General features: G+C 62.8%; 72 protein-coding genes, 5 tRNA genes and 1 pseudogene (1 of these 78 running past the window's edge). 31 read left to right on the top strand and 47 right to left on the bottom strand.

Annotated features, from left to right (window positions below; genetic code table 11):
• From LCU97_RS23115 to leuC, 6 genes are all read right to left on the bottom strand, one after another.
• Window positions 1-31: the start of an aspartate-semialdehyde dehydrogenase gene (locus tag LCU97_RS23115; protein WP_232777875.1), read on the bottom strand. The gene continues 980 nt to the left of window position 1, outside the view; the window shows 31 of its 1,011 coding nt (coding positions 1-31); it begins with the start codon at window positions 29-31; the stop codon falls past the left edge of the window.
• Window positions 32-284: 253 nt separating this feature from the next.
• Window positions 285-1,397, bottom strand: a complete 1,113-nt coding sequence (gene asd, locus LCU97_RS23110; protein WP_053154747.1) for an aspartate-semialdehyde dehydrogenase — start codon at window positions 1,395-1,397, stop codon at window positions 285-287.
• A gap of 54 nt (window positions 1,398-1,451) precedes the next feature.
• Entirely contained in the window at window positions 1,452-2,534 is a 1,083-nt protein-coding gene (gene leuB, locus LCU97_RS23105) for a 3-isopropylmalate dehydrogenase (RefSeq protein ID WP_053154750.1), read from the bottom strand.
• Window positions 2,535-2,598: 64 nt separating this feature from the next.
• Window positions 2,599-3,363, bottom strand: a complete 765-nt coding sequence (locus LCU97_RS23100; protein ID WP_232777874.1) for a class I SAM-dependent methyltransferase — start codon at window positions 3,361-3,363, stop codon at window positions 2,599-2,601.
• A 137-nt stretch (window positions 3,364-3,500) separates the two neighbouring features.
• Window positions 3,501-4,145 (bottom strand): 3-isopropylmalate dehydratase small subunit, encoded by a 645-nt coding sequence (gene leuD / locus LCU97_RS23095; protein ID WP_053154756.1) that lies wholly within the window; start codon window positions 4,143-4,145, stop codon window positions 3,501-3,503.
• 11 nt (window positions 4,146-4,156) lie between these two features.
• Complete coding sequence (gene leuC / locus LCU97_RS23090) at window positions 4,157-5,575, bottom strand: 3-isopropylmalate dehydratase large subunit (RefSeq protein WP_053154758.1); 1,419 nt, start codon at window positions 5,573-5,575, stop codon at window positions 4,157-4,159.
• Window positions 5,576-5,741: 166 nt separating this feature from the next.
• On the opposite strand from leuC, the gene LCU97_RS23085 reads away from it, so the two are divergent.
• Entirely contained in the window at window positions 5,742-6,632 is an 891-nt protein-coding gene (locus tag LCU97_RS23085) for a LysR family transcriptional regulator (protein ID WP_053154761.1), read from the top strand.
• Between the two features lie 66 nt (window positions 6,633-6,698).
• Window positions 6,699-9,977 carry an EAL domain-containing protein gene (locus tag LCU97_RS23080; RefSeq protein WP_053154764.1) on the top strand — a complete coding sequence of 1,093 codons (3,279 nt, stop codon included), beginning with the start codon at window positions 6,699-6,701 and terminating at the stop codon, window positions 9,975-9,977.
• Window positions 9,978-10,030: 53 nt separating this feature from the next.
• On the opposite strand, the gene LCU97_RS23075 is transcribed toward LCU97_RS23080, so the two are convergent.
• The 11 genes from LCU97_RS23075 to uvrB all read right to left on the bottom strand — a co-directional run bounded on the left by LCU97_RS23075 (window position 10,031) and on the right by uvrB (window position 18,199).
• A complete protein-coding gene (locus tag LCU97_RS23075; protein ID WP_232777873.1) occupies window positions 10,031-10,483 on the bottom strand; it encodes an Hsp20 family protein in 453 nt (150 codons plus the stop codon).
• Window positions 10,484-10,603: 120 nt separating this feature from the next.
• Window positions 10,604-11,563 (bottom strand): tRNA dihydrouridine synthase, encoded by a 960-nt coding sequence (locus tag LCU97_RS23070; protein WP_053154770.1) that lies wholly within the window; start codon window positions 11,561-11,563, stop codon window positions 10,604-10,606.
• A gap of 155 nt (window positions 11,564-11,718) precedes the next feature.
• Window positions 11,719-12,162, bottom strand: a complete 444-nt coding sequence (locus LCU97_RS23065; protein ID WP_053154778.1) for an acyl-CoA thioesterase — start codon at window positions 12,160-12,162, stop codon at window positions 11,719-11,721.
• 76 nt (window positions 12,163-12,238) lie between these two features.
• A complete protein-coding gene (locus LCU97_RS23060) occupies window positions 12,239-13,072 on the bottom strand; it encodes an alpha/beta fold hydrolase (protein ID WP_232777872.1) in 834 nt (277 codons plus the stop codon).
• A 27-nt stretch (window positions 13,073-13,099) separates the two neighbouring features.
• Window positions 13,100-13,639, bottom strand: a complete 540-nt coding sequence (locus LCU97_RS23055) for a TetR/AcrR family transcriptional regulator (RefSeq protein ID WP_232777871.1) — start codon at window positions 13,637-13,639, stop codon at window positions 13,100-13,102.
• A 181-nt stretch (window positions 13,640-13,820) separates the two neighbouring features.
• Window positions 13,821-13,896: transfer RNA gene (locus LCU97_RS23050), tRNA-Glu, on the bottom strand.
• Window positions 13,897-13,972: 76 nt separating this feature from the next.
• Window positions 13,973-14,048: transfer RNA gene (locus LCU97_RS23045), tRNA-Ala, on the bottom strand.
• Between the two features lie 53 nt (window positions 14,049-14,101).
• Window positions 14,102-14,177 (bottom strand) — tRNA-Glu (locus LCU97_RS23040).
• A 78-nt stretch (window positions 14,178-14,255) separates the two neighbouring features.
• Window positions 14,256-14,331: transfer RNA gene (locus tag LCU97_RS23035), tRNA-Ala, on the bottom strand.
• A 146-nt stretch (window positions 14,332-14,477) separates the two neighbouring features.
• A complete protein-coding gene (gene gltX, locus LCU97_RS23030; RefSeq protein ID WP_053154787.1) occupies window positions 14,478-15,959 on the bottom strand; it encodes a glutamate--tRNA ligase in 1,482 nt (493 codons plus the stop codon).
• 224 nt (window positions 15,960-16,183) lie between these two features.
• Window positions 16,184-18,199 carry an excinuclease ABC subunit UvrB gene (gene uvrB, locus LCU97_RS23025; RefSeq protein WP_053154790.1) on the bottom strand — a complete coding sequence of 672 codons (2,016 nt, stop codon included), beginning with the start codon at window positions 18,197-18,199 and terminating at the stop codon, window positions 16,184-16,186.
• 332 nt (window positions 18,200-18,531) lie between these two features.
• On the opposite strand from uvrB, the gene LCU97_RS23020 reads away from it, so the two are divergent.
• The 4 genes from LCU97_RS23020 to LCU97_RS23005 all read left to right on the top strand — a co-directional run bounded on the left by LCU97_RS23020 (window position 18,532) and on the right by LCU97_RS23005 (window position 20,713).
• Entirely contained in the window at window positions 18,532-19,728 is a 1,197-nt protein-coding gene (locus LCU97_RS23020; protein WP_053154793.1) for an amino acid aminotransferase, read from the top strand.
• Window positions 19,729-19,927: 199 nt separating this feature from the next.
• A tRNA-Asn gene (locus LCU97_RS23015) sits at window positions 19,928-20,003 on the top strand.
• Between the two features lie 244 nt (window positions 20,004-20,247).
• On the top strand, window positions 20,248-20,442 hold the full coding sequence (locus LCU97_RS23010; RefSeq protein ID WP_053154796.1) for a hypothetical protein: 195 nt from the start codon (window positions 20,248-20,250) through the stop codon (window positions 20,440-20,442).
• 88 nt (window positions 20,443-20,530) lie between these two features.
• Window positions 20,531-20,713, top strand: coding sequence for a hypothetical protein (locus tag LCU97_RS23005; RefSeq protein ID WP_053154799.1), 183 nt, complete (start codon window positions 20,531-20,533; stop codon window positions 20,711-20,713).
• Here LCU97_RS23005 and LCU97_RS23000 read toward each other — a convergent pair.
• Entirely contained in the window at window positions 20,710-21,771 is a 1,062-nt protein-coding gene (locus tag LCU97_RS23000) for an AI-2E family transporter (RefSeq protein WP_053154802.1), read from the bottom strand. The two genes, LCU97_RS23005 and LCU97_RS23000, sit on opposite strands and share 4 nt — an antisense overlap.
• 151 nt (window positions 21,772-21,922) lie before the next feature.
• On the opposite strand from LCU97_RS23000, the gene trhP reads away from it, so the two are divergent.
• Window positions 21,923-23,248 (top strand): prephenate-dependent tRNA uridine(34) hydroxylase TrhP, encoded by a 1,326-nt coding sequence (gene trhP, locus LCU97_RS22995; protein WP_053155387.1) that lies wholly within the window; start codon window positions 21,923-21,925, stop codon window positions 23,246-23,248.
• A 236-nt stretch (window positions 23,249-23,484) separates the two neighbouring features.
• Here trhP and LCU97_RS22990 read toward each other — a convergent pair whose 3' ends face one another.
• The 6 genes from LCU97_RS22990 to LCU97_RS22965 all read right to left on the bottom strand — a co-directional run bounded on the left by LCU97_RS22990 (window position 23,485) and on the right by LCU97_RS22965 (window position 29,531).
• Window positions 23,485-25,164 carry a methyl-accepting chemotaxis protein gene (locus LCU97_RS22990; protein WP_053154805.1) on the bottom strand — a complete coding sequence of 560 codons (1,680 nt, stop codon included), beginning with the start codon at window positions 25,162-25,164 and terminating at the stop codon, window positions 23,485-23,487.
• A gap of 200 nt (window positions 25,165-25,364) precedes the next feature.
• Window positions 25,365-26,681: a Na+/H+ antiporter family protein gene (locus LCU97_RS22985; protein WP_232777898.1), complete on the bottom strand. Its 1,317-nt coding sequence runs from the start codon at window positions 26,679-26,681 to the stop codon at window positions 25,365-25,367.
• Between the two features lie 238 nt (window positions 26,682-26,919).
• Window positions 26,920-28,233, bottom strand: a complete 1,314-nt coding sequence (locus LCU97_RS22980; protein WP_232777870.1) for a sensor histidine kinase — start codon at window positions 28,231-28,233, stop codon at window positions 26,920-26,922.
• Between the two features lie 10 nt (window positions 28,234-28,243).
• Window positions 28,244-28,912, bottom strand: a complete 669-nt coding sequence (locus tag LCU97_RS22975) for a response regulator transcription factor (RefSeq protein ID WP_053147555.1) — start codon at window positions 28,910-28,912, stop codon at window positions 28,244-28,246.
• Window positions 28,912-29,223, bottom strand: a complete 312-nt coding sequence (locus tag LCU97_RS22970; protein ID WP_053147550.1) for a PepSY domain-containing protein — start codon at window positions 29,221-29,223, stop codon at window positions 28,912-28,914. The genes LCU97_RS22975 and LCU97_RS22970 overlap by 1 nt, the downstream gene beginning before the upstream one ends.
• A complete protein-coding gene (locus tag LCU97_RS22965; RefSeq protein WP_172679588.1) occupies window positions 29,223-29,531 on the bottom strand; it encodes a PepSY domain-containing protein in 309 nt (102 codons plus the stop codon). Before LCU97_RS22965 ends, LCU97_RS22970 begins: the two co-directional genes overlap by 1 nt.
• 247 nt (window positions 29,532-29,778) lie before the next feature.
• Here LCU97_RS22965 and LCU97_RS22960 point away from each other — a divergent pair, with 247 nt between their 5' ends.
• From LCU97_RS22960 to codA, 5 genes are all read left to right on the top strand, one after another.
• Entirely contained in the window at window positions 29,779-30,858 is a 1,080-nt protein-coding gene (locus tag LCU97_RS22960; RefSeq protein WP_053147548.1) for a patatin-like phospholipase domain-containing protein, read from the top strand.
• An 84-nt stretch (window positions 30,859-30,942) separates the two neighbouring features.
• Window positions 30,943-31,299 carry a 6-carboxytetrahydropterin synthase QueD gene (gene queD, locus LCU97_RS22955; RefSeq protein ID WP_047700553.1) on the top strand — a complete coding sequence of 119 codons (357 nt, stop codon included), beginning with the start codon at window positions 30,943-30,945 and terminating at the stop codon, window positions 31,297-31,299.
• Window positions 31,300-31,364: 65 nt separating this feature from the next.
• The gene (locus LCU97_RS22950; protein ID WP_232777869.1) at window positions 31,365-32,195 is read left to right on the top strand and encodes an alpha/beta fold hydrolase; all 831 of its coding nucleotides are present in this window, start codon (window positions 31,365-31,367) and stop codon (window positions 32,193-32,195) included.
• Between the two features lie 254 nt (window positions 32,196-32,449).
• Window positions 32,450-33,721 carry a cytosine permease gene (codB, locus tag LCU97_RS22945; RefSeq protein WP_232777868.1) on the top strand — a complete coding sequence of 424 codons (1,272 nt, stop codon included), beginning with the start codon at window positions 32,450-32,452 and terminating at the stop codon, window positions 33,719-33,721.
• A 14-nt stretch (window positions 33,722-33,735) separates the two neighbouring features.
• Window positions 33,736-34,983, top strand: coding sequence for a cytosine deaminase (codA, locus tag LCU97_RS22940; RefSeq protein ID WP_232777867.1), 1,248 nt, complete (start codon window positions 33,736-33,738; stop codon window positions 34,981-34,983).
• A 180-nt stretch (window positions 34,984-35,163) separates the two neighbouring features.
• On the opposite strand, the gene LCU97_RS22935 is transcribed toward codA, so the two are convergent.
• On the bottom strand, window positions 35,164-36,156 hold the full coding sequence (locus LCU97_RS22935) for a diaminopimelate epimerase (protein ID WP_232777866.1): 993 nt from the start codon (window positions 36,154-36,156) through the stop codon (window positions 35,164-35,166).
• A gap of 171 nt (window positions 36,157-36,327) precedes the next feature.
• Here LCU97_RS22935 and LCU97_RS22930 point away from each other — a divergent pair, with 171 nt between their 5' ends.
• The gene (locus LCU97_RS22930) at window positions 36,328-36,984 is read left to right on the top strand and encodes a carboxymuconolactone decarboxylase family protein (protein ID WP_053147538.1); all 657 of its coding nucleotides are present in this window, start codon (window positions 36,328-36,330) and stop codon (window positions 36,982-36,984) included.
• 115 nt (window positions 36,985-37,099) lie between these two features.
• Window positions 37,100-38,251 (top strand): MFS transporter, encoded by a 1,152-nt coding sequence (locus LCU97_RS22925; protein WP_232777865.1) that lies wholly within the window; start codon window positions 37,100-37,102, stop codon window positions 38,249-38,251.
• 67 nt (window positions 38,252-38,318) lie between these two features.
• Here the strand turns inward: LCU97_RS22925 and LCU97_RS22920 are convergent, their stop codons facing one another.
• From LCU97_RS22920 to LCU97_RS22870, 11 genes and pseudogenes are all read right to left on the bottom strand, one after another.
• Complete coding sequence (locus LCU97_RS22920) at window positions 38,319-40,757, bottom strand: TonB-dependent siderophore receptor (RefSeq protein ID WP_232777864.1); 2,439 nt, start codon at window positions 40,755-40,757, stop codon at window positions 38,319-38,321.
• Window positions 40,758-40,855: 98 nt separating this feature from the next.
• Window positions 40,856-41,839, bottom strand: a complete 984-nt coding sequence (locus LCU97_RS22915; protein WP_053147530.1) for a FecR family protein — start codon at window positions 41,837-41,839, stop codon at window positions 40,856-40,858.
• Between the two features lie 51 nt (window positions 41,840-41,890).
• Entirely contained in the window at window positions 41,891-42,391 is a 501-nt protein-coding gene (locus tag LCU97_RS22910) for a sigma-70 family RNA polymerase sigma factor (RefSeq protein WP_232777863.1), read from the bottom strand.
• Window positions 42,392-42,603: 212 nt separating this feature from the next.
• On the bottom strand, window positions 42,604-43,044 hold the full coding sequence (locus tag LCU97_RS22905) for a carboxymuconolactone decarboxylase family protein (protein ID WP_053147527.1): 441 nt from the start codon (window positions 43,042-43,044) through the stop codon (window positions 42,604-42,606).
• Window positions 43,045-43,164: 120 nt separating this feature from the next.
• Window positions 43,165-44,607, bottom strand: coding sequence for a mechanosensitive ion channel family protein (locus LCU97_RS22900; RefSeq protein WP_053147525.1), 1,443 nt, complete (start codon window positions 44,605-44,607; stop codon window positions 43,165-43,167).
• A gap of 204 nt (window positions 44,608-44,811) precedes the next feature.
• Window positions 44,812-45,678, bottom strand: a pseudogene (locus LCU97_RS22895) (pirin family protein).
• 118 nt (window positions 45,679-45,796) lie between these two features.
• Window positions 45,797-46,411, bottom strand: coding sequence for a response regulator transcription factor (locus LCU97_RS22890; RefSeq protein WP_053148163.1), 615 nt, complete (start codon window positions 46,409-46,411; stop codon window positions 45,797-45,799).
• Between the two features lie 113 nt (window positions 46,412-46,524).
• A complete protein-coding gene (locus LCU97_RS22885; RefSeq protein ID WP_232777862.1) occupies window positions 46,525-46,956 on the bottom strand; it encodes an ANTAR domain-containing protein in 432 nt (143 codons plus the stop codon).
• Between the two features lie 154 nt (window positions 46,957-47,110).
• Window positions 47,111-50,335 carry a transporter substrate-binding domain-containing protein gene (locus tag LCU97_RS22880; protein ID WP_232777861.1) on the bottom strand — a complete coding sequence of 1,075 codons (3,225 nt, stop codon included), beginning with the start codon at window positions 50,333-50,335 and terminating at the stop codon, window positions 47,111-47,113.
• 331 nt (window positions 50,336-50,666) lie between these two features.
• A complete protein-coding gene (locus tag LCU97_RS22875; protein ID WP_232777860.1) occupies window positions 50,667-52,001 on the bottom strand; it encodes a lysine N(6)-hydroxylase/L-ornithine N(5)-oxygenase family protein in 1,335 nt (444 codons plus the stop codon).
• A gap of 154 nt (window positions 52,002-52,155) precedes the next feature.
• Window positions 52,156-52,638: a sigma-70 family RNA polymerase sigma factor gene (locus LCU97_RS22870; RefSeq protein ID WP_053147516.1), complete on the bottom strand. Its 483-nt coding sequence runs from the start codon at window positions 52,636-52,638 to the stop codon at window positions 52,156-52,158.
• A 302-nt stretch (window positions 52,639-52,940) separates the two neighbouring features.
• Here LCU97_RS22870 and LCU97_RS22865 point away from each other — a divergent pair, with 302 nt between their 5' ends.
• Genes LCU97_RS22865 through LCU97_RS22855 form a run of 3 tightly spaced genes read left to right on the top strand, consistent with a single transcriptional unit; the run spans window position 52,941 to window position 57,468 of the window.
• Window positions 52,941-54,092, top strand: a complete 1,152-nt coding sequence (locus tag LCU97_RS22865; protein WP_053147514.1) for an efflux RND transporter periplasmic adaptor subunit — start codon at window positions 52,941-52,943, stop codon at window positions 54,090-54,092.
• Entirely contained in the window at window positions 54,093-56,063 is a 1,971-nt protein-coding gene (locus LCU97_RS22860) for a MacB family efflux pump subunit (protein ID WP_232777859.1), read from the top strand. It begins immediately after the preceding gene.
• 10 nt (window positions 56,064-56,073) lie between these two features.
• Window positions 56,074-57,468, top strand: a complete 1,395-nt coding sequence (locus LCU97_RS22855; protein ID WP_232777858.1) for an efflux transporter outer membrane subunit — start codon at window positions 56,074-56,076, stop codon at window positions 57,466-57,468.
• A gap of 660 nt (window positions 57,469-58,128) precedes the next feature.
• Here LCU97_RS22855 and LCU97_RS22850 read toward each other — a convergent pair.
• Both LCU97_RS22850 and pvdP read right to left on the bottom strand, forming a co-directional pair.
• Window positions 58,129-58,434: a hypothetical protein gene (locus LCU97_RS22850; protein ID WP_053147507.1), complete on the bottom strand. Its 306-nt coding sequence runs from the start codon at window positions 58,432-58,434 to the stop codon at window positions 58,129-58,131.
• Window positions 58,435-58,537: 103 nt separating this feature from the next.
• The gene (pvdP, locus tag LCU97_RS22845) at window positions 58,538-60,154 is read right to left on the bottom strand and encodes a pyoverdine maturation tyrosinase PvdP (RefSeq protein WP_053147505.1); all 1,617 of its coding nucleotides are present in this window, start codon (window positions 60,152-60,154) and stop codon (window positions 58,538-58,540) included.
• Window positions 60,155-60,341: 187 nt separating this feature from the next.
• On the opposite strand from pvdP, the gene pvdM reads away from it, so the two are divergent.
• From pvdM to LCU97_RS22820, 5 genes are all read left to right on the top strand, one after another.
• Window positions 60,342-61,712 (top strand): pyoverdine-tailoring dipeptidase-like protein PvdM, encoded by a 1,371-nt coding sequence (gene pvdM, locus LCU97_RS22840; RefSeq protein WP_053147503.1) that lies wholly within the window; start codon window positions 60,342-60,344, stop codon window positions 61,710-61,712.
• On the top strand, window positions 61,709-62,989 hold the full coding sequence (pvdN, locus tag LCU97_RS22835; protein ID WP_232777857.1) for a pyoverdine-tailoring periplasmic protein PvdN: 1,281 nt from the start codon (window positions 61,709-61,711) through the stop codon (window positions 62,987-62,989). Before pvdM ends, pvdN begins: the two co-directional genes overlap by 4 nt.
• Window positions 62,990-63,022: 33 nt before the next feature.
• Window positions 63,023-63,898 carry a dihydropyoverdine dehydrogenase gene (gene pvdO / locus LCU97_RS22830; protein WP_232777856.1) on the top strand — a complete coding sequence of 292 codons (876 nt, stop codon included), beginning with the start codon at window positions 63,023-63,025 and terminating at the stop codon, window positions 63,896-63,898.
• 88 nt (window positions 63,899-63,986) lie between these two features.
• Entirely contained in the window at window positions 63,987-65,645 is a 1,659-nt protein-coding gene (locus tag LCU97_RS22825; protein WP_232777855.1) for a cyclic peptide export ABC transporter, read from the top strand.
• Window positions 65,646-65,682: 37 nt separating this feature from the next.
• Window positions 65,683-69,825 (top strand): non-ribosomal peptide synthetase, encoded by a 4,143-nt coding sequence (locus tag LCU97_RS22820; protein ID WP_232777854.1) that lies wholly within the window; start codon window positions 65,683-65,685, stop codon window positions 69,823-69,825.
• A gap of 90 nt (window positions 69,826-69,915) precedes the next feature.
• Here LCU97_RS22820 and LCU97_RS22815 read toward each other — a convergent pair whose 3' ends face one another.
• From LCU97_RS22815 to LCU97_RS22795, 5 genes are all read right to left on the bottom strand, one after another.
• Window positions 69,916-72,384 (bottom strand): TonB-dependent siderophore receptor, encoded by a 2,469-nt coding sequence (locus LCU97_RS22815; protein WP_232777853.1) that lies wholly within the window; start codon window positions 72,382-72,384, stop codon window positions 69,916-69,918.
• A gap of 345 nt (window positions 72,385-72,729) precedes the next feature.
• Window positions 72,730-75,960 carry a non-ribosomal peptide synthetase gene (locus LCU97_RS22810; protein ID WP_232777852.1) on the bottom strand — a complete coding sequence of 1,077 codons (3,231 nt, stop codon included), beginning with the start codon at window positions 75,958-75,960 and terminating at the stop codon, window positions 72,730-72,732.
• Window positions 75,957-89,495 carry a non-ribosomal peptide synthase/polyketide synthase gene (locus LCU97_RS22805; protein WP_232777851.1) on the bottom strand — a complete coding sequence of 4,513 codons (13,539 nt, stop codon included), beginning with the start codon at window positions 89,493-89,495 and terminating at the stop codon, window positions 75,957-75,959. Before LCU97_RS22805 ends, LCU97_RS22810 begins: the two co-directional genes overlap by 4 nt.
• The gene (locus LCU97_RS22800; RefSeq protein ID WP_232777850.1) at window positions 89,495-101,869 is read right to left on the bottom strand and encodes a non-ribosomal peptide synthetase; all 12,375 of its coding nucleotides are present in this window, start codon (window positions 101,867-101,869) and stop codon (window positions 89,495-89,497) included. The genes LCU97_RS22805 and LCU97_RS22800 overlap by 1 nt, the downstream gene beginning before the upstream one ends.
• 194 nt (window positions 101,870-102,063) lie before the next feature.
• Complete coding sequence (locus LCU97_RS22795; RefSeq protein ID WP_053147484.1) at window positions 102,064-102,798, bottom strand: thioesterase II family protein; 735 nt, start codon at window positions 102,796-102,798, stop codon at window positions 102,064-102,066.
• 145 nt (window positions 102,799-102,943) lie between these two features.
• On the opposite strand from LCU97_RS22795, the gene tam reads away from it, so the two are divergent.
• From tam to LCU97_RS22775, 4 genes are all read left to right on the top strand, one after another.
• Complete coding sequence (tam, locus tag LCU97_RS22790; RefSeq protein WP_232777849.1) at window positions 102,944-103,717, top strand: trans-aconitate 2-methyltransferase; 774 nt, start codon at window positions 102,944-102,946, stop codon at window positions 103,715-103,717.
• A 57-nt stretch (window positions 103,718-103,774) separates the two neighbouring features.
• Window positions 103,775-104,908: a cupin-like domain-containing protein gene (locus tag LCU97_RS22785; protein ID WP_053147480.1), complete on the top strand. Its 1,134-nt coding sequence runs from the start codon at window positions 103,775-103,777 to the stop codon at window positions 104,906-104,908.
• Between the two features lie 96 nt (window positions 104,909-105,004).
• Window positions 105,005-105,805 (top strand): SDR family oxidoreductase, encoded by an 801-nt coding sequence (locus LCU97_RS22780; protein WP_053147477.1) that lies wholly within the window; start codon window positions 105,005-105,007, stop codon window positions 105,803-105,805.
• Window positions 105,798-107,621, top strand: coding sequence for a glycoside hydrolase family 15 protein (locus LCU97_RS22775; RefSeq protein ID WP_053147474.1), 1,824 nt, complete (start codon window positions 105,798-105,800; stop codon window positions 107,619-107,621). Before LCU97_RS22780 ends, LCU97_RS22775 begins: the two co-directional genes overlap by 8 nt.
• Window positions 107,622-107,808: 187 nt before the next feature.
• Here LCU97_RS22775 and LCU97_RS22770 read toward each other — a convergent pair whose 3' ends face one another.
• Window positions 107,809-108,171: a DUF6124 family protein gene (locus tag LCU97_RS22770; RefSeq protein ID WP_053147472.1), complete on the bottom strand. Its 363-nt coding sequence runs from the start codon at window positions 108,169-108,171 to the stop codon at window positions 107,809-107,811.
• A 579-nt stretch (window positions 108,172-108,750) separates the two neighbouring features.
• Between LCU97_RS22770 and LCU97_RS22765 the strand changes: the two genes are divergently transcribed.
• Together LCU97_RS22765 and LCU97_RS22760 are read left to right on the top strand one after the other, a co-directional pair.
• A complete protein-coding gene (locus LCU97_RS22765; protein ID WP_232777848.1) occupies window positions 108,751-109,128 on the top strand; it encodes a hypothetical protein in 378 nt (125 codons plus the stop codon).
• 28 nt (window positions 109,129-109,156) lie between these two features.
• Window positions 109,157-110,059 (top strand): alpha/beta fold hydrolase, encoded by a 903-nt coding sequence (locus LCU97_RS22760; RefSeq protein WP_232777847.1) that lies wholly within the window; start codon window positions 109,157-109,159, stop codon window positions 110,057-110,059.
• Here the strand turns inward: LCU97_RS22760 and LCU97_RS22755 are convergent.
• A complete protein-coding gene (locus tag LCU97_RS22755) occupies window positions 110,028-111,020 on the bottom strand; it encodes a GlxA family transcriptional regulator (RefSeq protein WP_232777846.1) in 993 nt (330 codons plus the stop codon). The two genes, LCU97_RS22760 and LCU97_RS22755, sit on opposite strands and share 32 nt — an antisense overlap.
• A 99-nt stretch (window positions 111,021-111,119) precedes the next feature.
• On the opposite strand from LCU97_RS22755, the gene inhA reads away from it, so the two are divergent.
• A complete protein-coding gene (gene inhA / locus LCU97_RS22750) occupies window positions 111,120-111,806 on the top strand; it encodes an isonitrile hydratase (RefSeq protein WP_232777845.1) in 687 nt (228 codons plus the stop codon).
• Window positions 111,807-111,894: 88 nt separating this feature from the next.
• Here inhA and LCU97_RS22745 read toward each other — a convergent pair whose 3' ends face one another.
• A complete protein-coding gene (locus LCU97_RS22745; protein WP_232777844.1) occupies window positions 111,895-112,632 on the bottom strand; it encodes an SDR family oxidoreductase in 738 nt (245 codons plus the stop codon).
• Window positions 112,633-112,835: 203 nt separating this feature from the next.
• On the opposite strand from LCU97_RS22745, the gene LCU97_RS22740 reads away from it, so the two are divergent.
• Window positions 112,836-113,783 (top strand): AraC family transcriptional regulator, encoded by a 948-nt coding sequence (locus LCU97_RS22740; RefSeq protein ID WP_232777843.1) that lies wholly within the window; start codon window positions 112,836-112,838, stop codon window positions 113,781-113,783.
• A gap of 480 nt (window positions 113,784-114,263) precedes the next feature.
• On the opposite strand, the gene LCU97_RS22735 is transcribed toward LCU97_RS22740, so the two are convergent.
• Window positions 114,264-114,722, bottom strand: coding sequence for an SRPBCC family protein (locus LCU97_RS22735; RefSeq protein ID WP_053147458.1), 459 nt, complete (start codon window positions 114,720-114,722; stop codon window positions 114,264-114,266).
• 154 nt (window positions 114,723-114,876) lie between these two features.
• On the opposite strand from LCU97_RS22735, the gene LCU97_RS22730 reads away from it, so the two are divergent.
• A complete protein-coding gene (locus tag LCU97_RS22730) occupies window positions 114,877-115,278 on the top strand; it encodes a lysozyme inhibitor LprI family protein (protein ID WP_232777842.1) in 402 nt (133 codons plus the stop codon).
• The last annotated feature ends 65 nt before the right edge of the window (window positions 115,279-115,343 follow it).

Here is a 115,343-nt window from a genome sequence, read left to right as displayed (position 1 = left end):
CGATCACGGCAATATCGAAGGACTGGCTCATGGGACTACCTCAGGCAAAACGGGGGGAGCGGCACTTTACCGGGTGGCAGGTATGCAGGCAAATGGGGCTGGGATTTCCGGTGACTGTGGCGACCTCATCGCGGGCAAGCCTTGCTCCCACAGGGGATATCCAATGGCCCCAAGACCTGTGGGAGCAAGGCTTGCCCGCGATGAGGCCATTAGAGCCAACACAATATCCATAAAAAAACCCGCACCTCTCGCAAGGCACGGGCTCTTTCACTGCAGCAAACCGATCAACGCTCGAGCAGGATCCGCAGCATGCGGCGTAGCGGTTCGGCCGCGCCCCACAGCAGTTGGTCGCCGACGGTGAAAGCACCGACGAATTGCGAACCCATGTTCAGTTTGCGCAAACGGCCCACCGGCACGTTCAGGGTGCCGGTGACCTTGGTCGGGCTCAGCTCCTGCATACTGGTTTCACGGTTGTTCGGCACCAGTTTCACCCATGGGTTGTGCTGGCTGATCAGCCCTTCGATGTCGGCGATCGGCACGTCCTTGTTCAACTTGATGGTCAGCGCCTGACTGTGGCAGCGCATGGCGCCAATGCGCACGCAGATGCCATCCACCGGGATCGGGCTCTTGAAGCGTCCCAGGATCTTGTTGGTTTCAGCCTGAGCCTTCCACTCTTCACGGCTCTGGCCGTTTGGCAGTTCCTTGTCGATCCACGGAATCAGGCTGCCGGCCAGCGGCACGCCGAAGTTTTCGGTCGGGTACGCATCGCTGCGCATTGCCTCGGCCACCTTGCGGTCGATGTCCAGGATGGCGCTGGCCGGGTTGGCCAGGTCATCGGCGACGGCTGCGTGGGTCGCGCCCATTTGCTTGATCAGTTCACGCATGTTCTGCGCGCCGGCACCGGAGGCCGCCTGGTAGGTCATGGCGCTCATCCATTCCACCAGGCCGGCTTCGAACAGGCCGCCCAGGCCCATCAGCATCAGGCTGACGGTGCAGTTGCCGCCGATGTAGTTCTTCGTGCCCGCGTCCAGCTGCTGGTCGATGACCTTGCGGTTCACCGGGTCGAGGATGATCACCGCGTCGTCCTTCATGCGCAGGCTCGAAGCAGCGTCGATCCAGTAACCCTGCCAGCCGGCTTCGCGCAGCTTGGGGAAGACTTCGCTGGTGTAGTCGCCACCCTGGCACGTCAGGATCACGTCAAGGGTCTTGAGCTCTTCAATGCTGTAGGCATCCTTGAGCGCACCGGTGTCCTTGCCCACGGAAGGGCCCTGGCCACCAACATTGGAAGTGGTGAAAAACACCGGCTCGATGAGATCGAAATCCTGCTCTTCCAGCATTCGCTGCATGAGCACGGAACCGACCATGCCGCGCCAACCGATCAGACCTACACGTTTCATCGCAACTACACCTTTACAAAAGTGGGCCACCGTCCAGGCAGTGGGCCCGAGAGATTACAGATTCCGCAGCGCGGCGACTACTGCGTCGCCCATTTGCTGGGTACCGACTTTGGTACAACCGGCCGACCAGATGTCACCGGTGCGCAACCCTTGGTCCAACACCACGCTGACAGCCTTCTCGATGGCATCGGCGGCGGCGTTGAGATTGAAGCTGTAGCGCAACATCATCGACACCGACAGAATGGTCGCCAGCGGGTTGGCAATGCCCTGCCCCGCGATGTCCGGCGCCGAACCGTGGCACGGCTCGTACATGCCTTTATTGTTGGCGTCCAGGGAGGCCGACGGCAGCATGCCGATGGAACCCGTGAGCATCGACGCTTCGTCGGACAGAATGTCGCCGAACATGTTGTCGGTGACTATCACATCGAACTGCTTCGGCGCACGCACCAGTTGCATGGCCGCGTTGTCGACGTACATGTGGCTCAGTTCGATGTCCGGGTAATCCTTGGCCACCTGCTCGACCACTTCGCGCCACAATTGGCTGGACGCCAGCACGTTGGCCTTGTCCACCGAGCACAGTTTCTTGCCTCGCACGCGGGCCATGTCGAAACCGACCCGGGCGATACGGCGGATTTCACTCTCGCTGTACGGCAGGGTGTCGTAGGCCTGACGCTCACCATTATCCAGCTCACGGGTGCCACGCGGGGCGCCGAAGTAGATACCGCCGGTCAGTTCACGGACGATGAGGATGTCCAGGCCCGAGACGATTTCCGGCTTCAGGCTCGACGCATCAGCCAGTTGCGGATAAAGGATCGCCGGACGTAGATTGCCGAACAGGCCCAGTTGCGCACGGATTTTCAGCAGGCCGCGCTCGGGGCGAATGTCGCGCTCGATCTTGTCCCATTTCGGACCGCCCACGGCGCCCAGCAGCACGGCGTCGGCGGCACGGGCGCGATCCAGGGTCTCATCGGCCAGGGGCACGCCGTGCTTGTCGATGGCCGCGCCACCGATCACGTCGTGGCTGAGCTCGAAGCCCAGGCCGTACTTGTCGTTCGCCAGCTCCAGGACCTTGACCGCTTCGGCCATGATTTCCGGACCAATGCCGTCGCCTGGGAGAATCAGAATCTGCTTGCTCATGTATTCCTCATTTGCTCTGTCGACGCGCCCCAGGCTTTGCAACCTGGGACTGGCCGGGAAAAGTCTATCGCTCGGCCCACAGCACCAGTACATCTGTACTGAACGAACCATCGGCCTCAATCTCAAAATATTCACGCACTTCATCGCCCATCGAGCGTTGCAGCTCGAGGATCGCGGCGCGCATCACTTCGGGCGTGCGCATGCGCTCGACCCAGGAGCGGTACTCCAGACGCAGGCGCTGGCGCGATGTGCTACGGGTATGCAACCCCGCCTCGCTGACCTGGCGCAGCCATTCGCCAGCCGAATAGTCGCGCACATGACTGGTGTCGCGCAGCACTTCGACACTTTGCAGGTAGGTGTCCAGCAATGGCGCACCCGGCGAAAGGATATCGATGAATGCCGCCACCCCACCCGGCTTGAGCACCCGACGCACTTCCCGCAGGGCCAGGCCCAGATCGCTCCAATGATGCGCCGAATAACGGCTGAACACGAAATCGAACTCGCCCTCGGCGAACGGCAGGTGTTCGGCGGCGCCGCGCACCGTGCCGATATTGCCCAGGCCCCGATCCGCTGCCGCCGCGGCCACAACGTCCAGCATTTGCTGGGACAGGTCGTAGGCCACCACTTCAGCGGCCAATGGCGCCACATGGAAACTCACATGACCGGCGCCGCAACCCAGGTCCAGCACACGGGCGCCGGCATGACCGGCAAGCTCCGCCTGTAGCAACGCGAACTCGGCGCCCTGAGCGTGCACGGCGCTGCTCAGGTAGGCCGAGGCCTGCTCACCGAATTGCTTTTGTACAACCTGACTGTGGGCGGTGGTGGTCATGGGATGTCCTTAAGGGTTGTGTTGTCTGGGCTGGCCTCATCGCGAGCAGGCTCGCTCCCACAGGGTTCTTGTGAACGCCGCAAACCCAATGTGGGAGCGAGCCTGCTCGCGATGGCATCATTACGCCTTACGCAAAATCAAGCATCACGAAACAACCAAGGCTGGCTCGCCCGATGCTTGGCCTCAAACGCCGCAATCGCGTCGCTGTCCTGCAGGGTCAGGCCGATATCGTCCAACCCATTGAGCAGGCAGTGCTTGCGGAACGCATCGATCTCGAAACTCAACACCTTGCCGTCGGGGCGGGTCACGGTCTGGGCCTGAAGATCGATCTGCAGTTGATAGCCCGGATTGGCCTCGACCTGCTGGAACAACTCGTCCACTTGCGCATCGCTCAGAATGATCGGCAGCAAGCCGTTCTTGAAGCTGTTGTTGAAGAAGATATCGGCATAGCTCGGCGCGATGATGCTGCGGAAACCGTACTCTTCCAGCGCCCACGGCGCGTGTTCGCGGCTCGAGCCGCAACCGAAGTTCTCGCGGGCGAGCAACACGCTGGCGCCCTGGTAGCGCTCGGCGTTGAGAACGAAGTCCTTGTTCAGCGGGCGCTTGGAGTTGTCCTGGTACGGCTGGCCCACGTCCAGGTAGCGCCACTCGTCGAACAGGTTCGGACCGAAACCGGTGCGCTTGATGGATTTCAAGAATTGCTTGGGAATGATCTGGTCGGTGTCGACGTTGGCACGATCCAGAGGCGCGACAAGACCAGTGTGCTGGGTAAAAGCTTTCATGCTGCGCTCCTTCAGATCAATTCACGAACGTCGACGAAACGGCCGTTGACAGCGGCAGCCGCGGCCATGGCCGGGCTGACCAGGTGCGTACGGCCACCGGCGCCTTGACGCCCCTCGAAGTTACGGTTGGAGGTGGACGCACAATGCTCGCCCGACTCCAGGCGATCCGGGTTCATCGCCAGGCACATCGAGCAGCCTGGCTCGCGCCATTCGAAACCGGCTTCGAGGAAGATCTTGTCCAGCCCTTCCGCTTCCGCCTGGGCTTTCACCAGCCCTGAGCCCGGCACCACGATGGCCTGCTTGATGGTCGAGGCCACCTTGCGCCCCTTGGCAATCACCGCCGCAGCGCGCAGGTCTTCGATCCGCGAGTTGGTGCAGGAGCCGATGAATACGCGGTCCAGTTGAATGTCGGTGATCGCCTGGTTGGCGCTCAAGCCCATGTATTTCAGGGCGCGGACAATAGAGTCGCGCTTGACCAGGTCCATTTCCTTGGCCGGATCCGGGACGTTCTGATCCACCGCCAACACCATCTCCGGAGACGTGCCCCAGCTGACTTGCGGTTTGATCTGCGCGGCGTCGAGCTCGACCACGGTATCGAAGGTTGCGTCGGGATCGGACACCAGGTCTTTCCAGGCTTCGACCGCCTTGTCCCATTCGGCGCCTTTCGGGGCGAACGGGCGACCTTTGACGTATTCGATGGTCTTTTCATCGGCCGCCACCAGCCCGACGCGGGCGCCGGCCTCGATGGACATGTTGCAGATGGTCATGCGGCCTTCGACGGACAGGTCACGAATCGCGCTGCCGGCGAACTCGATGGCATGGCCGTTACCGCCGGCGGTACCGATTTTGCCGATCACGGCCAGGACGATGTCCTTGGCAGTCACGCCGAATGGCAGCTTGCCCTCGACGCGCACCAGCATGTTCTTCATTTTCTTGGCCACCAGGCACTGGGTGGCGAGCACGTGCTCGACTTCGGAAGTGCCGATGCCATGGGCCAGCGCACCGAATGCGCCGTGGGTGGAGGTGTGGGAGTCGCCACACACCACGGTCATGCCGGGCAAGGTCGCGCCCTGCTCCGGGCCGATAACGTGGACGATGCCCTGGCGCACGTCGTTCATCTTGAATTCGACAATGCCGTATTCGTCACAGTTGTCATCGAGGGTCTGAACCTGGAGACGCGAGACCTGATCGACGATGGCTTCGATGCCGCCCTTGCGCTCCGGCGTGGTCGGGACGTTGTGGTCCGGGGTCGCGATGTTGGCGTCGATGCGCCATGGCTTGCGCCCGGCCAGGCGCAGGCCTTCAAAGGCCTGCGGCGAGGTCACTTCGTGGATGATGTGACGATCGATATAGATCAGCGCCGAGCCATCGTCGCGCTGTTTGACCAAATGCGAGTCCCAGAGCTTGTCGTAGAGCGTTTTGCCGGCCATTGGACGGTTTCCTCATCAGCTTGTTTCTATTTGGTTCTATGCCTGGGCTTTTATTGAATCAATAACCCTTTGGCTTGTGAGGCTGATGGTAAGAGGCTACATTAAATAACTCAAATTCATATTTTTCATGCTTTGCATAACTCACAGGAATCCCATCGAGACGGCCATGGACCTTGCGAACCTCAACGCCTTCATCGCCATTGCCGAGACGGGCAGTTTCTCGGGTGCCGGTGAACGCCTGCACCTGACCCAACCGGCGGTCAGCAAGCGGATCGCCGGCCTGGAACAGCAGCTCAACGTACGTCTGTTCGACCGGCTGGGCCGCGAGATAGGCCTGACCGAGGCTGGCCGGGCGCTGCTGCCACGGGCCTATCAGATCCTCAACGTGTTGGACGACACCCGTCGTGCCCTGACCAACCTGACCGGCGAAGTCACCGGACGGCTGACGCTCGCCACCAGCCACCACATCGGCCTGCATCGCCTGCCGCCTCTGCTGCGCGAATTCACCCGTCGTTACCCGCAGGTGGCGCTGGATATCCAGTTTCTGGATTCGGAAGTCGCCTACGAAGAAATCCTTCATGGCCGGGCGGAACTGGCGATCATCACCCTCGCCCCGGAGCCGCATGCCCTGATGCGCGCCATGCCGGTGTGGGACGACCCTCTGGACTTCGTGGTGGCGCCAGAGCATGCGTTACTGGAGAACCCCACCGTGAGCCTGGCGGACATTGCGCTGCACCCGGCGGTATTTCCAGGTGGCAATACCTTTACCCATCACATCGTCCAGCGCCTGTTCGAGGCCCAGGGCCTGACGCCAAACATCGCCATGAGCACGAATTATCTGGAAACCATAAAAATGATGGTTTCCATCGGCCTCGCGTGGAGCGTCCTGCCACGCACTATGCTTGACGATCAGGTAGCGCGCATTCCTTTACCGGGCATACAGCTCAGTCGCCAGCTAGGCTATATCCTGCACACCGAACGGACGCTGTCGAACGCTGCTCGGGCTTTCATGGCCCTACTGGACGCACAAATCGATCTGCCAGGGACCCAGGCATAGGTTGTGCTACTCCTCTGGTGCCGAATGCCTGTGCTTAACGCCCAACTGCCCAAGGCTCGCTAGATAATGCCCAACCCTGCCGACCATACCCCGCCCTTGCCACGCATCCAGGCGCTTGACCCCAAGCGGTCCGAGCAAAGCTGGGACAGCGCACCGCAGCTGCTGGCCGCCCTGAACGGCGCGCACCTGGGGGCGTGGTCGTGGGATATCGAGACCGGGAAGATCAGTTGGTCCCGGGGTACCCAGGCGCTGTTCGGCTTCGATCCGCGCCAGCCGCTGCCAACGGACGTTGAGTACCTCGACCTATTGCTGCCCGAAGACCGGGCCAAGGCGATCCGGGCGTTCCACGCGGCCGTGGCTGGCGCGCCATTGGAACAGGCCATGCACCACCGCATCGTCTGGCCCGATGGCAGCCTGCATTGGCTGGAGATCAATGGCAGCGTATTGCCCGACAAGCACGGTCGTCCGCGCATGATCGGCGTGATCCGCGAAATCACCCACCAGCGCGAGCGCGAACAGGCCCTGCGCAGCTCCGAAAAACGTTTCGCCACGCTCTTCCATCTCTGCCCGAACATGGTCTTGCTGACCCGCCAGGAAGATGGACTGATCAGCGAAGCCAACCAGTATTTCGAAAGCCTGTTCGGCTGGCCGGTGCATGACGTGATCGGACGGACCACTCTGGAACTGGGTTTGTGGGTCGACCCCAGCCAACGAGCCAGGCTGGTGGAAGCGACCAAGGCCAAGGGCGAGCTGGTCAGCATGGAAGTGGAGTTCCGGGCCAGCAACGGCCAGATTCACAACGGCATACTCAGCGCGCAGAAAGTCGAGCTCGAAGGCCAGCCCTACCTGTTGAGCACCTTCCTCGACACCACCGAACGCAAACTGGCCGAACAGGCGCTCAAGGACAGCCAGGAACGCCTGGACCTGGCGCTCGACTCGGCACAGCTGGGTACCTGGGACTGGCACATCCCCAGCGGCATGCTCTACGGCTCGGCCCGGGCCGCCCAGCTGCACGGCCTGGAGCCCAAGCCCTTCCATGAATCCTTCGATGCGTTTTTCGAGGGCGTGCCGGACAATGAACGCAACAACATGCGCAACGCCTACCGCAGCCTGCGCGAGGGCCCGGCCGGCAACTACCAGCTGACCTACCGCGTACAGCTACCGGATGGCAGCTCCCGCTACCTGGAAAGCCGCGCCCGCCTCTATCGCAACGAAGACGGCAGCCCCCTGCGCATGGCCGGAACCCTGCTGGACATTACCGACCAGGTGGAGCGTGAACAGAGCCTGGCGGCGTCGGAAGAGAAATTCGCCACACTGTTCCAAGTGAGCCCCGACCCGATCTGTGTCACCCACCATGACAGCGGTCGGTTCCTGGAGATCAACTCCAGCTTCACCCAGACCTTCGGCTGGGTCGCCAGCGAAGTCATTGGCCGAACCGCCGACGAAATCGGTCTATGGGACGCCTCGGGCAGCAGCCTGCAACGCATCGAACGAGTGATCCGCGAGCAGTCGCTGAGCAACGTCGCCATTGTCGTGCACCATAAATCCGGCTATCCGTTGACCTGCGTGATCTCCAGCCGACAGATCAATGTCGGCAACCAGCCCTGCATCGTCACCACCCTGCGGGACATCACCCAGCAGCAACGCTCCGAAGCAGCCCTGAAGGCCAGTGAAGAGAAATTCGCCAAGGCGTTCCACTCCAGCCCCGACGCCATCACCATCACCGAACGCGACAGCGGCCGCTACCTTGAGGTCAACGATGGTTTCTGTCGCCTGACCGGCTACCGTGCCGACGAAGTGATCGGCCATACGGTGTATGAGGTGGGTATCTGGGCGGAAACCAAGCAACGCACGGCGTTGTTGGCCGAACTGCAACTCAAGGGTCGCGTCCATCATCTGGAAATGCTCGGGCGCAACAAGCGCGGCGAGATGCTCACCGTGGAAGTCTCGGTGGAGCCCATCACGCTCAATGAAACGGCCTGCCTGTTGCTGACGGCCCGGGACGTGAGCCTGTTGCGCAACGCCGAAGCACAGATCCGCCACCTGGCCTATCACGACCCGCTGACCAACCTGCCCAACCGCGCCCTGTTGATGGACCGGCTGAGCCAGCAGATCGCCCTGCTCAAACGCCATGACCTGCGGGGCGCGCTGCTGTTCCTGGACCTGGATCATTTCAAGCACATCAACGACTCCCTTGGCCACCCGGTGGGCGACACGGTATTGAAGATCATCACTGCCCGCCTTGAAGCCAGCGTGCGCCAGGAAGACACCGTCGCGCGACTGGGTGGCGACGAATTCGTGGTGCTGCTCAGCGGCCTGGAAGGCACTCGCGCTGAAGTCAGCGAACAGGTACAGAAGCTGGCCGACACCTTGCGCGAGTTGCTCTCCGAACCGATGTCCCTTGATGGCCAGCGGCTACAAGTCACACCGAGCATCGGCATGGCGTTGATCCCCGACCATGGCACCACGCCCGCCGACCTGCTCAAGCGCGCCGACATCGCGCTCTACCGCGCCAAGGATTCGGGACGCAACACTTCGCAGATGTTCCAGGCCACGATGCAAAAAGCCGCCAGCGAACGGCTGCGCATGGAGACAGACCTGCGCCAGGCCCTGGCCCGTGGCGAGTTCAGCGTACATTTCCAGCCTCAGGTCGATGCCCGGGACAACCGCATCATCGGGGCCGAAACCCTGGTGCGCTGGCATCACCCGGAACTGGGCGCCCAGTCGCCCAACGAGTTCATCAAGGTCCTGGAAGACAGCGGACTGATCCTGGAAGTCGGCACCTGGATCCTCGACGAGGCCTGCGACGGCTTCAGGCAACTGATCGCCAAGGGCAAGGTCGATCCCCGGCGCTTCAGCCTGTGCGTGAATATCAGCCCGCGACAATTCCGCCAGAGCGATTTTGTCGAACGTATTGAAACCAGTCTTGCCATCCACGGCCTGCCCTGCTCCATGCTCAAGCTTGAAATCACCGAAGGCATCGTGATCCAGAACCTGGACGACACCATCGGCAAGATGCGCCGCCTCAAGAAACTGGGAGTGAGCTTTGCCATGGATGACTTTGGCACCGGCTATTCATCACTGACCTACCTCAAGCGCCTGCCGGTGGACACGCTGAAAATCGACCAGTCATTCGTGCGCGATGCCACCAGCGACCCCAACGACGCCGAAATCATCCGCGCCATCGTCGCCATGGCCCGCAGCCTGAATCTAGAGATGATTGCCGAAGGTGTGGAAACCCTGGAACAGTTACAGTTCCTGCAGGGGCTCGATTGCCATTTGTACCAAGGCTACCTGCACAGCCGGCCGTTGCCGTTGGAAGCGTTCGAGCGGTTGTTGCCGTAAGCGATGAGCATGAAAAAGGGCGCCTTCCGGCGCCCTTTTTCAGTGGCGATGCATCAGTTCTGCAGCGCGGGTTGTTGCTGCGCACCGTTGATCGGGATGCGCTTGGCTTTCGCCTCTTCCGGAATCACCCGCAACAGGTCGATGCTCAACAGACCGTTGCTCAGGCCGGCGGACTTGATTTCGATATGATCGGCCAACCGGAAGGACAGTTTGAACGCACGCTGGGCGATGCCCTGGTGCAGGAAAGTCACGCTGTCGTTGCTGGCCTCGCGCTTGCCGCCGCTGATGGTCAGCACACCTTTTTCCACCTGCAGGTCCAGGTCTTCTTCCCGGAACCCGGCGGCGGCGACCACGATGCGGTATTCGTCATCGCCATGTTTTTCCACGTTGTAAGGTGGATAGCTGCTGCCCGGTTCGTTACGCAAGGCGGTTTCGAACAGGTCGTTGAAACGGTCGAAGCCCACCGAGGAACGGAACAGAGGGGCCAGCGAGAATGCAGTACTCATGATTCAAATCTCCTGAAAAGTTCAGCAAGGTTTTTTGTCTCCGCGACCCGAATTCGGCATCGCGTACCCCCTATCTAGGGTCCGCCAAATACTTTTCAAGAGCTTTTTTCGAATTTTTTTTCAGGCCGCTTCGGTGCGCTGCACTCCCAACAAATGGCCCACCGCATCCAGGTCGGTTTCCCGTCGTAACGCGCTGAACAGCACAACCGCTTCGGGATAATTGCGCGTCAGCATCGCCAGCCACTGCTTCAGCCGACCGGGGGCCTGGCGCGGAGTCAATTGCTCGACCACTTGCATCCAGAAGTCCTGGAGCATCGGTTGCAGCTCGGCCCAGGACATCTCGATCACTTCCTCGCCAGCCCGGGCCGCGGCGATCTGCCGGGCCAGATCGGGACGGGAAACAAGACCGCGACCGAGCATGATGTCCTCGACGCCACTGATTTCACGGCAACGGCGCCAATCCTCCACGCTCCAGATGTCGCCATTGGCGAACACCGGCACCTTGACCACTTCCTGGACCCGCGGGATCCATTCCCAGTGCGCCGGCGGCTTGTAACCGTCGGTCTTGGTCCGCGCATGCACCACGATGTGCGCGGCGCCACCTTCGGCCAGGGCCGTGGCGCAGACCAGCGCGCCGTCCGGGCTATCGAACCCCAGGCGCATCTTGGCGGTGACCGGAATATGGCCGGGCACCGCGCGACGCACATGCTCGACGATCTCGTTCAACAACTCCGGCTCCTTGAGCAGCACCGCCCCGCCTCTGGACTTGTTCACGGTCTTGGCCGGACAGCCGAAGTTCAGGTCGATCACTTCCGCGCCCAGCTCACAAGCCAGCACGGCGTTCTCCGCCAGGCACACCGGGTCCGAACCCAGCAGTTGCACCCGCAACGGCACGCCGGCAGCGGTCCGCGCATGGGTCAGCAGCTCCGGGGCAAGCTTATGGAAGTAGGCCGGCGTGAGCAGGCGGTCATTGACGCGGATAAACTCGGTCACGCACCAGTCGATACCGCCAACGCGAGTCAGGACGTCCCGCAGGATGTTGTCGACCAACCCCTCCATGGGCGCCAGGGCAATTTGCATGGGAAAACGCACTCAACGAAAAAACGTGCGGCAGTTTACCGGATTTTCCCCCAATCCTGTGGGAGCGAGGCTTGCCCGCGATGCAGACACCTCGGTTTATTCTGATACCGAGGCGATGCTATCGCGGGCAAGCCTCGCTCCCACAGGGGTTCGACTCATGACAACGCTGCCGTGGGTATGGCCGCACCATAACCCTCAACGAATTCCGGCGGCATGCGCTTGGGCCTGCCGGTGGAAAGTTCGATGCAGACGAAGGTGGTCTGGGCACGCAGCAAGGTGGTGTTGTCGCTGGGACGAATCAGTTGGAAATGCCGGGTCATCTTCAATCGCTGGTCCCAATCGACGATCCAGGTTGCCAGTTGCAACTCGTCCCCTTCGTAGGCAGCAGCCAGATAGTCGACTTCATGACGCACTACCGCCATGGCCCGGTCCAGTCGCCGGTATTCCGCCAGATCCAGTCCCAGCCGCTGGGAATGACGCCAGGCACAGCGCTCAAGCCAAGTGACATAGACCGCGTTGTTGGCGTGGCCCAGCCCGTCGATATCTTCGGGGTTTACCTGAAGATCAATGATGAACGGTGTTGCCCGATCCCAGCCCATGCCCCTCTCCCGGTCGAATATGATCGAGGCAGTGTATCCGATCCCTGCGGGACCCGGGCCAGCCTTGCTCGCACACTCAGGCCGATTGCCGCGCTTGCAGGTTACGCCCGGCCAGCAGTGATAACACGCCTTCGATGACGCGAGGATCGGCCAGCACCCGCTGGTGCCCACCCGCTGGCAGCCGCAGCAGGCGACTGTCGAACCAGGCTTCGTGGATCAGTTGCGACTCCGTGACCGAAACCGATGTGTCATCCTCGGCATGGACGATCAGCCCTGGCACGTCCAATTGATAGTGCGCGACATCCATCTTCGAAGCCGGCATGCCCACATCATTTTCTACCTGACGAATGAACGCCGAGCGCGCCTTGGGCGGCAACCCCATCATCCGGGCGAAACCACGCAACACCCCAAGGATGCGCGCCGGCGCCGCAATGCTGACCAGCGTCTCGGTGCGCAAGCCCAACTGGACCGCGAGCATGGCGCTGGCGCCGCCCATGGAATGCCCGATCACTGCCTGCAATGGCGGCAGCTCAGCCGCGGCTTCCAGCATGGCCCGGGCGAACAGCAGAACATTCGCCTCGCGACCGGGAGAGCGGCCATGGGCCGGCCCGTCCAGGGCCACCACCGTATATCCGGCGTCCACCAGCGCGGTGATCAGCGCAGCGAATTGCGTGGGCCGCCCTTCCCAACCGTGCATCAGCAAAACGGTCGGCCCCTTGCCCCAGCACAAAGCAGAAAGACCGAAGCGCAAGGTGACGCGCTCGGAACTCGCCAGCAAGGGCAGTTCCCAGTCCCGTGGCGGCAGATTTCGTGGTCGCATGAACAGCGTCCGCATTTTCTTCGCCACCAGGCGCGGGGCTACCCGGCCAAGCGTGCCATTGACGCCGCGAATCCAGCTCAACCTGTCCATCGCTCATCTCCAGAACTGCGTCTGTGCTCAGCGCACCGCCGATTTGGCCGCACGCAATAAACGATCCGATAAATCTCCCGGCCCCAACGCCCGCGCCAGGGCCAGGCCGCCGACCATCAAGGCGATATCGGCCAGGGCTTTGTCGGCGTCCTCCGGGCTGGCCGCCAACTGTGCGGTCATCAGCTCGATGTGCTCATTGAGCACTTCACGGAAAGGGTCCGGCAGCCGCCCGAGCTCTCCGATCGATGCGGGGATCGGGCAGGCATTCTCAGTGGAGTCCCGGTGCTTTCGCGACAGATAGAACGCGGCCACCAGAGCACGCCGCTCTTCACCGGTCAGTTCGGCATCCATGTCGGCGATCAAACCGCGACGCCGACTGAGCAATTGCTTGAACGCCTCCAGCATCAAGGCGTCCTTGCTTTCAAAATGGGCATAAAAGCCGCCGACCGTCAGCCCGGCCGCGCCCATCACCTCGCCCACGCTCGGCTCGGCCGGGCCACGCTGAATCAGCGCGTCGCTGGCGGCCTTGATAATGCGTTCACGGGTCTGTGCCTTTTTATCGCTCATCGCTGCCTCCAAATATTACGACTGAAATATTATTCGCATAATAAATTTCTGCAAGCGAAATCACGGACCGCCCGTCAGAAGCATCATTTTATTGAGATTGAAAATTGGCTGAACGCCAGAAAAACAAAAGGGCCATTCAATGATTGAATGACCCTTAAAAATCCCGCAGAGCGGGTAATCGTGGCGTCCCCTAGGGGACTCGAACCCCTGTTACCGCCGTGAAAGGGCGGTGTCCTAGGCCACTAGACGAAGGGGACACAAACCTTCTTGCTTGATCAGCACTGAGAACTGATCGATTCAAGGCCGGTGTGGCCAGACCTTGAACCTGTCGATTGGTGGAGCTAGACGGGATCGAACCGTCGACCTCTTGCATGCCATGCAAGCGCTCTCCCAGCTGAGCTATAGCCCCGAATTTTTCGCCTTGCGGCGGAGCGACATATTGCAATATCGCTTCTGTAAAACTGGCGTCCCCTAGGGGACTCGAACCCCTGTTACCGCCGTGAAAGGGCGGTGTCCTAGGCCACTAGACGAAGGGGACGCAAACCCTTCTAACAACTGATCAACGCTGAGTGTTGATCCCTTCAAGGTCGGTGTGGCCAGACCTTGAAGTGTAAATTGGTGGAGCTAGACGGGATCGAACCGTCGACCTCTTGCATGCCATGCAAGCGCTCTCCCAGCTGAGCTATAGCCCCTCATCGCTGAGGACGGGGCGAATCTTAAGGGCGTATCGGAGGGCTGTCAAATTTATTTTCAACAAATTTGAAAATTTTTTGCCGGGATAACAATCACTTACCGACAAACCCCGGAAAACCGGGGTGTGCCCTGCCTCATCGACCGCTTAAGCAATCGCGCCCAGCAGTTTTTCCCACTCCTTGTTTTCCTTCTTCGACACGCCACCGAGCAGATCGATGGCCTGGCGCAGACGGAAACGGGTCAGATCCGGCCCGAGGATTTCCATCGCGTCGAGCACCGATACCGAGCTGGCCTGGCCGGTAATGGCGGCGAACATCAGCGGCATGGCATCGCGCAATTTCAACTCCAGAGACTCGACCACGGCCTGGATGGTCGCGGTGATGCTGTCCTTGTCCCACTGGCGCAGACTTTCGAGCTTCCACAGGATCAGTTGCATCAACTGACGCACCTGATCGCCCGAGAGCTTCTTGGATTCGAACAACTTCACATCCGGCGTCACGCCACCAGCGAAAAAGAAACCGGCCAGCGGGGCGATCTGGCTGAAGGTTTCTACCCTGCCCTGCACATGGGGCGCGATTTTCATCATGTACTCGGGGTTGAATGCCCACTTCTGCACGCGAGCGGCGAACTCTTCCACCGGCAGGTCCCGCAGCCACTGGCCGTTGAGCCATGACAGTTTCTCGATGTCGAAGATCGGGCCTCCCAGGGAGACGCGCGACAGGTCGAAATGCTCGACCATTTCCTGCAACGAGAACTTCTCACGCTCGTCGGGCATCGACCAGCCCATGCGGCCGAGGTAGTTGAGCATCGCCTCGGGCATGAAGCCCATGCGCTCGTAGAAGGTCACCGAGGTGGGGTTCTTGCGCTTGGACAGCTTGCTCTTGTCCGGGTTACGCAGCAGCGGCATGTAGCACAACTGCGGCTGTTCCCAACCGAAGTACTCGTAGAGCAGGATCAGTTTCGGCGCCGATGGCAGCCATTCCTCGCCCCGCAACACGTGGGTGATGCCCATCAGGTGATCGTCGACCACGTTGGCGAGGAAGTACGTCGGCAGGCCATCGGTTTTCATCAGCACCTGCATGTCCATGCGATCCCACGGGATCTCGACATCGCCGCGCAACATGTCCGGCACCACGCAGACGCCTTCACTCGGCACTTTCATGCGAATGACATGGGGCTCGCCGGCCGCCAGGCGACGGGCGACTTCTTCCTTGGACAGCAGCAGCGCACGGCCGTCGTAGCGCGGGGTTTCGCCACGGGCGATCTGCTCGGCGCGCATCTGGTCCAGCTCCTCGGCGGTGCAGAAACACGGGAACGCATGCCCCATGTCCACCAACTGCTGGCAATACTGCTTGTAGATGTCACCACGCTCGCTCTGGCGGTACGGGCCGTGCGGGCCGCCGACATCCGGACCTTCGCTCCAGTCGATGCCCAACCAGCGCAAGGCGTCGAAAATCTGCTGCTCGGACTCACGGGTCGAGCGCAACTGATCGGTGTCTTCGATCCGCAGGATGAACTCACCGCCGTGCTGCTTGGCAAAGCAATAGTTGAACAAGGCGATGTAGGCGGTGCCGACATGGGGATCGCCAGTGGGCGAAGGCGCGATGCGGGTGCGGACGGTGGTCATGGCATGTCTCAAAAAGAAGATAAAAGCGAAGGTGAAACAGGGGGCGAATGGTAACAGGCGATGGTGGGCGGGCTCCAGTCAGAGGGGGATTTGTATAGCCGACCTTTGGACCGAGTCGCCCTCAATCGCGAGCAGGCTCGCTCCCACAGGGGATTTGTGAACGCCACAAGTCCAATGTGGGAGCGAGCCTGCTCGCGATAGGGCCCTGACAGGCAACAAAAGACTCAGACAGTGAGCAACCGCTCCCGCAACTTCCCAATCTCGTCGCGCAACTGCGCCGCCGCCTCGAACTCCAGGTCCCGGGCCAACTGGTACATTTTTTCTTCCAATTGCCGGATCCGCTTGGTGATTTCGCTGGGCGAGCGCAGTTCGGCCTCGTAGCGGGCGCTTTCTTCGGCGGCCTTGGCCATGCCCTTGCGCTTTTTGCTACGAGAGCCCGGCACGGTGGCGCCTTCCATGATATCGGCAACGTCCTTGAACACCCCTTTGGGCGTGATGCCGTTCGCCAGGTTGAACGCAATCTGTTTCTCACGACGGCGCTCCGTCTCACCGATAGCCCGTTCCATGGAGCCGGTGATGTTGTCGGCATACAGGATCGCCCGACCGTTGAGGTTACGCGCCGCACGGCCGATGGTCTGGATCAGCGAACGTTCGGAGCGCAGGAAACCCTCCTTGTCGGCGTCGAGAATCGCCACCAGCGACACCTCCGGCATGTCCAGGCCTTCGCGCAGCAAGTTGATGCCCACCAGCACGTCGAAGGTGCCCAGACGCAGGTCCCGGATAATCTCGACCCGCTCCACCGTGTCGATGTCCGAGTGCAGGTAACGCACCCGCACGCCATGGTCGGCCAGGTAGTCGGTGAGGTCTTCGGCCATGCGCTTGGTCAGCGTCGTGACCAATACCCGCTCCTCCACCGCCACGCGCTTGTTGATTTCCGAGAGCAAGTCGTCCACTTGGGTCAGTGCCGGACGCACCTCCACCTGCGGGTCAACCAGCCCGGTCGGCCGCACCACCTGCTCGACTACACGGCCGGCATGCTCGGCTTCGTAGTTGCCGGGGGTGGCCGAGACAAAGATCGTCTGCGGACTGACGGCCTCCCATTCGTCGAAGCGCATCGGCCGGTTATCCAGTGCCGAGGGCAGGCGGAACCCGTATTCCACCAGGGTTTCCTTGCGCGAGCGGTCGCCTTTGTACATCGCGCCGACCTGAGGCACGCTGACATGGGACTCGTCGATCACCAGCAAGGCATCGGCCGGCAGGTAATCGTACAAGGTGGGCGGTGGCGCGCCCGCCGGGCGGCCCGACAGGTAGCGCGAGTAGTTTTCGATGCCGTTGCAGTAGCCCAGTTCCAGGATCATCTCCAGGTCGAAACGGGTTCGCTGTTCCAGGCGCTGGGCTTCCACCAGCTTGTTGTTCGAGCGCAGGTATTCCAGGCGCTCCTGCAGCTCGGCCTTGATGCCCTCGATGGCGTCCAGCAGGGTTTCCCGTGGCGTCACGTAGTGACTCTTGGGATAGAAGGTGAAGCGCGGCAGCTTGCGGATCACCTCCCCGGTCAGCGGATCGAACGCCGAGATGCTCTCCACCTCATCGTCGAACAGCTCGATGCGAATCGCCTCCAGGTCAGATTCCGCCGGGTAGATATCGATTACATCACCCCGGACCCGGAACGTCGCCCGGGCGAAATCCATGTCGTTGCGGGTGTATTGCAGGTCCGCCAGGCGGCGCAGCAAGGCGCGCTGGTCGAGCTTGTCGCCTCGGTCGACGTGCAACACCATCTTCAGGTACGTCTCCGGGCTGCCGAGGCCGTAGATGCATGACACGGTGGTGACGATGATCGCGTCCTTGCGCTCGAGCAACGCCTTGGTGGCCGAGAGCCGCATCTGTTCGATGTGGTCATTGATCGAGGCATCCTTCTCGATGAAGGTGTCCGAGGACGGCACATAGGCTTCAGGCTGGTAGTAGTCGTAGTAAGAAACGAAATACTCCACCGCGTTGTTGGGGAAAAACGCCTTGAACTCACCGTACAACTGCGCCGCCAGGGTCTTGTTCGGCGCCAGTACCAGAGTCGGACGCTGCACCTGGGCGATCACGTTGGCGATGCTGAAGGTCTTGCCCGAGCCGGTCACACCCAGCAGCGTCTGGTGGGAAAGCCCCGCCTCGATACCTTCGACCATCAGGCGGATGGCCTCCGGCTGGTCGCCGGCGGGCTTGAATCGGGTGACGAGCTGGAATTCAGACATGACATAACCTCTGGGTTCACTCCTGTCGGCCAGGCGACAGGAACGAGGAAGACCGAAACGACTGATGTCGTCCGAGGAAAAAGCTGGAATGCAGACAATGTGGAGGTGAATGCCTTCGCTTTCAAGACGAACGTCCTACACGCCTTGGACTCTTTGACGCTGCGACAGGACTAACGGTCGAAAAAAATCGAAAATACTTACCGTAAATGCCGAATCGCCTGTCGCCGTGCCCGGTGATGGCCTCTATACTAGCTCCCCGTTTGTGCACCGCTCTAGTGCATTCGGCTGGAGCGCGACACGTCCCCTCATACTCCATTCAGAGCCGCGCAATAATGAGCCTGTTTTCCGCTGTCGAATTGGCACCCCGCGACCCCATCCTGGGCCTCAACGAAGCATTCAACGCCGACACCCGTACCAATAAGGTCAACCTGGGCGTGGGTGTTTACTGCAACGAGGAGGGGCGCATTCCACTCCTGCGCGCCGTGGTCGAAGCCGAAACGATTCGCGTGGCCCAGCACGTTTCCCGTGGCTACCTGCCAATCGATGGCATCGCCGCCTACGACCAGGCGGTCCAGACCCTGCTGTTCGGCAAGGACTCTCCGCTGATCGCCGCCGGCCGCGTCATCACCACCCAGGCCGTGGGTGGCACCGGCGCGCTGAAGATCGGCGCCGACTTCCTCAAGCAACTGCTGCCCGACGCCGTCGTGGCCATCAGCGACCCAAGCTGGGAAAATCACCGCGCCCTGTTCGAAACCGCCGGTTTCCCGGTGCAGAACTACCGCTACTACGACGCGGCCACCCATGACGTGAACCGCACTGGCCTGCTGGAAGACCTCAACGCCCTGCCCGACCGCTCCATCGTCGTGCTGCACGCCTGCTGCCACAACCCGACCGGCGTGGACCTGAGCCCGGAAGACTGGAAAAACGTGCTGGCGGTGGTCAAGGCCAAGAACCATGTTCCGTTCCTGGACATGGCCTACCAGGGTTTTGGCGACGGTATCGACGAAGACGCGGCGGCCGTGCGCCTGTTCGCCGAATCGGGCCTGACCTTCTTCGCATCCAGCTCGTTCTCCAAGTCGTTCTCCCTGTACGGCGAGCGCGTTGGCGCCCTGTCGATCGTCAGCGAATCGAAAGAAGAAAGTGCTCGCGTGCTGTCCCAGGTCAAGCGTGTGATCCGCACCAACTACTCCAACCCGCCGACCCACGGCGCCAGCATCGTGGCCGCCGTGCTCAACAGCCCTGAGCTGCGAGCCCAATGGGAAGCGGAACTGGCCGAAATGCGCCTGCGGATCCGCGGCATGCGCAACCAGATGGTGGACCTGCTCGCCAAGGCCGCACCACACCGCGACTTCAGCTTCGTTGCACGCCAGCGCGGGATGTTCTCCTACTCCGGCCTGACCGTCGAACAAGTGGCGCGCCTGCGCAACGAGTTCGGCATCTACGCCTTGGATACCGGTCGCATCTGTGTGGCGGCGCTGAACCAGAACAACATCGACGTGGTGACCAAGGCGATCGTGCAGGTCATCTGAAGCCCGCTGAATAACGGGATTCAATGAAAAAACCCTGTGGGAGCGAGCCTGCTCGCTCCCACATTGGTTCGTGCGTTTCCCGTCTCAGGGGCTGGGTGAAGCGGTAACAAGTGAGCAAAGGATCGCCCACTGCCTTCCAATCCCCCAATCATCACTCAAAGCTTGACTTCTCTTTTCCAATCAGTAACATACGCGTCATTCCGCGATAGCTCAGTTGGTAGAGCAAGTGACTGTTAATCACTGGGTCCCTGGTTCGAGTCCAGGTCGTGGAGCCAGATAGCAATACAAAAGCCCTTGAATCGAAAGATTCAGGGGCTTTTTTGTGGGCGATTCTCAGGCTCATGGCCATTTAAGCCTGCCCGATGTCGCTACCGGAACAATAATCCGGCGCCAAAAAGGCATTATGGTCTGAATCCTGCTTTCTTTTCCTGCAACCCAAGCTGTCACGCGGGTGTCATGACGCCGCCGCAAGCTGGCGCTTGTCCATGAACAGCAGCTTATAACAACAAGGACGAAGGTATGCCTACGCAGAATCCCCACCGCATCGTCGGCCTGTGCACCTCGAGCAAGGTGTACAACGCGCTGACCGAGCTCAAGCAACTGGAAGGCCATCGCAGCGCCAAATTCCTTTCGCTGTTGACTGAAAACCTGGTGCGCAAAGGCCTGCTCAACGAACGGGAAGTGCTGCACATGCTCGATCAGGTCGTCGATTGAGCGGCGTCGATTCCTACTATCGAGGCTGTTGATTTTTCGTCCTGCCGGCTGAGTCGTAAGGTAACCCCATCGATTGATGGAGGTTCTCATGTCCAAGATTCACATCATGTCTGTCGTTGGCAGCGCCGTCCCCGCCCCGCTCAGGGAACGTGGCCTGCTGGCCTGTTGGTATCTGGTCCAGGACGGCGTGACGATCAGCGGCCCGCTGACTTCACTGCCCGCCGCCCAGGCGTTGTCGCAACGTATCGGCCCTTATGTCCTGACCGCCTAAGGCAACTTCACCTTGGGCCCACTCTCGACAAACAGCGCCCAGCACGAGATGAAGAGCGCGGCAATCAGCGGCCCGATCACGAACCCGTTCAACCCGAACACCGCCAGGCCGCCCAGCGTCGAGACCAACACGAGGTAGTCAGGCATCTTGGTGTCCTTGCCCACCAGAATCGGACGCAGGAAGTTGTCCACCAGCCCGATCACGAATACACCGAACAGCGTCAAGACGACGCCCTGCCAGATCGCCCCCGACAGCAGAAAATAGACCGCCACCGGTGCCCAGACGATGCCCGCCCCCACGGCCGGCAGCAGTGACAGGAACGCCATCAGCACCGCCCACGGCAGTACCGTCGGAATTCCCAGGATCCAGAAAATCAATCCGCCCAGGGCCCCTTGGGTGATGGCCACCAGCAGGTTGCCCTTGACCGTCGCTCGCACCACCCGATTGAACTTCAATTGCAGGCGACGTTTCTGGTGTTCGGCCAAGGGGATGGCGGTACGCACCTTGCGTACCAGCTCCGCGCCATCGCGCAGGAAGAAAAACAACAGATAGAGCATGACAAAGAAGCTCACCAGGAACTGGAACGTACCCTGGCCAAAGCTGAAGGCCTGGGTGGCGAAGAACTCGCTGCCCTGCATCGCACTCTTGACGATCTTGTCCCGCAACCCACTCAGGTTACCCAGGCCGAAGCGGTCAAGCAGATGCTGGAAGTACGGTGGCAAGGCATCCTTGAACCGGGCCAGGTAATCGGCGACATCCAGCTCTCCGCTCTCCAGACTCTTGTACAGCGCCGCCCCTTCCTGCACCAACAGCGTGCTGATGACGATCACCGGCAGGATCGCAATGACCACGCAGGTGCTCAGAGTGAACAGCGACGTGACGTTGCGCGGCCAGCCGAACTTGAGTTGCAGGCGACGCTGCATCGGCGCAAAGACGATGCCCAGGATCACCGCCCAGAACACCGCGCCGTAGAACGGCAGCAGGATCCAGATGAAGGCAATGGTGACCAGGGCAAGCAACAGCATCTGGGATTTGTTTTGCAGCATCTTTCGGTTCATCAGCTTTCCATGTCTACAAGGCCGGATAACCTTTAGTCAGCCCGGACTCGCCGGAGTGCCGTCGCGTTTGCTCCTTCGGACATTGACCTGCGTCAATACCGTCCGGCCGTGCGTGGCCTACCCTCGCCGCTTTTTGCGATCCGACGCCACCATGCCCCTCGTAGCCCCCGAACTGCTCGCCCCCGCCGGCACCCTGAAAAACATGCGCTATGCCTTCGCCTACGGTGCCGACGCGGTGTACGCCGGCCAGCCGCGTTACAGCCTGCGGGTGCGCAACAATGAATTCGACCACGCCAATCTGGCCCTGGGCATCCAAGAGGCCCAGGCCATGGGCAAGCGATTCTACGTGGTCGTCAACATTGCGCCGCACAACGCCAAGCTGCGCACGTTCCTCAAGGACCTCGAACCGGTGATCGCCATGGCGCCGGATGCGCTGATCATGTCCGATCCCGGGCTGATCATGCTGGTTCGCCGGCATTTCCCCGAGATGCCTATCCACCTGTCGGTGCAGGCCAATACGGTGAACTGGGCGAGCGTCGAGTTCTGGCAGCAACAAGGCCTGAGCCGGATCATCCTGTCGCGGGAATTATCCCTGGAGGAAATCGCCGAAATTCGCGAACACGTGCCGGCCATGGAACTGGAAGTGTTCGTCCACGGTGCGCTGTGCATGGCCTATTCCGGTCGTTGCCTGCTGTCGGGTTATTTGAACAGGCGCGACGCCAACCAGGGCAGTTGCACCAATGCCTGTCGCTGGAAGTACTCGGCGCAACCGGCGGTGGAAAATGCGACGGGCGATATCGTGCACACCTATCAACCCGAACCCACCCTGGGCCTCGGGGCACCCACGGACCAGGTGTTTCTGCTTCAGGAAGCCAACCGCCCGGACGAATCCATGCCGGCCTTCGAGGACGAACACGGCACCTACATCATGAACGCCAAGGATCTGCGGGCGGTGCAGCATGTGGAGCGGCTGACTCGCATGGGCGTGCACTCGCTGAAAATCGAAGGCCGGACCAAGTCGCACTTTTATTGCGCCCGCACCACCCAGGTGTATCGCCGGGCCATCGACGACGCCGTGGCCGGTCGGGCATTCGACCGCAGCCTGATGACCGACCTGGAGTCGCTGGCCCAACGCGGCTATACCGAGGGCTTCCTGCGGCGGCATGTACATGATGAGTATCAGAACTACCAGAACGGCAGCTCAGTGTCGGAGCGCCAGCAGTTCGTCGGCGAACTGACCGGCGAGCGCCGCGAACGCCTGGCCGAGGTGAAGGTCAAGAACCGCTTCGAAGTCGGCGACCACCTGGAACTGATGACACCCAAGGGCAACTTCCACTTCGACCTGCATCAATTGCAGGACGTCAAAGGCCAACGCATCGACGTCGCCCCGGGAGACGGGCATGTGGTGTACGTGCCGATTCCGGATGCGGTGGATTTGCGGTTCGGGTTGTTGATGCGGGATGTGCGCCAGGCTTAGGGGCGCCGCCGTCTCTTGTGGGAGCGGGCTTGCTCGCGAATGCGGGGGCAGAAGAAAATGGATTGCCTGAGCCCCCGCTTTCGCGAGCAAGCCCGCTCCCACAAGAGCATGCATTGACCTTTTGATCGGAGAAACTGCCGAAGGCTGCGGTCCTCCTCTCCCGATAGGGCCCGGTTGCCCAGGCGTTGCATCTGGATCGAGAGCGAAAGACCGCAGCCTTCGGCAGCTCCTGGGGATCAGATCCGGAACTGACCCACGAGTTTGCCCAGGCGCTGGCCCAGCTCGTTCAGGCTGCGGGAGGTCTGGGCGCCGAGTTGGGTTTCGTCGGCGACGGTGTCCACCGCCACGGCGATCTGGTGCACACTGCGGTTGATTTCCTCGGCCACGGCGGTTTGCTCCTCGGCGGCGCTGGCGATCTGGGCGTTCATGGAGTTGATGGTGCCAATAAGCTGCGCCATGGTGTCCAGGGACGCCCCCGCCTCGTTGGCCCGCACCGACGTCCCATCGCCGGCCTCACTGGAGCGGCGCATCGCTTCCACGGCGGCATGGGTACCCGATTGCAGGCGGTCGATCATGCCCTGGATTTCCTGGGTGCTCTGCTGGGTCCGACTGGCCAAGGCCCGTACTTCATCGGCCACCACCGCAAAGCCGCGCCCGGCCTCCCCGGCCCGTGCGGCTTCGATGGCGGCGTTGAGGGCCAGCAGGTTGGTCTGCTCGGCAATCGAACGAATCACGCCCAGTACGCTGACAATCGAGGCCACGTCCTGTTGCAGACTGTCCAGGGACACGCCGCTGCTGCGGATATCCTCTACCAGCGCATGAATCTGCTGGATGCTGCCGGCCACGACGCGCTTGGCGGACTGACCCTCTTCATCGGTCTGCTGGGCCGCGACAGCAGCGCCCTGGGCGCTGCGAGCCACTTCCTGTGCGGCCGAGGACATCTGGTTGATCGCCGTGGCGACCTGGTCGGTTTCGTGGCGCTGCCGTTCCATGGCCTGCTCGGAGCGCTGGGCCTGTTCGGATACCTGAGTCACCAACCCGGTCAATTGCGACGTCATGTCAGTGATCTGCCGTACCAGGCTGTGAATCTTGTCGACAAAGCGGTTGAACGAACCGGCCAGTTGACCGAGCTCGTCCTGGCTGGTTATGGCCAGTCGCCGGGTCAGGTCGCCCTCACCCGCTGCGATGTCATCGAGGTTGTCTTTCATCAGGTGCAGCGGTCGCAGGATGGTGTTGGCCAGCAGCAGCCCCACCACCGCAATCACCAGCAACACGACGGCGGCTATGCCGACAATGCTCAATATCACCCCTTGCACACGCTCATGGACCTTGGCTTCCACCAGGGCAACCTGGGCTTCGATGCCGTCCAGGTTGACCGAGCTGCCCACTGCCATGTCCCATTTGGGCAGGTATTCGGTGTAGCCGAGCTTGGGCACCAGGTCCTTGCTGTTGGGCAGTGGCGAGCTGTATTCGAGGTAATGGGTCCCGTCCTTGGCGACCTTCACCAGATCACGGTTGACGTAGACACCGTTCGGGTCGCGGTTGTCCTTGAAGCTCTTGCCAACGCCATCGGGGCTGTTGGCCTTGAACAGGCGCACGGTTTCGGAGTCGTAGCCGAAGAAATAGCCGTCCTTGCCGTAGCTGACGTTCGACAGCAGTTTGATCGCCTGGGCTCGCGCGGCGTTATCGCCGGGCGCGGCGGCATCGTACAGCGGCCTGATGGCGGTCAGGCCCACCGCCACGTAATTCTGCAGCGTGGCCTTGGCCTCGGCGAGCAGGCGCTCACGGGTCTGCCGGACCTCGTTGGCGGCCTGTTCCTTCAGGATGAATGCCGTGGTCAGGCTGATGATCGCAGCGGACAGCAATACCGGGAGTATTGCCAGGGACAGGACTTTAGCCTTCAGGCTCAGGCGCATGCTGTTCACTCTTGTAGGTGTTATTGGCGTGGTTAGCTGTATTAACGGCATCGCATGGCAAAACTGTAGGACAAGGTGAGCAGGGGCTTAGGGAAGGGTTGATCTGGGCGGCCCCTTCGCGAGCAGGCTCGCTCCCCCATTGGAATGCAATTCCCTGTGGGAGCGAGCCTGCTCGCGATTGAGGCGACTCGGTCTTGAGGCTACAGCACCATCGCCGCCACCCAACCAAACGCCAGCAGCGGCAGGTTGTAGTGGATGAAGGTCGGCACCACAGTGTCCCAGATATGGTTGTGCTGGCCGTCGATGTTCAGGCCGGAGGTCGGGCCCAGGGTCGAATCCGAGGCCGGCGAGCCGGCATCGCCGAGAGCACCCGCCGTACCGACGATGCAGACGATGGCCAGCGGGCTGAACCCCAATTGCAGGCACAGCGGTACGAAAATCGTCGCCAGGATCGGTACCGTGGAAAACGACGAGCCGATGCCCATGGTCACCAGCAGCCCCACCAGCAGCATCAGCAGCGCGCCGATGCCCTTGTTATGGCCGATCCAGCCTGCAGATGCTTCCACCAGGCTCTGGACTTCACCGGTGGCCTTCATCACTTCGGCGAAACCCGAGGCGGCGATCATGATAAAGCCGATCATCGCCATCATCTTCATGCCTTCGGTGAACAGATCGTCGGTCTCGCGCCAGCGCACCACGCCTGACAGCGAAAAGATCAGGAAGCCGACCAGGGCACCGATAATCATCGAATCCACCAACAGTTGCACTGCGAACGCCGCCACCACTGCAAGCCCGGCCACCATCAGGCTCATCGGGTTATAGCGCACTGCCACCTGCTCGACCCGGGCGATTTTCTTCAGATCGTAGACCCGCTTCCTGCGGTAGCTGAAGAACGACAGCAGCAGGCCGAACACCATGCCCAGCGCGGGGATGCCCATGGCGTGGGTGACGTTGATGCCGCTGACATCCACGCCGCTGCGGGCGATGTTGGCCAGCAGAATTTCATTGAGGAAGATGTTGCCGAAGCCCACCGGCAGGAACATGTAGGGGGTGATCAGGCCGAAGGTCATGACGCAGGCGATCAGCCGGCGGTCGAGCTGGAGCTTGGTCAGCACATACAGAAGCGGCGGTACCAACAGCGGGATGAAGGCGATGTGGATCGGCAGGATGTTCTGGGAAGCGACGGCGACGCTGCCCAACAAGCCGATCAGCACCCACTTCACACCGGAACCACCGGCGGCGTCCTGGCGATCCACCATGGCCAGGGCCTTGTCGGCCAAGGCATGGGCCATGCCGGACTTGGCAATCGCCACCGCGAACGCGCCGAGCAACGCATAGGACAACGCCACCGTCGCCCCACCGCCCAGGCCGGCGTTGAACGCCTTGAGCGTCGCCTCGATGCCCAGGCCACCGGTCAGGCCACCCACCAACGCGCCGATAATCAGCGCGATCACCACATGCACGCGGGACAGGCTGAGTACCAGCATGACGCCAACCGCGGCAATTACTGCATTTATCATCGTTACCTCAAAGCACAGCGATGGAAAGCCACCGGACAAAAAGGTCGCGACTGTGCAGCAAGCGGCGCCAGGCTGCAAGGGCCATGCGGCGGGTTTTCGAACGCTACGTTGTCGCACCGTCCCTGTGGGAGCGGGCTTGCTCGCGAAAACGTCGTGTCAGTCATGAATTTTCAGCTGACACACCGCTTTCGCGAGCAAGCCCGCTCCCACAAGGGGTCTTGGGTCGTGAAGTACGTCAGCGCTTAGGCAGTTCAATCAGGACTTTCAACCCGCCCCACTCACTGTCATGCAAGGCCAGCGTCCCGCCCCAGGTATCGACGATGTCCCGTACGATACCGAGCCCCAGGCCATGGCCATCGGTCTGTTCGTCCAGGCGCGTGCCTCGGCTGAACACCTGGTCGCGCCGGTCCGCAGGGATGCCAGGGCCGTCGTCTTCCACCGCCAGGACGAATGCCCCGGCCGTCTCGGTCACGGTCAGGCGCACTTCGGCGTCCGCCCATTTGCAAGCGTTGTCCAACAGGTTGCCCAGCAGCTCCAGCAGGTCCTCGCGGTCCCAGGGCAAATGCAGGCCTGGCGCGGCGACGTATTCCAGATGCAGGTGCTCACCGTGAATCATGTTCAACGTAGCCAGCAGTCCCGGCAGTTCGGCATCGCAGTCCAGGTGTGCCCCCGGCAAGGCGTCGCCGGACAGCCGGGCACGGTTGAGTTCACGATTCAGGCGCTGCCGGACCTGCTCCAGCTGATCGAGCAGCAATGCACGCAATTCAGGGTACGGATCGAGCTTTTCGTTCGAGGCCAGACTTTGCAGCACCGCCAGCGGGGTCTTCAAGGCATGACCCAGGTTGCCCAAGGCGTTGCGCGAACGCTTGAGACTGTCTTCTGTGTGGGCCAGCAAGTGGTTGATCTGCGCCACCAGCGGTTCCAGCTCCCGGGGCACCTGCTCGTCGAGTTGCGAGCGCTGCCCGCGCTGGAGCTGGGCAATCTGTTCCCGGGCCCGCTCCAGCGGGCGCAGGGCCCGGTGCACCGTGAACCGTTGCAGCAACAGAATCAGCAGCAACCCCGCCAGGCCAAGGCCAAGGCCGATCTGTTGCATGCGTCGAAAACTGTCGCGCACCGGCGTGTAGTCCTGAGCCACGCTGATGGTGATCGCCTGTCCAAGGCGTCGGTAGTCGGTGCGCAGTACCAGCAGCTTCTGCCCTTCCGGCCCCAGTTGCAGGTTACTGTGCAGGCCCGGATGGTCGAGCCGGGGCAGTTCCTGGTCCCACAGGGAGCGGGAACGCCAGTGCACGTCGGCAAAATCGATGCGGAAATAGTGCCCGGAGAACGGCCGCAGGTAAGCCGGCGACAAGCGCCGCTCATCCAGTTGCAATCCCTGGGGGCCACGCACCAGGGCCACCAGCAGGCTTTCGCTGTCGTTGCGTAAACCCGCTTCCAGGTAACGCTGCAGACCCAGTTCGAACAGCCACAGGCTGGTCTGCGCCAGGACCAGGCCGACCACCACCATCACACCGATCAGGCCCAGGCTCAGGCGCCGCTGGATGGACCTCACGGCCTGGCGCTCATTGCGCCTGTCCGCCGAACAGGTAACCCTGGCCGCGACGGGTTTCGATCACGCTACGCCCCAGCTTGCGCCGCAGGTGGTTGACGTGAACTTCAAGCACATTGGAGTCACGCTCGGTTTCACCGTCGTACAAATGTTCGGCGAGGTGGCTCTTGGACAGGATCTGCTCGGGATGGAGCATGAAATAGCGCAACAGGCGAAATTCGGCGGCGGTGAGCTGGATGTCCGTGCCATCGCGAACCACGCACTGCCGGCCCTCATCCAGATGCAAGCCGGCGGCCTGGAGCGTCGGCTGGTTCGCCTGGCCGTGGGACCGGCGTAGCAATCCCTGGACCCGCAGGTGCAACTCTTCAGGGTGAAAGGGCTTGGTCAGGTAGTCGTCGGCACCGGCCTTGAGACCTTCGATGCGCTCGGCCCAGGAACCACGCGCCGTGAGAATCAACACGGGGGTGCTCAAGCCACCGGCCCGCCATTGGGCCAGCACGTCGAGCCCCGGAACCCCCGGCAGGCCAAGATCGAGGATGATCAGGTCATAGGGCTCGCTGCTGCCCTGGTACACCGCGTCGCGACCATCGGCGAGCCAATCGACGGCATAACCCTGCCGCGTCAGCCCGGCCATCAACTCGTCGGCCAGGGGAACATGATCTTCCACCAGAAGCAGGCGCATCAGTCTTCCTTATCTTTGAGTAAACGGCCGGTCTTGGCCTCAAGGTCCAGTTCGCGCACGACGCCGTCGGTATCCAGCAGCTCGACCTCGTAAATATAAACGCCGTGCTTCTCTTCCAGCTCGGCCTCCAGCAGCTTGGCGCCGGGGTGCAGGTCCAGCGCCTGTTGCAGCAGGTGTTCCAGCGGCAATATCACGCCCTGTTGGCGCAATTGCAGGGCCTCGTCCTGGTCGAGGTCCCGAGCCATGACCACCGAGCAAAACGCCAGCAGCGCCAGCGGCCATGGACGGCGGGCGCATCGATTAAGCTTCATTACGTATCCTGATGATTCTTGAGCACCTCACCGGTCACGGCGTCCAATTCCAGGTCCCAGTCAATGCCCTTGGCATCGCGCAGTTCCACTTGATAGATGAACTTGCCGTACTCTTCTTCCAGCTCGGCATCGGTCAACGTGGCGCCAGGGTGTTTGGCCAAGGCAGCAGCGTCGAGTTTTTCATAGGTCAGAATGGTACCAGCGTCCCTCAGTTTTTGGGCCTCGTCGTCTGTAAGATCTCGTGCGTGGGCCAGGCCGGCACCGAGGGCCATGAGCATCGCGATGAAAAAGGCAGTCAGGCGGTTCACGGGGTGTCTCCTTTTTATAATCGTCACGGGGCGACTGTATCGGGATGAACTTAACTGAAACTGAATTGCCATCATTGAACCCAGATCAATGTGGCCAAACTCTTGTGTGTGGGAGCGGGCTTGCTCGCGAAAGCGGTGGGTCAGTTTGCACCAATGTCCGATGTGCTGACGCCTTCGCAAGCAAGCCCGCTCCCACTGCAAGAGCGTGCCGCTATAATCCGTTGCTTGCCCAAGCCAAGAGACCGGTATGACCGCCATCCATATCAAGTTCCCCGCCCTCACCCTCAAGGCCGGCCCCCGGGCTTTCGCACGGATTCGCCAGGCGGGCCTCGACGCGGCCGACGTCGGTATCCTGCCCGGCGCCGCCGGCGGTCCCAAGGCCTTGGGGATCCAGGGGCTGGACCTGGCCTTGTTTGGCGAATGGCTGCCCGCCGCCCCCCGGGAGCGTTCGCTGATCGGGGCCTCGGTGGGTTCCTGGCGCTTCGCCAGCGCCTGCCTGCCGGACGCCGCCGAAGGGATCCGGCGCCTGGGTACCCTGTACAACGAGCAAAGCTTCTCCAAAGGCGTGACCATGGCCAGCGTCAGCCAAAGTTCGCAGCGCATGCTCGACGACCTGCTCGAAGGCCGCGACGCTTCGATCCTCGGCAATCCTCATTATCGGCTCAACATCATGGTGGTCAAAAGCCATGGACTGCTTGCCCAGGATCATCGCGGACGGCTGGGCCTGGGACTGTCGTCGGTGATTGCGGACAACCTGCGCGGCCGCGCCCGGCTGTCGCGCCATTTTGAACGGCTGATCGTCCACGACCCTCGCCTGGCGCCACCCTTGCACCCTCTGAACGATTTTCCATCGCGCTTCGTCCCGCTGGAAGCCGGTAACCTGCGCCAGGCGTTGCTGGCGTCGGGTTCGATTCCGATGGTGATGGAGGGCGTGCGCGACCTGCCGGGCGCAGGTGCCGGTACCTACCGTGATGGCGGCCTGCTGGACTATCACCTCGACCTGCCCTACAGCGGCGATGACATCGTGCTGTATCCACACTTTACCGACCGGGTGATTCCCGGTTGGTTCGACAAGACCCTGCCGTGGCGCCGGGCCAACGTCGAGCGCCTGCAAGACGTGCTGTTGCTCGCGCCGTCCCGGGAGTACCTGGCTCGCCTGCCCTTCGGCAAACTGCCGGACCGTAACGACTTCAAGCGCTTCATGGGCGATGACCCGAGCCGCCGCAAATACTGGCGCACGGCGATGGACGAGAGCCGGCGGCTGGGCGACGAGTTCCTTGAGCTGGCGGCAAACGGCGGGCTGGGGGAGCGTTTGCTGACCCTTTAGTCAGCACGGTCGCGCAACGCCGGGGCCAACCTGATAAACTCCGCCGCCTGCTTCGCGACCGCTACCTTAAAGAGCCCGAACCCCGTGGAAATCTTCAAAGAATTTACCTTCGAATCCGCCCACCGCCTGCCCCACGTCCCGGACGGCCACAAATGCGGCCGCCTGCACGGCCACTCGTTCAAGGTGGCGATCCACCTGAGCGGCGACATCGACCCACATACCGGCTGGATTCGTGATTTCTCGGAAATCAAGGCGATTTTCAAGCCGCTGTACGAGCGCCTGGACCACAACTACCTCAACGACATCCCCGGTCTGGAAAACCCCACCAGCGAAGTCCTCGCCAAGTGGATCTGGAATGAGTTGAAGCCGTTGTTGCCGGAACTCAGCGCCATTCGCATCCATGAGACGTGCACCAGCGGCTGCATCTATCGCGGCGAGTGACCGGCTGATCGGCCAGTTTTTTGTGACTATGCTCTTGGATTCGAACATGCCAAGAGGACACGCCAATGACCCACTGGCCGCTGGATCAGGTATACGACTTCAACGGACATGCCATCCGCTACGCTATCCAGGGCGATGGCCCGCCGCTGGTATTTGTCCACGGAACGCCCTTCTCCTCCTATGTCTGGCACCGAATCGCCCCGCTGTTCCTTGCCACCCACACCGTGCATTACTTCGACCTGCTGGGCTATGGCCAATCGGCACAACCCGACGCGGACGTGTCCCTCGGGGTGCAAAACCAACTGCTCGCGCAACTGCTGGAGCATTGGGGCCTGGACTGCCCGGATGTGGTGGCTCACGATTTCGGCGGCGCTACCGCGCTGCGCACGCATTTACTCAATGGCAAAAACTACCGCAGCCTGACCCTGATCGACCCGGTGGCACTGTCGCCCTGGGGATCCCCCTTCGTGCAGCATGTACGCCGACACGAAGCCGCTTTCAGCGGACTGCCTGACTACATTCAACGGGCCATCGTACCGACGTACATCCGCGGCGCAATCAAACGGGACATTCCGGACGAGGAACTGGCGCCGTATGTACAGCCCTGGCTAGGCGAGACAGGCCAGGCCGCGTTCTACCGGCAGATTGCGCAAATGGACGAACGCTATACCCGTGAAGCAGAAGGCAGGTATCCGAACGTGCGTTGCCCGACCCAGATACTGTGGGGAGAAGACGACCAGTGGATCCCCATCGAACGCGGCCGGGCCCTGCAACGGATGATCCCGGGAGCGCAATTTCATCCCGTTCCGAACGCCGGGCACCTGGTCCAGGAAGATGCGCCGGAAGCCATCGTGGCGGCGCTGTTGCGATTTCTGCCATTGCACTGCGCGGCCTGAAGAGCGCTGTACTTTCTGTGGGAGCGGGCTTGCTCGCGAAGGCGGTGTTTCAGTCAATCCATTGATAGTTGACAGATCGCCTTCGCGAGCAAGCCCGCTCCCACATCCGTGATCCAACTTGAATCACCCCCGCACCGCTTTTGCCCTCTTCCCTCACGAAATTCCCCGGTTTGACTATAAATAACTCGCGATCACTCGTTTGGCACGGCCGCTGCAAGCTTGCGACTTTCCTCTCTGACCGCAAGGACCGCCACATGACCCAGAACGATCCGGGCAACGACTACCCGCTGAGTGAAGTGCCGATGCATGCCCGCAAGGGCCTGGCTTCCACGGCCATGGTGCTGCTGGGCTTCACCTTCTTCACCGCCACGATGTTTGCTGGGGGCAAGCTGGGGGTGGCGTTCGGCTTTGCCGAGATGCTCTCAGTGATCGTGAGCGGCAACCTGCTGCTGGGCCTTTATGCCGCGGGCCTGGGCTACATCGCGTTCAAGAGCGGGCTCAATTCGGTGCTGATGGGTCGTTTCTGTTTCGGTGAGGTGGGCAGCAAGCTCAGCGACCTGATCCTGGGCTTCACGCAGATCGGCTGGTACGCCTGGGGCACGGCGACCGCGGCCGTGGTGCTGGGCAAGTATTTTCAGTTAGACCAAAGCACCGTGTTGGGCTTGATGGTGCTGTTCGGCCTGGGCTTTTGTGCCACGGCCTACATCGGTTATCGGGGGTTGGAAATCCTTTCGTATATCGCTGTGCCAGCCATGATGTTGCTGCTGATGCTGTCGATGTGGGTGGCGACGGTGAAGGTCGGTGGCTTCGACGGCTTGCTGGCCGTGGTACCCACGGGCAGCCTCGACTGGTCCACGGCGATCACGCTGGTGTTTGGCACCTTCGTCAGCGGCGCGACCCAGGCCACCAACTGGACACGCTTTTCCCGCTCGGCGAAAGTCGCGGTGCTGGCGAGCCTGATCGGCTTCTTCCTCGGCAATGGCCTGATGGTGCTGATCGGCGCCTACGGGGCTATCGTTTACCAACAGCCGGACGTGGTCGAAGTGCTGCTGTTACAGGGCTTCGCCATGGCGGCGATGGCGATGCTGCTGCTCAACATCTGGAGTACCCAGGACAATACCATCTACAACTTCGCCGTGGCCGGCTGCAACCTGCTGCGCACCGGTCGTCGCAAGACCGTCACCCTGGGCGGCGCGGTGATCGGCACGCTGCTGGCGCTGCTGGGCATGTACGACATGCTGGTGCCGTACCTGATCCTGCTGGGCACGGTCATCCCACCCATTGGCGGCGTGATCATGGCCGACTTCTTTTTCCGCTGGCGCGGCCATTACCCACGCCTGGCCGATACACGGCTGCCAGCGTTCAATTGGCCCGGATTGTTGGCCTATGGGCTCGGCACCGTCGCCGCGTTCAACTCGCCATGGATCGCGCCACTGGTAGGAATCGCCACCGGCGCGCTAACGTATGTGTTATTGACCGGCGTCATGGGTACCCGCACCGCTGTTGCGCCACTCCAAGACCTATAACAAGGACTCGCCCGATGCACATCATCAACGCCCGCCTGCGCAACCGCGAAGGCTTGCATGAGCTGCACCTGGAAAACGGCCTGATCGCCAACATCGCCCGCCAGACCGAAGCCCCCAGCCTCGGCCCCGACGACCTCGATGCCGGCGGCAACCTGGTGGTGCCGCCCTTTGTCGAACCGCACATACACCTGGACGCCACCCTCACCGCCGGCGAACCGCGGTGGAACATGAGCGGCACGCTGTTCGAAGGCATCGAGTGTTGGGGTGAGCGCAAAGCCACCATCACCCAGGAGGACACCCGGACCCGCGCCCAAAAAACCATCCAGGCCCTCGCCGCCCATGGCATCCAGCACGTGCGCACCCACGTCGACGTGACCGACCCCGAACTCACCGCCCTCAAGGCCATGCTGCAAGTGCGCGAGGAGAGTCGTCATCTGGTCGACATGCAGATCGTCGCGTTTCCCCAGGAAGGCATCGAGTCCTACCGCAACGGCCGCGAGCTGATGGAAGAAGCGATTCGCATGGGCGCCGATGTGGTGGGCGGTATCCCGCACTTCGAATACACCCGCGACCAGGGTGTCAGTTCGGTGAAATTCCTGATGGACCTGGCCGAACGCACCGGCTGCCTGGTGGATGTGCACTGCGACGAAACCGACGACCCGCATTCGCGCTTCCTGGAAGTGCTCGCCGAAGAAGCCCGCAGCCGCGACATGGGCAACCGGGTGACCGCCAGCCACACCACGGCCATGGGCTCCTATGACAATGCCTACTGCGCGAAGCTGTTTCGTCTGCTCGGCCACTCGGGCATCAGTTTTGTCTCCTGCCCCACCGAAAGCATCCACTTGCAGGGACGCTTCGACACCTTTCCCAAGCGCCGCGGCGTCACGCGGGTCAATGAACTGCTCGAAGCCGGGATGAACGTGTGCTTCGGCCAGGATTCCATCGTCGATCCGTGGTACCCGCTGGGCAACGGCAACATCCTGCGGGTACTGGAAGCCGGGCTGCACATCTGCCACATGCTCGGCTACCGCAACCTGCAAAGCGCCCTGGACCTGGTCACGGACAATAGCGCCAAGGCCATGGCCCTGGGCGAGCGCTACGGGTTGGAACCCGGACGGCCGGCGAACCTGTTGATCCTGTCGGCCGACAGTGATTACGAAGTGATCCGCAGCCAGGGGTTGCCGCTTTATTCGATTCGCAATGGCGCAGTGTTGATGAAGCGGCAGATGCCGGTGGTGGAGTTTGGGGCTCAGGTGGGTTGAGTTCCTGTGGGAGTCCGCTCGCGATGGAGTTGGTCCAGATGCATTGATGTTCGGCATGCTGGCCCCTTCGCGAGCAAGCCCGCTCCCACACAGGTTCTGCACCGAACATAAAGTTAATGCCCACTGAAGATCGAGTGTGGGAGCGGGCTTGCTCGCGAAGGGGCCATCAGCCACACCCCCTCACTCAAGGACTCTGGCAGCCCCGAACAAACTCACCCGTATCAGTTCCCCACCCTGCTCCTGCAACAGGATCGGCGCCGTGCCGCCCGGCATGACGACTTTCAACGGGCCCGCCGTCACCCAGCCCACCCGCCACGCAGCGCACGCCACGGCGCTGGCGCTGGTGCCTGAGGAGGCGGTGGGACCTTCGCCGCGCTCGAAGACGCGGGCGGCGATTCGTCCCGGAGCTTCGAGCCGGGCCCATTGCAGGTTCACACCCGCCTGACAGGGAACCCCGTCCCCACCGGGCGCGGCATAGGCGATGCGCGTCAGGCTTTGCGACAACGCCGTGGCGCGCATCTGCGAGTTGTCCGGCAAGGCCTCGGCGCTATCGACCAGCGTCACACAGTGCGGATTGCCGATGCTCACGAACTGGCTGTGGCCCCATGCCGGGTTCAGCGCGTGCAGCCCGGCCACCCGGCTGATGTCCCGTTGATTGACCGTCACCGTCTCCACGCCCCGCGCACCCACCGCCTGAGGTCCGAACGCAGGCTGCCCCAGGTCCAGCCAGAAACCCGAGAAGCCCTCGAACTCGGCGGGCCGGACCGACGTTTGCAAGGGTGACTGGCCGTCGCCCTTGCCGTGATGGACCTGCAACACATAATCGCCGTCACCCGGCATCAAGCCCTGCTCTCGCAACGCCTGGGAAAAGATCGTCAGGCCATTACCGCTGCGCTCGGCCAGGGTGCCATCGGTGTTGACGATCAATAGATCGAAGGGCGGTGTGTCCTGGAACGGACCGATCAGCAGACCATCGCTGCGATGAGCCTTGGCATCGGGCGGTGCTTCACCGGGCGCCCAGGCACAAAAGGCCTCTATGGAGGCCTTTGCCCAGGCGCCACGAGCCTGTGCAGCCTGGACCGCCGAGAATGGCAGATCCACGCCCTGAGCACGGACCTGTTGCGGTGATACAACCCCATAGATATTGCCGCGCGCATCGTAGAACTGTGACATGGACCGGTCCTGAACCAGGAAAGCCGCCACTTTAAAGGCTGATACACAAAAGCACACCTGCGGCGCCTGCACCCCGGCAAGACGTCGCGTCCGCACCTGTCAGGTCTGACAGGTGCGGACCTGATCGGCGACCCCGTATTTTGGGCACTCCCATCGAACAAGGAGCCCAGTATGAAGCGCAAACCTCACGTCAGCCCCATGGCCGAGCTCTACAGCGAAGGCCGCAAACACTTCATCGAGCTGGTACCCGACGGCGGCGCTCGGCTCGATGCGCTGTTCCATACCGCACCGGCACTCGGTGAGCTCGCGGTAGGCGTCGTGTATGGCCATCTGCAAAGTCGGCCCGGCCTCGACCCGCGCCTGCGAGAGGCTGCGACGCTAGCTGCCATCGTGGCGGCCGGTATGGTGGGGCCACCCCTGAGCGTGCATTTCAGGACCGGCATGGCGTCCGGCCTGGCGCCAGGAGAAATCACCGAACTGGTCGTGCAAGCCAGCGCCTTTACCGGCTTTCCCAGGGCTGTCGCCACGGCCGATCAACTCAATCGATTGTTCGAAGAGGCCGGTCTCGTCTCGCCACCGCCACCCACGCCGCGCGAAGTGGCGATCGCTTTCTGCGACAGCGTGCGCGAGGGGCGTCCACCCATGCCCGTCGACATCAAGATCAAGCGCGCGCTGCGCCAGGCCCAACGCCTGGCGGCCCAGGCCACCTCGGCCCGGAACGTGATCGTGCAATGCTTCGATGACCACCAGGCCTTTCCCACCAGCCTTCTTTACCTGGAAGTAGAGGCAGACCGTGTGGTGAGTGTCCGGCTGTTCAAGGATCGGTAGGCCATTGAAGGATGGCGCCTCAAGGCATTGGCACCTCGGGGTCGCGGTGCGGTCAGTGGATATGCAAGCATAGGCGCTTGCCCGCACCAAGCACCGCAAAACCAAAGGACGCTCCATGACCGCCATCACGCCACCGCCCACCTTCATTCCCGGACGCCTGGAACAGATGTCCACCCGCATTGCCTATCTCATCGCCGGTGTCGGCATCGCGGCTTGGGCGCCGCTGGTGCCTTATGCCAAGGTCCGGGCCAATCTCGATGAAGGCACTCTCGGGCTGCTGCTGTTGTGCCTGGGGGTGGGGTCGATCCTGGCGATGCCGATTTCCGGTGCGCTGGCGGCGCGGTTCGGCTGCCGTCGGGTGCTCAGCGGCGGCACGATCCTGATCTGTCTGGCGCTGCCGTTGCTGGCAACGATGACAACGCTGCCCTGGCTAGTGGCTGCGTTGTTCGTGTTCGGCGCCGGGCTTGGCACCGTGGATTCGACGGTCAACCTGCAAGCGGTAATCGTCGAGCGAGCCAGTGGCAAGACCATGATGTCGGGCTTCCACGGCATGTTCAGCCTGGGGGGCATCATCGGTGCGGCTGGGGTCAGTGCCTTGCTCGGCCTTGGGCTGTCGCCCTTGGGGGCGACACTGGTGGTCAACGCCTTGCTGTTGGTGGCGCTGTTCAAGGCGGCACCGCATCTGCTGCCCTACGGCAGTGAGAGTTCGGGACCGGCGTTTGCCATTCCCCATGGCGTGGTGTTGTTCATCGGCATCCTCTGTTTCATCGTATTTCTGGCCGAGGGCGCGGTGCTGGACTGGAGTGCGGTGTTCCTGGCCACCGAGCGCGGGGTGGAAACCGCCTACGCCGGACTGGGTTATGCCGCGTTCGCGCTGACGATGACCGTCGGCCGGTTGACGGGCGATTCAGTGGTGCATCGCCTGGGCGCCCGGCGCGTGATCATCTACGGCGGCGCGACCGCCGCGGCCGGGTTCCTGCTGGCGACCCTGGCACCGATGTGGCAGGCGGCGTTACTGGGATATGGGTTGGTGGGGGCTGGTTGTTCGAACATCGTGCCGGTGCTGTACACCGCCGTCGGCAAGCAGACCCTGATGCCCGAAGCAATTGCCGTACCGGCCATCACCACCATCGGTTACGCCGGCATCCTTGCCGGTCCGGCGCTGATCGGGTTCGTGGCCCACGGCAGCAGCTTGAGCATTGCGTTCGGGCTGATTGCGCTGTCACTGGTGGCGGTGGCGGCCAGTGGAAAAGTGCTCAAAGTCTGAACCTGTAGGAGCCAGACTGATGAGGGAGCAAGCCTTGCTCCCACAGTGTCGATCCTCCTACCCTCTGTCAGAACCCCACGCTGGCCTGCACGAAGAACGTCCGCGGCGCCCCCACGTAGATCCCCGAGTTGTTGTCGCTCGAACGGGTGTAGTACTGGTGATCGAACAGGTTTTTCACCCCGGCGCCGACTTTCAGGTTCGACATTTGCTCACCGAAGTCATAGCCGCCGCGCACGTTCCACAATACGTAGCCCGGCATGTCGCCGAACTGCCCGTCGGCGCTGCCGTCGGTGATGTAGTTGTCACTGAAGCTGCCATCGGCGTTCACGTTGTTACCGGGTGAGCGTTGCTTGGATTGGGCAAAGGCATCGAGATTGTAGGTCCAACGGTTGACTTCATAGCGCAAGCCCACGTTCGCCACCTGACGGGAGTAGAACGGCAGGTCGCGGCCCTTGAAACTCGGGATCTGGCCTTCGTAGGTCGCTCGGGTGTAGGTGAAACCTGCATTGGCGCTCAAGCCTTCGAGACGCGGGTCCAGCGCGGCCAGGTCATAGTGCACCGAGGCTTCCAGGCCCTGGTGCTTGGTGGCGCCCATGTTGGTCCAGCCGATGTCGTTGCTGATGTACTGCAGTTCGTCATCGAAATCGATGTAGAACAGCGTTACCTCCCCCCCCCACACGTCATCGTTGTAGCGCGTACCAATCTCGTAGGTCTTGGCTTTTTCCGGGCTCAGGCCATCGGCCGTGTTATTGCCGTTGCCGCCCTGGCCGAGCTGGAAATACTGCAGGCTGCCGAACGACGTTTCGTAGTTGGCGAACAGCTTCCACGCATCGGACAAGTGGTACATCACGCTCAGGGCCGGCAATGGCTCGTTGCTGTCGATGCTGCGGCGTTTTTCCTGCACGGGGCGGCCGGCGGTGTCGAGCACCGGCCGGTCGTGCCATTCGGTGCTGATGCTTTCGAAGCGGATGCCCGGCGTAATGGTCCACTTGCCGACGTCGATCTTGTCATCGATGTAGACCGCATGGGCCTCGGTGCCGCCGGTACGATCCTGGTAGACATGGCCATCGGAGCCGGGACGCACCACCGGCTGGTTATCCCGCAGCGCCAGGCGACTGGCCTCTTCGTGCATGCCTTCTTTGAGGTAGCGATAGCCGATGCTGGCCTCTTGGGTGGTAGAACCCAGGTCAAACACATGGGACACCCGCGGCTCGATACCGAAGGTGTAGTAGGTGCGGGGGTATGACACCAGGTTGCGCTGGTCCCGCGAGGCGATGGTGCTGCCGCGGTAGCTGTCGGAGTAATAGGTCAACACTTCGGCCTGGGTGCGGTCGCTGATTTCCCGGATCCACTTGAAGGACACGTCCTTGCGCCGGCCGGCAAAAGTGTCCCAGTCGCGGTCGGACTGGTACGGGTCGGCGTCATATTGCGCCTGGGTCAAGCCGCCCGGCATGTCGGCCTTGGCGTCGTAATAATGAAAATTCAGTGAGAAATCGTCCACGTCGGTGGGTGCCCAATGGGTCTTGAGGATGACGTCGTCGATGTCGTTACCGTTGTTGCTCTGGCGATAACCGTTGCCGTTGACGCCCGAATACAGGAGCGCAACGCCCAGGCCATTGTCGGCGGTGCCGCCGAGGAACGCCGTGTCGATGTGCTTCCAGCCGCCGCGCTGGGAAGTCTCCAGGGTAGAGCCGATTTCACCGGTGGCTTTCTCGGGGATGGCGCGGGTCACGAAGTTGATCACCCCGCCGACGTTCTGCGGCCCGTAGCGCACGGAGCCAGCGCCACGTACCACATCGATGCTGTCCAGGTTGCCCGAGGAAATTGGCGCCATGGACAGTTGCGGCTGGCCATAAGGCGCGAACGCCGCCGGCACGCCGTCGATGAGCACCGTGGAGCGCGGCGACAGGCGCGAAGTGAGTCCGCGAACGCCGACGTTGAGGGAAATATCGCTGCCACCGGTACCGTTGGCATCCTGCACTTGCACGCCGGGCACACGTCGCAGCACATCGCCGACGTTCATGGCGCCCTGTTCCTGCATCGCCTCGCGGCGGATCACCGTACGTGCGCCGGGGTGGTTCTGCACCACTTCGGCGTTGGCATCGCCGAGCCAGTCGCCGACTACCTGGATATCCGTGGTGCCCAGCTCCAGCGGACCGCCGTTGGTGGCCGAAGGCGCCGGCAGCACCGTCACCGAGCCGTCATTGATCTGATATTGCAGACCACTGCCTTGCAGCAACTGGCGCAGAGCCGCTTCCGGGGACAAGTTGCCATCCACCGCCGGCGCCTGCTTGCCCGCCACCAGTTCCGGGCTGAAGAACACTTGCAACGAGGTCTGCTGCGCCAGTTGGCTCAAGGCCTGGCCCAGCGGCTGCGCCTGGATATGGATAGCGCCGGTCGCCTGATCGGCGAACGCCTGGGGCATCGCGGCGCTGACCGCCAGCGTCAAGGCCAGTGGCAACCAGCGTGGGTGGAGGCGTTTGTTGTTTTTGGCAGAAGTTTTCACGTCGAACCTTGTCCTGTGGAATAGCAAGAATACGCGTCTGTTAATGCAAACCAGTTGCAGTTGGACAAGAAGACGAAGAACTCGAAAAAAACCTGAATCTACCGCGCAATTATTTCCTGGCTGCCGTCCTCCAGCGTACGGATGGCCACGGGCAGGATATTCGGCAAGGCTTTGAGCAGCGCCTCGGGGTTGTCCGAGCGGAACACGCTGGTCAGGCGCAGGTTGCCCACCGCCGCGCTGCCGACCCGCAGGGGTTTGGCGCGATAGCGGGAAACCTCTTCGGCCACCTCATTCAACGAGGCATTGGTGAACACCAGCTTGCCATTGCGCCAGGCAGTGAGCGCATCGGCATCGATGGCATAAGGCGTGGCGACCTTGCCCTGGGCGTCGATCTGGGTACCCAGGCCAGCCGTGAGGCTGACAAAGCGGGCCTGGGACACATCGCGCCCCTGGACCTTGACGCTGCCCTGCTCCACTGCCACCCGGGTCTTGTCGAGGTCACGACGCACGTCGAAGCGCGTCCCGGTGACTGTCACCTGGCCGTTGCCGGCATCAACGGTGAAAGGTCGGCCCGCGTCATGCTCGACGCGAAACAAGGCCTCGCCTTCGGCCAATTCCACCCGCCGTTGATGGTGCGCGTATTGAATACGCACCCGGCTGCGACTATTGAGATCGATTACCGAACCATCCGGCAGCGCGACGTGCCGGCGCTCACCGAGGGCCGTGGCGAATTCAGCGCTGTAGTCGGTGGAAGAGCCCAGGCCGCTGAACAGCCCTAGCCCGACGGTCATCGCCAGCAACCCGGCGGCCACGGCATAGCGCAGCAATGGTCGACGCGAGGGGCGTTTGGCGGGCGGTTCGCACAACGCTCGCAGACGCTCCCGGGGCAGCAAGTCCGTCGCGCTCCAGATGCCTTGCAGTAGCTGGATTTCATCCCGATGGTTGGGGTGTTCGTCCAGCCAGCCATTAAAACGCTGACGCTCTTCGACACTCATGACAGGGGCTTGCAAGCGCACGAACCATTGCGCCGCCTCGTCGCGAACCCGGTTCTGCCCGCAGGGGCATTCACGGCTATCCATCATGGAAGGTCCTCGGGTTCGGGTGAACGGGTTCAAGTGAAAGATGACGGCGAATCATGGTCCTGGCCCGTCCAGGCGATCGCGCAGATGCCGCAGGGTGCGGATCATATACTTTTCCACCATGTTTTTTGACAGGCCCAGGCGCTCGGCGATCTCCGCCTGGGTCAGGCCCTCGATCTTCTGCCAGACAAACACCGTGCGGCAATTGGCCGGCAGCTCGGCAAGTGCCTGTTCGATGGAGTCCGCCAGTTGTATCGCGTGCATGAAGTGCTCCGGGTCGCTGGTAAGCGACTGGCTGAAGTCGACTGCTGCCTCCTCCATGGCACCCCGTCGATCTTCGCGCCTAAAGCCATCCACTGCAATGTTGCGTGCCGTCTGGTGCAGATAAGCCCTCGGCTGCTCGACCCCGGCCGAATCGGCTTCGAGCACCCGCACGAAGGTATCGTGAGCCAGGTCCTCGGCCTGCTCGCGATTGCGCAGGCGACGGGTCCAGGTCCCGATCAACTCTTCGTAATGCTCGAAAAAGCCGGGTCTGCGGGGCAACTTGGGGGTCATCACGGCGCGCTGCGGGAACGGGACGTGAATAGTAATGCTTCCTATTAATGAGAGGCAAACCCAATGCACTGCCTGTCATCCGAAGCTTTCAGAAATGAGAATGTCCAGTGGGAGCGAGCCTGCTCGCGATGGCTGAGTGACAGTCAATACAGCATTGAATGCCCTACCGCATCGCGAGCAGGCTCGCTCCCACCGGTATTTTCTTCGCTCAATTACGCCTCGGGCATCTTGCGAAAGCCCACCGCCAAACGGTTCCAGCCATTGATCGTATTGATCGCCACCGTCAGGTCGACCATTTCCTTGGGGTTGAAATGCTGGCTCAGCAATTCGTAGTCGGCGTCCGGTGCGTGGGTTTCGCTCACGCGGGTCAAGGCTTCGGTCCAGGCCAGCGCGGCGCGCTCACGGCCGGTGAAGAACGGCGCTTCACGCCAGGCGGTCACGGCGTACAGGCGACGCTCGGTCTCGCCGTCCTTACGGGCATCGGCGGTGTGCATGTCGATGCAGAAGGCGCAGCCGTTGATCTGCGAGGCACGCAGCTTGACTAATTCGAGCAGGGACTTTTCCAGGCCCAGCTTCGAAACGGCGGTTTCCAGGGCCATCATGGCTTTGAAGGCCTCAGGGGACGCGGTGTAGAAATCGATACGCGGTTGCATGGTGAACTCCAGAACGATTGGGTGTGGCGCTACGTTAGCCTTCAGGTAGCGCCGTACAAATAGCCAATTATTGGGAAGTTCGGGTGGCCAATGGGCGAACGTCACCCTGTGGGATTTCGCTCAGGCCCGGCTGCGCAACCATTGCAGAAAGCGCTTTTTGGCGACGGGCTTGGGCGCCTCGCGGGTCAGGTTCTGGGCCAGGTGCATGCGGAAGTCCAGGAGGTTTTTCATGGCGTCGTTGATGTCGTGACGGGCGTCGAGGCAAGGCTTGAGATAATCCTTTTCGATGCGATAAAGGGTGCAGTACGTCTTGGCCGAAAAATCCGCCAACGTCGCCTGATCCGCAACGATGCCGGCCTCACCAATCACTTCCCCCGGCCCCATGCGCCCGCCTTCCAGCACCTGGCCATTGCGAACCAGGGTCACGCTGACCACGCCCGATTCAATGATGAACAGGTGATCGCTGACCTCGCCCGCCGGCAGGATCATGTCCCCGGCGCGGAAGGTCTGCAGGGTCATGTTCTGGCTGAAGGTGTCTTTTTCTTCCGGACGCAAGGTGGAGAATATGCTCGAACTGTCCAACAACGCCCGAGGTCGCGACGCGCCATTGGCCGAAGCGTTTTCGCCAGTGGACAGCAGGCTGATGCCAGACGCACGCAAATGCCGGAACGCCAGGTCGAACAACTGGTTGCGCACCTCGCGCTTCTGGCTCATCGAGGCGACGAACCCACTGATTTCGTATTGCGCCCCGTCGCTGCCGGAGCTCTTGAGCGTGACACAAGGAGCCGGAGTGGCAAGCAGCGCACGACAGCCGATCATCGCCCGCTCCAGTGCATCGATCACTTTTTGCGGCCGGGCATGGGGGCTGACCTGAACGCTGATGGATAGCCCGTGCACATCGCTGGGCCGGCTGAAGTTGACGATCTTGGCCTTGGCCGCCAAAGAGTTGGGGATCACTGCCATGCTGCCCTGGGAGGTCTGCAACCGCGTGGCCCGCCAGTCGATATCGGTGACCCGGCCTTCGGTGCCATCGATGGAAATCCAGTCATCGAGCTGATAGGGCTTGGTGGTGTTGAGCACGATGCCGGAGAACACGTCGCTGAGGGTGCTTTGCAACGCCAGGCCGACAATGATCGCCATGGCCCCGGAAGTCGCCAACACGCCCTTGACCGGCAGGTCCAGCACATAGGCCAGGGCCGCGATGACGGCGATGAGGAAGATCACCGCGCCGAGCAGATCCTGCAACAACCGTCCGGTATGGCCGACCCGTTGCATCATCGCCGCGCCGATCATCACCGTCAGGGTGCGCGCGGCGAACAACCACCAGGCGATCTGCAGGCCGGTGGCCGCCAGGTGCCTGGGTACGTCGTCGACCCACTGCGCCGGTTGCATGGGATTGAGGCCTTCGTTGAACAGCAGCATGCTGAACAAGGAAAAGATCGCCAGCCGCACGCCTATCTTCCAATAGGTCCGCTCCACACTGACCAGCCGCCACAACAGCAAGTCGAGGACAAGCAGCACCAGGGCGCAGAGCAGCGGGTGGTCGGCAATCAGAGACAGCATCGGGACAGCTCCAGGGAAATCATTGGAGCGAAGATTGGCACAGATTGAACACGCCACAAACTTTTGTGGGAGCGGGCTTGCTCGCGAAGAGGACGGCACAGTCGACAAAGGTGTCGACTGTGCCTGCGCCTTCGCGAGCAAGCCCGCTCCCACAGAGTCCCGGTTCGTCAGTGATTGGATCGCTCCACAAAAGCCGCGTAGGCTTCAGTCATCCATCCGCCCAAAGCGCCCGGAATGAAAATCGCTGAACGCCTGATGAATTTCCTGCTCGCTGTTCATCACGAACGGGCCGTGGCCGACGATGGGTTCGTCGATCGGTTCACCGCTGAGCAATAGCACTACCGCATCGTCATTGGCTTACAGCGTTATCCGGTCGCCAGACCGGTCGAACAGGGCCAGTTGCCCGGCCTCGGCCCGCTCGCGACCATTGACCTGGACCGTACCGCGCAGCACCACCAGCGCGACGTTGCGCCCTTCATGCAGGTCCAGGGTCAGGCTTTTCCCCGCGTTCAAGCGGATGTCCCAGAGGTCGATCGGGGTGAAGGTCTTTGCCGGTCCGTGCTGCCCCTGGAAAGTGCCGGCAATCAGGCGCAAACGGCCGGCATCGTCTTTCAAGGCAATATCCGGAATATCGCCGTCGAGGAGGGTCTGGTAGCCGGCCGGCGTCATCTTGTCCTTGGCGGGCAAGTTGACCCACAGCTGGACCATTTCCATGAATCCACCCTGACGGGCAAAGGCTTCGGAATGAAATTCTTCGTGGATAATACCGGAACCGGCAGTCATCCACTGCACGTCACCTGGGCCGATCCTGCCGCCACTGCCGGTGGAGTCCCGGTGTTCCAGTTCGCCCTGGTAGACGATGGTCACGGTTTCGAACCCCCGGTGCGGATGCTGGCCTACACCACGACGCTCCCCGGTGGGGGCAAATTCGGTCGGGGCCGCGTGGTCCAGCAGCAGGAACGGACTGATGTGCTCGCCCAGGCTGTCGTAGGAAAATAACGTGCGAACCGGGAAACCGTCACCGACCCAATGGGGCCGTGGGCTGGCGTAAAGGCCAATGATACGTTTCATGTTGCGTCTCCAAATCCGGTAAGGCCAAGCGATGGAGACAGATTAAAGGCGGCTCCGCCAATCCACTAGGCTGTAAAAATCAGCCTCAGCGTTCTATATGAAGAACGATCATGACGTTTTACAGGTGATTGCGCTTGGCGAAATCCGACAACCCCACCAGCGTCTTCAAGCCAAGCTTTTCCAGCAGGCGAGTCTTGTAGGTGCTGACGGTTTTCGGGCTCAGAAACAGAGACTCGGCGACATCCTTGCCCCGCATGCCCATGGCGAGCATTCGCAGGATGGACAGCTCGCGGGTGGAAAGGCTTTCCAGGGCCTGCTGTTCGGTGCGCTGCCGCAGGTCCAGCCTGACGGGCATCTGGGGGAAATAGGAATAACCGGATTTCAGGGCATGAAGCGCCTTGGCCAGTTCCTTCAAGTCGCTTTTCTTGGTCACGAAGCCCCTCGCCCCCGCCGAGATGCAACGGTTACAGAAGTGCTGCGCATCCTGCGAGGTGAACACCAGCACAGCGCACTCCGGGTATTGGGCCATGATCCACACCAACAGGTCCAGGCCATCGAAGCCGTTCATGACCAGGTCCAGGATGACCAGGTCCGGCGCACTCTCCTTGATCAGTGCCCTGGCATCGGCCACGCCGCTGGCGTCTCTGACACGGCTAAACCCTTCGTTCTGGCAAATGAGCCGCAACGCCCCCCGTATGACAGGGTGGTCATCGACGATCAACACGTTTTTCAAGGCTACTCCCCGGACGAAAATAAACGGCACCGATGCCATGGGTGCACCGGACTCTTACACAGGCGAAAGGCCAGGCCACCTGTCAGCTCTGACAGTCCCGACCGAAGGTCAAGTCAACCTCCGAGGCCCTGCCTGATGGCTCTGTCCCAGGGCGCTGCCGACACGTTGTCCTGAGGGTCGATCCGGGCCATCAGGTTCGCCAGCGAAACAAGGTCAGGCAACGGGGCAGGATGCAGGTACACGCTGGTCCGACGCTCGCCCGGCACCGACATGGGTCCGGCCTGCCGGGCGTTGTAGATCATCCCGTGGCGAAGCTGAGGGTGTTCGAGGAAGAAACCCGGCAGGTCCGCCCCGTCCGCCAGGCAGGCGTCGACGACCAGCAGGTCGAACGGCTCGCTGGCGTACTCCACCAGCGTCATCAACTCCTGCACATCACTCACGGGAACAATGCGGAAGTAGCCCTGCTGATTGAACAGGAACTCGAGCCTCATTCGATGAGCATGTTGTGTATCGGCAATCATGATGCGCAATGCTTTATTCGGCATGACGGGCCATCCCAATGACGACGCGAGGGGTCGAGCCGGCGCGTGTCGTGAACGTTAAGTGGCCGTCAGGCTAGAGAAAGCTTTTGAGGGGCGCTGTAGGACGAATCCTAAATTGAGACGGAAAAAGCCACCCCGGACGTGCGGCGTTGGAATGTCATCCCTGCGCCCCACCCGTTTGCAGCCGCTCCGCCAGCCGGTCCATGGCTTGCTGTAAGCCATCCACCGTGCTGGCGAGCTCCGTGGCATCGGCGCCTCGGCAGGCGTTTTCCAATGCTTCACAGGCAACGATCAGGCTCTGCGCCCCGATGATCCTGGCACTGCCCTTGATCCGATGCGCCAGGTCTGCCAGCCCTGGCACATCACGACGGATGAACAACTGCAACAGCCGCGCCCTGTCTTCGGCATTGCTGTCGGCCAGCGCCTGCATCAGTTCCGTCATCGCAGCCGTGTCGCCCCCGATCAACGCTTCGAGACTGGAAAAATCCGCACCATCAGCGGTCGCCATTTCGTCAAATCGTGAGGCGACACTCTCCTCCAGGCGCACCTTCAAGTGCCGGAGGCCGATAGGCTTGAACAGACAGTCATCCATCCCGGCTTCGATGCAACGGTCCTTTTCCTCACGCTGAGCGTTGGCTGTGAAGCCCAGGATCACCACTGGCGAAACACCTCGGGTCAGCTCATCGCTGCGAATGGCGCGAGCCAACTCGTAACCACTCATCAGCGGCATGTTGCAGTCTGTAATGACCGCATCGAAGTGTCCGGCGCGCCAAAGACGCAACCCTTGTGAGCCGTCTTCGGCCGACTGGACCCGGTGCCCCAGATAACTCAACTGCCGTGCCAGCAGCAAGCGATTGGCCGGGTGGTCGTCCACCACCAGGATATCCAGCGCCCTGACCGGCATCGCCACCTCGGATTCAGGCTGCGGCGCTCGCTCCTCGGTGCCGAGCAAAGGCAGGCTCAGCCGGACCTCGACCTGCGTGCCCTCTCCCGGCGCACTCTGCAACGTCAGGGTACCGCCCATCATCTCGCACAGGGTACGGCTGATCACCAGCCCAAGCCCTGAACCACTGCGGGCCGACTGAGGGTTGTCGGTGGCCTGGCTGAAGGGACGGAACAGCTTGCGTTGTTCCGGCAACGAGATACCGCAACCGGTGTCTTCGACGCGCAGGCAGACGCCCAAGTGTTCATCGTCACCGCCCGGCTCGGTGCGGGCACTCAAACGCACCTGGCCTCGATCGGTGAACTTGATGGCATTGCCCAACAGGTTCGACACGATCTGCTTGAAGCGCAACGGATCGATCAACACGTCGCGGCTTACCGTTTCATCCAGGTCCAGTGACAGCTGCACGTGTTTCTGCCGCGCCAGTCCGTCGAACATTCGCACCACTGACTCGATCAATTGCCCCAGGTTGGCGCGCTCCGGCGCCAGGGTCAGTCGCCCCGACTCGATGCGGGCGATGTCGAGAATGTCGCCAATCAGGTCCAGCAAACCCTGGGCCGCCCCGTAAGCGACCTCGATGGCAACCCGGTCCACGACCCCTTCTTCGGCTTTTTTCATAGCCAGTTCCAACATGCCGATCACCGCGTTCATCGGCGTGCGAATTTCATGGCTCATGGTGGCTACGAAAGTGGTCTTGGCTCGATTGGCGTCGTCGGCGCGCTCCTTGGCCATACGTAACTGTTCCAGCAGCCGGCGCAGGTAAACGACCCACCCCAGGGCCAGCAGCAACAACAGCGCGGCGAGGGCGAACCCCTGGAGGATGGCAGTGCGGTTGCGCAGCCAGTAACTGTCGTCAATCACCACTTCACTGCGCCAGCGGTTGGTCAGCTCGTCCATTTCTTCGGGGGAGATGCCCAGCAGCGCCTTGTCGAGTATCGAATGCAACTGCGGTGCATCCCGGTGAGTCGCCAAGGCAATGCGCGCCGGCAGCGTGCCCACGGTGCTGGTGACCTGCAACCGGTCGCGATACTGGCGGGAGATCATATAGCGGGCGCTGATCAGCGAATTGACCGCGCCATCCACCGTACCGGCGGCGACCATCGCCATGGCCTCGGGTACGTTTTCAGCGGGTACCAGTTGCACCCGTGGAAATGTCTGTCGCAGGTAGTCGTGCAACACGTTGCCGCGCACCAGCGCCAATCGCTTGCCGTCCATCTGGTCCAGTGTCAACGGAGCCTTGGCCTTAAGGGATGTCACCAGCACGAAGGGATTGGTCAGGTACGGTCGGGTGAAACGCAGCGCATCCTCATCCTCGGAGCCGACGCTGACGGTGATCGCCGCCAGCACATCGGCCTGGCCGTTCTTGACCTGCTCGATCAGGTCGTACACCGATTTGCCACGCTGGATATCGAACTTAAGGCCCGTGCGCAAACTGATCCGGGCCAGCACATCGGCGCTGATACCCCGGAAATGACCTTGTTCGTCACTGAATGTCAGCGGCAGGAAGTTGTCATCGATCACGACCCTGACCCGCGGATGGGCCGCCAGCCAACGCTGTTCATCAACGCTGAAATGCAACGCCTGCTGGCCCGGCATGCTCGCGCCGCCGGCGCTCCAGCGGCGCAGAATGATCATGTTTTCACCAGCGGGAATGGCTTGCAGCGCCGCGTCGACGATCCGCAACAGACGCGTATTGTCGCGCCTGAGCGCGAAGGCGAACGGCTGCACTTGCATGGGCGAGAAATCCGCCAACTGCACATTGTTCAGGTAGTTCTTGCTGATCAGGTAATTGGAACTGATGGAATCCCCCAGGTAGACATCGGCCTGGCCGAACGCCACGGCGCCGATGGCACTCAGGGTCGAGGGGTACAACTGTAACGTCGCCTCTGGGTAGAACGCTTCGACCCGGTCCGGCGGCAAGTAGTGATAGAGCATCGCCAGCCGCTTGCCCGCCAGGTCCGGGGGCAGGTCCTGGCTGTCGTCGACGCGGGCCACCAGCGTGGGCAGGTCATCGGCATAGGCCCGTGACATCGCCAACGCCGGATCGTCGGCCTCGAAATCATTGGCCGTGCCGAGCAAGTCGATTTCACCATCGCGCAGGGCCTGCAGCGATTCGGCACGGGACGGGTAGCGCAGCACCTGCACCTGTACCTGTAGCAATTGACCGAGCAACTGCGCGTAGTCAGCGGTCAGCCCCTCATAATCACGGCCATTGCCGGTCATGCTGAACGGCGCGTAATCCGGTGCCGAGGCGCCCAAGCGCAACGCCCCTTTCTGCCGCAACCAGGCCTGGTCGGCCGCGTCCAGGGTCACCGAATAACCGTCCACATGGGAGCGCCCGAGCACTTGCAACCATTCGGGAGCCGCGCCAGCCTGTGGCGCCATACTCAATAAGCCCAGCAACAGCGCCACCAGGCCCGTGCGTAGAAGCAGCATCATCTGAATCTGTTCGCATGGCGAAATCGACCCGGCATACCACCGACTCCAGGCCAGGGCGACCGGCTGATAGGTTCAGACTGACAATGCGAGGGAACAGCGAACCGTCAACACGCCTGCCAAATGGGGGGCAGGCGTGGGATGAGTGTAGGAAATTTCTGAAGATTTGCTTGCCCGACTCCAACCCTGGCGAAAGACCTGAGATGGAACCTGTGGGAGCGGGCTTGCTCGCGAAGGCGTCAGACCAGTCAACATAGACAGCGACTGACCCACCGTATTCGCGAGCAAGCCCGCTCCCACGAGGATTGTGTTGATTGACACGTTCCGAACGTCGCTACACCGCGGCCAGCCGTTGTTCGCGCACCGAGCGCCCCTGGCCGAGATATTTGCCATGCTCATACAGCGAGCCGGCGATTTCATCGGCGCGTACCGGCAGGATCGACAGCAAGGTATCGCTCAGGCCATGACTGGCCTGGCAGAAACCCTGCATATAGATCGCAGCCTTGCAGCGCTCGTCGGTGACCAGCTTGTAGTTGCGGTCCACTTCGAAGTCGCCCAGGTATTGCGCAAGCGGCGCCAACAAGGTGCGGTGCGTCTGGCGCTCGTATCCCGTGGCCAGCACCACGGCGTCGTAGAGACGCACGCTCACCTCGCCGGTGGCATTGTTGCGTACCGCCAGCTCCACGCCCGCGTCGGTGGCGGTGGCTTTTTCCATAGTGGTGAGGGTACGGAACGCGTGGCGGGCGATGCCGGAAACTTTCTGGCGGTAGAAAATCCCGTAGATGCGTTCGATCAAGTCGATATCCACCACCGAATAATTGGTGTTGTGGTACTCGTTGATCAGGCGTTCACGCTCGCTGTGGGGTTGCTGGAACACCAGGTCGGTGAATTGTGGCGAGAACACCTCGTTGACGAACGGGCTGTCGTCGGCCGGCTTGAGGGCCGAGCCGCGCAGAATCATGTCGACCTGCGCCGAAGGGTAACTGTCGTTCAAGTCGATAAAGGCTTCCGCCGCGCTCTGCCCACCACCGATGATGGCGATGTTCATGGGCTGGCCTTTTACACAGGGCTGAGTCGCCATGCGCTCCAGGTACTGGGAGTGATGGAACACCCGGTGGTCATCCTTGAACGCCTTGAATGCCTCCGGAATACGCGGTGTACCACCGGCACTCACCACCACCGAACGGGTGGTGCGCACGCGCTCTTCGCCCTGGCGATCGCGGGAAATCACTCGCAGGGCTTCGACCTGCTGGTTGTGCAGCACCGGTTCGATACGCAGCACTTCCTCGCCATAACGGCTCTGCCCGGCGAACTGTGCGGCGACCCAGCGCAAGTAATCGTTGAACTCCATGCGGCACGGGTAGAAGGTACCCAGATTGATGAAGTCCACCAGGCGGCCATGGTGCTTGAGGTAATTGACGAACGAATAGGGGCTGGTGGGGTTGCGCAGGGTCACAAGGTCCTTGAGGAAGGAAATCTGCAACTCACTCTGGTTCACCAGAGTGTTGCCGTGCCAGCGGTAGTCGGCCTGCTTGTCAAGGAACAGCACATCCAGCTCGCCCTGGACCAGGCCGCGTTCCTGCAACGCGATGGCCAACGCCAGGTTCGAGGGGCCGAAGCCGATACCGATCAAATCGTGAACGTGTGGCGTTGCAGTTGCCTGTGTCATGTCCAGTGTCCTCTGGAGAGAAGGCCCCTCAACAGGGCGCGAAAAGCCGTAAAAACCGGCCGGCGGTGACCATGCAACCGGGCCGGCAAGTCGTCAGTAGTTGCTGTTGAGTGGTAACGAGGACGATGAAAGAAAATTTAACGCACTGCGGTGTTCAGCCCTTGTCCCATTGCCGGACGCGAATACGGCAATGTTTCATGGCATTGACGATGTGCTTTTCCACCAACGCCCGGGAAATGCCCAGGCGCTCGGCGATCTGCGGATGAGACAAGCCTTCGAGCTTACGCAGCAGAAAACTGTCCCGGCACAGCGGCGGCAGCTCGGCCAGGGCACGTTGCAGCATATCCAGGCGCTGACCGTGGTCGAGGCTGGCATGGGGCGATGGCGTGAAGAAGCGCTCTTCACTGTCCAGGACATCCAGGGATTCGACCTGGCGCAGGGTATTGCGACGATGCCCGTCGATCACCAGGTTCAGCGCGGTGCGATACAGGAATGCCCGAGGCTGTTCGATGGGCGTGTCGCTGGCCCGCTCCAGCACCCGCACATAGGCGTCATGCACCACATCCTCGGCCGCCTGGCGGTTGCCTAGCCTGGCGTTCAGGAAACACACCAGCTCGCGATAGTAGTTTTCCAACATGACTCCCGTGCGCAATGGCTGCGCCAGCTATCCCTGTGCCACCCGGCTTGCCCCGCAAGGCAATAGCACGATGGTGGCAGATCCAATCACGTAATTTATAGTAATTCTCATATAGATTTAAAGCTTTCGTTTGTGTCGGAGTTGACTCGCCCCCTCGGCTTTCGCAAAACATGGCGCATCCCTTCAACCTGCTACCAAGTGTTTCAGCCAGTAAATTCCCGGCCAAAGCGCTCGTTTAACGAAACAGCCGTCCGTCCCGCAGCCTCTCGGAACGGGCCCGTTTTCACCGGTCGGAACCCTGCATGAAACGTCCTCGCCCTACCCGACGCGCCTGGCTTTTTACTATTGCCGTGCTCCCGGCCGTCGCCTTCGCCGCCTGGCAGGCGGTTGTACCCAGCCGCGCCCCCCTGGCCACCGTCACCGTCAGCCGTGGCGACATCGAAAACAGCGTGACCGCCCTGGGCACGTTGCAGCCGCGACGGTATGTGGACGTGGGCGCCCAGGCCTCCGGACAGATCCAGAAGATCCACGTGGAAGCCGGAGACGAGGTTCGCGAAGGCCAGTTGCTGGTGGAAATCGACCCGTCCACGCAAAAAGCCAAATTGGATGCCGGTCGGTTCTCCATCGAAAACCTCAAGGCGCAGCTTCAGGAACAGCGTGCCCAGCACGACCTGGCACAGCAGAAATTCCGCCGCCAGCAGCAACTCAAGGCAGGCGGCGCCACCCGCGAGGAGGACGTACAGACCGCCCAGGCCGAAGTGCGGGCGACCCAGGCGCGCATCGACATGTTCCAGGCGCGGATCCGCGAGGCCCAGGCCAGCCTGCGCAGTGACGAGGCCGAGCTGGGCTACACCCGCATCTATGCGCCCATGGCCGGCACCGTGGTCGCCGTCGGCGCCCGGGAAGGCCAGACCCTCAACGCCCAGCAGCAAACGCCTCTGATCCTGCGCATCGCCCGGCTGTCGCCGATGACGGTGTGGGCCGAGGTCTCGGAAGCCGACATCGGCCACGTGAAGCCGGGCATGACCGCTTACTTCACCACCCTGGCCGGCGGCACCCGGCGCTGGAGCAGCACCGTGCGCCAGATCCTGCCGGTGCCGCCGCGCCCGCTGGAAGCCAGCCAGGGCGGCAGCCCCACCGCCGGACGCAGCGGTACCGAACGGGTGGTGCTTTATACCGTGTTGCTGGACGTGGACAACGCCGACCGCGCCCTGATGACCGACATGACCGCCCAGGTGTTCTTCGTCGCCGCCCAGGCTCACGATGTGTTGACCGTACCCACCGCAGCCCTGCAGGACAACACCGGTCAGGTGCGGGTGCTGGCCGATAACGGCGATGTTCAGGCACGCACCGTTCGTACCGGCGTCAGTGATCGCTTGCGCACCCAGATTGTCGACGGCCTGAGCGAGGGTGACCGGGTGCTGATCGACCCGGCCTCCGGCAACGGAGGCTGAATGAACACACCGCTGATCGAACTGCGGGACATTCGCAAGGCCTACGGTGGGGGCGACAGTCCCCGGGTGGAGGTGCTGCGAGGCATCGATCTGTCCATCCATGCCGGGGAATTCCTGGCAATTGTCGGGGCATCCGGCTCCGGCAAATCCACACTGATGAACATCCTCGGCTGCCTCGACCGCCCTACCAGTGGCGAGTACCGCTTTGCCGGCGAAGATGTCGCCCACCTGGGCAGCGACGAACTGGCCTGGCTGCGACGCGAAGCGTTTGGCTTCGTGTTCCAGGGGTATCACCTGATTCCGTCCGGCACCGCCCAGGAAAACGTCGAAATGCCGGCGATCTATGCCGGCACTTCGGCCGCCGAGCGCCACGCCCGGGCCAGCGCCCTGCTCGAACGCCTGGGCCTGGCCAGCCGCACCGGCAACCGCCCGCACCAGTTGTCCGGCGGACAGCAGCAACGGGTGTCGATTGCCCGGGCGTTGATGAACGGTGGTCATATCATTCTCGCCGACGAACCCACCGGCGCCCTCGACAGCCAGAGCGGCATCGAGGTCATGGCCTTGCTCGACGAGCTGGCGAGCCAGGGCCATGTGGTGATCCTGATCACCCACGACCGCGACGTGGCGGCCCGGGCCAAACGCATCATCGAAATCCGCGACGGACTGATCATCAGCGACAGCGCCCACGCCGATCCGACACCGCCGCGGGCCAACCCGAATGCGTTGCAGGCCGTGGACCTGCGGCAACGCCTGAGTGCCGGCAGCGAACACAACGGCGCCTGGAAGGGCGAGCTGGTGGACGCGGTACAGGCGGCGTGGCGGGTGATGTGGATCAACCGTTTCCGCACCGCCCTGACCCTGCTCGGCATCGTCATCGGCGTGGCCTCGGTGGTGGTGATGCTGGCGGTGGGCGAAGGCAGCAAGCGCCAGGTCATGGCCCAGATGGGCGCCTTCGGCTCCAACATCATCTACCTCAACGGTGCCGCGCCCAGCCCGCGTGCCGCCAAAGGCATCATCAGCGAACATGACCTGGCCGCCCTCGCCGCCCTGCCCGAGGTGCAACGCATCATGCCCGTCAACGGCGCCAACGCCAGCGTGCGTTTCGGCAACCTCGACCACACCAGTTACGTGGGCGGCAACGACACGAACTTCCCGACCATCTTCAACTGGCCGGTGACCGAGGGCAGCTACTTCACCGACGCCGACGAACGAGGTGCGGCAGCGGTGGCGGTGATCGGCCACAAAGTCCGGCAGAAACTGCTCAAGGACGTCACCGACCCCATCGGCCGCTACATCCTGATCGAGAACATGCCGTTCCAGGTGGTCGGCGTATTGGCGGAAAAAGGCGCCAGCTCCGGCGACTCCGATGCCGACAACCGCATCGCCGTGCCCTACTCCGCCGCCAGCGTCAGGCTGTTCGGCACCCGTCATCCCGAATACGTGGTCATCGCCGCCAGGGATGCGACCAAGGTCAAGGAGGCCGAGCAGGCCATCTCCCGGACCCTGCTGCGCCTGCACGACGGCAAGCGGGATTTCGAGCTGACCAACAACGCCGCGATGATCCAGGCCGAAGCCCGGACCCAGGGCACCCTGTCGCTGATGCTCGGCGCCATTGCCGCGATTTCGCTGCTGGTGGGCGGTATCGGTGTGATGAACATCATGCTCATGACCGTGCGCGAGCGGACCCGCGAGATCGGCATCCGCATGGCCACCGGCGCTCGCCAGCGCGACATCCTGCGCCAGTTCCTCACCGAGGCGGTGATGCTCTCGGTGGTCGGCGGACTGACGGGCATCGGCCTGGCCCTGCTAGTGGGCGGCGCGTTGCTGCTGGGCAGGATCGCCGTGGCCTTCGAATGGCTGGCGGTGTTCGGCGCCTTCGGCTGCGCCCTGGTCACCGGCGTCGTCTTCGGCTTCATGCCGGCCCGCAAGGCCGCCCGCCTCGACCCGGTCGCGGCCCTCACAAGCGAATGAATCCCAACCTATGAAAGCGCACCTGACCCTTTTGGCTGCCGGCCTGTTGTTGGCGGCCTGCGGCACTCCGATGCCGACGCCGGAAAGCGGCATCCAGCCGCCACTGACCTGGCAGAACCCCGACACGTCAGGCACCCAGGCTGACAACTCACTCTGGTGGACGCACTTCGGCAGCCCACAATTGAACCGGCTGATCGAACAGGCACGCCTGGACAGCCACGACCTGGCGGCCGCCACGGCAAGGGTTCGTCAGGCGCAGGCCAGCGCAGTGATCGCCGGCGCCCCGCTGCTGCCCGAGATCACGGCCGGGCTCAACGGCAACCGCCAGGAGCTGCTTCGCGGCAAGGGTTACAGCCAATTGGATGTGGATCGGAACAACCGCACCATCGATTACTACGATGCCCACCTCAGCGCCAGCTACGAGGTGGATTTCTGGGGTGGCAAACGAGCGGCCCGGGACAGTGCGACGAGCAGCCTGTCGGCCAGCCGGTTCGACCGGGCGACCGTGGAACTGACCCTGCTCAGCGGCGTCGCCAACAGTTACACCCAGGCGCTGTCCTTACGCGAACAACAGCGCATCGCCGAGCTGAACCTCGCCAACGCCCGACATGTACTCGATCTGGTGCAGACCCGCTACGACGCCGGCAGCGCCACGGCCCTGGAGCTGTCCCAGCAAAAAAGCCTGGTGGCAGCCCAGCAACGCCGGTTGCCGCAAGTGCAGCAGCAGGCCCAAGAGGCGCTGATCACCCTGGCGACGTTGCTGGGGCAGCCGGTGCAAGCGGTCAGGCTCGACGATGAACCGTTCGACCGCTTGCACTGGCCGTCCATCGACGCCGGCGTGCCCAGCGACCTGCTGCGCCGGCGGCCGGACATCGCCGCCGCCGAAGCACGCCTCGCGGCGGCCCAGGCTGACATCATCGTCGCCCGGGCCGCGATGCTGCCTTCCGTGACCCTGGGCCTGGGCCTGGCCACCGGCGCCGACATCGCCGACCAACTGCTGCGCAACAACGTCTACAACCTCAGCGCCGGCCTGGTCACGCCAATCTTCAACAACGGCCGCCTCAAGGCCGAACGAGACAAGGCCAGCGCTCGCCAGGAAGAACTGCTGGAACTCTACCGGGGCGCCATCATCAACGGCTTCGCCGACGTCGAGAAAGCCCTGAACACCGTGCACGGACTCGACCAGCAACGGCAGTGGCAAACCGAAGAACTACAGCAAGCCCAGAACGCCTTCGACATCGCACAAAGCCGCTATCAGGCCGGGGCCGAAGACCTGCTCACCGTGCTGGAAACCCAACGTACGCTCTACGCCGCTCAGGACATGAACGTGCAATTGCGATTGGCGCGGGTGCAGGCGAGCGTGGCGTTGTACAAGGCATTGGGTGGGGGTTGGCGGGTGCGTTAGCGCCCGAGCCGAGCACCTTTGTGGCGAGGATTTAACTGTGGGAGCAAGGCTTGCCCGCGATCAAGGCCACTCGGTCTTCCTTGAAAAACGCGTCGCTCTCATCGCGGGCAAGCCTTGCTCCCACAGACAAACGTCTCATGGCACAACGATGTCGATTTCAGTCTTGTTGAGGCTGCAACGTAGGACTCCCGAGCGAGGCTACATCGCCTTGCGTCATTACCTACAACTGCGCCAGAATCCGCCGGCTTGTGCGCCTGGCTCGTGGCTTTTACTGTTTCCGGGTTGCTGATTTCAGCGATCGGATCTGCAAGTGATGAATGTCAGCCCACGTGAATAACCAGGAGCTGCACCATGTCCAGCAGATGGTCGAGTTGGGCGAACTGCTGGCGAACCGTGCCCTGGATATCGCCGAACGGCCGTAGTCCTGAGCAAAGTCCTATCAAGCCCCCCCAATATGAAAGAGCCACATTTTTGTGGGAGCGAGCCCTGCTCGCGATTCGGTCTACCTGAACCGGTGATGCTGGATGTGCCGCCGCTTTCGCGAGCAGGCTCGCTCCCACAGGGGGTCGCGGTGTATCTGACAAGCTGCGGTCATTGTGGGAGCTGGGCTTGCCCGCGATGGCGGTGTATCTGACGGACCGCGGGCACTGTGGCCTGGGTTTATCCTGCCGGTTCGGGCACCCTGGTTGCGGCGATGGCGAGATCGATCAGCGCCTGACTGTCGGCTGCGTCCACGTCGTTATCCCCGTCCATGTCTCCATGTACCGAAACCTTGTCGAGGGGACCTTGCGGGTTTGTCCTGGTCACCCGGACGCCGTAGGCGGACACAATCGAGTCGATGAACTCAGTGTCCGGGTCGTCATCGATGAACCCCGTCATGCGGGTCACGAAATCAATCTCCACCGCCCCGAAAGTCGACCCGTTTTTCTCGGTCAAGGTAATCAGGATGCCTTTGCTGGTTTCCATTCGAAGCCTCCTTTCGCAGATGATCCGATGACAGTGCAGGCACTCTATGCCGAGAGGACGAGGCTGTCTGCTGTAAGAACTAACAGGTCTCCTCGCCCAGGCACTACACAGGTCTGGCCTTGAGATTGCGCGCATACCAAGGCCGTTGCGGCACCCGACGGAACAGTTTGGAAAGCTTTTTGTCATCGCTGCCGAAGGTGATGCGCAGGGCCAGTTTCATGGTTTCCGGGTCCATCTCTACCGAGCGGCCAACCTGCAACCCAGGCGTGGTACTGCAGCCATGGGTGTCCGGGCCCAGCCAGGGGTCGGCGATTTCCACCCAACGGCCTGGGGCGAACCAGGGCACGCCGTTGACGTCCAACCGGCTCACTTCGCCTGGGTGGAAACGCTCGTGCGCCCGGAACCAGTCTTCGATACGGTCGTCGATCCAGCCATGGAACGCCCAGAATACCGGGTTCACGTGGGAGGAGAACGGATCGCCGAGGAAGTCGTTTTCCACTGCAAACCAACGCTGGGCGAAGTCGGCCTGATCGCGGGCGAACGGCACCGGGTGGCCGTTGGACGGGTCCCGAGGCACCGAGGCCCAGCGCATGTGCAGCCAATCGTGCAGGCCCAGCTCCACCTCCGAACCGAACTGACCCAGGGTCAGTTTCGACAGGTAACGCGGATCCCGGTAACGCGACTCCCAGACCAGGAAGTTGCTGTGGTAGGTCTCCGCGGTCTTGATGTCGCTCACCCATTGGGCGTATTGCTCGTCACCGGCGGCCAGCCAGGTAGGCGGCAGTGCCGTACCGTCGAGGTTGTCGAAATACCGGGCGAAACCCAGGCGATCACGGTCAAGCTCCGGCTGTGGCAAGGGAAAGCGCTGCCAGGACGGCAGCGGCTGGAACGCACGAGCCGTCCTCAGCATGTGCCGGTGCATGAAAAAGAAGTCGATGCCAGAGCCGTTACGGTCCTTGCGTGGGCCACGGGCGTCACGTTCCTGGTCGCGCGGGCCGGGCTGCCAGCCAAGACCGCGCAGGGCGTTGCGTTTGTCTTCGTCCAGAGTGTGCCACTTGTCCCGCGAGGCGTGCCAGAGCTGGTGGAACAACCGATGTTCGGGCGACACCAGCCAGGCCAGCAGTGCGGGGCTCAGCGGCGTGCGTTCGCGGGCCTCGGGAAACGCTTGCTTGAGGGCGATGAATTGATTGTCGAGTTCCGGCAGGGCCGCCGACCGGTCCAGTCGCGACACGCGACCGCTGAGCGTGGCGCGACCGGCATTGCCGAAGCCGGCCCAGACCTCGTCCAGGGTCATGATGAATTCATAGTCCGGTGCTTCATGCTCGGCACTGGTAAGTCGCCAACTCAACTGCCTGGGGTCGTCGCCGGCCAGGTCGCCCAGCACCCGGTAACGAGGCTCGTCGCCCGTACGCAAGCGTTCGGCGGTATCCAGGCAACCCACCACCCCACGGCCCTTGTGGGCGATGTCGAGAAACAGCTGCAGCCCGTCGCTCGGCAGACCATCGACGCCGCCGTCGCGCCCGGTGAAACGGATCGTCCAGATACCGCGCAGCTTGTCGGCGCGACGCTGGCCCGCCACGTCCGCCACATCGAATGAAGCCTCGCCGGGGGTGATGGTGGGGTCCGGCCGGGTCAGTTCGCGATGCCCGTAATAAACCGCAGGCACGGCGGCACCGGTCAGCGCCAGGCCTGCCATGAACCATCGTCGAGAAATCGTCATTGCCTTACCTGTGTTCGGGCCCTGGGGTGGGCTTTATCCAAGCTAGGACGATGGGTGGGCCGGCAAATTTAAGAACACTGCAGGGGGACTCACCGGCCACCTAAATTTCCCCGCCAACCACTCGTCCTCCCCAGATAGCAAAGGCCCCGCGCCTGTCCTTCCAAGGCGAACCAGATCGAGATCGGCAATGACAACACGACGTTCGAAAAAGGCTCTTTTCACCGGTGTGCCCCTGGCCCTGGCGCTGGTGGTCGGTGGCGGCCTCGCGGCCTGGGACCACTGGTGGCGGGACAACCCCGGCTACCCGGTCAAGGTCATGAAGCAAGCCCGGGAGCTGCACGAACGCCTGCTTTCCTTCGACAGCCACATCACCGTGCCGCTGGATTTCGGCACCGCCGGCAACGAAGCCGACAAGGACGGCAAGGGTCAGTTCGACCTGGTGAAAGCCAACCGCGGGCACCTGTCCGGCGCGGCCCTGACCATCTTCGGCTGGCCGGAACTGTGGAACGGCCCCAACGCCCCCCACAGGCCCACTGCCGGTTTCGTCGAAGAAGCGCGCAACCAGCAGGAGGTGCGCTACAAGATCATCACCGGCATGGTCCGCGACTTCCCCAACGAGGTCGCCATCGCCTACACCCCGGACGATTTCCGGCGCCTGCACGGCGAAGGCAAGTTCGCGATTTTTATCAGCATGCTCAATGCCTATCCCCTGGGCCACGACCTGAACCTGCTGGACCTGTGGACGGCGCGGGGCATGCGCATGTTCGGCTTCAGCTACATCGGCAACAACGATTGGGCCGACTCTTCGCGGCCGCTGCCCTTTTTCAACGATTCCGCCGACGCCCTGGGCGGTCTTTCCGACATCGGCAAGCAAGCCGTGGGCCGCCTGAACGACCTGGGCGTGATCATCGACGTCTCGCAGATGTCGACCCAGGCCCTGGAACAAGTCGCGCAGCTGAGCCGCACACCGCTGGTGGCCTCCCATTCGGCGCCACGGGCGATGGTGGACATCCCACGCAACCTCAGCGACAAGGAAATGCAACTGATCAAGGCCAGCGGCGGGGTGGTGCAGATCGTTGGCTTCTCCCAATACCTGCGCCCACTGACGCAAAAAACCCAGGACAAACTCAACGCCCTGCGCGCGCGCTTCGATTTGCCGCCATTGCCCAACCTGGCGATGGCGCTGATGCCAGGCGACCCGATCATCGCCGCCTGGCCGGAACAGCGGTTTGGCGAATACGCCGCCCAGCTCTACGGCATCCTGGAGGAAGAACCCAAGGCCAGCCTCAAGGACCTGGGCGATGCCATCGACTATGCCGTGCGCAAGATCGGCATCGACCATGTCGGCATCAGCTCGGACTTCAACGAAGGCGGCGGCGTGAAAGGCTGGGAGGACGTGGGCGACATCCGCAACGTCACCGCCGAACTGATCACCCGCGGCTACTCCGAAGCCGACATCGCCAAGCTGTGGGGCGGCAACTTCCTGCGGGTCTGGGACCAGGTGCAGAAAGCCGCCCGGCCAGCCGTGACCTCGAACCAGAAGGCCGTACAGCCATGAATGAACGCCGCACTTTCCTGAAACAGGCCGGGATTCTCGCCGCCGGCCTGCCACTGGTCGCCAGCCTTCCCGCGCCCGCGAGTGCCGACGCTCTGCCACGGTTGCCCCGAGACAAATGGGCACAACTGCGCGCCTTGTTCGACCAGGACCCGGACTACCTGCATTTCTCCAACTTTCTGGTCACCACCCACCCCCGCCCGGTGCGCGAAGCCATCGAAAAACACCGCGCCGCCCTGGATAAGAACCCCGGCCTGTTGATGGACTGGGACCTGGGCGTCACCGAGGAACGCGAGGAGAACGTGCGGACCTGGGCCGGACGCTATCTGCAAGCGAGCCCGAAACAGATCGCCCTCACCGGCAGCACCACCGAGGGCCTGGCGATGATCTACGGCGGCGTTCAGGTGAACGCCGATCAGGAGATCCTCACCACCGCTCACGAACACTATTCCACCCACACCATCCTCGGCCTGCGCAATCAGCGGGACGGCACGCAGGTGCGCAAGATCAAGCTGTTCGAAAGCGCCCACAACGCCAGCGAGGCGCAAATCCTCGCGACCATCGACCGCAATATTCGTCCGCACACCCGCGTACTGGGCATGACCTGGGTGCATTCGGGCAGCGGCGTCAAGCTGCCCATCGACAAGATCGGCGCTCTGGTAGACAAGCACAATCAAGGCCGCAGCGATGCACAACGCCTCATCTACGTGGTGGACGGCGTCCATGGCTTCGGCGTCGAGGACCTCGATTTCCCGGCCATGAACTGCGATTTCTTCATCGCCGGCACCCATAAGTGGATGTTCGGTCCACGGGGTACGGGCCTGGTGTGCAGCCGCAGCGAAGAGCTCAGGTACGTCACACCGATCATTCCAACGTTCTCCGAAGCCACGGCATTTTCCACCGTCATGACGCCGGGGGGCTTCCACGCCTTCGAGCATCGCTGGGCCGCGGACGAAGCCTTCAAGCTGCACCTGCAACTGGGCAAGGCCGAGGTGCAGGCGCGCATCCATGCCCTCAACACCTACCTGAAAAAGCAACTGCTTGCGAAGCCGCAAATCGAACTGGTCACGCCTCTGAGCCCGGAGCTGTCCGCCGGTTTCACCTTCTTCCGGGTCAAGGGCCGCGAGAGCGACGAGATCGCCGGCTACCTGATGAAAAACCGGGTGATCGCCGACGCGGTGCATCGCGACGCCGGCCCAGTGGTCCGCACCGCGCCTGGGCTACTCAATACCGAAGCCGAGATCGATCACTTCATGGGGCTGCTGAGCAAGACGCTCTGAACCGAACCTTTTTGATCTAATCGAGAGAGATGGATGAACAGTTTTTCGCTGAAGTTACTCCCGGCACTGACACTCACCGCCCTGCTGCCCTCCGGTGCCCAGGCGTCACAACCGGGCCAGGTATTCCGAGACTGCAAGGACTGCCCGCAAATGGTGGTGCTGCCCAGTGGCACCTTCACCATGGGCACCCCGGACGACGAAGTCGGCCGCGAGCCCGATGAAGGACCGATGCACCCGGTGACATTCGCCAGGCCCGTGGCCATCAGCCGCTTCCAGGTGCTCAAAGGCGAATGGTTCGCCTACCTCAAGGACACCCGCTACACGATGCCCGACGCCGACAAGCGCCCCGGCCGTGCCTGCAAGGCCGGCGTTCCCGACTACCAGGGCAGCGACCCGGGCAAGCAGTACACCGACATGCACCCGGCGGTGTGCATGAATTTCGACGAAGCTACTGCCTACGTGGCGTGGTTGTCGAAAAAGACCGGGAAACAATACCGCCTGGTCAGCGAGTCGTTGCGTGAATACGCGGCCCGCGGCGGCAGCACCGGCCCGTTCCCCTTCCCCTTCGATGACGGCAAGGATTACAGCATCGCCCAGCACGCCAATACCTACGGCGCGGGCGACGGCTACAACTTCACGTCCCCCGCCGGGCGCTTCGCGCCTAACGCTTTCGGGGTGTACGACATGCACGGCAACGTCTACGAATGGACGGCTGACTGCTACAACCCCAACTACGACGGCGCCCCGAGCGACGGCAGCGCCTGGCTCAGCGGCGACTGCAAGGCGCGGCGCATCCGGGGCAATGACTGGGGCGAAGCGCCGGTGTTCTCTCGCTCGGGCAATCGCAACGCGGTCTATCCCGATGCACGGGGCGATTGGCTGGGGTTCCGCGTGGCGCGGGATATGTGAACCATGACCGCCCTGCTCATTGCATTTTTCCCGCCTCGCGCCAACGCCTTGAACCACGGCCATCACCGGCCCTAAAAGGGAATCCCCCATGACCTCGAACTCCCGCGGAGCCCTGCGTGAAGTGCTCAGCCTGCTCAAGCCTTTCCGGCTCATTGTGGTGGCGTCGATTCTGCTCGGCATGCTGGGTGGCCTGAGCATCACCGCCCTGCTCGCCACCATCAACGACGCCTTGAATGCCGCGACCAAGCCCACGCCGCAGGTGCTGGCAACGTTCGTGGGCCTCTGCGCGGCGGCGCTGCTGACCTCGATTCTGTCGGACATCGGCACCAACCATGTCGGCCAGAACATCATCGCCAGCTTGCGTAAATCTCTGGGCAAGAAAGTCTTGCTGGCCCCCATCGAGCAGATCGAACGCTTTCGCAGCCATCGGCTCATCCCGGTGTTGACCCATGACGTCAACATGGTCAGCAACTTCGCGTTTTCCTTCGCTCCGCTGGCCATCGCCTTCACCGTCACCCTTGGTTGCCTGGCCTACCTGGCCTACCTGTCACTGCCGATGTTCGCGGTGCTGCTGGCGGCGCTGGTGATCGGCACCGTCATCCAGTACGTGGCCCGGGCCCGGGGCATCAGGGGCTTCGAAGCGGCCCGCGAGGCGGAAGACGCCCTGCAAAAGCACTACAGCGCCATCGCCGCCGGTGCCAAGGAACTGCGCATCCACCGTCCCCGCCGCCAGCGCATGTTCAGCCAGCGCATCGAAGCGACCGCCGATGACATCTGCGCGACCAACATCCGTTCGGTCAATACCTTCGTGGTCGCCAAGACCTTCGGTTCGATGCTGTTCTTCGTGGTCATCGGCCTGGTCCTGGCCCTGCAATCGCTGTGGCTGGGCACCGACAAGGCGGTGCTCAGCGGCTTCGTGCTGGTGCTGCTGTACATGAAGGGCCCGCTGGAATACCTGGTGATGACTTTGCCGGTCATCAGCCGGGCCAACATCGCCTTCAAGCGCATCGCCGAACTGGCCGAGCAGTTTTCCTCCCCAGAGTCGCACCTGTTGCTCGATGACAGGAACAGTCCCAGCCCGACGATCCAGCAGCTCGAACTGCGCGATGTGCATTACGCCTTCCCGGCGGTCGACGGCAGCCAACCCTTCACCCTCGGGCCGATCAACCTGACCATCGCCCAGGGCGATATCGTCTTCATCGTCGGCGAAAACGGCGGCGGCAAGACCACACTGATCAAGCTTCTGCTGGGGCTCTATCCCCCACAACGTGGCGATATCCTGCTCGATGGCCAACCGGTAACCGCCGCCCAACGGGACGATTATCGCCAGTTGTTCACGACCATTTTTGCCGACTACTACCTGTTCGACGAACTGGTCCAGGGCGACCAGCAGGTGCCTGAAGAAGCCAACCGCTACCTGGAGCGCCTGGAAATCGCCCACAAGGTCAGCATCCACGACGGCCTGTTCAGCACCACCGACCTATCCACCGGTCAGCGCAAGCGCCTGGCCCTGCTCAACGCCTGGCTGGAAGGCCGCCCGGTGCTGGTCTTCGACGAATGGGCCGCCGACCAGGACCCGGTGTTCCGCCGGGTGTTCTATACGCAACTGCTGCCGGAACTCAAGGCGCTGGGCAAAACCATCATCGTCATTTCCCACGATGACCGTTACTTCGATATTGCCGATCAACTGGTCCGGATGCAGGCCGGTCGGGTCATCAGTGAAAAGGCCCCGCAGGCTTTTGCCTGAGCCGTCCCGACGCAATGCTGTCTACCGCGAGAACACCATGAACGAACTGCTAGATGATGATCTGCTGACGCTACTGCTCGATGAGGCCGAGGACGGCATGCCCGAAGGGCCCCGCCTGGACCGGGCGCCCTTGTCCTTTGCCCAGCAACGCCTGTGGCTGGAGCACCAGCGTGACCCGACCCGTTCGGCCTACAACTTGCCAAGGGCCCTGCGCCTGACGGGCGAGCTCGATGCCGACGCCCTGGAACAGGCGCTCAACCGCGTCATTGACCGCCACGACATCCTGCGCACCGCGATCACTGAAATCGATGGCGTGGCGGCCCAGGTGGTCGAACGCAACGCCAGGCTGGTCCTGCAGCGCGATGACCTTGGCGCGCTCGGCCAACAGGCACGGACCATCGAGCTCGCCCAGCGCATCGAGCAGCACGCCCGGCAACCCTTCGACCTCAGCCATGCGCCACTGATGCGAGCAACGCTGCTGCGACTGGACAGCGCTGAACATGTATTGCTGCTGAACATGCATCACATCGTCTCCGACGCCTGGTCCAACACGATTCTTATGCAGGACCTGACCCAGGCCTACGCCCGCGCCCTGCTCGGCGACGCTTCACCGTTGCCGGCCTTGCCCCTGCAATACGCCGACTACGCAGCCCACCAACGAGGCGAATACCTGCAGAGCACGGCCTGCCAGCGCAGCGGCGACTACTGGCGCCAGTGCCTGGGCCATGACCTGCCCGTTCTCGAATTGCCTCAGGATTTCGCTCGCGCCGCGAGCCAGCAGCACATGGCCGGACGCGTCCAGGTGACACTTGCACCGGCCCTGGCCCAGGCCCTGGAGACGTTTTGCCGACGCCAGGGGCTCACGCCGTTCGTGGTGGCGCTAGGCGCCTGGCAACTGTTGCTGGGCCGGTACGCCAACCAGAACGATTTCACCGTCGGCGTCCCCAACGCCAACCGCAACAGCCCTGAAAGCCAGGAGCTGGTGGGTTTTTTCGTCAGCAGCCAAGTCTATCGGGCGCAGCTCGATTCGACGCGCACCGTGTTGGATTTTCTTCGCGACCTGCGCGTGCAATCCCTGGCGGCGCTTGAACATGCCGACTACCCGCTGGAACTGATCATCGACCAATTGCAACGCCCCGGCACACAGAGTTCCAACCCGCTGTTCCAGGTCCTGTTCAACTGGCGCACCGGTACGCCCACGACATCGATGTCGATCCAGGATGGACTGGCGCTGGAATTTCTGCCCACCGGCGACAATCAGGCCAAATTCGACTTGTCGCTGGATATCGATTATTCACCGCAGCAATTACTGGCGACGTTCGAATACAGCCGTGATCTCTACCGGACGGCGACCATCGAGCGCATGGCCGAGCACTGGCAAAACCTGTTGCAGGGCCTGATCGACACCCCGCAATGTGCATTGGGCGAACTGCAACTGCTGAGTTCCCGGGAGCGCCAACAGATCCTGGACGACTGGAACCGGCAACCGACCCAACTGCCCCGCGAGCGATGCCTGCACCACCTGATCGAAAGCCACGCGGCCACCACGGGCGACGCGATTGCCTTGACCTTCGAAGGGCAACACCTGAGCTATGCCGACCTCAACCGGCAGGCCAACCGCTTGGCCCATCGGCTGATCGCCGAAGGGGTCGGGCCCGATGTACTGGTGGGGATCGCCGCAGAACGGACACCCCAAATGATCATCGGCCTGCTGGCGATTCTCAAGGCGGGCGGCGCCTACGTGCCGCTGGACCCGGCGTATCCTTCCGATCGCCTGGCCTACATGATCCAGGACAGCGGCATCACGCAGGTCCTGACCCAGGCGCATCTGCGTGATTCGTTGGCGTTGCCCGCCGGTACGGTCTGTCTGTCGCTGGATCCGCAGGACGTCGATGACGGATGTCCCGAGCACAACCCGGATGTGCCGGTGCACCCGGATAACCTGGCCTACGTGATTTACACCTCAGGCTCCACCGGCCAGCCCAAAGGCGCGTTGCTGGCGCATCACAACGTCACCCGTCTGTTCCAGGCCACGGACCGCTGGTTCAGTTTCGACCACCGGGACGTCTGGTGCCTGTTCCACTCCTACGCCTTCGACTTTTCCGTGTGGGAGATCTTCGGCGCGCTGTTGCATGGCGGCCGGCTGGTCGTCGTGCCCCATGTCGTGAGCCGTTCGCCGGAAGATTTTCATGCCCTGTTGTGCCACGAACGTGTCACCGTGCTGAACCAGACACCGTCGGCGTTCAAGTCGTTGTCGCAGGTCGCCTGTGCGTCACGGCAGCCGCTTGATCAGCATTTGCGGCAGGTGATCTTCGGCGGTGAAGCCATCGATGTGCAGAGCCTGCGCCCCTGGTTCGAACGCTTCGGTGACCGGACGCCACAGCTGATCAACATGTATGGCATCACGGAAACCACCGTCCATGTCACCTGGCGACCGCTGTCGATGCAAGACCTGGATAGCGAGGCCGCGAGCCCTATCGGCGAGCCCATTGTCGACCTGTCCTGGTATTTGCTCGACGCTCACTTGAACCCTGTTCCCAAAGGCTGCACCGGTGAGCTCTATGTCGGTCGGGCCGGCCTGGCCCGTGGTTATCACGGGCGCGCTGACCTGACCGCCAGCCGCTTCATTCCCGACCCCTTCGATCCGCTGCCGGGTGGACGCCTGTACCGCACCGGCGACCTCGCACGCTACCGTGCCGACGGCAGCATCGAATACATCGGGCGTCTGGATCATCAGGTCAAGATCCGCGGCTTCCGCATCGAATTGGGCGAAATCCAGGCGCGCCTGCAAACGCTGCCGCCGGTGCAGGATGCCGTCGTGCTGACCCATGACGGCCCCGGCGGCCTGCAACTGGTCGCCTATGTGATTGCCGCGCAGCCCACCCCGGAACTGCGCGAAAGCCTGTTGGCCGCGCTCAAGGCGCAAATGCCGGACTACATGGTGCCCAGCCACCTGCTGTTCATCGACCGGTTCCCCCTCAATGCCAATGGCAAGCTCGACCGCAAGGCCTTGCCGGAGCCCGACGCCAACCTCGGCCAATCGCGCTACGTGGCGCCTCGCACCCAGTTGGAACAGGCCCTGGCGCAGCTTTGGCAGCAATCCCTCAGGGTCGAGCGCGTGGGCATCGACGACAGCTTCTTCGAGCTGGGCGGGCATTCGATCCTGGCGATCGAGCTGATCGCCAGCCTCAAGGCACGCCTGGATATCACGGTGCGTCTGCAGGAGTTGCTGAGCCATCCGAGCATCGCCGAACTGGCCCTGTTCATCTCGCAGAAGCATCGCGAGCAAGCCCAGTGCCTGGTCGCCTTGAACAGCGCCCCCGCCAGCGCGCCCCAGTTGTTCTGCCTGCACCCCAGCGGCGGCATCGTGTTCTGCTACCAACCCCTGGCGCGCAAACTGCAGAATCGGGCGCGCACCTTCGGCGTCATGCACCGCGGCTTCAGCGAACCCCATGTGGGGCCCGAGGCCTGGGGCGAGATGATTGCCGACTACAGCCGGGAAATCGTCAAGGCCCAGCCCCAAGGCCCGTACTACCTGATGGGCTGGTCCCTGGGCGGCACGATTGCCCTGGACATCGCCGCGATGCTGGAAAGCCAGGGCCATACCGTCGGTTTCCTGGGCCTGGTGGACAGCACGATCCCTGAGCACCTGTACCCTGAAGAGTTGCCGCGTCATCGGCATTTGCCCGGCCAGGAAAAAACCGACCTGGCGTCCCAGGATCTGATCGAGGCCATCGAGTATTTCGACCTGCTGTTTCCGACACTTACGGAGCGCACGGCGGCGTATCGGCGTGAACATCCCGAGAGCACGGCCAAGGCCTTCCATGACTGGGCCGCCAGCCAGATCGAGCCAGGCCGCAGCGATTTGCTGTCGGTGGTGCAAAGCGTCAAGGAAGAGGTCATGAACGCCCAGGCGTTCTCGGTGCATGATCGTTTGCTGGAAGCTTTCGATGGGTACACCTTCAAGCCGGTGCGGGTCCGTCCCAGCTGCTGGTGGACGCAGGCGGAAAAAACTCCGGAAGAACTGGCCTTCTGCGAAGCCCTGATCCAGGCGCACAGCCTGACCGGTGAGCTGAACGGTTCGGTGCACTCGCCGTTGCGCCACCGTAGCATGATCTTCGATGACGCCTTGCTGGACTCGCTGGTCGAGACCTTCATGGGCAGTACCGTCAGCCCATAAGGCGGGATCGCCACAGCGCTTTGCCCACCAACCCTTCAGCCATAAAAAAACCGACCCGCACTCAGGCGGGTCGGTTTTTTATTGATGGGATCAGAACTGCGGGGTGTACTTCACGGTGAACATCATATTGCGCGGATCACCGAAGTTGTTGTTGCCGTTGAGCTGGTTGTAAGCCGACGTAATGTACGTCTTGTCGAACAGGTTATTGGCATTGACCGCCAGATTGATTTCAGGCGTCAGTTGATACCCCACACGAGCATTCCAGACGGTATAGCCCGGTACGTCGCGGTCAAGGTCGTAAACCAGCGTGTGGCTTTGGGTCGTGAACCCCAGGCCGGCACTGACGCGGTTCCAATCACCGGTGAACTGGTAGTTGCTCCATACGCGCAGCATGTGTTTCGGCGTCCAGGTACTGAAGACACTGCCTTCATTGTTCGGGTCTTCCAGATACTTGGTGGTGTTGTAGGTGTAGCCGGCGAACAGCTCCAGGTTGTCGATCACTTCGCCACTGATTTCGGCGTCGATGCCCTGGCTGCGCACTTTGCCAGAGGCTGTAGAGCAACCGAAGCCTCCACACCCCGAGCCGCCGTCATTGACGGCGCGGTTCTCATGGTCGTAGCGGAAGACCGCAAGGGAAGTATTGACCCGACCGTCCATCAATTCACCCTTGAGACCGACCTCGTAGTTTTTTCCGACTACAGGTTTGAGCACCGAACCGCTGGCATCGATATTGGTCTGTGGCTGGAACACATCGGTGTAGCTGGTATACACCGCCCATTCACGGCTCAGGTCATAGACGATACCGGCGTACGGCGTGACCACTCCGGTTTCAGTCGAGGTGCTGGGCTCGTTGCGTGTGATCCCGGTTGACCTTTGGTTTTTCGACTTGTAGCTGAAGTCATACCAGCTGACCCGGGAGCCCAGGATCAGCGTCAGGTCATCCACCGGCTTGACGCGCCAGGTGCCGTACAGGCCTTTCTGGCGGACATCGTACTTGCTGAGGACGCCCAAGCCACCCGCATTGATCAGGCTGTCATAGCTGATGTCCGGACGGTCATTGTCCAGATCGAAAATGGAGTCGTTGGTGTTGTTGAAGGTACGGGCGTATTTGTCATCGGTCTCCAACTGAGAGTAGTTGCCGCCCAGCATGACTTCCTGCTGCATCGACAGGGCTTCGAACTTGCCGGTCAGGTTCATGTCCAGACCGGACTTCTCGGACTGGAAATCGGTCACGAAGTCGGCATATTGCACACCGCTGCCATCGGGCAACAGACCACCGCCCCGCTGGACTCGCTGGTTTTTCGCCTGGTTGTCCTCGGTCATGTGTACGGCGCCCACCTTGAACGCCCAGTCTTCGTTGAAGCGGTGCTCCAGATCGGCATAGGTGGTGGTGACGTTGATGTCGGAGCGATTCCAGCGCGCGCCGGTGTAGGTCGAACGCGACACGTCCGGCATCGAGCCGTCGGCGTAGCGTGGCAGGCCGCGGATGTTGCCGCGGGATTCGCCTTCGGACCGGCTGACCGCCAGGCCCAGGGTGGTGGCCTCGCTCAGGTCGATGTCCAGCGCGCCGTACAGCGAGTGGGTCTTGTTCCATGCATGATCGATAAAGGAATTGCTCTGGTCTTCGTCGGCGACGATACGACCGCGGATAGTGCCGGCCTCGTTCAAGGGGCCGCCAGCGTCCAGTTGCAGGCCATAGTGGTCCCAGGAGCCGGCCTTGCCGGTCAGGGTCACGGTCGGGGCGCTCTGGCCACGCTTGCGTACCAGGTTGACGGCACCGCCGGGGCTGCCCGTGCCTTGCAGCAGGCCGGAAGCGCCGCGCAGGATCTCCAGACGGTCGAAGAAGATCAGATCCTGGGTCGCCCAGTTGCCCAACGAATAGGTGTTGCGCGGGATCGGTACGCCGTCGTACTGCCAATCGTCGATCTGAAAACCGCGCGACGACAGGATCATGCCCTGGCCAACGCCCTGCAGGCCAACGACGCCGGTGGTCTGGTTGACGGCGTCCTTGAGATCGACCAGGTTCTGGTCGTCCATCTGCTTACGCGTCATCACGGTGACCGACTGGGGGATTTCCTTGAGGGTGTGGGTGCCCTTGCCAATGGTCACGGCGTTGCTGGTGTAGGATTGACTGCCTTCGGTCGTCGCGTCCGGTGCTGTCGCCTTCACTGTGGTCGCCCCCAGCTCCAGGCCTCCCGCCGAGGAACCCCGCACCAGCATCAACGTGCTGCCCTCCACGCTGTAGCTCACGCCCGTGCCCTTGAGCAATTCGGCAATGGCCGCCTGCGGGCTCATCTTTCCGCTGACGCGGTTGCTTTTCAGGCCCGCCATATCGTCGGCGTTGTAGATCACCTGCTGATTGGTCTGCTGGCCGAACGCCTGCAACGCCTTGGGCAGCGATTGCGCGGGAATGTCGATGCTGACGTCTTCCGCCATCACCTGGGCGCTCAGTGGCAGAACGCAAACCAACCCCAGACCGGCCAACATCCGACGCGAACGCAGGCCGCGGGACATGACGAGTGCCTTGAACAGAGGTTTCAACTCATGAATGGATGACATCGTGCTCTCTATTATTGGTAGAAGTGAAAGGTCATGGGGCCGGAGGGCCCACCGCTCGCCAGTACCCGTGAACCCGCCCTGCCGACTGCCTTTGGCAATGGATCAGTGCGCGCTGACCGGCCCCTCCCCGGGCGCGGTCATCCGGCTGGACGACGGCAATTTTCCTGCTGGACAAATCCGCTGCCTGGGCTGCCCTGCCCGACCCGATTTGCCTACACACGTTAGTAAGACGCAGCACCTGGAGAAAACCGGAATGAGTTTATTTATCATTCACGTAACAAAATTTAAAAAAAGGCCGACGCGGTGAGGCGACGGCCTTTTTCCCTGCTTTGCGATCCTGTCGGGTCAGGTGCCTTGCGCGACCCGAGTGGCGTGTTGTAGCCGAGCCTGTTCGGTCAGGCGGGCCTTTTCCTCGGGACTCATCGCCTCCATGCGCAAGCGCACCTGGGCCATTTTTTCCAATTGTCCCGGGCTGCTTTCCAACGCCCGCATGGCCGACGCCAGCGACGCCACCGTCGGATGATCGAAGACCAGCCCCGGATGAATGTCGCACTGCAATAACTTGCGAATGCCGGCCACCAGCTTGATCACCAGCAATGAATGCCCCCCGGCGGCGAAGAAGTCGCGGTCGATGCCCAGGCTTTCAAGCCCCAGCAATTGCGCCATGCGTGTGGCAAGCAGTTGCTCCAGCGCATCCCGTGGCGCGGCGTCTTCGTCATTCGCCGTTGCACCGGCCAACTGTTGCAACGCCTTGCGATCAATCTTGCCGTTGGCCAACCGTGGAAATTGCTCGATCAGTTGCAGGTGTGCCGGCACCATCACACTGGGCAGGCGCGCGCTCAGGCCGGCACGCACGGCGTCCAGCAAGCCCGCCGACGGCCCCGACTGCGCCACCACAAAGGCCAGCAGCCCCTGTTCGGTCGACGCGGCCGGCAACACCTGCGCTTCGGCCACCCCTGGCAGGCGCAGCAGCTCGGCCTCGATTTCCGCCAGTTCAATACGGAACCCGCGCACCTTGATCTGCTGATCGCGCCGGCCGTGCAGCTGTATCGCACCGTCCGCCCGATAACGCGCCAGGTCACCGGTGCGATACAGCCGCTGCGCCGGATCGAAGGGACTCTGGATGAATGCTTGCCCGTCGGCTTCGGCGTTCAGATACCCCCGGCACAGCTGCGCGCCGCCCAGGTACAACTCGCCCAGCAGGCCCACCGGCGCCAGGCGCAGGTCGGCGTCCAGCACGTACACCTGGTTATTGCCCAGCACTTGGCTGAGCGCCGAACAATCGTCGGCGGCGCCGTCCAGCGATAACGGATGGATCATCACGCCCACCGTGGCCTCGGTCGGCCCGTAGTGGTTGAACACCCGGCAATCGCCACGCACCCGTGCGATGCGCTCGACCAACGTAGCCGCAATCGGTTCGCCACCCAGAATCACGGTCCGCGGCAGGACCGCCCGCTCACTGTCGAGCAGCGCTGCCAGGTGCGACGGCACGATTTTCAGGCAGTCGATGGCGTGGTGTCGCAGGTACTCGGCGAACAACGCGCCGTCCTGCATCTGCTCATCGCTGGCCACATGCAATGCCGCACCGTTGAACAGCGCACCGAACAAGGTCGTGTTGCCCAGGTCCGCCGCTACGGTGGAGCTGAAAGCGACGCTCCTGCACTGCTCGAGCCCCAACGCCTGGCTGGCCTGGGCGGTGTAGTTGAGCAATTGCCGATGCTCGATCACCACGCCTTTGGGCACGCCGGTCGAGCCGGAGGTAAACAACACATAAGCGATGTCGGTGCCCCGAGTGGCAAGTGCGGGCAACGGCACCGTCGACTGGCCGAGCTCAGCCAGGGTCAGCGCCATGTACGATTGTTCCTGCCAGATCGGCAGACGCGTCGCATCGGTCAGCAACACCGTCGCGCCGGCCTGTTCCAGCATCAACGCCTGGCGCGCCTGGGGCCACTGCGCATCCAGCGGCAGATACGCCGCCCCCAAGCGCCAGCTCGCCAGCATCGCAATCACCAGGTCCGCCGAGCGCGGCAGGGCCAGGGCGACAATCGAACCGGCCTCCAGCCCCCGCGCCTTCAGGCCTCGCGCTACAGACTCGACCCGGGCTTGCAATTGTTGATAGCTCAATTGCCCATGGGCATCGCTCAGGGCGATGGCATCGGGCGTTCGGATCGCCAGATCGGCGATGCGCTGTGGCAGGTAACGGTTATCCGCCAACGCCTGCATCGTCGGGTTGATCGCCCGCAGGCGCTGTTCCTCGGTGGCCCCCAGCAGACTGAGCTGGGCCAGTGCCGTCCGCGGTGCCGCCAGGATCGAGGCCAGCAGCACGCCGTACTGTTCAAGCAGGGCATTGGCCGAGGCTGGCGAATAACGCGAACCGGCGTAACACAGATCGATGGCGGCAAGCCGCTGATCAGCGTGCAACTGAACCTGCAGCAGCAGCTCGAACGCATCGGCCTGGCCCTCGGTACACTCCGATGCGACCCAGTTCAAGCCGCCCATGTGCCCGGCGGGAATAGCCTGTCCCACGGTAAAGCCATAGGCCGGACGCGCTGCGCCGGGCGACAGTTCCGGCGCCCAGTACTCCTGCCAGGTGCGATGTTCTTCGAGGCGCGCCGCCAGCGCTCCCAACCACTCATCGAACGGCGCGGTGGCAGGCAACGAAAGCCACAACGGTAAGGTTTTCTCGAACATACCCAGGGCATGGGCGAAATACTCATAGTCCTCGCGGCTGTCATGGCGCACGCCCACCAGGGCCTGTTCCAGACCGCTCAAACGGCCCAGCAGAAGCCACCACGCGCCTTGTAACAGCGTGGCCAACGGCTGGCCGAGCTGCTCGGCCAAACGCTGCAAAGCGTCACCCTGAGCAGGCGCCAGTGCCAGCGATACCCGCGTGTCGGCAACCCCCGCCTCTGCACTGGCACCGCGTTCAGCCAGCCATGGCGTGGCGATATCCGCCTGCACGCCTTGCAGATGTTGTTGCCAGTAGGTCCGCGCAGCGGCAGCGTCTTCATCGAGCACCACTTCACTGCGCCATTCCAGGTACTGGGCAAACTCGCCGGGCAGCTCGTCATCCGTTGCCTGGGCCGCAGCATAGGCCTGTTGGATTTGCTCAAGCAGCAGGTTCAAGGTTTGTGCATCGGCACTGTGGCGAGCGATGCCCAACACCAGTTGCCATCGCTGGGGCGCCAGGCGATGGAGCACGGCCTGGACGCCTTCCGATTCACCGACCACGAAGGCACGGCCCATCGATTCCTCGATCTGCGCCTGGGCGTCCTCGACCCGTTGCTCGCCAGCCTGTATCGCCAGCGGGAAGCGCCCGGCAGTAGCGGCGACCTGACGCCAACCGTGGAAACCGGCGACCTTGACCAGACGCGCCAGCAACATCGGCTGCTGCGCCACCAGGGCATCCAACGCAACCTGCAAGCGCTGCGGATCGAGATCGCCCTCAATGCCCACCTTCAACCAGCGCAATGCCTCGCCACAAGTCGCCGTGTTCGACAACTGCTCCAGTACCCGTTGTTGCTCGGGTGTCAGGGCGAAACCCGGATCCTGTGCGTCCATCATGACCTCGTTCATGCTCCGACTTCCTCGGTATTCAATGCGCCCTGGGCGGTTTGCATAGCGGCCGGCGGATGTTCCAGGCTGCTGCGGTCGTACATGTCGCCCATGGCAACCACGATCTTGCGGGGACCTTCGAACGGATCGCGGGCATGGGCCACCAGCATGTTGTCCAGCAGGATCACATCGCCTTTGCGCCAGTCGAAACGCACCGCGCAGGCTTCGTACAACTGGCCAATGCGCTCCATCACCTCGTCTTCGATCGGTGTGCCGTCGCCGTAGTAGACATGCCGGGGCATCCGCTCCAGGCCGTACATCGACAGCAGGTCCTCCCGCACGTCCGGGTCCAGCCAGTAGATGTGATGCAACTGCACCTGGTTGAAGAACGACTTCTCACCGGTGACCGGGTGCGTGATGATCGCGGGCCCCGGCGTGCGGGTCTGCAATTCGTCGTTGTCGAGCCAGCGCCATTGGATGCCGCCGGCCCGGCAACGGGCCTCGACTTCGCTGCGGTCTTCGGTCTTGAAGAAGTGCTGCCACGACACGTCGAGCTTGTCGGTGAAGGTGCGCACGTAGAGCAGGCCCTTGTCCTCGAATTTCTCGCGAAGGTCGGCCGGCAGTTTTTCGTACATCAACCGGCAATCCACCACCGGGGTCGCACCTCCCACCGGCGCTGCCTGCTCGCAATAGAACATCTGCTTGCGTGGCCAGCGGTCCTGATGGGAGCTCTCGTTATGGAACAGGATCATCTTGCGCTCCGGGTAAGGCGTGGAGCGGTAGGTGTTCTTGCCCCCTTCCTTCTTGGGCAGGTCGCCGTACTGACCGTAAAGGCCCGGCTGTATGGCTTCGGCGAATGCTTCGAAGCCCTGGATGCCATCCAGCTCGAAACCGCGGAAGAGAATGCCGGCATGCTCGGCCAGCTTCTGCTCGATCAACGGCCGGTTCTGCTGGATCCACTCGATGACATCCAGATGGGGCTCTGCCGGCTCCAGCATCAACGGGAATCGCTGCGGCGCCGCCACCAGCGATTCACGCACCCGTGCCGGGCGGGCCTTGGCCAGCGGTGTCACGGAGCGTTTAAGAAACTTGCCCAGTTTATCGGCCTTGGGCCCCGGGACGGTGGCAGGCTTGACGGCTGCCGCCAAGTTGTCGACTGGCATGCTGATAGCTCCCAATTGAATGTCCTGATCAGCGACGATCTGTTCCAACAGGGCCGTCCAGGCCTGGATCAGGTACTGAATGCGCTCGTGTCCGAACAAGGTTGTGGCGAATTGCCAATTACCGCGCAATTGCCCTTCTTCTTCGTCAACGAACAGCGCCATGTCGAATTTAGAATGGGTCTCAAGCGCCGGCAGGAACTCTACGCTCAGCCCCGCCATGGAGCGGGTGCGCACCGGCACGTTGTTCATCACGAACAACACCTGGAGCAACGGGTTCATGCCTTTGTGGCGGGGGACCCCGGACACGTCGACGATCTGATCGAATGGCACATCCTGATGCTCCAGAGCGCCAAGCAGGTCCTCCTGGGTTTGCCCCAGGAACCGTGCGAACGTGGCGTCGGCGGCAAGGCGAGAACGCAGCGGCAACACGTTGACGAAGAAGCCGATCAGGCGCTCCAGCTCGGGTCGCTCACGACCGGCCACGTCCACCCCGATTACCACGTCCTGCGCACCGCAGACGCGATGCAACAGTACCTGGAAGGAGGCCAGCAACGTGCTGTACAAGGTGACGCCAGCCGCGCCCGACAACCGGCGCAAGGCCTCGCTCAAGGTCGTGGACAGTTGGAATTGCAGCGCATCGCCGTCATAGGACGCGGCCTGGCCACGCGGGCTGTCCAGCGGCAGGCTCAAACGCCCCTCGTAGCCACTGAGCCGCTGTTTCCAGTACTCGGCCTGGCGCGCCAATACGCCTTGTTCTTCCAGCGCCTGTTGCCACAACGCAAAGTCCTGGTACTGGACCTCCAGGGGCGGCAGCGGCATCGGTTCGCCCTTGAGGGACGCCTCGTAGGCCTGCACCAGTTCGTTGATCAACAGACCCATGGACCAGCCATCGGAGATGATGTGATGCATGGCGAACAGCAACACATGCTCGGTCGGTCCCAAGTGCAGGATTCGCCCACGCAGCAGCGGTGCCTGCTCCAGGTCGATCGGCATGCGCGCGTTTTCCAATGTCGCCTGGGCCACCCGCTCGCGCTGGGCGCTGGGGGAAAGGCCGGACAGGTCGATCACCGGGAAGTCCAGTCGAACCTCATCGGCAATCAACGCCACCGGATCCCCTTCGTCGTCCTGGGTGTACGCGGTGCGTAGCACATCGTGGCGACGGACCACTTCGGCGAAGCTGTCCAACAGACGCGCCACCGACAATTCGCCGCACAGGCGCAACGCCATGGGCATGCCGTACGCCGAGGTGCCGCCGGACAACTGTTCGGCGATCCACAGCCGTCGCTGTACCAACGACAGCGGCGCCGAACGCCGCGGTCCGTGGGCCACCAGCCGGATTCCGTTGGAGTCCCCGGCCCGCACCGGCCCCTCTACGGCGCCAGCCATCAGGGCCGCCAGCGCCTTGAGCTGCGGATGGTCGAACACATCACGCAGGCTCAGCGGATAGCCGGTCAGCTTGCGCAGGCGGGAGACCGCCTGGGTCGCCAGCAGCGAATGACCGCCGCGCTCGAAGAAATGGTCGTGGCGCCCGACCTGCTCCACGTCCAGCACTTCTTGCCAGACAGTGGCGATCCGTTGCTCCAGTTCGCCCTCCGGCATCGCGAAGCCTGGCTGCGCCTGGCTGGCATCGAAGCGCGGCAGGGCCTTGCGCTCCAACTTGCCGTTAGGGCTGACCGGCATGCGCTCCAGCACGAACCAGTGCTGTGGAACCATGTAGTCGGGCAAATTCTGGCTCAAGTGGGCCTTCAACGCCTGCTCCAGCTCTTGGCTGACAGTGCCGTCGCCGCCCAGCCACGCTGGCGACTGCGGCACCACATAGCCCACCAGCAGCGTGCCGTCCTGGGCGATGACCACGCTTTCACGGACCTCGTCATGCTCGGTCAGGCGCGCTTCGATCTCCCCCAGCTCGATGCGCAAGCCACGGATTTTCACTTGATGGTCCATGCGCCCGGCGTACTCGATGACGCCATCTGCGCGATAGCGCGCCAGGTCGCCGGTCCGGTACAACCGCGCACCGTCGCCGAACGGGCTGGTGACGAATCGCTCGGCCGTCAGCGACGGGCGACGATGGTAGCCGCGCGCCAGGCCTTCACCGCCCAGGTACAACTCGCCCGTCACGCCCACGGGCACTGGCGACAGGTCGTGGTCGAGGATAAACGTGCCCAGGTTGGCGATCGGCTGGCCGATCGGCACCGCGTCCCGACCTTCATCGACGCAGGTCCAATGGGTCACGTCGATGGCGGCTTCGGTGGGGCCGTACAGGTTGTACAGGCCGGCAGCCGGCAGTTTGGCGAACACTTGCAGTTGGGCATCCACCGGCAGCGCTTCGCCGCTGCAAATAATCCGCTTCAGGCTCTGGCAACGACCGACCGCCGGATCCTGCATGAATACCTGCAACATCGACGGCACGAAGTGCAAGGTGGTGATCCGCTGCGCGGTGATCAGCTCGATCAACTGCTGCGGATCGCGATGAGCCCCTGGAGGCGCCATTACCAACGTGGCGCCGGTCAGCAACGGCCAGAAGAACTCCCAGACCGATACGTCGAAGCTGAAGGGAGTCTTTTGCAGCACACTGTCGCCTGCGTCCAGCCGGTAGGCGTCCTGCATCCAGCACAACCGGTTGACCAGGGCCGAATGGCGGTTGCCGGCGCCCTTGGGCTTGCCAGTGGAACCGGAGGTGTAGATCACGTAGGCCAGGTTTTCGCCTTGCACGGCGACCTCGGGATTGGCGTCGCTGCACCCGGCCAGCCAGTCGCCCGGCTGATCCAGCACCAGACTGAGCAAACCCGTCGGCACAGGCAGTTGGTCAAGCAGATGACGCTGGGTGAGCAGCAATCCGATGCCGCTGTCTTCGAACATGTAGGCCAGGCGATCCTGAGGGTATTCCGGGTCCAGCGGCACGTAGGCACCACCGGCCTTGAGAATCGCCAACAGTCCGACCACCATTTCCACCGACCGCTCCACGGCGATGCCCACCAGTACATCCGGGCCGACGCCCTGCGCCATCAACCGATGGGCCAGGCGGTTGGCCTGGGCGTTGAGTTCGGCATAACCGAACCGTTGCTGGCCGAAGACCAGCGCGCAGGCGTGAGGGGTTTTATCCACCTGTTCTTCGATCAGACGATGCACGCTGCGGTCGAGCGGGTACGCAGTGGCGGTAGCGTTCCAGCCCTGCTGAACCGCCAGCTGTCCGGCATCGAGCAATGACAATTGCCCCACCCTGCGCTCGCCGCCGAGAACGATCTGCTCCAACAGGTGCACCAGGTGCTGGCCGATGCGGGCAACGTCCCCTGGCGCGAAGCTGGCGCGGTGGTAACTCAAGAGCAGCGACAGCGATTCACCCAGGTTCACCGCCAGGGTCAGCGGGTAGTTGGTTTGTTCATGGTTCGCCACCTCGCCGAAACGCAATGTGGCCGGAGCGCCCTCTTGCAGCGCCTGGGACACCGGGTAGTTCTCGAACACCAGCAAGGTGTCGAACAGTGCCGCACCGCCCTGTCCGGCCCAACGCTGGATATCGAACAGCGGTGTGTGCTCATGTTCACGCAGGCTCAGGTTTCGTCCCTGGACCTCCCGCAACCATTGGCCGACGCTGTGCTCCGCCCGTGGGCTTCCGATTACCGGCAAGGTGTTGATAAACAGCCCGATCTGTTGCTCAACGCCGGCAATGGACGCGGGCCGGCCGGCCACCGTGGCGCCAAAAGCGACCACCGATTGCCCGGTGCAGCGTTGCAGCAACAACTGCCAGGCAGCTTGCACCAGGGTGTTGACCGTCACCTTCTGCTCTCGGGCAAAAGCGTGCAACCGCGTGGTGGCGTGCTCGTCGAGCGATTGTTCGTACTCGCCATGGCCGACGCCTGCCTCACTGCGCGAGTCCCGGGCAAAGGCCCCCGCCAGCTGCGTCGGTTCGTCCAGCTCGGCCAGTTGCGTGCGCCAGAACTGCTCGCTCGCCAACGGATCCTGGAGCGACAGCCACTCGATGTAGTCCCGGTAGCGTCCGGCCGGCCGCGCCGGTGCCTGGCCGCTGTAGCGTTGCAGCACTTCACCAAGCAACTGCGAATGGCTCCAGCCGTCCATGAGGATGTGATGGCTGGTGTAAATCAGGTGATAACGGTCCTCTGCCACACGCACCACCACCAGGCGCAGCAACGGCGCCGCGTCCAGCGAGAAACCTTGCTGGCGCTGGTCCAGGGCCAGCGCGTCCAGTTCTGTGGACAGGCTGGGGTTGGCGTGCCAGTCATGGAACAGGAACGGGACTTCCACTCGCTTATGCACCACCTGCAAGGCCCGCTTGAAGTCGCCCTCCCAGGTAAAGCGGCTGCGCAGCACTTCATGGGCGTCCATGACGGCCTGCCAGGCCTGGCGGAAGCGCTCGACTTCCAACCCCTCGACGTCCACCCGCAATTGATTGATGTAGTGACCCGCCTCTTGTTCATAGAGGGTATGGAACAGCATGCCCTGCTGCATGGGCGACAACGGATAGAGGTCTTCGACCTGCCGAGGCGCCAGGGCCAGGGCATCCAGTTGGGCCTGGGTCAAACCGGCCAGCGGCAAGTCCGACGGTGTGAAGCCCTGGTGCTGCGCCTGGCAGCAATGCTCGATCAACACCTGCAACTCGTGACCATAATCCGAGGCCAGGGCCTGGACGGTCGCCTCGTCGAACATGTGCACACTGAAGGTCCAGTCGATGCTCAGCTCGCCCCCGTAGACGCTGCCATTGAGCGTCAGCCAGTTGTCCAGCGGCGCCAGGGGACTTTGTGCCGTGCCCGACGATTCACTGGCCGGGACGAACAGCCCGTCCGTGTCATCGGCGAACCCGTTGTCGAACTGGCCCAGATAGTTGAAGGTGATGCGCGGCACGGGCAGCGCCGCCAGGGTGCGACGGGTCTGCTCATCGCCCAGGTAGCGCAGCACGCCGAATCCGAGCCCCTTGTCGGGGATAGCTCGCAATTGTTCCTTGATGGCCTTGATCGAATCCGCCGCGGTGGCCGCCGGGGTCAGGCGCACCGGGAACAGGCTGGTGAACCAACCCACGCTACGGCTCAGGTCCAGGTCGTCGAACAGCGCCTCGCGGCCATGCCCCTCCAGTTGAATCAAGGTCGAGGCTTCGGCGGTCCAGCGGCCGATGACCCGGGCCAAGGCCGTCAGCAGCAAATCGTTGACCTGGGTGCGATAAGCCGCCGGCGCTTGCTGCAAGAGGCGTTGGGTCTGATGCTTGTCCAGACGCGTCTGGACCTGCGCGGCATGGCATCTGAGCATTTCCCCCTGAGGGCGATCACATGGCAGGTCAGGGCGAGCGCCCTCCAACTGATCTTGCCAATAAGCCATCTGGGCCTGTAGCGCTGCACTGCCGGCATGGGTCTGCAACCGTTGCGCCCAGGCCTGGGTGGAGCTGGTCTTGACGGGCAGCGTCGGCGTCTGTCCGGCTTGCAGTTGGGCATAAGCCTGCTGCAGATCTTCCAGCAGAACGCGCCAGGAGACGCCGTCCACCACCAAGTGATGGATCACCAGCAACAGCCTCTGGCTGCCATCGGCCAGGTTCGCCAATACGCCGCGCAACAACGTGCCGCCGTCCAGAGCAAGACTGCGCTGGGCCTGTTCGGCCAATGGCTCGAATGCCAAGGCATCGGCCACTTCGGCGGTCCACAACAGAGGCGATCGTTGCCAGACCGTGTGCTGCTCGGCGAGCGTGCGATGGCGAGCGATCCAGCCGTCATCCTCATGGATGAACGCGAGCCGCAAGGCATCGTGATGGGCCATCAGCGCCTGCAACGCCTGCTCCAGATGCCCGGCGTCTACCGGTCGCTTGCCCTTGAGCAGCAGCGACTGATTCCAGTGGTGAGGCTCGGCCATGTTCTGTTCGAAGAACAACTGTTGGAACGGCAGCAGCACCGTATCGCCCGTCACCGGGCCCTGGTCGATGCCCGGACCGCCGTCGCCCCTGCTCGCCACACCCGCCAGGCCCTGGATGGTCTGGTGGACGAACAGGTCCTTGGGACTGAAATGAATCCCGGCCTGGCGGGCCCGACTGACCACCTGAATAGAGATGATCGAATCGCCCCCCAGCTCGAAGAAGTTGTCCTGGATGCCCACCTGGTCGCGCCCCAGCACGCTTTGCCAGATGTCGGCCAGCGCCTGTTCGATGGCTGTGCGCGGTGCGATGTAGGCTTTGGGCGTGGCGCTGGTATCGGCCTTGGGCAGTGCCTTGCGCTCCAGTTTGCCGTTGGGGCTGACCGGCATCTTTTCCAACCACAGCCAGTGCTGCGGCACCATGTAATCGGGCAGGGCACGGCTCAAGTGATCCTTGAGGCGCTCTTGCAATGCCTGGCGAACGGCGTCATCGGCGGCCAGCAGCTCGACGCGGGCCGGCACCACGTAGGCCACCAGCAGAGCACCGTCCTGGGCGATGACGACGGTTTCGCGCACGTCTTCGTGCTCGGCCAGGCGCGCCTCGATTTCGCCCAGTTCGATGCGCAGGCCACGGATCTTCACCTGGTGATCCATCCGCCCGGCGTATTCGATCACACCATCGGCGCGGTATCGCGCCAGGTCACCGGTGCGGTACAGCCGCTGCCCCGGGCCGAAAGGTCCGGTGACGAAGCGCTCGGCCGTCAGCGCGGCGCGGCGGTGGTAACCACGGGCCAGGCCCTCGCCCGCCAGGTACAACTCGCCTATTACGCCCACCGGCACCGGGGCCAGTTCATCGTCCAGGATGTAGGTGCCCAGATTGGCAATCGGCTGGCCGATGGGCACGCTGTCGCGACCTTCCTCGACGCACGTCCAGTGGGTCACGTCGATGGCCGCCTCGGTCGGGCCATAGAGGTTGTACAGGCCGGCGGTCGGCAGCTTGGCGAACACCTGTTGCTGCGCATCCACCGGCAGGGCTTCACCGCTGCAAACAATGCGCTTGAGGCTGGTGCAATCGGTCACGTGAGGATCTTGCACGAAAGCCTGCAACATCGACGGGACGAAGTGCAGCGTGGTGATGCGGTGTGCGGTGATCAGCTCGATCAGTTGAGCCGGGTCGCGATGAGCGCCCGGCGCGGCCACCACCAGGGTGGAGCCGGTCATCAGCGGCCAAAAGAATTCCCACACCGACACATCGAAACTGAACGGCGTTTTTTGCAGCACGCTGTCCGTGGCATCGAGCCCATAGGCCTGCTGCATCCAGCACAGCCGGTTGACCAGCGCAGAATGGCGGTTACCCGCGCCCTTGGGTTTGCCGGTGGAACCGGAGGTGTAGATCACATACGCCAGGTTCTCACCGTGGACGTCGACCTGTGGATCGCTGTCGCGACCGGCATACAGGCCATCGTCAGGTTGATCCAGCACCAGGCTGTGCATCCCTGTCGGGATCGGCAGCGAATCCAACAAGTGTTGCTGAGTCAGCAGCAGGCCGATGCCGCTGTCCTCGAACATGTAGGCCAGGCGTTCACGAGGGTATTCCGGGTCCAGCGGGACGTAGGCACCGCCGGCCTTGAGGATCGCCAGCAGCCCTAGCACCATCTCCACGGAACGCTCCACGGCGATGCCCACCAGCACGTCCGGGCCGACGCCTTGATCGATCAGCCGGTGAGCCAGTCGATTGGCCCGGGCGTTGAGGTCGGCGTAGGTCAGACGTTGCTCGCCGAAGATCAGCGCCGGGGCATCCGGATTGCTGCGCACCTGCTCTTCGATCAACCCCTGCACCGTGCGTTCGAGAGGGTAGCGAACCGTCGTCGCGTTCCAGTCGACGAGCATCCGCCGACGCTCTCCAGCCTCCAGCAAGGTCCATTGCGCCACGGGGCGATGCAGGTCCTGCACCAGACTCTGCAACAGGTTGAGCCAATGCTGACCCATGCGTTCGATGGTGGCCGGTTCGAACAAATCCGTGGCGTAGGTCAGGGCCGCGTGCAAGCCTTGCGGGCTGTCGACGGTGTCCAGGCTCAGGTCGAACTGGGCGGTGCGTTGTGCCCAGCCAATAGGTTCGACCGTCAGGCCCGGCAATGCTTCGGCGAACGCGGCGACGTTTTCGGCGCGATGATTGAACATCGCCTGGAACAGCGGGCTGTGGCTCAAATTACGCTGCGGCTGCAAGGCATCGACCAGTTGCTCGAACGGCAGGTCCTGATGCATCTGCGCCGCCATGGCCGTCTGCTTGAGCTGTTGCAGCAGGTCGGCCCCGCTCAGATCACCGTGGAATTGGCCTCGCAACACCTGGGTATTGACAAAGAACCCGATCAACCGCTCGGTTTCCAGCCGCTGGCGGTTGGCGATCGGCACCCCGACGCGAATGTCGGACTGTCCGCTGTAGCGATGCAACAAGGCCTGGAAGGTACCGAGCAGGAGCACGAACAACGTGACGTTTTCCCGCCGGGCCAGTGCCTTGAGGGCATCGCTCAACGAAGGATCGATCACAATGGGCAAACGCGCGCCCCGCAGGCTTTGCTGCGCAGGACGCGGATGGTCGGTGGGCAATTCCAGCAACGGCTGTTCGCCGCCCAACTGCCCGGTCCAGTAGGCCAGTTGGCGATCCCGCTCGCCGGCCTCCATCCATTGCCGCTGCCAGACCGCATAGTCGGCGTACTGCACCGACAACGCAGGCAACTGCACAGGTCGCTCCTGAACGAAAGCCGAGTACAGGCTCATCAGGTCATCGACCATCACCTGCAACGACCAGGCATCGGCGACGATGTGATGCACGGTCAGTACCAGGATGTGCTCCCGGTCGCCCAGCGCCAGCAACGCCACACGCAGCAACGCGTCGTTCATGAGATCGAACGGGCCTTGGGTCTGGTGTTCGAGGAACGCCTGGATAGCGGCCTCGTCTTGTTCGTCCAGGCGCTGCTCGACGAAACTGACCTGGCCCTGCGGGCGGATCACCTGGCAGGTGCGTCCATCGTCTTCGACGAATGCCGTGCGCAAGCTTTCATGGCGCTCCACCAGCGCTTCGAAGCTGCGACGCAGGGCGAGCTTGTCCAGCGCGCCGCGCAAGCGCAGGGCCGTCGGAATATTGTAGGCGGCGCTGTCCGGGTCCATTTTCCACAGGAACCATTGACGCTCCTGGGCAAACGACAACGGCAGCGGCTTGTCTCGCGGCACTGGCACCATTGCCGGCGCGTGTTCGCCCCGGTCGACATCGAGGGCGCCGACAAAATCCTGCAACGTGCTGTGTTCGAACAGGCTGCGCAGCGGCACTTCGATCCCCAGTGCCCGCCGGACCCGCGACACCACTTGGGTGACCAACAGTGAGTGGCCGCCCAGGTCGAAGAAGTTATCTTCCAGCCCTACCCGTTCGAGCTTGAGCATCTCTTGCCAGATCGCCGCCACCTGTTGCTCGCGGTGGCTGCGGGGCGCCACGTAGGCCCGCTGCACATCGCGGGCATCCGGGGCAGGCAAGGCCTTGCGGTCGATTTTGCCATTGGGCGTCAGCGGCAGTTGCGCCAGGAACAGCAGGTGCGCCGGGACCATGTACTCGGGCAACTGCGCCTTGAGCGCAGCCTTGAGTGCAGTGCGCGCAGCGGCCTCGCCTTCGTAATCCGCCCCCGGATTGACGGCAGGTACCACGTAACCCACCAGTTGCGCGCCAGTCGGGCCTTCATGGGCGATCACCACGGTTTCACGCACGCTGTCCTGGGCCAACAGCGCCGCTTCGATCTCACCCAACTCGATGCGCAGGCCACGGATCTTGACCTGATGATCCATGCGCCCGAGGTACTCGACCACGCCTTCGGCCCGATAGCGGGTCAGGTCGCCGGTGCGGTACAGCCGCTCGCCGCGGGTGGAAAACGGGTCCGGGACAAACCGTTCGGCGGTCAAGGCCGGACGCTGGAAGTAACCGCGGGCCAGGCCTTCACCACCGATGAGCAATTCACCCGGCGCGCCGGGCGGGTTGAGGGTCAGGTCGCTGCCGACGATGTACAGCGCTGTGTTGTCCAGGGGTTTACCCAGGAACGGACGGCTGTTTTCGGGGCTCAACGGATGCACCGCCGACCAGATGGTGGTCTCGGTCGGGCCATAGAGGTTCCAGACCCTGGGCGACAGCGTCAGCAGCCGTTGCGCCAGTTCCTGGGGCAACGCTTCGCCGCCGCAGAGGAAGGTACGCCCGGCCAGCAGCGGCGCCTGTTCATGATCCAGCAGCATGCGCCAGCTCGAAGGCGTGGCTTGCAACACGGTGACATCGTGACGTGCGATCAACTCCAGTACCGCTTGCGGATCCTGGTGCACGTTCTGGCCGGTCAGCACCACGCTGGCGCCGGCGCACAGCGGGCCATAGATCTCCAGGCCAAAGATGTCGAAGGAGAATGTGGTCAGCGACAGCATGCGGTCGTCGGCCGTCAGGCCGGGTTGGGCGATCATGCTGGTGACGAAGTTGCTCAATGCCCCGTGGCGCACCATCACGCCCTTGGGTTTGCCGGTGGAACCGGAGGTGTAGATCACGTAGGCCAGATGCTCGCCAGTGAGGGGTACCCTCGGGCATGCGTCGCAGGCCTCCTGTAGCGTGGCGTCGGGTTGGTCCAGCAACAGGGCCGGGAGGGTCGCTGGAATAGGCAACACCGCCTGCAAGCGGGCCTGGGTCAACAGCAACCGGATGCCGCTGTCCTGAATCATGTAGGCCAGGCGATCCTCGGGGTACGCCGGGTCCAACGGCACGTAGGCACCGCCGGCCTTGAGGATCGCCAGCAGCCCGACGATCATCTCGACGCTGCGCTCCAGCGCGATGCCCACTGGCTGGCCGGGCGTCACGCCCAGGGCGATCAAACGATGGGCGAGTTGGTTGGCGCGCCTGTCCAGTTGCCTGTAGGTCAGGGCCTCTCCATCGATTGTCAGCGCCAAGGCGTCCGGGGTCTGGGAGGCCTGCTCGGCGATGCGTTGATGCACGCATTCAAGCTCAACGCCGTGGTCCACCGTCCGACGCCAGTCCTGCTGCGTCTGGCGCTGCTGGTCGCTGTCCAGCAGCGGCAGTTCACCGATCCGTTGCTGCGGCGCCTCGACAATGCCTTGCAGCAGCTGCTGCCAGTGCCGGGCCAGCCGTTCGATGGTCTGTGGTTCGAAGAGGTCGGTGGCGTAGGTCAATTCCGCGGCGACACCCTGCTCGGTTTCATACGTGCCCAACGTCAGATCGAACTGGGCGGTGCGCCCTTCCCACACCAGGTCCTCGATGCCCAGTTGCGGCAGTTGCACTTGCCGGTCCTGGACGTCGCGGGCGGTCTGGTGGTTGAACATCACTTGGAAAATCGGGCTGTGGCTGAGGCTGCGCTCCGGTTGCAGCGCCTCGATCAACTGCTCGAAGGGCAAGTCCTGATGGGCCTGGGCGGCCATGGCTGATCGCTTGACCTGATCGAGCAAACGATCGAAAGGCAGTTGTCCGTCGACATGGGCGTTGAGCACCTGGGTGTTGACGAAAAAGCCGATCAGGCGCTCGGTCTCGACCCGGTTACGGTTGGCCACCGGCACGCCGACGCGGATCTGCGGCTGGCCGCTGTAGCGGTGCAGCAAGGCCTGGAACGACGCCAGCAGCACCATGAACAGGCTGGCCCCTTCGCGTTGGGCCAGTTGCTTGAGCGCTGTGACCAATGGCGGCGGCAGGTCCAGGTCCAGCCGTGCGCCACGGAAGCTCTGCACGGGCGGGCGCGGATGATCCAGAGGCAACTCCAGCACCGGCTGTTCATCGCCCAACGTCTCGACCCAGTAGGCCAACTGCCGCTCACGCTCGCCGGCCTCCAGCCAATGGCGCTGCCAGATGGCGTAGTCGGCGTACTGCAAGGGCAATTCCGGTAACGACAGCGGCGTGCCGACAGTCTCGGCGCCATAGTGACGGACCAGCTCATCGACCAGCACCTGCATAGACCAGCCGTCGGAAATGATGTGGTGCTGGATCAGCACCAGCACATGGTCGTCTTCGGCGACTTTCAACAGGGAAACCCGCAGCAACGGCCCCTGGCGCAGGTCGAACGGGCGTGCGGTTTCAGCCTCGACGAAGGCCTTGATGCTGTCGTCCTGACTGGCCGGGGAATTCGCGGGCAAGGATTCGAGGCTGATACGCAGCGGCATCTGTCGGTGGATAACCTGCACGGTCTGCTCGTCCCGCTCGATGAAGGTGGTGCGCAGGCTCTCATGGCGTTCGACCAGCGCATTGAAGCTGCGCTCCAGGGCCGGCACGTCCAGCCGACCTTTGAGGCGCAGGGCACTGGGAATGTGATAAGCCGGGCTGAGGGGATCCATCTGCCACAGGAACCATTGGCGTTCCTGGGCGTAGGACAGCGGGATATCCTCGAACCCGGAGCGCACCTCGGGGATCGGCAGGTTGGCCGGCGAGACGCCCTCTTCGAGCATCTTTTCCAGGTACAGCCTGCGTTTGTCCAGCGGCAGAGTGATAAAGCGCTTGGCAATCCTCAAAGCAACACTCTTGTCCATCAGACTTCCTCCATTTCATCAAGCAGGGCTTCCAGCTTGTTCAGTTTCTGTTCATTGATTGGCCCGCCGCCGGAGTCGAGTTGCGCGACGAAATCCTTCAGGACGGGGTGCTGGAAAATCAGTTGCGGGGTCAGGGTCAGCCCCAGTTCGAGCGCCATGCGCGAGACGGCGTTGACCGCCAGCAGCGAATGACCGCCCAGCTCGAAGAAGTGATCGTTCAGGCCGACGCGCTCCACCGTGAGCACCTGGGCCCAGATCGCCGCGACCTGTTGTTCCCGTTCACTGGCCGGGGCCACATAACCGGCCTGCGACAGGCCGCTCTCCACGGCGGGCAAGGCCTTGCGGTCGAGCTTGCCGTTCGGGGTCATGGGCAGTTGGTCGAGGAACAGCAGGTGGGCCGGGACCATGTAGTCGGGCAGATGCTCCTTGAGTCCGCCCTTGAGTCGGTCGCGCACTGCACGCAGGTCTTCGGCGTCCCGGTCCAGCGCAGGCGCCACCACGTAGGCCACCAGTTGCGGGCCTCCCGGCGCGTCCTGGGCCAGGACGGCCACCTCGCGTACCTCCGGTTGAGCCAGCAGCCGCGCTTCGATTTCCCCCAGCTCGATGCGGAAGCCACGGATCTTCACCTGATGGTCGATGCGTCCCTGGTATTCGAGCACGCCATCGGCGCGGTAACGGCACAAGTCACCGGTGCGGTACAGGCGCTCGCCGGTGGTAGAGAACGGATTGGGGACGTACTTCTCGGCGGTCATCGCCGCTCGCCCGAGGTAGCCACGGGTGATGCCCGCGCCGCTCAGGTACAGCTCCGCCGGTACTCCCTGGGGCACCGGCTGCAGACCGGCATCCAACAGGTAGCTGGCCGTGTGCTTGAGGGGACGGCCGATGTTCGCCGTGCCGTCGACGGAGCGCCGCGCCCAGGTGGAATAGGTGGTGTCTTCGGAAGGGCCGTAGAGGTCGTAGACGTGTTCGACGCGGGTCGACTGATACAGCGCCTCCACCAGGCTCTGCTTCAGTGGCTCGCCCGCCAGGTTGATGATGCGCACGCTGGCCGGGATATCGCCGCTGCGCTGCAACGCGGCGATGGCCGACGGTACGGTGTTGACCAGTCGCACCTGATCCCGCGCCGGCAGGTGCGGCAGCTCCAGGGCATTGCGGGCGATGACCAGTGAGCCGCCATTGGCCAGGGTCACGAACAGCTCCCACACCGACAGATCGAAGCACACCGAGGTCGAAGCCAGTACCCCCTGGATGTCGTCACGGCTGTAGACCGAACGGGACCAGTCGATCAATGCCAGCACGTTGCGATGGGCAATCGCCACGCCCTTGGGCTTGCCGGTGGAGCCGGAGGTGTAGATCACATAGGCGAGGTTGTCCGGGCTGACCGGGGTACTTGGCGCGCTCAGTGGATACGGCGTCAGGTCGAGCCGGTCGAGCATCAGCACCGTCGTGTCGACCGGCACGCTCAAGGTCATCGCCACGGCCTGCTCGGTCAGCAGCACACGGGCACGGCTGTCGTCGAGCATGTAGGCCACGCGTTCTGCCGGGTAATCCGGGTCCAACGGCACGTAGGCGCCGCCGGCCTTGAGCACTGCCAGCAAGGCGACCAGCAGGTGTTCGGAGCGCGGCATCGCCACGCCCACCCGAACCTCCGGGCCCACGCCCAGTTCGATGAGCTTGTGGGCCAGGCGATTGGCGCGGCCATCCAGCTCGCTGTAGCTCATGCGGGTATCGGCGAAGATCACTGCCAGGGCATCCGGCGCGGCTTCGGCCTGGCGAGCGATCACCTCGTGCACGCACAGTGTTTGCTCGAACGGTGCGTCAATCGGGTTCCAGTCGTGGGTCAGGCGCTGATGCTCATCGAACCCGAGCATCGACAACTGCCCCAGGCAACGTTCGCCCTGGCCGGTCATCTGCCCCAGGAGTTGGGCCAGATGCGCCGCCAGCCGCGCCACGGTGTCGGGCTGGAAACAGGCGCGCTGATAGCTCATGTGCACCGACAACTGCCGATCCAGGCTCACCAGCAAGGTCAATGGATAACTGGTCTGCTCCCGAGTGGTCGCCGGGCCGAAGCGCAGGCCTTGCGGCGCGCCCTGTTCCAGGGCCTGGGCAATCGGGTAGTTCTCGAACACCAGCAGGCTGTCGAACAGCGCGTCACCGCCCTGCCCGGCCCAGCGTTGGATGTCGAGCAGCGCGGTGTGCTCGAACTCCCGCAGCGCCAGGTTCTGCCCTTGTACCGCTTGCAACCAGCTGTCCAGGGATTGCTCGGCCCGTGGGCTGGCGATCACCGGCAGCGTGTTGATGAACAGGCCGATCTGCTCTTCGATACCCGGCAAGTCCGCCGGACGACCGGCCACGGTCGCGCCGAAGGCCACGGTGGCCTTGCCGGTGTAACGTTGCAACAGCAGCAGCCATGCCGCTTGCACCAGGGTATTGACGGTGACTTTCGACGTACGGGCGAACGCCTCCAGGCGCCGGGTCAGCGGCTCATCGAGCAACTGGACATGGTCGCCGTAACCGACGCCACTGTCTTCCGACCGAGCTTCCGACCGAGGCATGGTGTCGGCCAGCCGCGTCGGTGCCTCCAGGCGTTGCAGCGCGGTTTTCCAGAACGCTTCGCCAGCGGCGGCGTCCTGGCGTTGCAACCAGGCGATGTAATCCCGATAGCGGCTGCTCTGCACGGCGACACGCTGGCCGCTGTAGCGTTGCAACACCTCGCCGAGCAACTGCGAGTTGCTCCAACCGTCCATCAGGATGTGGTGATGGGTGTAGATCAGGTGGTAGCGCTGTTCATCGAGGCGCACGATGGTCAGCCGCAACAGAGCCGGCGAGTCCAGCGTCAATTGCCGACGCTCGGCATCGGCCAGCGCCTGCAAGGTTTCATCGCCCTGCGCAGCGTCCCGCAGGTCATGCAGGCGGTAAGGCAGTTCCAGGTGTTTGCTGACCCTTTGCAGCGGCTCCGGCAGATCCCCCAACCAGACGAACTGAGTGCGCAGAATGTCATGGGCGTCCACCGCCGCCTGCCAGGCCTGGCGGAAGCGCTCCGGATCCAGCCCCTCGACGTCCAGGCGCAATTGGTTGATGTAGTCGCCACCGGCCTCGCCATAGACGCTGTGAAACAGCATCCCCTGCTGCATCGGCGACAGTGGATAAATGTCCTCGACGGCCCGGGATTGCAGAACCAGAGCATCCAATTGCGCCTGGGACAGACGCGCTAAGGGGAAATCCGAGGGCGTTACACCGCCATGAGCGCTGTCACAGCAATGGACGATCAGCGCGGTCAGTTCCTGCTGGTAGTCATCCGCCAGGCGTTGGATGGTCGCGACGTCGAACCGCTCGCCGCTGAATGTCCAGCTCAGCGCCAGCTCGCCATCGAGCACCTTGCCGTCCAGCGCCAGCGGGCTGCCCAGCGGGCCTTGCAGGTTCAGCTCTTCACCGCCGCTTTCACCGGTGGGCACGAACAACGCGTCGTCGCGGCCATTGAAACTGGCATCGAACTGGCCCAGGTAGTTGAACGTCAGTGATGGTGTCGGCAAGCCCTGCAAGGCTCGACGCGTGTCGGCATCGCCCAGGTGCGCCAGGGCTCCGAAGCCGATGCCTTTGTGGGGAATGGCCCGCAGCTGTTCCTTGATCTGCTTCAGCGAACTGCCGAGGTCGGCGACGGGCGTCAGCCGCGCCGGGTACAGGCTGGTGAACCAGCCGACGGTGCGGGTCAGGTCGATGTGGGCAAACAGATCTTCCCGACCGTGGCCCTCCAGTTGCACCAACACACTGTCGTCGCCGGTCCAGCGCACCATCACCCGCGCCAGGGCGGTGAGCAGCAGGTCGTTGACCTGGGTGCGATAGGCTGCCGGGGCGTGTTGCAGCAGTTGTCGGGTCAGGGTTTTGTCCAGTTGGCTGCGCACCACATGCGCGTGGCTATGCTGCTGCCCGCCCTCAGGGTGGTCCCAAGGCAACGCAGCCCCAACACCGTGTAACTGCTGTTGCCAGAAGCCCGATTCGGCCTGCAACGTGGCGCTGGCGGCATAGTCCCGCAACGCTTCGGTCCAGCGCTTGAGAGCGCTGGTCCTGGCCGGCAGGTGCAGCGCTGCGCCGGCCTGAAGCTGCCGATAAGCGCTTTGCAGGTCTTCGAACAGGATTCGCCAGGACACACCGTCCACCACCAGGTGATGCACGATCAGCAGCAGCCGTTGAGTGCCATCGGCGAGGTTCGCCAGCACCGCCCGCAGCAGCGTATCACCGCTCAGTTGCAGGCTGCGTTGGGCCCGGTTGCCCAGATCTTGGAGCGCGGCAAGGTCAGTCACTTCGGCCTGCCAGACCAACGGTCCGGCGGCCCGTGTGTCCACATCACGGTAGCGCGCGGTCCAGCCTTCGCCTTGCTCGATGAATTCCAGGCGCAGGCTGTCGTGATGGGCGACCAGCGCCTGCAAGGCCTGCTCCAGCACAGAAGCGTCCAGCGCCTGGGTCGGCTTGAGCATCACCGACTGGTTCCAATGGTGGCGGTCGGGAATCGGTTGGGCGAAGAACCATTGATGAATCGGCAGCAGCGCGGTTTCGCCGGTTGCCGGCTGCTGGTCGATCACTGGCGCCGCCGCGCCGGTCTGCGCCACGGTGGCCAGTGCTTCGAGGGTCTGGTGCTGGAACAGATCCTTCGGTGTGAAGTGAATGCCGGCCTGACGGGCGCGGCTGACCACCTGGATCGACACGATGGAATCGCCGCCCAGCTCGAAGAAGTTGTCCCGCAGCCCCACCCGACCGAGCTTGAGCACGTCCTGCCAGATGGACGCCAGTTGCCGTTCCAGCGCACTGCGTGGCGCCACATAGTCCTGCTGCAATTGGCCGACGTCGGGTTTGGGCAGGTTCTTGCGGTCGAGCTTGCCGTTGGGGGTCAGGGGCAGGCATTCGAGCACCAGCAGATACGCTGGGACCATGTGCGCCGGTAACGTCGCCTGGAGCTGTTCGCGCAGTTGCCCGGCGAACGCCTCAGGCGCGCTGACCGACTCGTCTGCCACCACATAACCCACCAGGCGCTTGCCGCTGCCGGCAGCGCCTTCCTGGGCCACGACCACCGCTTCGCGCACGCCCTCCAGGGCTTGCAGGCTGGCCTCGACCTCGCCCAGCTCGATACGGAAACCGCGGATCTTCACCTGGTTATCGATGCGGTCCAGATAGTCGAAGGTGCCGTCGGCCCGTTGGCGCACCAGGTCGCCGGTGCGATACAGCAAGCCACCGACACTGAACGGGTCAGCGACAAAACGCTCAGCCGTCAATCCCGGACGGTTCAGGTAACCCCGGGCCAGGCCCGTGCCGCCCAGGTAAAGCTCACCGGCCATGCCTTGGGGCAGCAGGTTCAAGTCCGCGTCCAGCACGTAGGCGCTACGGTCGCCGATGCGGCTGCCGATGGGCGCATATGCGGCGCCGCAGGTCACGTCTCGACCGGCTTTCCAGATCAGCGGGGTGACCACGGTTTCGGTCGGGCCATAGCCGTTGATGATGAAGTCCGGGTCGAGGGCGCGCTTGACCCGTTCGAAACCGGCGTTGGGCACCGCGTCGCCGCCAAAGCAATAGACGCGCATCTTGGGCGGGTTGCCCTCGCGTTCGGCCTGTTCGGCCAACTGTTGCAGGTACACCGGTGGGAAGGCCGCCACGGTCACGCCGTACTCGCGCATCGCCTGACAGGTCTGTTCCGGGGTCCACAAACTGTCGTCGCGAATCAACAGCGAAGCGCCATGGGTCAGGCTGGTGAGCCAGCGTTCATGGGCGCCATCGAAGGCGAAGGACATGAAGTGGAATTCACAGTCGCTGTCACGCATTTCATAGCGTTCGCCGATGGCCTGGCAGTGCATTGTCAGCGGACCATGGGCCACGCTCACGCCCTTGGGGTTGCCGGTAGAGCCGGAGGTGTAGATCACGTAGGCCAGGTTTTGCGGATCGACCTGGACATCGGGCGCATCGAGAGGGTGTTGACGCAGGTCCAGGCTATCGAGTTCCAGCACCTGGGCGGCCCCCTCAAGCGGCAGCTGCGCCGATACCCGCGAATCGGTCAGCAACAGCGCCAACCCCGAATCATCGATCAAGTACGCCAGTCGTTCGCGAGGATACTGGGTGTCCAGCGGCACATAGGCACCGCCGGCCTTGAGCACCGCCAGCAGCGCGACGATCACCCCTTCGCTGCGGGGCAAGGCCACGCCGACGCGGGTTTCCGGGCCGACGCCTCGGGCGATCAGCGCGTGGGCCAGTTGATTGGCCCGACGCTCGATCTCGCCATAGCTGAACCGTTGTCCGTCGAAAATAACCGCTGTGCGGTGGGGCTTGAGCGCCGCCCATTGGGCGATTCGTTGATGCACGGAGAGATCGGTCGGGTATGGCTGCGGATGGTTCGCAACCTGCTGACGGGCCTGTTCTGCGTCGCTGACCAGGGCGATCTGCCCCAGGTTGCGGGTCGCCGATTCAGCGAAGGCTTCCAGGAGGTGGGTCAGATGCACGCTGATCTCGTCGATGGCCGTCGGGCTGAAATATGCCCGTTCGAAGCTGTAGTGCAGCGCCAACGTCTGGCCGAGGGTCACGGCTACGCTCAACGGGTAATGGGTCTGCTCCCGATGAACGACCTCGCCGAACACCAGCCCTTGCCCGGCGCTGTCCTGCAGGGCCTGGGCAACCGGGTAGTTTTCGAACACCAGGATGTTGTCGAACAGCGCCTCGCCGCCCTGCCCGGCCCAACGCTGGATGTCCGCCAACGGCGTGTGCTCGAACTCCCGCAGGCTCAGATTCTGCGCCTGCACCGCTTGCAGCCATTCACCGACCGATTGATCCGGACGCGGCGCAGCGATGACCGGCAAGGTGTTGATGAACAACCCCACTTGCTGCTCGACGCCCGGCACATCCGCCGGACGCCCCGCCACGGTGGCACCGAAGGCAACGCTGTCGTGGCCGGTGTAGCGTTGCAGCAACAGCAGCCATGCCGCTTGCACCAGCGTGTTGAGGGTGACTTTCTGCTGGCGGGCGAACAGCTCCAGTGCCTGGGTCCGGGTGGCATCCAGGGTCTGGAAATGATCGCCATGGCCATGCTGGCTTTCGCCGGCGGACATCACCCGCGCCAGGCGGGTCGGCTCTTGCAGGGTCGCCAGTTGCGCGTCCCAGAACGCCTCGCTGCGTTGAGGGTCCTGGCGTTGCAGCCAGGCGATGTAGTCGCGGTAGCGACCGACACCGGCGGCGGGCACGCGACCGCTGTAGCGCTGCAGCACTTCGCCCAGCAGTTGGGCGTTGCTCCAGCCGTCCATCAGGATGTGATGGTGGGTGTAGATCAGATGCCAACGTTCGGCTTCGGTCCGCACCAGCACCAGGCGCAGCAATGGCGCCTGACTCAGATCGAAGCCTTTCGCTCGCTCATCCTCGGCCAGCGCGGCAAGGGCCTGCGGCTGCTCGGCACGGTCACGCCAGTCCAGCACCGTGAAGGGTACCGGGACCTGCTTGTGGACCATCTGCAACGGTTGCTGCAAGTCGCCCTGCCAGACGAAGCCGCTGCGCAGGATGTCCTGCGCATCGACGCACGCCTGCCACGCCCCGCGGAAACGCTCGGCATCCAGGCCTTGCACGTCCACCCGCAGTTGGTTGACGTATTCGCCTGCGGCCTGCTCGTAGAGGGTGTGGAACAGCAGCCCTTGCTGCATGGGCGACAGCGGATACAGGTCGTCGAGTTGACCGCTGGGTACAGGCAATCCGTCGAGTTGCGCCTGGGTGATGCGCGCCAGCGGGAAATCCGACGGTGTGGCTTGCGGCACGGCCAGTTGGGCACAATGTTCGATCAGTGCCTTCAGCTCGACGGCGTACTGGTCGACCAATTGCTGCACGGTCGCATTGTCGAACATCTCGCGGCTGAACCCCCAGCTCATCGTCAGCTCGCCGCCATACACCTGCCCTTCCACGGTCAGCCAGTTGGCCAGTGGCGCCGTGGGATCCTGCGCGACGCCACTGCCTTCGCCGGACGGCACGAACAGCGCCGACTCATCGAACTGGCGGTCGAACTGGCCCAGGTAGTTGAAGGTGATGCGCGCGGGCGGCAGATCCGTCAGTTCGGCTTGCACCGCAGGCGCGGCCAGATAGCGCAGCACGCCGTACCCCAGACCTTTGTCCGGAACACCGCGCAACTGCTCCTTGATCGATTTGATCGAACCGCCGAGATCATCGGTGGCGGTCAGCTTCACCGGGTACAGGCTGGTGAACCAGCCCACCGTCCGGGTCAGGTCGATGTCATCGAACAGGTCTTCACGGCCATGACCTTCCAATTCCACCCGCGTGCCCGGCTGCCCGCTCCAGCGGCTAACGGTGCGAGCCAGCGCGGTCAGCAGCAGGTCGTTGACTTGGGTGCGGTAGGCCGCGGGTGCCTGTTGCAGCAATTGCCGGGTTGGTTCGGCGTCCAGACGCCATTGGATCTTCGCACCATGGACATTTTCCAGGCTGCCTTGCGGGCGGTCGCATGGCAGGTCCTGCGCGCCCTGGTGCTGGGCTTTCCAATAGGCCAACTGGTCGTCGAAACGCGACGCTTCGGCGCTCAGGCGGGCGGTCCAGTCCTGGAACGCACTGGTCTTGGCCGGTAGCGTAACGCCGCCACCCGCCGCCAACTGCTCGTAGGCCTGCTGCAAATCTTCCAGCAATACACGCCATGACACGCCGTCCACCACCAAGTGATGGATGACCAGCGCCAGCCGCTGACTGCCATCGACCAGATTGACCAGCATGGCCCGCACCAGCGGCCCTTCTTCCAGGGAGAGGCTGCGCTGCGCGTCGTCGCACAGAGCATTCAACTGCTCGACGGATTGGGCATCGCGCAGCCACAGGCCGGCGCTTTGCAGCAGCGGCCCATGGACTTGCCGCCAACCGTCCGCGTCTTCGACAAAGCGCAGGCGCAGGGCGTCGTGATGATTGATCACGCAGGTCAGCGCCGCATCGAGCCATTGTTCATTCAAGGGCTCGCGAGGGCTCAGCAATAACGATTGGTTCCAGTGCTCGCGGGCCTGCATCGACCGCGAGAAAAACTGCTGCTGGATTGGGCCGAGCAGGGCATCGCCGGTGACCGGTCCCTGGTCCACGGCGCTCTGATGATCGATACTCTGATGATCGACGCTCGCGACCCGCGCCAGGGTGCGCACGGTCTGGTGCTGGAACAGATCCCGTGGGTTGATGTGAATACCGAGCTGTCGCGCACGGCTCACCACTTGGATGGAAATGATCGAATCACCGCCCAGCTCGAAGAAGTTGTCTTCGAGGCCGACCCGCTCCAGCCCCAGGACGTCCCGCCATATCTCGGCCAACGCGATTTGCAGCGCATCCTGTGGCGCGACGAAGACTTGCTGCGGTGCGGCATCCGGTTGCGGCAAGGCCTTGCGGTCCAGCTTACCGTTGGCCGTGACCGGCAGCCTGTCCAAGGGCATCAGGTAGGTCGGCACCATGTATTCCGGCAGGCTGCCCAGCAACCAGGCCTTGACGTCCTGTTGCCACTGCTCCGGCGGCTCGGGATTTTCCAGCACCAGATAACCCACCAGGTGCTTGCCGTCCTGCACCAGCACCACTGCTTCACGTACCAGCGGGTGTTGCGCCAGCCGGGTTTCGATTTCGCCCAGTTCGATGCGCAGGCCGCGCAATTTGACCTGATGGTCGAGGCGGCCAAGGTATTCGATCACGCCGTCGGCGCGCTGGCGTACGCGGTCACCGGTGCGGTACAGGCGCTCGCCGGCCTGGAAGGGGCACGGCACGAAGCGCTCGGCGGTCAGCGCCGCACGTCGGTGATAACCACGCGCCAGCCCTGCCCCACCCAGGTACAACTCGCCTGACACACCCCAAGGCACGGGTTTCAATTGAGCATCGAGCACGTGGGTGCGCAGGTTGGCGATCGGCTGCCCGATCGGCACGATGGAGGCGCCTTCGTCGACACAGGTCCAGTGGGTCACGTCGATGGCCGCTTCGGTCGGACCGTAGAGGTTGTAGAGCCCCACGTCAGGCAATTTGGCGAAGACCTGATGCTGGGCATCCAGCGGCAAAGCTTCACCACTGCAAACGATGCGCTTGAGTCCTGCGCAGGCTTCGACCCCCGGCTCATGAATAAACGCCTGCAGCATCGACGGCACGAAGTGCAGCGTACTGATGCCGTATCGGTTGATGGTCTCGATCAACTGCAACGGGTCGCGGTGTACCCCTGGCGCGGCCATCACCAAACGCGCACCGGTCATCAGCGGCCAGAAGAACTCCCACACCGACACGTCGAAGCTGAACGGGGTTTTCTGTAATACCGCGTCGCTGCCGTCGAGGCCGTAAGCCTGCTGCATCCAGCACAAGCGGTTGACCAACGCCGCGTGGCTGTTGCCCGCGCCCTTGGGCCGACCGGTGGAGCCGGACGTGTAGATCACATAGGCCAGGTTCAGCGGATCGACCGCCACCTCGGGCCGACCCTCGCTGTAGCCATCGAGCCAGCCGGCCGGTTGATCGAGCAGGATCACGGCCACGCCCTCGGTGGGCAGCTCCGCCAACAGCGAGCCCTGGGTCAGCAGCAAGGCGATGCCACTGTCTTCGATCATGTAGGCCAGGCGCTCCCGTGGGTACTCCGGGTCCAGCGGCACGTAGGCGCCGCCAGCCTTGTGAATCGCCAGCAGCCCGACCACCATCTCCACCGAGCGTTCGACGCAGATCCCCACCAGGCTGTCAGGCCGTACGCCGCGCTCACGCAGCAGATGGGCCAGTTGATTGGCGCGGGCGTCGAGCTGGGCGTAGGTCAGGCTGTGCTCGCCGAACGACACCGCCACCGAGTCCGGAGTGCACGCCACCTGCGCTTCAATCAACTGATGCATGCACCGGTCGGTCGGGTAGCGCTGGGCGGTGGCGTTCCAATCGTGCACCAGTGCCTGGTGCTCGTCGGCATCGAGCAGCGGCAGTTCGCCGATGCGTTGCAACGGGTCGGCAACCATCGCCGCCAGCAAGCGCAGCCAATGCCGCGCCATGCGTGCGATAGTCGCGGCTTCGAACAAGTCGTTGGCGTACGTCAGCGCGGCGTGCAGCTTGCCGGCCTTCTCGAAGGTGTCCAGGGTCAGGTCGAACTGGGTGGTTCGGCCTTGCCAGTCGATCATGCCCAATTCCAGCCCGGACGCGGTGCTGATCGTGGTGATATCGGCCACGTGCGGCTGGTGGTTGTACATCACCTGGAACAGCGGCGTATGGCTGAGGCTGCGCTCCAGTTTCAAAGCCTCGACCAGACGTTCGAAAGGCAGTTCCTGATGGGCCTGGGCACCGAGGGCCGCCTCTTTGACGGTTCGAAGCAAATCGACAACCCGCGTCTGCCCGTCGAGCGGGGTGCGCAGTACCTGGGTGTTGACGAAAAAGCCGATCAAGCCTTCGATTTCATCACGATTGCGGTTGGCGATTGGCACGCCGACACGGATGTCGCATTGGCCGCTGTAGCGATGCAGTAGCACATTGAACGCACCGAGCAGGAACATGAACAGGGTGACGCCCTGCTGCTGGGCAGCGCTGCGCAGTTGATCGGCCAGGACGCCATCGATGGCGAACTCATGACGGCTGCCGCGATAGCTCGGCATCACCGGGCGCGCATGATCGGTGGGCAGTTCGAGGACCGGATGCTCGTCGCCCAGTTGCGCCTGCCAGTATTCCAGTTGCCGCGCCTGTTCGCCCGCTTCGAGCCAGCGGCGCTGCCACAGGGCGTAGTCGCTGTACTGGACCGGCAACGGCGCGAGTCGCGGTGCCTGCCCCGCTTCATGGGCGTCGTAGCAGCGAATGAATTCGTCGATCAGCACGTTCATCGACCAGCCGTCCGAGACGATGTGGTGCAAGGTCAACAGCAACACATGCTCTTGCTCAGCGAGCTTGAGCAGCTTGACCCGCAACAGCGGCCCGACCGCCAGATCGAACGGCAGCAGCGACTGTTGCTGAGCCGCCTGGGCCACCGCCCGCTCGCGCTCGTCGGCGGGTAACGCAGCGAAATCCTCTTGCTCGATCACCAGCGGTGCCGTCATGGGCACTTGCAAAAGACTGTCATCCGCCTGGCGCTGGAACACCGTGCGCAGGGTTTCGTGACGGGCCATCAGGGTGGCGAACGCCTGCTCCAGTGCCGGCAGATTCAAGCCCCCCTTGAGCCGCACCGCTCCCGGCAGGTTGTAGGCGCCGCTGTGGGGGTCCAATTGCCAGAGAAACCACATGCGCTGCTGGGCATAGGACAGGGCCCGGCGATCCTCGGCCTCGACGCCCTGAGGAATCGGGAAACCGCTGAATTCCACGCCCTCCTTCTCCAGCGCCGCCAGGAACATCCGGCGCTTTTCCAGGGGCAACCCGATAAACCGGCGAGCAAGTTTCAAGGCGTCTTCAGCATTCATTTTCTAGGTATCCGGGATCAGTGGGCACAAGGCACAAAGGCAAGTCGTCCCTTTAAAACGAATGCAGACCGGAAAAATTAGCGTTTGAGAATGAGTGTCAGAAGAGGGGTGGAACGAGGATTTTGAAAACGATGCAGATACTCCATGTGGGAGCAGGCTCGCTCCCACACAGGCTTGTATGCCTGGGCATCAAATCACGCGCTGATCGCCAAGCCATGGCGCCGATGATGCACGCTCAGTTGCTCCTTGATCAGACGCAGCACCCTGACCTCATGCTCATGGATGAAGAAGTGTCCGCCGGCCAGCATATCCACGGAGAAACTGCCCGAGGTTTCCCGGCTCCAGCCGATCAACTGTTCAGTGGTGGCTTTGTCGGCGGTGCCGCCCAACACATGTACCGGGCAGTTGAGCGGTGGCCGCACCCTGGGCTGGAAACGACCGCACATGAGAAAGTCCGCCCGCAGGACTGGCAAGGTCAGCGCCATCAGTTCTTCGTTCGCCAGCACCTCCTCGCTCGTGCCGTTGAGGGTACGCAACTGGTCGATCAGTTCGGCATCGGTCTTCGGTTCGGCAAAGCCACGGTCGTAATCGGCCCGCATCGTCGGCGCAGCGGTGCCCGAGGCAAACAGCGCCACCGGCTCAGGGCAGCCTAGCTCGCGCAAGGCATGGGCGATCTCGCACGCCAGCAATGCGCCCAGGCTGTGACCGAACAGGGCATAGGGAGCCTGGAGCGTCGGGCGCAGCTCCCGCGCCAATTGCAGCGCCAGCGGGCCCATGTCGGTGTGCAACGGCTCGGCGAAACGCGCCCCGCGTCCCGGCAGCTCGACCGGTTGCACGCGCAGCCATTCGGGCAACTTGCGCCGCCAGCGGTTGTAAACCATCGCGCTGGCGCCGGAATAAGGCAGGCACAGCAGGGTCAGTGGGGTCACAGCAGTTTTCTCCGAACGGTGGTGTATGAAAGATAACGAAATGGCAATACATTGAATTAGTCACATGCGCCGTCGACGCGCCATCTTATATCGACTGCTCCTATACTGGCGGCACCTCGTCCTGCCCACTCTGAAGGAGCCCGTCATGAGCTGGTCCGCCAAACAATATGTCACGTTTGAACAGGAACGCACCCGCCCGGCCCGGGACCTGCTCGCTGCCATCCCTGCGACGCAGGCGCGCTCGGTGATCGACCTGGGCTGCGGCCCCGGCAATTCAACCGAACTGTTGGTGCAGCATTTCCCCGACGCCACGGTGCGCGGCCTGGACAGCTCCGCCGACATGGTCGAGGCTGCCCGCCGACGCTTGCCCGCCGTTGCGTTCGACACCGCCGACATCGGCCAATGGGACGAAGCCGGCCCGTTCGACGTGATCTTTGCCAACGCCGTGCTGCAATGGCTGCCCGATCACGCCACGTTGCTGCCGTCACTGGTGAACAAGCTGGCGTCGGGCGGCAGCCTGGCGATCCAGATGCCCGACACCCTCCACCAACCCTCCCATCGCCTGATGCGGGACATCGCCGCCAGCGGCCCCTGGGCCAGCCAATTGGCCCGTGCGGCGGACTCGCGTACGGAAGTGGAAGACGCCAGTACGTACTACTCGATCCTCAAGCCCCACTGCGCCCGCGTCGACGTATGGCGCACCACCTACCACCATCCGTTGGCTGATGGCGCGGCGGGCGTGGTGGAGTGGTTCAAGGGCAGTGGCTTGCGACCGTTCCTCGACCCGTTGGATGAGGCGCAGCGTGAGCAATATCTGGAGCAGTACCTCAAGGCGATCGAACAGGCGTACCCGACGCTGGACGACGGTTCGGTGCTGTTGCCGTTTCCACGGGTATTTATCGTAGCTAGCCGAGACTAAATTGTTGAGCCGGGTTCTCGTCATCTGCTAAGACCAAAAACAGCAAGAGTGACCGCCGTGGACCTGCACACCATCCTGGGCAAACTATTCGCCAATGCCGGCGCCGTTGGTATCGAAGGCGTTTTCCAATTCGTGTTCGGGCCTCAACAGGCGTACTGGTCCGAGGTCAAGGCCAGCAGTCGTACCGAGGCCGGCCGGCACACCAGCCCCGACGTGACCATCGAGGTGGCGGAGCAGGATTTTCTCGGGATCATGGCCGGTATGGCGAACGTCGAGGAGTTGTTCGCCAGCGGTCGCTTGAAGATTGGCGGCAATATGGGGCTGGCGACCCTGCTGCCGCAGATCATCGAGCATGCCCGTCGCGGCGCTGGCGCGGCGGAAAAGGTCGACATGAACAAACGCTACCCCACCCCACCGCGCTTCAGCGAAAGACTCACCGCCAGCCTGCCTACCCAGCGCAGCGTGGAGCGCCGCCCGCGCAGCGAGTTGTCGGTTCAGGAGTTCCAGTCGCGCTACCTGCCCCATGGCATTCCGCTGATCATCAGCGATGCGCTTCAGGACTGGCCGCTGTTCAAGCTCAGCCGCGAAGAGTCCCTGGTACATTTTGCCCAACTGCAAGGCATCACCCGCCACGGCGACTACGTGAAAAAGACCTTCTCAACCGAACGGGACTTTCGCTCCACGTCCATGGCCGACTTTATCGCTTCCCTCGACAACCCGGCCCCCAAGGACGCCGACGGCGAACCGCCAGCCTACATGGGGAACAACATTCTGCCGGCGCAACTGATGGAACAGATCAAATACCCGCCCTACTTCGACCCGTCGCTGTTCATTCCGCCGCGCATCTGGATCGGTCCCAAGGGCACCCTCACGCCGCTGCACCGCGACGACACCGATAACCTGTTCGCCCAAGTCTGGGGTCGCAAAAGCTTCATCCTTGCCGCCCCCCATCATCGCGAGGCCCTGGGCACCTGGTCCACGGCGCCCCAAGGCGGGCTGGACGGCTGCGACTTCAACCCGGACGCGCCGGATTATCAGCGCTTTCCCGATGCCCGGAACGTGACGTTCATGCGCATCACACTGGAGGCCGGGGACCTGCTGTTCCTGCCCGAAGGCTGGTTCCACCAGGTGGAGTCGGTGTCCACATCGCTGTCGGTGAATTTCTGGGTGAATTCAGGGCGGGGTTGGTAACGGGAGGCGAGACACACTGCTTTTGCGTTCTGCAAATGAACTCCAAACGTCTCGCACCAGTCAGCAGGTAAGGCCCTCCATTCAAGGTGCTGAACCATGCAGATATCTCTCGCCCGACAAGTCGCCCTTGTCACCGGCGCCAGTTCCGGCATCGGCGCCGGCTCGGCCAGGGCATTGGCGGCGGCCGGTGCCACCGTGGTGCTCAATTACCATTCCAGCGCCGGTCCGGCCGAAGACCTTGCCCGTGAAATCAACGACAACGGCGGCCGCGCCATTGCCATTGGCGCCGATGTGTCGAAGGAGCAGGACGTCGAGCGACTGTTCGCCGAGACGCTGGACGCCTTTGGCACGCTGGACATCCTGGTGGCCAACTCCGGCCTGCAAAAAGATGCCGCCGCCGTCGACATGACCCTGGACGACTGGAACACGGTGATCGGCGTCAACCTCACCGGCCAGTTCCTCTGCGCCCGCGCCGCCCTGCGGATTTTCAACCGCCAGGGTATCCGCCAAGGTGTATCCCGGGCCGCCGGCAAAATTATCCATATGAGTTCAGTGCACCAACGCATCCCCTGGGCCGGCCACGTCAATTACGCGGCGTCCAAGGGCGGTATCGACCAACTGATGCAGACCCTGGCCCAGGAAATCAGCCACCAGCGCATCCGCATCAACAGCATCGCTCCCGGAGCCATCCGCACGGCCATCAATCGAGAAGCCACCGAAGGCGAACAGGGGCGAAAGCTGCTGGAGTTGATCCCTTATGGTCGCGTGGGGGATGTGGAAGATGTCGCCAACGCGGTGGTCTGGCTGGCGTCGGACCTGTCCGACTATGTGGTGGGCACGACGCTGTTCATCGATGGCGGGATGAGCCTTTATCCGGGGTTTCGTGGCAATGGCTGAGTATGACGAACCCCAGAGCCCTATCGAGAACCACGGCATCATCGGCGACATGCGCTCCGCCGCGCTGGTCAACGACCAGGGCAGCGTCGATTTTTTCTGCTGGCCGGAATTCGACAGCCCGTCGATTTTCTGCTCACTGCTGGACACGCCCGAAGCGGGCATTTTCCAGCTCGCTCCCGACTTGCCGGACGCCCGTCGCCAGCAGATCTACCTGCCCGACACCAACGTCCTGCAAACCCGCTGGCTGAGCGATGGCGTGGTGGTGGAAATCACCGACCTGCTGCCCATCGGCGACAGCGAGGATGATCGGCCGGTGTTGATACGCAAAGTGCACATGGCGGTCGGTCAGGCGACGTTTCGCATGCGCTGCGCGGTACGCCATGACTACGCCCGGGCCGCCACCACCGCTCGCCAGGAGGACGCCGACATCTGCTTCGAGGCACCGGGACAACCCAGCCTGCGTTTATGTTCGGACCAGAACATGACCCTGGAAGGCAACGCGGCGGTGGCCGGTTTCACCCTGCAGCAAGGCCAGAGCGCTGAATTCTTGCTGGGCGGCATCGATGATCCGAGACTTACTGACGACGCCAGCGCCCTGTGCCTGGAACGGACCCTGGCGTTCTGGCGCGGCTGGATCGGCCAATCCAACTACCGCGGGCGTTGGCGGGAAATGGTCAACCGCTCCGCCCTGGCGTTGAAACTGCTGACCTCGCGCAAACACGGCGCCATTCTCGCCGCCGCCACCTTCGGCCTGCCGGAAAGCCGTGGTGGCGAACGCAACTGGGATTACCGCTACACCTGGATCCGCGACGCCTCGTTCACCGTCTATGCGTTCATGCGCCTGGGCTTCGTCGAAGAAGCCAACGCCTACATGCGTTGGTTGCGGGGTCGGGTCAGCGATTGTCGCGAACAACCCACCCGCCTCAATATCCTCTACGGCCTGGATGGCCGGCTGGAACTGCCGGAAACCGAGTTGCCGAACCTGAAGGGTTTCGGCGATGCGCAGCCGGTGCGCATCGGCAACCTGGCGTACGAACAGGTGCAACTGGACATCTTCGGCGAGCTGATGGACGCCGTGTACCTGGTCAATAAGTACGGCGAGGCGATTTCCCATGAAGGCTGGAAGCACACCGTCGACGTGATCGACCAGGTCTGCGCCATCTGGCAGGAAAAAGACGTGGGCATCTGGGAAATGCGCGGGGCCAAGCAACATTTCCTGCATTCGCGGCTCATGTGCTGGGTGGCCGTCGACCGCGCCATCCGCCTCGCCGTCAAACGCTCCCTGCCCGCGCCGTTCACCCGCTGGGACGAGACTCGCCAGGCGATCTACAACGACATCTGGACGCATTTCTGGAACGACGAACGCCAGCATTTCGTCCAGTGCCTGGGCAGCACTGCCCTTGACGGTTCGATGCTGCTGATGCCGCTGGTGCGCTTCGTCAGCGCCCGCGATCCGCGTTGGCTGTCCACCCTGGACGCCATTGAAAAACACCTGGTGCGCGACGGCATGGTGTATCGCTACCGCAACGACGACCATCCGATCGACGGCCTCAGCGGCAGCGAGGGCTCGTTTGTCGCATGCTCGTTCTGGTACGTCGAATGCCTGGCCCGGGCTGGCCGCGTGGAAAAAGCCCAGCTGGAATTCGAACAACTGCTGCGTTATGCCAACCCGCTGGGGCTGTACGCCGAAGAATTCGACAGCCACGGCTACCACCTGGGCAACACGCCCCAGGCCTTGAGCCACCTGGCACTGATCAGCGCCGCCAGCTTCCTGGATCGCAAGCTGAGCGGGGAGAAAAATCACTGGCAGCCGTGAGGAGTGTCAGTCATGCCTCCATCGCGGGCAAGCCTTGCTCCCACAGAATATCTCTGCGCCTCTGAGAGCAAGGCTGTTCTCACAGAATGCCGCCGAACCTGGGGAGCAAGGCTGTTCTCACAGGATGCCGCCAGACCTGTGGGAGCAAGGCTTGCCCGCGATAGCGCCATCAACTGCACTACAAAACTCAGCGCCCTGCCACTTCGACATCATCCAGCGCACGATTCGCCAGCAGCGTCCCCAACTCGATCAACTGCTGAATCCCCAGCGCCACATGCCGCCGGGAGCCCTCCAGCTCGAACGCCAGGTCACAGACCAGCGCATTGGCCGAGGCCAGGGTTTCGCTGAGGCTGACCAGCACCGATTCGGTGTTGAGGCCCGGCACCACCGCGAAGACCTGGCCGTTTTGGGTATCGGGTTTGTCCACAGGTGCCGGTGACAAGTGAACCTTCAGCGCCCGGTCGGCGGCTTCGCGGAGTTTTTTTGAATCGAGGGTGGTGTAGGCGCCGAGGTTTTCGGCTTTCGGGGGGTTGGGGGTGATCTTGACCATGATGAAGCTCCATTCAAAAGTGGAGCTCGCCATTTCCGCGACCAAGCAGAAGGTGGCGAACTGTACGCAGGTTGGTCGACCAGGGAATGGAAACCCGGCAGGGCCCGAAGCCCTCCCACGCACAGCCAGCCATAAAGCAGACAGCCGCTCTCGCGGCACCGTGCGCCATTCTAAACCCGGACGACCAAGCCCGGTCGCTGATTTTGCAGCGACCGGCAAAGCCTATCCCCACCGCTTCCGACCCGACAACCGCCAGAACTCGTCGGAAATTTCCGGCTCGCCTATTTTCTTGTAGGAACACCACACCATTGTGGCGAGGGGATTTATCCCCGCTGGGCTGCGCAGCAGTCCTAAAAGCACGCAACCGAGAACGTCAGGTCGAACGAATAGGGATGTTTACAAGGGGCCGCGTTGCGGCCCAGCGGGGATAAATCCCCTCGCCACAAGAAAAACATCACCGACTCCAGCCATTTATCGCGCCATCGCCTCGCAGGTTGCCAGCCCGCCCAACCCCTCCTAAGATCGATGCGCTACGGGTGCAGCGGAGCTGCCCGATAAAACCCGATTCAAGGATTAGGCATGACCCACGTGAAACGAACCATCGACACCCCGGCCCGCACGGGCCTGACCCGGGAGGCGCTCTGGGAAGGCCAGGACAAGGGCTTGATCAAGTGCTGGGAAATCGGCCGCGACCGGGCGCTGAAATTTCCGGAACTGGCACAACGCTGCCTGGCTGGGGAGTTGCCCGTATTGGGCTGGAAAGGCGGCGTCAACCGCAGCCTGAAGAAAAACGAAAAATTCGGTTGCCTCAAATACCTCGCCCAGTGGCAGGGGCTGCGCGGTGAAGACCTGGACATCGACCTGTCCCAGGAACGCACGCTGACCTGCTCCCGCACGAAGATGATCGTGACCTTCACGCCGGACCGGGCCAAATACGTGAATCAGGAACCCGCGTGAGCGCAACCGGGTGCAGTCGGAGGCCGGTATGAACCTGGATTCCAAGGTCAATTTCGCGGTGACGCCGCTGTTGCGCATCGCCTATGAAGAGCACGGCCCCATCTCGGGCGAGCCGGTCATTCTGCTGCATGGCTTCCCTTACGACCCCAGGGCCTTCGATGAAGTCGCCCCGGCCCTCGCCGAGCGCGGCTACCGGGTCATCGTGCCCTACCTGCGTGGCTACGGCCCGACCCGGTTCAATAACCCGGCCATCATCCGCTCCGGTCAGCAAGCGGCGCTGGCCCAGGACCTGCTGGATCTGATGCACGTCCTGCATATCCCCCAAGCGGCGCTGTGCGGCTATGACTGGGGCGGTCGGGCAGCCTGCATTGTGGCGGCATTGTGGCCAGAGCGCGTACGCTGCCTGGTCACCGGGGATGGCTACAACCTGCAGAACATTCCCCAATCGACCCAGCCGTTGGACCCGGCCACCGAACATCGCCTGTGGTACCAGTACTATTTCCACACCGCCCGCGGCGTTGAAGGCCTGACGCAGAATCGACGCGAGTTGTGTGAATTGCTCTGGCGCTTGTGGTCACCGACCTGGAAACGCGGCGCCGAACTGTACCCGCTGAGCGCTCCGTCCTTGGACAATCCGGACTTCGTCGACGTGGTGATCCACTCCTATCGGCATCGCTTCATGTACGCACCAGGGGACCCGACCCTGGAATGGTTGGAGGAACAACTGGCGGCGCAACCGGCCATCGGTGTGCCGAGTATTTCCCTGTGTGGCGCCGACGACGGCGTCGGGCCTCCATCCGAACATGACGAAGACGCCGGCCATTTCACCGGTTTCTATGAGCGCCGGGTGCTGGCCGGCGTTGGACACAACGTTCCCCAGGAGGCGCCTGAAGCGACGCTCAGGGCCCTGCTGGATCTGCTTGAGGGCTGACCGCGAACCGCTCGCGATAGGCCTGGGGTGTGACGCCCATGGCCCGCAGAAAACTGCGGCGCAGGGTTTCCTCGCTGCCAAAACCACAATGCACCGCCACCCGTTTGATCGGCACAACGGTGTCGGCCAGCAACCGGCGGGCAGTTTCCACACGGATCAACTCCACCGCCCGCGCCGGTGTCTGGCCGGTTTCGGCGCGGTAGTGCCGCACAAAGCTGCGTTCGCTCATGCCCGCCTGGGCGGCCAGGTGGGGCAGGCCCAGGTCTCGGGTGAGGTTCTCGGCGATCCAGGCATGCAATTCGTCAAACCGACTTCCCTGGTTCTGTAGCGATAGCGTCACGCTGAATTGCGACTGCCCACCAGGACGCTTGAGAAACACCACCAACTGCCGGGCAACCTCCAGGGCCGCGGCGCGACCCAAGTCATCTTCCACCAGTGCCAGGGCCAGGTCGATGCCGGCGGTGACCCCGGCCGATGTCCAGACTGGACCGTCGTTAATGAAAATCGGATTGGGCTCGACCCGCAGCTGCGGATGCTGTGCGGCCAGTTGTTCACAACGGGTCCAGTGGGTGGCCACTCGCCTTCCGTCCAACCAGCCACTGGCGGCCAGCAGGAACGCCCCGGTACACACCGAGGCTACCCGCCGCGAACGCGAACCTTGCGCCTTGACCCAGGCCACCAGCGCCGGATCCTTCGCGGCCTCGTACACCCCCCAGCCACCGGCGATCAACAAGGTATCGCTACCTTCGCTCGGCAGCGGCTGGGCCACCAACGCCAAGCCCGCCGAAGACACTACTGCCCCGCCACCGGCCGCGATCACCGTCGGCGCATATGGCAACGGCAGGCCTTTCTGGCGGGCCAGGTCATTGGCCGATGCGAACACCTGCAAAGGCCCGGTGACATCGAGCACTTGCACGTTGGCGAAGGCCAGCACATGAACGGTTTTCGGCGGATTGGGCATATTGGCGTAATTCGTGGGTTTATTGGCGAGTACGCCAGAGCCTACGGCCCTAAAGTTGAGTCGTCCAGCTCTCGGGCATCATCACAAGGAGAACGCACCATGACATTACAGATCGGCTTGCTATTGTTTCCGCAGGTCCAACAGCTGGACCTGACCGGCCCTTATGACGTACTGGCCTCATTGCCGGACGTGAAGGTGCATCTGATCTGGAAAGACCTGGCCCCGGTCACCGCCAGTACCGGTCTGGTTCTGCTTCCCACCATCACCTTCGACGATTGTCCGAAGCTCGACGTGATCTGCGTCCCTGGCGGCACGGGCGTCGGGGCGCTGATGGAGGATGCGCAGACCCTGGCGTTCATCCAGAGCCAGGCGGCTCACGCCCAATACGTCACCTCGGTGTGCACCGGTTCTCTGGTACTCGGCGCCGCGGGACTGCTGCGGGATAAACGCGCTACCACCCACTGGGCCTATCACAGCCTGCTGCACACCCTTGGGGCGACACCCGTCCAGGAGCGTGTAGTACGCGACGGCAACCTGATCACCGGTGGCGGCATCACGGCAGGGATCGATTTTGCCTTGACCCTGGCGGCCGAGCTGTTCGACCGGGACATGGCCGAGTTGGTCCAGCTGCAGCTCGAATATGCCCCTGCCCCGCCGTTCGAGTCGGGGAGCCCGGATACCGCGCCGCTCCATGTACTGGAAGAAGCCCGCCGGCGTACGGCGGAGTCGTTCCGAGTGCGCTCGCAGATTACCCAACGGGCTGCGGAGCGGTTGGCGTTGGCGTAGCAGTCGCTTCCTATCGGATCGGCCTCTGTGCCTACGGAAATTTTCCCCGTATGTCACAGAGGCCGTTCTGACGTTGACTCAGTCCGTTTTAGAACGGGCTGGCGGTGGGCCGTACGATCAGTTCACTGACATCGACATCCGCCGGTTGCTCGATGGCGTAGGCAATCGCCCGGGCAATCGCCTCCGCGGGAATCGAGATCCTGCGGAATTCACGCATCTCGGCACGGCCACCTTCATCGGAAATACTCTCGGCCAGTTCCGACTCGGTCACGCCAGGGGAAATGACCGTCACCCGCACATCACCGCCGACCTCCTGACGCAGACCTTCGGAAATGGCCCGCACAGCAAATTTAGTGGCGCAGTACACGGCGGCGGTCGGGCTGACGGTGTAGGCGCCGATGGACGCGATGTTGATGAACTGGCCGCTGCGCTGGCGCTGCATCAACGGCAGGCCGGCCGCGATGCCGTGGAGCACGCCACGGATGTTGACATCTATCATACGATCCCATTCCTCGACTTTCAGCGCCTCGAGCTTGGAAAGCGGCATGACGCCGGCGTTGTTGATGATCACGTCGATCCGGCCGAAACGTTCGACGGCGAAGTCGACCAGGCTCTGGACATCGTCACGACGGGTCACGTCCACGGCTTTGCAGATAGCCTGCTGTCCACTGGCTTCGAGTTCCTGGACCAACGCTTGCAAGCGATCGACACGCCGTGCGCCGAGCACCACACGGGCCCCAAGGGCGGCCAGCAGGCGTGCCGCGGCTTCACCAATCCCGCTGCTGGCACCCGTGATCACCACTACTTTGTTTTGGATATCGGACATGATGGTTTCCTCGTCTGGATGTGTTGGCCCCCGGTGGGAGCGTTTCGACAGATCCAGATTAGGGAAGCGACCGAGGCTGGGGTTAGCCGGATCCTCTTGCCCGCTTGCACGATCCTGTAGCGATAAAAGCGACGCTGGTCGCCAGCCTCGCAATCGGCTTTACTAGCGCGATCCATTCATTTGGCCAGGGAGATTTGATCGGCATGTCGGTATCCACATCCATACAAATTGCGCCAGACGACGGCCTCAACCAGCGCCGGGCCGAACTGGCGGACCTGATGAAACGTTTTGCGCCGGAAAATGGAGTGTTCCCTACCGCCATCGGCGCGTTGAACCTCATTCGCAGCGACGAGCCCACCGAAGCCCTGCACCTGGTGCATAAGCCTGGCCTGTGCGTGATCATCGAGGGGCGCAAGGAAGTACGTCTGGCAGATGAATGCTACGTCTACGATCCGCTCAACTATCTGGTGGTCTCCGTGACGCTGCCGTTGGCCGGCCAAGTGATCGAAGCCAGCCCCGAGCGACCTTACATGTGCATTCGCCTGGACATTGACCCGGCACAGGTCTGTCGCCTGATCGCCGACGCCAGCCCCATCGGTGTGCCGGCGCAACGGAGTGGACGTGGGTTGTTCCTGGACCGCATCGACGTGCCACTGCTCGACGCTATGTTGCGCCTGCTGCGCTTACTGGAAACCCCGGACGATATCGCCACCCTCGCGCCACTGGCCCAGCAGGAGATTTTCTACCGGCTGTTACGTGGTGCCCAGGGCCAACGCTTGCATGAAATTGCCATCCCGGACACCCAGGCCCATCGCATCAGCCGCGCCATCGAGTGGCTTAACAACCATTACGCCGAGCCGTTGAGCATCGATAGCCTCGCCCAGATGATCAATCTCAGCCCTTCGGCGTTGCATCACCGCTTCAAGGCCGTGACTGCCATGAGCCCATTGCAATACCAGAAACAGCTACGCCTGCAGGAAGCCCGACGGCTGCTGCTTTCGGAGAACAGCGACGTTTCGTCAATCGGCTACAAGATGGGATATGAAAGCCCTTCGCAGTTCAGTCGCGAATACAGCCGTCTATTTGGCGCCTCTCCGAGCAAGGACATCGCCCGCCTGCGTGCACTGACGTTGCAGCCCAACAGCGCCTGATCGTGACACTTATTCAAAGCCGAAAAAAAACCCGCCGAAGCGGGTTTTTTGAGGACCAATTTGACTCCCTGTCTGGCATTCCATGCCTGGTCCCATCATCCATGACCCCAAGCACTCCCTGTACTCAGTGGATGGACACAGATTAGGCCCATCTCAGGTGTGGCAAAAGACGAGAAAGTAGCGTCGATCTGTAAGCGTTTCGCTATACAGCCTCACCTGGGCTTTTAATAGGCGAAAAAAAACCCGCCTAAGCGGGTTTTTTCCAAGACCATTACGACTCCCTGTCGATAGCCATCCTGGCAAGGTCGATCGTCCCTGATCCTGAGCACTCCCTGTGCTTCAGTGGATGGGTACAGATTACGCGTCGGATCCAAAGTGAAACAGACGACATAGCTACCATCTTGTGTAAGACATTTGCCATAGCGCACTTCCGCAAACCCCTAGTGGTCTCAGGTATGACCTGCGGTTAAGCCGCTGGAATCAGGATTTGGTCAGAAATTCCTCGATTTTGGCCATCTGTTCGTCCCAACCACGGCTGTCCATGCGAAAAGCCTTGAGTCGGCGAGCTTCAGGAATACCGTCGAATCCCGACTCTATCACCTTGAGCAAGGTGCCACCGTTCATGTCCTCCAGTTCGAATTGCACCCGGGTTTCGGGTTCCTGGGAGTAATCCACCTCAGGCTCGACCGCGTAGGGGTGCCAGCGAAACGAGAAGACTCTCTCGGGCTCTACCCGTTCAACCGCCACGTCCCAGGTGAGGTGCTCATAACCGGGATAAGTAATCCTTCCCTGGGTGCGTTCACCCGCCACAAAGCGTTTGCCTTCCAGCGCTACTCCAAACCATTGGCCAAAGATTTCGGCATTGGCCAAGGCCCGCCAAACCTGAGAGCGCGGCGCCTTGAGCAGGATCTTTCTTTCAATGCGATCGGATGAATGCATAGGTCACCTCCTGTGTTCAACAGTAGGTCTGTAAGACCACACGGCCCACCAGAAAGTTGTATCTGTCGAGCGGTTTGGCAGTGCGGTGACGTTAAAGCGGCCTGACCCGATGTACACTCCTCTGCATTTTTTAACCCCTCAAGGAGAGATCAACATGCCTCCACGCTTGCTGCTGACCCTGGCACCGCTGCTTTTTGTCAGCATCGCCCAAGCTGACGATTGCGCCAATGCCACCACCCAGGGTGAGATGAACCAATGCGCGGCCCAGGCGAAGAAAGCCGCCGACGACGAGCTGAACAGCCTGTACAAGCAAATCACAGCACGTTTGAAAGACAACCCCGAGGCCAAGCAACTGTTGGTCAAGGCACAACGAGCGTGGATCGGCTTTCGCGATGCCGAATGCAACTTTTCCGCGTCGGGAGTCGAAGGTGGTAGCGTCTATCCACTGATCTACGGCAGTTGCATCACCGCCCTGACCAAGGCGCGAGTCGAAACCTTCAAAACCTATCTCAAATGCAAGGAAGGGGATTTGAGCTGCCCGGTACCTGAGGCTTAACAGGTCTGGGGATAAAAAAGGATGACCTTGCAGGGGCATCCTTTTACCAGCATTCGAGCGCATAA

This window comes from Pseudomonas uvaldensis (genome assembly GCF_021271205.1).
Taxonomy (GTDB): Bacteria; Pseudomonadota; Gammaproteobacteria; order Pseudomonadales; family Pseudomonadaceae; genus Aquipseudomonas; species Aquipseudomonas uvaldensis.
Note: the sequence above shows the minus strand (reverse complement) of the source record. Positions and strands in the feature narration are given on the sequence as shown.

Coding starts and splice junctions, on each gene's coding strand:
- LCU97_RS22735 (WP_053147458.1), bottom strand. CDS start 114,722: ATGCATTCATCCGATCGCATTGAAAGAAAGATCCTGCTCAAGGCGCCG.
- LCU97_RS22765 (WP_232777848.1), top strand. CDS start 108,751: ATGACCCACGTGAAACGAACCATCGACACCCCGGCCCGCACGGGCCTG.
- LCU97_RS23100 (WP_232777874.1), bottom strand. CDS start 3,363: ATGACCACCACCGCCCACAGTCAGGTTGTACAAAAGCAATTCGGTGAG.
- LCU97_RS23075 (WP_232777873.1), bottom strand. CDS start 10,483: ATGAGTACTGCATTCTCGCTGGCCCCTCTGTTCCGTTCCTCGGTGGGC.
- LCU97_RS23000 (WP_053154802.1), bottom strand. CDS start 21,771: ATGAACCGAAAGATGCTGCAAAACAAATCCCAGATGCTGTTGCTTGCC.
- LCU97_RS23055 (WP_232777871.1), bottom strand. CDS start 13,639: ATGAGCGATAAAAAGGCACAGACCCGTGAACGCATTATCAAGGCCGCC.
- LCU97_RS22770 (WP_053147472.1), bottom strand. CDS start 108,171: ATGGTCAAGATCACCCCCAACCCCCCGAAAGCCGAAAACCTCGGCGCC.
- LCU97_RS22915 (WP_053147530.1), bottom strand. CDS start 41,839: ATGATGGATAGCCGTGAATGCCCCTGCGGGCAGAACCGGGTTCGCGAC.
- leuB (WP_053154750.1), bottom strand. CDS start 2,534: ATGAGCAAGCAGATTCTGATTCTCCCAGGCGACGGCATTGGTCCGGAA.
- LCU97_RS22850 (WP_053147507.1), bottom strand. CDS start 58,434: ATGGAAACCAGCAAAGGCATCCTGATTACCTTGACCGAGAAAAACGGG.
- LCU97_RS22880 (WP_232777861.1), bottom strand. CDS start 50,335: ATGATGCTGCTTCTACGCACGGGCCTGGTGGCGCTGTTGCTGGGCTTA.
- pvdM (WP_053147503.1), top strand. CDS start 60,342: ATGACAACACGACGTTCGAAAAAGGCTCTTTTCACCGGTGTGCCCCTG.
- LCU97_RS22960 (WP_053147548.1), top strand. CDS start 29,779: ATGACCGCCATCCATATCAAGTTCCCCGCCCTCACCCTCAAGGCCGGC.
- LCU97_RS22730 (WP_232777842.1), top strand. CDS start 114,877: ATGCCTCCACGCTTGCTGCTGACCCTGGCACCGCTGCTTTTTGTCAGC.
- LCU97_RS22855 (WP_232777858.1), top strand. CDS start 56,074: ATGAAAGCGCACCTGACCCTTTTGGCTGCCGGCCTGTTGTTGGCGGCC.
- LCU97_RS23005 (WP_053154799.1), top strand. CDS start 20,531: ATGTCCAAGATTCACATCATGTCTGTCGTTGGCAGCGCCGTCCCCGCC.
- LCU97_RS23080 (WP_053154764.1), top strand. CDS start 6,699: ATGCCCAACCCTGCCGACCATACCCCGCCCTTGCCACGCATCCAGGCG.
- LCU97_RS22875 (WP_232777860.1), bottom strand. CDS start 52,001: ATGACACAGGCAACTGCAACGCCACACGTTCACGATTTGATCGGTATC.
- LCU97_RS22775 (WP_053147474.1), top strand. CDS start 105,798: ATGGCTGAGTATGACGAACCCCAGAGCCCTATCGAGAACCACGGCATC.
- LCU97_RS22825 (WP_232777855.1), top strand. CDS start 63,987: ATGACCTCGAACTCCCGCGGAGCCCTGCGTGAAGTGCTCAGCCTGCTC.
- LCU97_RS22950 (WP_232777869.1), top strand. CDS start 31,365: ATGACCCACTGGCCGCTGGATCAGGTATACGACTTCAACGGACATGCC.
- LCU97_RS22975 (WP_053147555.1), bottom strand. CDS start 28,912: ATGCGCCTGCTTCTGGTGGAAGATCATGTTCCCCTGGCCGACGAGTTG.
- gltX (WP_053154787.1), bottom strand. CDS start 15,959: ATGACCACCGTCCGCACCCGCATCGCGCCTTCGCCCACTGGCGATCCC.
- LCU97_RS22900 (WP_053147525.1), bottom strand. CDS start 44,607: ATGCTGTCTCTGATTGCCGACCACCCGCTGCTCTGCGCCCTGGTGCTG.
- LCU97_RS23070 (WP_053154770.1), bottom strand. CDS start 11,563: ATGCAAATTGCCCTGGCGCCCATGGAGGGGTTGGTCGACAACATCCTG.
- LCU97_RS22780 (WP_053147477.1), top strand. CDS start 105,005: ATGCAGATATCTCTCGCCCGACAAGTCGCCCTTGTCACCGGCGCCAGT.
- LCU97_RS22935 (WP_232777866.1), bottom strand. CDS start 36,156: ATGTCACAGTTCTACGATGCGCGCGGCAATATCTATGGGGTTGTATCA.
- LCU97_RS23060 (WP_232777872.1), bottom strand. CDS start 13,072: ATGGACAGGTTGAGCTGGATTCGCGGCGTCAATGGCACGCTTGGCCGG.
- tam (WP_232777849.1), top strand. CDS start 102,944: ATGAGCTGGTCCGCCAAACAATATGTCACGTTTGAACAGGAACGCACC.
- LCU97_RS22885 (WP_232777862.1), bottom strand. CDS start 46,956: ATGCCGAATAAAGCATTGCGCATCATGATTGCCGATACACAACATGCT.
- LCU97_RS22800 (WP_232777850.1), bottom strand. CDS start 101,869: ATGAATGCTGAAGACGCCTTGAAACTTGCTCGCCGGTTTATCGGGTTG.
- trhP (WP_053155387.1), top strand. CDS start 21,923: ATGCCCCTCGTAGCCCCCGAACTGCTCGCCCCCGCCGGCACCCTGAAA.
- LCU97_RS22810 (WP_232777852.1), bottom strand. CDS start 75,960: ATGAACGAGGTCATGATGGACGCACAGGATCCGGGTTTCGCCCTGACA.
- uvrB (WP_053154790.1), bottom strand. CDS start 18,199: ATGTCTGAATTCCAGCTCGTCACCCGATTCAAGCCCGCCGGCGACCAG.
- asd (WP_053154747.1), bottom strand. CDS start 1,397: ATGAAACGTGTAGGTCTGATCGGTTGGCGCGGCATGGTCGGTTCCGTG.
- inhA (WP_232777845.1), top strand. CDS start 111,120: ATGACATTACAGATCGGCTTGCTATTGTTTCCGCAGGTCCAACAGCTG.
- LCU97_RS22910 (WP_232777863.1), bottom strand. CDS start 42,391: ATGACCCCCAAGTTGCCCCGCAGACCCGGCTTTTTCGAGCATTACGAA.
- LCU97_RS22760 (WP_232777847.1), top strand. CDS start 109,157: ATGAACCTGGATTCCAAGGTCAATTTCGCGGTGACGCCGCTGTTGCGC.
- LCU97_RS22740 (WP_232777843.1), top strand. CDS start 112,836: ATGTCGGTATCCACATCCATACAAATTGCGCCAGACGACGGCCTCAAC.
- LCU97_RS22990 (WP_053154805.1), bottom strand. CDS start 25,164: ATGCGCCTGAGCCTGAAGGCTAAAGTCCTGTCCCTGGCAATACTCCCG.
- LCU97_RS22815 (WP_232777853.1), bottom strand. CDS start 72,384: ATGTCATCCATTCATGAGTTGAAACCTCTGTTCAAGGCACTCGTCATG.
- LCU97_RS22860 (WP_232777859.1), top strand. CDS start 54,093: ATGAACACACCGCTGATCGAACTGCGGGACATTCGCAAGGCCTACGGT.
- LCU97_RS23020 (WP_053154793.1), top strand. CDS start 18,532: ATGAGCCTGTTTTCCGCTGTCGAATTGGCACCCCGCGACCCCATCCTG.
- codA (WP_232777867.1), top strand. CDS start 33,736: ATGCACATCATCAACGCCCGCCTGCGCAACCGCGAAGGCTTGCATGAG.
- LCU97_RS22865 (WP_053147514.1), top strand. CDS start 52,941: ATGAAACGTCCTCGCCCTACCCGACGCGCCTGGCTTTTTACTATTGCC.
- pvdN (WP_232777857.1), top strand. CDS start 61,709: ATGAATGAACGCCGCACTTTCCTGAAACAGGCCGGGATTCTCGCCGCC.
- LCU97_RS22745 (WP_232777844.1), bottom strand. CDS start 112,632: ATGTCCGATATCCAAAACAAAGTAGTGGTGATCACGGGTGCCAGCAGC.
- pvdO (WP_232777856.1), top strand. CDS start 63,023: ATGAACAGTTTTTCGCTGAAGTTACTCCCGGCACTGACACTCACCGCC.
- leuC (WP_053154758.1), bottom strand. CDS start 5,575: ATGGCCGGCAAAACGCTCTACGACAAGCTCTGGGACTCGCATTTGGTC.
- LCU97_RS23010 (WP_053154796.1), top strand. CDS start 20,248: ATGCCTACGCAGAATCCCCACCGCATCGTCGGCCTGTGCACCTCGAGC.
- LCU97_RS23085 (WP_053154761.1), top strand. CDS start 5,742: ATGGACCTTGCGAACCTCAACGCCTTCATCGCCATTGCCGAGACGGGC.
- LCU97_RS22925 (WP_232777865.1), top strand. CDS start 37,100: ATGACCGCCATCACGCCACCGCCCACCTTCATTCCCGGACGCCTGGAA.
- leuD (WP_053154756.1), bottom strand. CDS start 4,145: ATGAAAGCTTTTACCCAGCACACTGGTCTTGTCGCGCCTCTGGATCGT.
- LCU97_RS23065 (WP_053154778.1), bottom strand. CDS start 12,162: ATGGGCTGGGATCGGGCAACACCGTTCATCATTGATCTTCAGGTAAAC.
- codB (WP_232777868.1), top strand. CDS start 32,450: ATGACCCAGAACGATCCGGGCAACGACTACCCGCTGAGTGAAGTGCCG.
- LCU97_RS22970 (WP_053147550.1), bottom strand. CDS start 29,223: ATGAAGCTTAATCGATGCGCCCGCCGTCCATGGCCGCTGGCGCTGCTG.
- LCU97_RS22755 (WP_232777846.1), bottom strand. CDS start 111,020: ATGCCCAATCCGCCGAAAACCGTTCATGTGCTGGCCTTCGCCAACGTG.
- LCU97_RS22805 (WP_232777851.1), bottom strand. CDS start 89,495: ATGGACAAGAGTGTTGCTTTGAGGATTGCCAAGCGCTTTATCACTCTG.
- LCU97_RS22820 (WP_232777854.1), top strand. CDS start 65,683: ATGAACGAACTGCTAGATGATGATCTGCTGACGCTACTGCTCGATGAG.
- LCU97_RS22905 (WP_053147527.1), bottom strand. CDS start 43,044: ATGCAACCGCGTATCGATTTCTACACCGCGTCCCCTGAGGCCTTCAAA.
- LCU97_RS22870 (WP_053147516.1), bottom strand. CDS start 52,638: ATGTTGGAAAACTACTATCGCGAGCTGGTGTGTTTCCTGAACGCCAGG.
- pvdP (WP_053147505.1), bottom strand. CDS start 60,154: ATGACGATTTCTCGACGATGGTTCATGGCAGGCCTGGCGCTGACCGGT.
- LCU97_RS22930 (WP_053147538.1), top strand. CDS start 36,328: ATGAAGCGCAAACCTCACGTCAGCCCCATGGCCGAGCTCTACAGCGAA.